General features: G+C 46.0%; 111 protein-coding genes, 1 tRNA gene and 1 pseudogene (1 of these 113 running past the window's edge). 50 read left to right on the top strand and 63 right to left on the bottom strand.

Annotated features, from left to right (window positions below; all coding sequences use genetic code 11):
* Both petD and H6F74_RS17315 read left to right on the top strand, forming a co-directional pair.
* A protein-coding gene (gene petD / locus H6F74_RS17320) for a cytochrome b6-f complex subunit IV (protein WP_190420580.1) crosses the window boundary here: on the top strand, positions 1-185 show its 3' portion. It extends 298 nt beyond the left edge of the window; the window shows 185 of its 483 coding nt (coding positions 299-483); its start codon lies off the left edge, out of view; it ends in the stop codon at positions 183-185.
* 277 nt (positions 186-462) lie between these two features.
* Positions 463-1,644, top strand: coding sequence for a glycosyltransferase (locus H6F74_RS17315; protein ID WP_190443420.1), 1,182 nt, complete (start codon positions 463-465; stop codon positions 1,642-1,644).
* Between the two features lie 147 nt (positions 1,645-1,791).
* On the opposite strand, the gene H6F74_RS30090 is transcribed toward H6F74_RS17315, so the two are convergent.
* Complete coding sequence (locus H6F74_RS30090) at positions 1,792-3,825, bottom strand: S-layer homology domain-containing protein (protein WP_190443266.1); 2,034 nt, start codon at positions 3,823-3,825, stop codon at positions 1,792-1,794.
* Positions 3,826-3,955: 130 nt separating this feature from the next.
* Here H6F74_RS30090 and H6F74_RS17305 point away from each other — a divergent pair, with 130 nt between their 5' ends.
* The 4 genes from H6F74_RS17305 (at position 3,956) to H6F74_RS17290 (ending at position 7,002) form a co-directional block, all read left to right on the top strand.
* A complete protein-coding gene (locus tag H6F74_RS17305; RefSeq protein ID WP_190443265.1) occupies positions 3,956-4,855 on the top strand; it encodes an alpha/beta fold hydrolase in 900 nt (299 codons plus the stop codon).
* Positions 4,856-5,010: 155 nt separating this feature from the next.
* Positions 5,011-5,271, top strand: coding sequence for a hypothetical protein (locus H6F74_RS17300; RefSeq protein ID WP_199301328.1), 261 nt, complete (start codon positions 5,011-5,013; stop codon positions 5,269-5,271).
* Positions 5,272-5,387: 116 nt separating this feature from the next.
* Entirely contained in the window at positions 5,388-6,173 is a 786-nt protein-coding gene (locus H6F74_RS17295; protein ID WP_190443263.1) for a DUF3891 family protein, read from the top strand.
* A gap of 295 nt (positions 6,174-6,468) precedes the next feature.
* Complete coding sequence (locus H6F74_RS17290) at positions 6,469-7,002, top strand: hypothetical protein (protein ID WP_190443261.1); 534 nt, start codon at positions 6,469-6,471, stop codon at positions 7,000-7,002.
* Positions 7,003-7,105: 103 nt separating this feature from the next.
* On the opposite strand, the gene H6F74_RS17285 is transcribed toward H6F74_RS17290, so the two are convergent.
* From H6F74_RS17285 to H6F74_RS17265, 5 genes are all read right to left on the bottom strand, one after another.
* Positions 7,106-8,299, bottom strand: coding sequence for a glycosyltransferase (locus tag H6F74_RS17285; RefSeq protein WP_190443259.1), 1,194 nt, complete (start codon positions 8,297-8,299; stop codon positions 7,106-7,108).
* 87 nt (positions 8,300-8,386) lie between these two features.
* Positions 8,387-8,809, bottom strand: coding sequence for a PIN domain-containing protein (locus tag H6F74_RS17280; RefSeq protein WP_190443251.1), 423 nt, complete (start codon positions 8,807-8,809; stop codon positions 8,387-8,389).
* Entirely contained in the window at positions 8,806-9,051 is a 246-nt protein-coding gene (locus tag H6F74_RS17275; RefSeq protein WP_190443249.1) for a hypothetical protein, read from the bottom strand. The genes H6F74_RS17280 and H6F74_RS17275 overlap by 4 nt, the downstream gene beginning before the upstream one ends.
* 217 nt (positions 9,052-9,268) lie before the next feature.
* A complete protein-coding gene (locus H6F74_RS17270; RefSeq protein ID WP_190443247.1) occupies positions 9,269-11,473 on the bottom strand; it encodes a pentapeptide repeat-containing protein in 2,205 nt (734 codons plus the stop codon).
* Positions 11,474-11,542: 69 nt separating this feature from the next.
* Positions 11,543-11,890 carry a hypothetical protein gene (locus H6F74_RS17265; protein ID WP_190443245.1) on the bottom strand — a complete coding sequence of 116 codons (348 nt, stop codon included), beginning with the start codon at positions 11,888-11,890 and terminating at the stop codon, positions 11,543-11,545.
* A 357-nt stretch (positions 11,891-12,247) separates the two neighbouring features.
* Here H6F74_RS17265 and H6F74_RS17260 point away from each other — a divergent pair, with 357 nt between their 5' ends.
* On the top strand, positions 12,248-12,715 hold the full coding sequence (locus H6F74_RS17260) for a hypothetical protein (protein WP_199301327.1): 468 nt from the start codon (positions 12,248-12,250) through the stop codon (positions 12,713-12,715).
* A gap of 72 nt (positions 12,716-12,787) precedes the next feature.
* On the opposite strand, the gene H6F74_RS17255 is transcribed toward H6F74_RS17260, so the two are convergent.
* From H6F74_RS17255 to H6F74_RS17245, 3 genes are all read right to left on the bottom strand, one after another.
* Entirely contained in the window at positions 12,788-13,168 is a 381-nt protein-coding gene (locus H6F74_RS17255; protein WP_313931494.1) for a DUF2614 family zinc ribbon-containing protein, read from the bottom strand.
* Between the two features lie 265 nt (positions 13,169-13,433).
* A complete protein-coding gene (locus H6F74_RS17250) occupies positions 13,434-14,456 on the bottom strand; it encodes a mechanosensitive ion channel domain-containing protein (protein WP_190443243.1) in 1,023 nt (340 codons plus the stop codon).
* Positions 14,457-14,497: 41 nt separating this feature from the next.
* Entirely contained in the window at positions 14,498-15,019 is a 522-nt protein-coding gene (locus tag H6F74_RS17245; protein WP_190443241.1) for a hypothetical protein, read from the bottom strand.
* A 246-nt stretch (positions 15,020-15,265) separates the two neighbouring features.
* Here H6F74_RS17245 and H6F74_RS17240 point away from each other — a divergent pair, with 246 nt between their 5' ends.
* The 7 genes from H6F74_RS17240 (at position 15,266) to H6F74_RS17210 (ending at position 24,034) form a co-directional block, all read left to right on the top strand.
* On the top strand, positions 15,266-15,583 hold the full coding sequence (locus H6F74_RS17240; protein ID WP_190443240.1) for a hypothetical protein: 318 nt from the start codon (positions 15,266-15,268) through the stop codon (positions 15,581-15,583).
* 555 nt (positions 15,584-16,138) lie between these two features.
* Positions 16,139-17,407 (top strand): hypothetical protein, encoded by a 1,269-nt coding sequence (locus H6F74_RS17235; protein ID WP_190443238.1) that lies wholly within the window; start codon positions 16,139-16,141, stop codon positions 17,405-17,407.
* A gap of 231 nt (positions 17,408-17,638) precedes the next feature.
* Positions 17,639-18,556, top strand: a complete 918-nt coding sequence (locus tag H6F74_RS17230) for a histone deacetylase (RefSeq protein ID WP_190443236.1) — start codon at positions 17,639-17,641, stop codon at positions 18,554-18,556.
* Between the two features lie 108 nt (positions 18,557-18,664).
* Positions 18,665-19,804 carry a glutamate--cysteine ligase gene (gene gshA / locus H6F74_RS17225; protein WP_190443234.1) on the top strand — a complete coding sequence of 380 codons (1,140 nt, stop codon included), beginning with the start codon at positions 18,665-18,667 and terminating at the stop codon, positions 19,802-19,804.
* A 314-nt stretch (positions 19,805-20,118) separates the two neighbouring features.
* Positions 20,119-20,583: a tRNA (cytidine(34)-2'-O)-methyltransferase gene (locus H6F74_RS17220; RefSeq protein ID WP_190443232.1), complete on the top strand. Its 465-nt coding sequence runs from the start codon at positions 20,119-20,121 to the stop codon at positions 20,581-20,583.
* A gap of 738 nt (positions 20,584-21,321) precedes the next feature.
* The gene (locus H6F74_RS31090; RefSeq protein ID WP_190443230.1) at positions 21,322-23,871 is read left to right on the top strand and encodes a peptidoglycan DD-metalloendopeptidase family protein; all 2,550 of its coding nucleotides are present in this window, start codon (positions 21,322-21,324) and stop codon (positions 23,869-23,871) included.
* A 91-nt stretch (positions 23,872-23,962) separates the two neighbouring features.
* Positions 23,963-24,034 (top strand) — tRNA-Met (locus H6F74_RS17210).
* Between the two features lie 29 nt (positions 24,035-24,063).
* Here the strand turns inward: H6F74_RS17210 and H6F74_RS17205 are convergent.
* Positions 24,064-26,118 carry an amylo-alpha-1,6-glucosidase gene (locus H6F74_RS17205; protein ID WP_190443229.1) on the bottom strand — a complete coding sequence of 685 codons (2,055 nt, stop codon included), beginning with the start codon at positions 26,116-26,118 and terminating at the stop codon, positions 24,064-24,066.
* Between the two features lie 139 nt (positions 26,119-26,257).
* Between H6F74_RS17205 and H6F74_RS17200 the strand changes: the two genes are divergently transcribed.
* Positions 26,258-26,863: a peroxiredoxin gene (locus H6F74_RS17200; protein ID WP_190443221.1), complete on the top strand. Its 606-nt coding sequence runs from the start codon at positions 26,258-26,260 to the stop codon at positions 26,861-26,863.
* 99 nt (positions 26,864-26,962) lie between these two features.
* Here the strand turns inward: H6F74_RS17200 and H6F74_RS17195 are convergent, their stop codons facing one another.
* The 3 genes from H6F74_RS17195 to H6F74_RS17185 all read right to left on the bottom strand — a co-directional run bounded on the left by H6F74_RS17195 (position 26,963) and on the right by H6F74_RS17185 (position 30,542).
* The gene (locus H6F74_RS17195) at positions 26,963-28,402 is read right to left on the bottom strand and encodes a tetratricopeptide repeat protein (protein WP_190443219.1); all 1,440 of its coding nucleotides are present in this window, start codon (positions 28,400-28,402) and stop codon (positions 26,963-26,965) included.
* A gap of 71 nt (positions 28,403-28,473) precedes the next feature.
* Entirely contained in the window at positions 28,474-29,049 is a 576-nt protein-coding gene (locus H6F74_RS17190) for a Uma2 family endonuclease (RefSeq protein ID WP_190443217.1), read from the bottom strand.
* The gene (locus H6F74_RS17185) at positions 29,046-30,542 is read right to left on the bottom strand and encodes a helix-turn-helix transcriptional regulator (RefSeq protein ID WP_190443215.1); all 1,497 of its coding nucleotides are present in this window, start codon (positions 30,540-30,542) and stop codon (positions 29,046-29,048) included. The genes H6F74_RS17190 and H6F74_RS17185 overlap by 4 nt, the downstream gene beginning before the upstream one ends.
* A gap of 156 nt (positions 30,543-30,698) precedes the next feature.
* Here H6F74_RS17185 and H6F74_RS17180 point away from each other — a divergent pair, with 156 nt between their 5' ends.
* Positions 30,699-30,884, top strand: coding sequence for a hypothetical protein (locus H6F74_RS17180; RefSeq protein WP_190443214.1), 186 nt, complete (start codon positions 30,699-30,701; stop codon positions 30,882-30,884).
* A 150-nt stretch (positions 30,885-31,034) separates the two neighbouring features.
* The gene (locus tag H6F74_RS17175) at positions 31,035-31,574 is read left to right on the top strand and encodes a redoxin domain-containing protein (RefSeq protein WP_190443212.1); all 540 of its coding nucleotides are present in this window, start codon (positions 31,035-31,037) and stop codon (positions 31,572-31,574) included.
* A 149-nt stretch (positions 31,575-31,723) separates the two neighbouring features.
* Here H6F74_RS17175 and H6F74_RS17170 read toward each other — a convergent pair whose 3' ends face one another.
* The 3 genes from H6F74_RS17170 to H6F74_RS17160 all read right to left on the bottom strand — a co-directional run bounded on the left by H6F74_RS17170 (position 31,724) and on the right by H6F74_RS17160 (position 34,854).
* A complete protein-coding gene (locus H6F74_RS17170; RefSeq protein WP_190443210.1) occupies positions 31,724-32,737 on the bottom strand; it encodes a J domain-containing protein in 1,014 nt (337 codons plus the stop codon).
* A gap of 85 nt (positions 32,738-32,822) precedes the next feature.
* A complete protein-coding gene (locus H6F74_RS17165; RefSeq protein WP_199301323.1) occupies positions 32,823-33,383 on the bottom strand; it encodes an AAA family ATPase in 561 nt (186 codons plus the stop codon).
* Between the two features lie 181 nt (positions 33,384-33,564).
* Positions 33,565-34,854 (bottom strand): glucose-1-phosphate adenylyltransferase, encoded by a 1,290-nt coding sequence (locus H6F74_RS17160; RefSeq protein ID WP_190443208.1) that lies wholly within the window; start codon positions 34,852-34,854, stop codon positions 33,565-33,567.
* 22 nt (positions 34,855-34,876) lie between these two features.
* On the opposite strand from H6F74_RS17160, the gene H6F74_RS17155 reads away from it, so the two are divergent.
* A complete protein-coding gene (locus tag H6F74_RS17155; protein WP_190443206.1) occupies positions 34,877-35,086 on the top strand; it encodes a hypothetical protein in 210 nt (69 codons plus the stop codon).
* 22 nt (positions 35,087-35,108) lie between these two features.
* Here H6F74_RS17155 and ppk1 read toward each other — a convergent pair whose 3' ends face one another.
* The 4 genes from ppk1 to H6F74_RS17135 form a co-directional block, all read right to left on the bottom strand.
* The gene (ppk1, locus tag H6F74_RS17150; RefSeq protein ID WP_190443204.1) at positions 35,109-37,256 is read right to left on the bottom strand and encodes a polyphosphate kinase 1; all 2,148 of its coding nucleotides are present in this window, start codon (positions 37,254-37,256) and stop codon (positions 35,109-35,111) included.
* 208 nt (positions 37,257-37,464) lie between these two features.
* On the bottom strand, positions 37,465-37,674 hold the full coding sequence (locus H6F74_RS17145) for a hypothetical protein (protein WP_190443202.1): 210 nt from the start codon (positions 37,672-37,674) through the stop codon (positions 37,465-37,467).
* Positions 37,675-37,813: 139 nt separating this feature from the next.
* Positions 37,814-38,419 (bottom strand): superoxide dismutase, encoded by a 606-nt coding sequence (locus tag H6F74_RS17140; protein ID WP_190443200.1) that lies wholly within the window; start codon positions 38,417-38,419, stop codon positions 37,814-37,816.
* A 228-nt stretch (positions 38,420-38,647) separates the two neighbouring features.
* Positions 38,648-39,142, bottom strand: a complete 495-nt coding sequence (locus tag H6F74_RS17135; protein ID WP_190443198.1) for a TIGR00725 family protein — start codon at positions 39,140-39,142, stop codon at positions 38,648-38,650.
* Positions 39,143-39,318: 176 nt separating this feature from the next.
* On the opposite strand from H6F74_RS17135, the gene H6F74_RS17130 reads away from it, so the two are divergent.
* Positions 39,319-41,145 carry a HEAT repeat domain-containing protein gene (locus H6F74_RS17130; protein ID WP_190443196.1) on the top strand — a complete coding sequence of 609 codons (1,827 nt, stop codon included), beginning with the start codon at positions 39,319-39,321 and terminating at the stop codon, positions 41,143-41,145.
* A gap of 75 nt (positions 41,146-41,220) precedes the next feature.
* Here H6F74_RS17130 and H6F74_RS17125 read toward each other — a convergent pair whose 3' ends face one another.
* Positions 41,221-42,102: a 4-hydroxybenzoate solanesyltransferase gene (locus H6F74_RS17125; RefSeq protein ID WP_277875810.1), complete on the bottom strand. Its 882-nt coding sequence runs from the start codon at positions 42,100-42,102 to the stop codon at positions 41,221-41,223.
* A 205-nt stretch (positions 42,103-42,307) separates the two neighbouring features.
* On the opposite strand from H6F74_RS17125, the gene H6F74_RS17120 reads away from it, so the two are divergent.
* The 3 genes from H6F74_RS17120 to H6F74_RS17110 all read left to right on the top strand — a co-directional run bounded on the left by H6F74_RS17120 (position 42,308) and on the right by H6F74_RS17110 (position 45,031).
* On the top strand, positions 42,308-43,963 hold the full coding sequence (locus tag H6F74_RS17120) for a Ppx/GppA phosphatase family protein (RefSeq protein WP_190443195.1): 1,656 nt from the start codon (positions 42,308-42,310) through the stop codon (positions 43,961-43,963).
* A 136-nt stretch (positions 43,964-44,099) separates the two neighbouring features.
* A complete protein-coding gene (locus H6F74_RS17115) occupies positions 44,100-44,489 on the top strand; it encodes an STAS-like domain-containing protein (RefSeq protein WP_190443193.1) in 390 nt (129 codons plus the stop codon).
* On the top strand, positions 44,486-45,031 hold the full coding sequence (locus tag H6F74_RS17110) for a PIN domain-containing protein (RefSeq protein WP_190443191.1): 546 nt from the start codon (positions 44,486-44,488) through the stop codon (positions 45,029-45,031). The genes H6F74_RS17115 and H6F74_RS17110 overlap by 4 nt, the downstream gene beginning before the upstream one ends.
* Before the next feature lie 75 nt (positions 45,032-45,106).
* On the opposite strand, the gene H6F74_RS17105 is transcribed toward H6F74_RS17110, so the two are convergent.
* The gene (locus H6F74_RS17105) at positions 45,107-45,400 is read right to left on the bottom strand and encodes a hypothetical protein (protein WP_190443189.1); all 294 of its coding nucleotides are present in this window, start codon (positions 45,398-45,400) and stop codon (positions 45,107-45,109) included.
* Between the two features lie 266 nt (positions 45,401-45,666).
* Between H6F74_RS17105 and H6F74_RS17100 the strand changes: the two genes are divergently transcribed.
* The 4 genes from H6F74_RS17100 (at position 45,667) to plsY (ending at position 49,012) form a co-directional block, all read left to right on the top strand.
* A complete protein-coding gene (locus tag H6F74_RS17100; protein WP_190420514.1) occupies positions 45,667-46,464 on the top strand; it encodes an MlaE family lipid ABC transporter permease subunit in 798 nt (265 codons plus the stop codon).
* A 56-nt stretch (positions 46,465-46,520) separates the two neighbouring features.
* Positions 46,521-46,916, top strand: coding sequence for a DUF3119 family protein (locus H6F74_RS17095; protein ID WP_190443187.1), 396 nt, complete (start codon positions 46,521-46,523; stop codon positions 46,914-46,916).
* 174 nt (positions 46,917-47,090) lie between these two features.
* The gene (locus H6F74_RS17090; protein WP_190443185.1) at positions 47,091-48,332 is read left to right on the top strand and encodes a DUF3086 domain-containing protein; all 1,242 of its coding nucleotides are present in this window, start codon (positions 47,091-47,093) and stop codon (positions 48,330-48,332) included.
* A 32-nt stretch (positions 48,333-48,364) separates the two neighbouring features.
* Positions 48,365-49,012, top strand: a complete 648-nt coding sequence (plsY, locus tag H6F74_RS17085) for a glycerol-3-phosphate 1-O-acyltransferase PlsY (protein ID WP_190420509.1) — start codon at positions 48,365-48,367, stop codon at positions 49,010-49,012.
* A gap of 34 nt (positions 49,013-49,046) precedes the next feature.
* On the opposite strand, the gene proC is transcribed toward plsY, so the two are convergent.
* The 7 genes from proC to der all read right to left on the bottom strand — a co-directional run bounded on the left by proC (position 49,047) and on the right by der (position 56,105).
* Positions 49,047-49,856, bottom strand: a complete 810-nt coding sequence (gene proC / locus H6F74_RS17080) for a pyrroline-5-carboxylate reductase (protein ID WP_190443409.1) — start codon at positions 49,854-49,856, stop codon at positions 49,047-49,049.
* Positions 49,857-49,925: 69 nt separating this feature from the next.
* Entirely contained in the window at positions 49,926-50,513 is a 588-nt protein-coding gene (locus H6F74_RS17075; RefSeq protein ID WP_190443183.1) for a cell division protein SepF, read from the bottom strand.
* A 193-nt stretch (positions 50,514-50,706) separates the two neighbouring features.
* Entirely contained in the window at positions 50,707-51,378 is a 672-nt protein-coding gene (locus H6F74_RS17070) for a YggS family pyridoxal phosphate-dependent enzyme (protein ID WP_190443181.1), read from the bottom strand.
* A gap of 210 nt (positions 51,379-51,588) precedes the next feature.
* Positions 51,589-51,858 carry a transcriptional coactivator PipX gene (gene pipX / locus H6F74_RS17065; RefSeq protein ID WP_190443179.1) on the bottom strand — a complete coding sequence of 90 codons (270 nt, stop codon included), beginning with the start codon at positions 51,856-51,858 and terminating at the stop codon, positions 51,589-51,591.
* Positions 51,859-52,102: 244 nt separating this feature from the next.
* Positions 52,103-53,542 (bottom strand): anthranilate synthase component I, encoded by a 1,440-nt coding sequence (locus tag H6F74_RS17060; protein ID WP_190443177.1) that lies wholly within the window; start codon positions 53,540-53,542, stop codon positions 52,103-52,105.
* Between the two features lie 63 nt (positions 53,543-53,605).
* Positions 53,606-54,571, bottom strand: a complete 966-nt coding sequence (locus H6F74_RS17055; protein WP_190443176.1) for a CbiQ family ECF transporter T component — start codon at positions 54,569-54,571, stop codon at positions 53,606-53,608.
* A gap of 172 nt (positions 54,572-54,743) precedes the next feature.
* A complete protein-coding gene (gene der / locus H6F74_RS17050) occupies positions 54,744-56,105 on the bottom strand; it encodes a ribosome biogenesis GTPase Der (RefSeq protein WP_190443174.1) in 1,362 nt (453 codons plus the stop codon).
* Between the two features lie 94 nt (positions 56,106-56,199).
* Here der and H6F74_RS17045 point away from each other — a divergent pair, with 94 nt between their 5' ends.
* Both H6F74_RS17045 and H6F74_RS17040 read left to right on the top strand, forming a co-directional pair.
* On the top strand, positions 56,200-57,261 hold the full coding sequence (locus H6F74_RS17045) for a WD40 repeat domain-containing protein (RefSeq protein ID WP_190443172.1): 1,062 nt from the start codon (positions 56,200-56,202) through the stop codon (positions 57,259-57,261).
* Between the two features lie 196 nt (positions 57,262-57,457).
* Positions 57,458-58,165 carry a TrkA family potassium uptake protein gene (locus H6F74_RS17040; protein ID WP_190420488.1) on the top strand — a complete coding sequence of 236 codons (708 nt, stop codon included), beginning with the start codon at positions 57,458-57,460 and terminating at the stop codon, positions 58,163-58,165.
* On the opposite strand, the gene H6F74_RS17035 is transcribed toward H6F74_RS17040, so the two are convergent.
* A complete protein-coding gene (locus tag H6F74_RS17035) occupies positions 58,131-59,720 on the bottom strand; it encodes a sodium:proton antiporter (RefSeq protein WP_199301346.1) in 1,590 nt (529 codons plus the stop codon). The genes H6F74_RS17040 and H6F74_RS17035 overlap by 35 nt on opposite strands.
* A gap of 207 nt (positions 59,721-59,927) precedes the next feature.
* Positions 59,928-61,331: a sugar porter family MFS transporter gene (locus tag H6F74_RS17030; protein ID WP_190443168.1), complete on the bottom strand. Its 1,404-nt coding sequence runs from the start codon at positions 61,329-61,331 to the stop codon at positions 59,928-59,930.
* A 685-nt stretch (positions 61,332-62,016) separates the two neighbouring features.
* On the opposite strand from H6F74_RS17030, the gene H6F74_RS17025 reads away from it, so the two are divergent.
* Entirely contained in the window at positions 62,017-62,889 is an 873-nt protein-coding gene (locus H6F74_RS17025; RefSeq protein WP_190443166.1) for an NAD(P)-dependent oxidoreductase, read from the top strand.
* A 207-nt stretch (positions 62,890-63,096) separates the two neighbouring features.
* Here H6F74_RS17025 and H6F74_RS17020 read toward each other — a convergent pair whose 3' ends face one another.
* Positions 63,097-63,609, bottom strand: a complete 513-nt coding sequence (locus tag H6F74_RS17020; protein ID WP_190443165.1) for a DUF1648 domain-containing protein — start codon at positions 63,607-63,609, stop codon at positions 63,097-63,099.
* Positions 63,610-63,773: 164 nt separating this feature from the next.
* Between H6F74_RS17020 and H6F74_RS17015 the strand changes: the two genes are divergently transcribed.
* Both H6F74_RS17015 and H6F74_RS17010 read left to right on the top strand, forming a co-directional pair.
* On the top strand, positions 63,774-64,178 hold the full coding sequence (locus H6F74_RS17015; RefSeq protein WP_199301320.1) for a hypothetical protein: 405 nt from the start codon (positions 63,774-63,776) through the stop codon (positions 64,176-64,178).
* Positions 64,179-64,253: 75 nt separating this feature from the next.
* Entirely contained in the window at positions 64,254-64,898 is a 645-nt protein-coding gene (locus H6F74_RS17010; RefSeq protein ID WP_190443163.1) for an NB-ARC domain-containing protein, read from the top strand.
* On the opposite strand, the pseudogene H6F74_RS17005 reads toward H6F74_RS17010, so the two are convergent.
* Positions 64,871-65,944 (bottom strand): annotated as a pseudogene (locus H6F74_RS17005) (ISKra4 family transposase). The gene H6F74_RS17010 and the pseudogene H6F74_RS17005 sit on opposite strands and share 28 nt — an antisense overlap.
* A 60-nt stretch (positions 65,945-66,004) precedes the next feature.
* On the opposite strand from H6F74_RS17005, the gene H6F74_RS17000 reads away from it, so the two are divergent.
* Positions 66,005-67,807: a tetratricopeptide repeat protein gene (locus H6F74_RS17000; protein WP_199301318.1), complete on the top strand. Its 1,803-nt coding sequence runs from the start codon at positions 66,005-66,007 to the stop codon at positions 67,805-67,807.
* A 114-nt stretch (positions 67,808-67,921) separates the two neighbouring features.
* Here H6F74_RS17000 and H6F74_RS16995 read toward each other — a convergent pair whose 3' ends face one another.
* From H6F74_RS16995 to gcvH, 3 genes are all read right to left on the bottom strand, one after another.
* Entirely contained in the window at positions 67,922-68,554 is a 633-nt protein-coding gene (locus H6F74_RS16995; RefSeq protein WP_190443161.1) for a type I restriction endonuclease, read from the bottom strand.
* A gap of 121 nt (positions 68,555-68,675) precedes the next feature.
* On the bottom strand, positions 68,676-71,603 hold the full coding sequence (gene gcvP / locus H6F74_RS16990; RefSeq protein ID WP_190443159.1) for an aminomethyl-transferring glycine dehydrogenase: 2,928 nt from the start codon (positions 71,601-71,603) through the stop codon (positions 68,676-68,678).
* A 143-nt stretch (positions 71,604-71,746) separates the two neighbouring features.
* Positions 71,747-72,136 carry a glycine cleavage system protein GcvH gene (gcvH, locus tag H6F74_RS16985; protein WP_190420476.1) on the bottom strand — a complete coding sequence of 130 codons (390 nt, stop codon included), beginning with the start codon at positions 72,134-72,136 and terminating at the stop codon, positions 71,747-71,749.
* An 81-nt stretch (positions 72,137-72,217) separates the two neighbouring features.
* Between gcvH and H6F74_RS16980 the strand changes: the two genes are divergently transcribed.
* Positions 72,218-73,048, top strand: coding sequence for an alpha/beta hydrolase (locus H6F74_RS16980; protein ID WP_190443157.1), 831 nt, complete (start codon positions 72,218-72,220; stop codon positions 73,046-73,048).
* 195 nt (positions 73,049-73,243) lie between these two features.
* Here the strand turns inward: H6F74_RS16980 and gcvT are convergent, their stop codons facing one another.
* Together gcvT and H6F74_RS16970 are read right to left on the bottom strand one after the other, a co-directional pair.
* Positions 73,244-74,383 (bottom strand): glycine cleavage system aminomethyltransferase GcvT, encoded by a 1,140-nt coding sequence (gcvT, locus tag H6F74_RS16975; RefSeq protein ID WP_190443155.1) that lies wholly within the window; start codon positions 74,381-74,383, stop codon positions 73,244-73,246.
* A gap of 146 nt (positions 74,384-74,529) precedes the next feature.
* Positions 74,530-75,507, bottom strand: a complete 978-nt coding sequence (locus H6F74_RS16970; RefSeq protein ID WP_190443153.1) for a CBASS cGAMP-activated phospholipase — start codon at positions 75,505-75,507, stop codon at positions 74,530-74,532.
* 432 nt (positions 75,508-75,939) lie between these two features.
* Here H6F74_RS16970 and H6F74_RS16965 point away from each other — a divergent pair, with 432 nt between their 5' ends.
* The 3 genes from H6F74_RS16965 (at position 75,940) to H6F74_RS16955 (ending at position 78,524) form a co-directional block, all read left to right on the top strand.
* Positions 75,940-76,419 (top strand): M67 family metallopeptidase, encoded by a 480-nt coding sequence (locus tag H6F74_RS16965; protein ID WP_190443152.1) that lies wholly within the window; start codon positions 75,940-75,942, stop codon positions 76,417-76,419.
* Between the two features lie 84 nt (positions 76,420-76,503).
* Entirely contained in the window at positions 76,504-77,676 is a 1,173-nt protein-coding gene (gene moeB / locus H6F74_RS16960) for a molybdopterin-synthase adenylyltransferase MoeB (protein WP_190443150.1), read from the top strand.
* Positions 77,677-77,897: 221 nt separating this feature from the next.
* Positions 77,898-78,524 (top strand): hypothetical protein, encoded by a 627-nt coding sequence (locus H6F74_RS16955; protein ID WP_190443148.1) that lies wholly within the window; start codon positions 77,898-77,900, stop codon positions 78,522-78,524.
* Between the two features lie 209 nt (positions 78,525-78,733).
* On the opposite strand, the gene H6F74_RS16950 is transcribed toward H6F74_RS16955, so the two are convergent.
* Entirely contained in the window at positions 78,734-79,342 is a 609-nt protein-coding gene (locus H6F74_RS16950) for a molybdenum cofactor guanylyltransferase (protein WP_190443147.1), read from the bottom strand.
* A 42-nt stretch (positions 79,343-79,384) separates the two neighbouring features.
* Between H6F74_RS16950 and H6F74_RS16945 the strand changes: the two genes are divergently transcribed.
* Positions 79,385-79,528 (top strand): hypothetical protein, encoded by a 144-nt coding sequence (locus H6F74_RS16945; RefSeq protein WP_190443145.1) that lies wholly within the window; start codon positions 79,385-79,387, stop codon positions 79,526-79,528.
* Here H6F74_RS16945 and H6F74_RS16940 read toward each other — a convergent pair.
* On the bottom strand, positions 79,514-80,344 hold the full coding sequence (locus tag H6F74_RS16940) for an N-acetylmuramoyl-L-alanine amidase (protein ID WP_190443143.1): 831 nt from the start codon (positions 80,342-80,344) through the stop codon (positions 79,514-79,516). The genes H6F74_RS16945 and H6F74_RS16940 overlap by 15 nt on opposite strands.
* 158 nt (positions 80,345-80,502) lie before the next feature.
* On the opposite strand from H6F74_RS16940, the gene H6F74_RS16935 reads away from it, so the two are divergent.
* Entirely contained in the window at positions 80,503-81,711 is a 1,209-nt protein-coding gene (locus H6F74_RS16935; protein WP_190443141.1) for a NupC/NupG family nucleoside CNT transporter, read from the top strand.
* A gap of 47 nt (positions 81,712-81,758) precedes the next feature.
* Here the strand turns inward: H6F74_RS16935 and H6F74_RS16930 are convergent, their stop codons facing one another.
* The gene (locus H6F74_RS16930; protein WP_190443404.1) at positions 81,759-82,184 is read right to left on the bottom strand and encodes a hypothetical protein; all 426 of its coding nucleotides are present in this window, start codon (positions 82,182-82,184) and stop codon (positions 81,759-81,761) included.
* A gap of 79 nt (positions 82,185-82,263) precedes the next feature.
* Positions 82,264-82,743 carry a hypothetical protein gene (locus H6F74_RS16925; RefSeq protein ID WP_190443139.1) on the bottom strand — a complete coding sequence of 160 codons (480 nt, stop codon included), beginning with the start codon at positions 82,741-82,743 and terminating at the stop codon, positions 82,264-82,266.
* A 178-nt stretch (positions 82,744-82,921) separates the two neighbouring features.
* On the opposite strand from H6F74_RS16925, the gene H6F74_RS16920 reads away from it, so the two are divergent.
* Positions 82,922-84,358 (top strand): hypothetical protein, encoded by a 1,437-nt coding sequence (locus tag H6F74_RS16920; protein WP_190443137.1) that lies wholly within the window; start codon positions 82,922-82,924, stop codon positions 84,356-84,358.
* Positions 84,359-84,406: 48 nt separating this feature from the next.
* Here H6F74_RS16920 and H6F74_RS16915 read toward each other — a convergent pair whose 3' ends face one another.
* A complete protein-coding gene (locus H6F74_RS16915) occupies positions 84,407-84,904 on the bottom strand; it encodes a 2TM domain-containing protein (RefSeq protein WP_190443135.1) in 498 nt (165 codons plus the stop codon).
* A 262-nt stretch (positions 84,905-85,166) separates the two neighbouring features.
* On the opposite strand from H6F74_RS16915, the gene H6F74_RS16910 reads away from it, so the two are divergent.
* Complete coding sequence (locus H6F74_RS16910) at positions 85,167-86,288, top strand: site-2 protease family protein (RefSeq protein WP_190443133.1); 1,122 nt, start codon at positions 85,167-85,169, stop codon at positions 86,286-86,288.
* Between the two features lie 186 nt (positions 86,289-86,474).
* Positions 86,475-87,854: a cytochrome P450 gene (locus H6F74_RS16905; RefSeq protein ID WP_190443131.1), complete on the top strand. Its 1,380-nt coding sequence runs from the start codon at positions 86,475-86,477 to the stop codon at positions 87,852-87,854.
* A gap of 408 nt (positions 87,855-88,262) precedes the next feature.
* Here the strand turns inward: H6F74_RS16905 and H6F74_RS16900 are convergent, their stop codons facing one another.
* The 3 genes from H6F74_RS16900 to H6F74_RS16890 all read right to left on the bottom strand — a co-directional run bounded on the left by H6F74_RS16900 (position 88,263) and on the right by H6F74_RS16890 (position 89,664).
* On the bottom strand, positions 88,263-88,847 hold the full coding sequence (locus H6F74_RS16900; protein ID WP_190443130.1) for a hypothetical protein: 585 nt from the start codon (positions 88,845-88,847) through the stop codon (positions 88,263-88,265).
* Positions 88,844-89,209, bottom strand: coding sequence for a hypothetical protein (locus H6F74_RS16895; protein ID WP_190443128.1), 366 nt, complete (start codon positions 89,207-89,209; stop codon positions 88,844-88,846). The genes H6F74_RS16900 and H6F74_RS16895 overlap by 4 nt, the downstream gene beginning before the upstream one ends.
* A gap of 257 nt (positions 89,210-89,466) precedes the next feature.
* Positions 89,467-89,664, bottom strand: a complete 198-nt coding sequence (locus H6F74_RS16890) for a hypothetical protein (RefSeq protein WP_190443126.1) — start codon at positions 89,662-89,664, stop codon at positions 89,467-89,469.
* A gap of 282 nt (positions 89,665-89,946) precedes the next feature.
* Between H6F74_RS16890 and H6F74_RS16885 the strand changes: the two genes are divergently transcribed.
* Positions 89,947-90,906 carry an SGNH/GDSL hydrolase family protein gene (locus H6F74_RS16885; RefSeq protein WP_190443124.1) on the top strand — a complete coding sequence of 320 codons (960 nt, stop codon included), beginning with the start codon at positions 89,947-89,949 and terminating at the stop codon, positions 90,904-90,906.
* A gap of 111 nt (positions 90,907-91,017) precedes the next feature.
* Here H6F74_RS16885 and H6F74_RS16880 read toward each other — a convergent pair whose 3' ends face one another.
* From H6F74_RS16880 to H6F74_RS16865, 4 genes are all read right to left on the bottom strand, one after another.
* Positions 91,018-91,638: a hypothetical protein gene (locus H6F74_RS16880; RefSeq protein WP_190443122.1), complete on the bottom strand. Its 621-nt coding sequence runs from the start codon at positions 91,636-91,638 to the stop codon at positions 91,018-91,020.
* A complete protein-coding gene (locus H6F74_RS16875; RefSeq protein ID WP_190443120.1) occupies positions 91,638-92,270 on the bottom strand; it encodes an AAA family ATPase in 633 nt (210 codons plus the stop codon). Before H6F74_RS16875 ends, H6F74_RS16880 begins: the two co-directional genes overlap by 1 nt.
* 132 nt (positions 92,271-92,402) lie before the next feature.
* Positions 92,403-93,485: a DUF3616 domain-containing protein gene (locus H6F74_RS16870; protein ID WP_190443118.1), complete on the bottom strand. Its 1,083-nt coding sequence runs from the start codon at positions 93,483-93,485 to the stop codon at positions 92,403-92,405.
* Between the two features lie 161 nt (positions 93,486-93,646).
* Positions 93,647-94,315 carry an SOS response-associated peptidase gene (locus H6F74_RS16865; RefSeq protein ID WP_190443111.1) on the bottom strand — a complete coding sequence of 223 codons (669 nt, stop codon included), beginning with the start codon at positions 94,313-94,315 and terminating at the stop codon, positions 93,647-93,649.
* 186 nt (positions 94,316-94,501) lie between these two features.
* Between H6F74_RS16865 and H6F74_RS16860 the strand changes: the two genes are divergently transcribed.
* Complete coding sequence (locus H6F74_RS16860; protein WP_190443402.1) at positions 94,502-94,984, top strand: PD-(D/E)XK nuclease superfamily protein; 483 nt, start codon at positions 94,502-94,504, stop codon at positions 94,982-94,984.
* Here the strand turns inward: H6F74_RS16860 and H6F74_RS16855 are convergent.
* Entirely contained in the window at positions 94,981-95,847 is an 867-nt protein-coding gene (locus H6F74_RS16855; RefSeq protein ID WP_190443109.1) for a DNA adenine methylase, read from the bottom strand. The two genes, H6F74_RS16860 and H6F74_RS16855, sit on opposite strands and share 4 nt — an antisense overlap.
* 331 nt (positions 95,848-96,178) lie before the next feature.
* On the opposite strand from H6F74_RS16855, the gene H6F74_RS16850 reads away from it, so the two are divergent.
* From H6F74_RS16850 to H6F74_RS16835, 4 genes are all read left to right on the top strand, one after another.
* A complete protein-coding gene (locus tag H6F74_RS16850; RefSeq protein WP_190443107.1) occupies positions 96,179-96,385 on the top strand; it encodes a DUF751 family protein in 207 nt (68 codons plus the stop codon).
* Between the two features lie 48 nt (positions 96,386-96,433).
* Entirely contained in the window at positions 96,434-96,835 is a 402-nt protein-coding gene (gene rbfA / locus H6F74_RS16845; protein WP_190443105.1) for a 30S ribosome-binding factor RbfA, read from the top strand.
* 5 nt (positions 96,836-96,840) lie between these two features.
* Positions 96,841-98,463 (top strand): glycoside hydrolase family 3 N-terminal domain-containing protein, encoded by a 1,623-nt coding sequence (locus tag H6F74_RS16840; protein WP_190443400.1) that lies wholly within the window; start codon positions 96,841-96,843, stop codon positions 98,461-98,463.
* Positions 98,464-98,753: 290 nt separating this feature from the next.
* Positions 98,754-98,993: a DUF4327 family protein gene (locus H6F74_RS16835; RefSeq protein ID WP_190420427.1), complete on the top strand. Its 240-nt coding sequence runs from the start codon at positions 98,754-98,756 to the stop codon at positions 98,991-98,993.
* 205 nt (positions 98,994-99,198) lie between these two features.
* Here H6F74_RS16835 and H6F74_RS16830 read toward each other — a convergent pair whose 3' ends face one another.
* The 3 genes from H6F74_RS16830 to H6F74_RS16820 form a co-directional block, all read right to left on the bottom strand.
* Positions 99,199-99,591, bottom strand: a complete 393-nt coding sequence (locus H6F74_RS16830) for a hypothetical protein (protein WP_190443103.1) — start codon at positions 99,589-99,591, stop codon at positions 99,199-99,201.
* Positions 99,591-99,728, bottom strand: a complete 138-nt coding sequence (locus tag H6F74_RS16825) for a hypothetical protein (RefSeq protein ID WP_190443102.1) — start codon at positions 99,726-99,728, stop codon at positions 99,591-99,593. The genes H6F74_RS16830 and H6F74_RS16825 overlap by 1 nt, the downstream gene beginning before the upstream one ends.
* 111 nt (positions 99,729-99,839) lie before the next feature.
* On the bottom strand, positions 99,840-100,181 hold the full coding sequence (locus H6F74_RS16820) for a hypothetical protein (RefSeq protein WP_190420423.1): 342 nt from the start codon (positions 100,179-100,181) through the stop codon (positions 99,840-99,842).
* A gap of 240 nt (positions 100,182-100,421) precedes the next feature.
* Here H6F74_RS16820 and H6F74_RS16815 point away from each other — a divergent pair, with 240 nt between their 5' ends.
* Complete coding sequence (locus H6F74_RS16815) at positions 100,422-101,327, top strand: cation diffusion facilitator family transporter (protein WP_190443398.1); 906 nt, start codon at positions 100,422-100,424, stop codon at positions 101,325-101,327.
* A 199-nt stretch (positions 101,328-101,526) separates the two neighbouring features.
* Here the strand turns inward: H6F74_RS16815 and guaA are convergent, their stop codons facing one another.
* Both guaA and cbiD read right to left on the bottom strand, forming a co-directional pair.
* Complete coding sequence (guaA, locus tag H6F74_RS16810; RefSeq protein WP_347269524.1) at positions 101,527-103,137, bottom strand: glutamine-hydrolyzing GMP synthase; 1,611 nt, start codon at positions 103,135-103,137, stop codon at positions 101,527-101,529.
* Between the two features lie 123 nt (positions 103,138-103,260).
* The gene (gene cbiD, locus H6F74_RS16805) at positions 103,261-104,454 is read right to left on the bottom strand and encodes a cobalt-precorrin-5B (C(1))-methyltransferase CbiD (RefSeq protein WP_190443100.1); all 1,194 of its coding nucleotides are present in this window, start codon (positions 104,452-104,454) and stop codon (positions 103,261-103,263) included.
* A gap of 130 nt (positions 104,455-104,584) precedes the next feature.
* Between cbiD and H6F74_RS16800 the strand changes: the two genes are divergently transcribed.
* A complete protein-coding gene (locus tag H6F74_RS16800; protein ID WP_190443097.1) occupies positions 104,585-104,917 on the top strand; it encodes an STAS domain-containing protein in 333 nt (110 codons plus the stop codon).
* Positions 104,918-105,049: 132 nt separating this feature from the next.
* Here H6F74_RS16800 and H6F74_RS16795 read toward each other — a convergent pair whose 3' ends face one another.
* A complete protein-coding gene (locus tag H6F74_RS16795) occupies positions 105,050-105,781 on the bottom strand; it encodes a pentapeptide repeat-containing protein (protein WP_199301312.1) in 732 nt (243 codons plus the stop codon).
* 381 nt (positions 105,782-106,162) lie between these two features.
* Positions 106,163-107,473 (bottom strand): pentapeptide repeat-containing protein, encoded by a 1,311-nt coding sequence (locus tag H6F74_RS16790; protein ID WP_190443093.1) that lies wholly within the window; start codon positions 107,471-107,473, stop codon positions 106,163-106,165.
* Positions 107,474-107,729: 256 nt separating this feature from the next.
* Between H6F74_RS16790 and H6F74_RS16785 the strand changes: the two genes are divergently transcribed.
* Positions 107,730-109,235: an MFS transporter gene (locus tag H6F74_RS16785; protein ID WP_190443091.1), complete on the top strand. Its 1,506-nt coding sequence runs from the start codon at positions 107,730-107,732 to the stop codon at positions 109,233-109,235.
* A 69-nt stretch (positions 109,236-109,304) separates the two neighbouring features.
* Here H6F74_RS16785 and H6F74_RS16780 read toward each other — a convergent pair whose 3' ends face one another.
* The 5 genes from H6F74_RS16780 to H6F74_RS16760 all read right to left on the bottom strand — a co-directional run bounded on the left by H6F74_RS16780 (position 109,305) and on the right by H6F74_RS16760 (position 115,028).
* Positions 109,305-109,532, bottom strand: a complete 228-nt coding sequence (locus H6F74_RS16780; RefSeq protein ID WP_190443089.1) for a hypothetical protein — start codon at positions 109,530-109,532, stop codon at positions 109,305-109,307.
* A 90-nt stretch (positions 109,533-109,622) separates the two neighbouring features.
* Positions 109,623-110,171: a hypothetical protein gene (locus H6F74_RS16775; protein WP_190443087.1), complete on the bottom strand. Its 549-nt coding sequence runs from the start codon at positions 110,169-110,171 to the stop codon at positions 109,623-109,625.
* Between the two features lie 503 nt (positions 110,172-110,674).
* On the bottom strand, positions 110,675-111,664 hold the full coding sequence (locus H6F74_RS16770; RefSeq protein WP_190443085.1) for an RNA polymerase sigma factor, RpoD/SigA family: 990 nt from the start codon (positions 111,662-111,664) through the stop codon (positions 110,675-110,677).
* A 530-nt stretch (positions 111,665-112,194) separates the two neighbouring features.
* On the bottom strand, positions 112,195-113,913 hold the full coding sequence (locus H6F74_RS16765) for a DUF87 domain-containing protein (RefSeq protein WP_190443395.1): 1,719 nt from the start codon (positions 113,911-113,913) through the stop codon (positions 112,195-112,197).
* A gap of 314 nt (positions 113,914-114,227) precedes the next feature.
* Positions 114,228-115,028, bottom strand: coding sequence for a glutathione S-transferase family protein (locus H6F74_RS16760; protein WP_190443084.1), 801 nt, complete (start codon positions 115,026-115,028; stop codon positions 114,228-114,230).
* Positions 115,029-115,343 lie beyond the last annotated feature (315 nt).

The following is a 115,343-nucleotide window of genomic DNA, read 5'->3' as shown; positions in this document are numbered from 1 at the left end:
GCATGACCGCTATTCCTTTGGCGTTGACTCTGATTCCCTTTATTGAGAACGTCAACAAGTTCCAAAATCCCTTCCGTCGTCCAGTCGCTACAACGGTTTTCCTCTTTGGAACCGTTGTTACCATCTGGCTTGGTATCGGTGCTACTTTCCCAATTGACAAATCTCTGACCCTTGGTCTTTTCTAAAACGGTCATTTTTGCGATTTAACGCCTGTGAGAGTTTCTTCAGCAGTTCTACGGTGCAGCTAGGAAACTTTTACAGGCGTTAATTACGAAATAGTGATGATAAATATTTCCTATTGGTAGTCTTAACAGAAAGCGCTACTTAAACTTAACTGGGAACCGCAATCAGCTTTGAAAGTCTTTTGAAGAAGATGGTTTTTAAGGACTTGAAACATTGACCAACCATTCCAGTGCCTCTACCCCAACAGAAATAGAACTCCTAACATCCTGGGATACTGAAGTGGGAGAAAATACAGATTTTGCTGAGAAACTTAAGCCAGCCGCCAACCATGCTTTCATTTTTCTGAGTGTTTTTGATTGCGAAGGTGGCATTCAATCTTATGTCAAGGACATTTTGAAGTCCTATCTCTCGTTGAGACAAGCTAGGGGGGAGGTATTTTTGCTGAGAGATGGTTCTGGATGCCCAAATTCGTTTGAAGGTAAGAACCTGAAATTTCATTATTTTAAAGGTAAAACTCGTCAGTTAGAGCGATTGCTACTGGCAAGCGCATTTTTAAAGTATTTATTACTAAAACGCCCTCAGCACGTTTTTTGCGGTCACATTAATTTGGCACCACTGGTTAGATTCTTCTGTCAGCCGCTAGGGATTCCCTACACGGTGCTTACTTACGGAAAAGAGTTTTGGGAACCTTTAGGCATAAGCGATCGCACGGCTTTGGCGCAGGCATCGGGGATATGGACAATCAGTCGTTATAGCCGCGATCGCGCCTGTGCTGTGAATAACCTCGACCCCCACAAAGTGCAGATGTTACCCTGTGCGGTTGATGGAAATTACTTTACCCCAGGGCCGAAACCGCAGAAATTGATCGAAAGGTATAATCTTGCTGGTGCCAAGGTATTGATGACTGTGGCGCGGCTGTGGTCAGGCGATATCTACAAAGGCGTGGATGTGACAATTCGGGCAATTCCAGCGATCGCTCAAGTATTCCCAGAGGTAAAATACCTGGTGATTGGTCGCGGCGACGATCAACCCAGACTCGCCCAGCTTGCCAAAGATTTAGGAGTTGCTGACCGAGTTGTATTTGCCGGGTTTGTCCCCACAGAAGACTTGGTAGACCATTACCGCGTTGCTGATGCTTATATCATGCCTTCCCAAGAAGGCTTCGGCATTGTCTACCTAGAGGCGATGGCGTGTGGTATCCCGGTTCTATCTGGTGACGACGATGGTTCCGCTGACCCTCTACAGGATGGACGCTTTGGCTGGCGCGTCCCTCACCGCAACCCGGAAGCCGTTGCAGCTGCTTGTATTGAAATTCTTCAGGGAGCAGATCGGCGCTGTGATGGTGAGTGGTTGCGAGAACAAAGCCTTGCTTTGTTTAGCAAGGAAGCTCTTGCGGTGCAGTTAAAACAGTTGATTGAAGGAACCGCAGAGGCGCAGAGAGCGCAGAGGAAAGTATTGTAGGGGGAGTTACCCCTGTGCGCGGGCAAGCCGCGCACAGGGGCGTAGCGTTTGAGGAACCTCAGCCAGCGGTAGATCCGCCTCCCCTCTCCGCTTGCGAGGAGGAGTAGGGGGTGGGGTTCTTTTGTTATCGGCTAGACAAACTTGATATTATTTGCCTTGACGACCTGGATTTCCAGGTGCTGCTCCTGCTCCTTCGTCGTTACTTGGTTGGTTCCGATTTGAGTTGCCTGGGTCGCAACCCTCTGGGCCATTACCTACGCCTTGGTTACAATTTTGACGCTGGTTAGTGCGATCGCGATCATCTACCTGACGGTTGTCACCAGGGGTTTGTTCTACCTCGCGGACTTGAGTCGGCTGAGGTTTCGCTTCTTCTCCTACCACGTAGGGTGAGGTGATGTTGGTAGCTTTGCCACTGCTGACTAAGGCTTGGTAGAGGAAAGCCGAGACATCTGCACGAGTTGCTACTTCATTGGGTTTGAGTAACTTGATGTCGGGATAGTTCACTACCAGACCGCGTTCAGTAGCTGCGGCAATCAAACTGCGATCGCTACTAGGAATAGTAGAGGCATCGCTGTAAACTTGCAGCAGGGTTTCGGTAGTGGTGGTGGCAGAAGAGTAATTCATTCCCTTTGCCAAGGCTACTAAGATGTCAAGACGAGAAAGATTTTGCGTGGGGTTGAACTGGTTGCCGGAAGCGCCCAAAAAGCCCATTTCATAAGCTTCTCGGATGGCAGTATATGCCCAATAGTTTGAGGAAACATCTCTGAAAGCGATCGCATTCCTGACTTTAGTCTTCTCAAACGCCTTCCGAATCATCGCCGCAAACTGGGCGCGAGTCACCGGCTGATCTGGACGGAAACGACCATCAGGGAAGCCTTCGATAATCTCCAAGGATGCCAACTCGGCAATAAAACCTTTTGCCCAATGTCCCTGCGGCACATCCACAAAACTCGTCTGAACAGTTTGAGCCGCCGCCGCCACCTGTTGATATTTGGAAAGCAGTTGGCTAACTTGGTAGATGGCGTTACCAGCGCCTACGTCCACCACTTGCACCAGCTTACCAGGTACAGATGTCAAAACCGCCGCTAAGGTTGAGCTGTAAGCGCTCATCGTCTGGCTGGCGACTGCATATTCACCACTGGTAAAGGAAGTCGGGTAAACGTTGGTTGCAGCAGAGGCGGATACTCCGCTTAGCTGGAAAGAGCTGAGGTTAAGCTTCTCAACGCTACTGAGGAAAGTGACGCGCTCCTGGCTATTAATTTGAGTGTAGTAGTTGTAAACAGTGGTGCCGCTGTCAATATTGCCATCGGCGTTAGCATCAATCCCGTATACTGTCCGCACTACGCGCACTTGGGAAGGGTTCGGCGGCAGAATTAAGTTAACGGCGGCGTTCTCCGAGAGAAGTTCAAACTCGCTGTAACCAATCAGGCTGTTTTGTAAATTGTATAAGCGAACTACGACGCGATCGCCTGGTTTTACCCCTTGGACAAACTTAGCCTTTTGCTTGATTTTATACTTGAAGTCACCCAGATATTTTTCTTGGGTATAGCTATTGCTTTGTTTCTCCTTCAGCGAAACGCGAGCAATCACATCAGATAAAGTACCTGCTGGTTGCAGAACCGTGAGGCTAAATCCTGCTGACTCGCTGACTGCAACTGTAGACTGCTGTGTGCTTGTAGTGCGCTGCTCAGTAGTCGTTCGTTCTTCAGTCGTGGTTTGAGTCCTCAGCCGAGCAGTCAGAGTCTTGGTAGCCGCTTCATCCCACTTTACCAAAGAACCAGATTCATTAGCCCGATAAATCCAGAGGTCTTTTGTTTGGGCGTTGGCTACCAGTACCACCCAGCCGGGAACAGTAGCTTCAGTGCAAGCAACACCGGCGGTAGTGATACCTAAACAACCATTTGACCAAGTTTGCTTTGCCACCTGAAGGACGCGAAGGGCAGAATTTTCCACACCCGTCCGCTGGACAATATCTTTTAAAACCGCATCAGCAACAGGTTGCGGCAACTCAACAGCTTCTTCTTCTGCTGGGCTTACAGCAGGCTGCTGCACTAATATTTGTTCTCCAGACTTGCCAGCTTGTGTAATCTCAGAAGGTAAGGCACTTGCAGTAGTGGCAATACTAAGACTCGTAGCAGCTAATACCATGCTGCCTAAAAAAGCAAAGGAACTTCGATTCATCGCGCTGTTCTCACACCTGTATAAACCGTTAGAGTGACTGTGAATGCGGTTAGAATGTTCCCTGATTTCTCTTTTTTTAAGTCATAAAACACTAGGATAGAAAAAGAGTTTATAAATTTTAATAATTCTTGTGACTACGCAACAGATAACAACAACAAGCACGTTTGAAAAACTCAACTGGGCTTGGCAAGGCTACAAAATTCCGTACACAGTGATGGGAACTGGTCGTCCCTTGGTACTGATTCATGGCTTTGGAGCCTCTATTGGACACTGGCGGAAAAATATACCAGTGTTAGCCGCCGGAGGCTATCGGGTGTTTGCGCTGGATTTGCTGGGGTTCGGCGGTTCTGATAAGCCAGCGTTAGATTATACCTTGGAGTTGTGGGAATCACTGATAGAGGATTTCTGGACAACGCACATTCAGGAGCCAACTGTATTTGTGGGTAACTCCATCGGCGGACTACTGGCACTGATGATGGTGGCAAATCATCCAGAGATTTCTGCTGGTGGGATTTTGATTAACTGTGCGGGTGGTCTAAATCATCGTTCAGATGAGCTAAATTTACCCTTGCGGTTGGTGATGGGAACTTTTACTAAGCTGGTTAGTTCCAAAATTGTTGGGCCATTTTTGTTCAACCGCATCCGCCAGAAAGACCGCCTCCGTCGCACTCTCCGCCAGGTTTACAAAGACCCGGAAGCGATTACAGATGAACTGGTGGATATGCTTTACGATCCGTCTTGTGACACTGGCGCACAGCAGGTTTTCGCTTCAATTCTGACTGCACCCCCTGGCCCTAGTCCATCAGAGTTGTTGCCAAAAGTACAACACCCGTTGTTGGTACTCTGGGGAGAAAATGACCCTTGGACACCGATTAAAGCTGCTGAAATCTACAGAAAACTAGGTGAAACTGGTCAACCTGTTCAGGTTGTGGGCATTCCCAAGGCTGGTCACTGTCCCCATGATGAACGACCAGACATTGTGAATGAGTTGATTTTGGATTGGTTGGCGAAGTATAGCAATCCTATTTAAGTTGTGGAGTATTCGCCCTGGTGTAGTGACACGGCAGTGCCGTGTCACTACAGGGGTTCACGAATCATTTAGGATTGCTATATCAGTCTTAGTCAATTCTTTTGAAAACAGCTAAGAAAGAGCAGGGTAATTCTGAGATTCTGAGCAATTTATTTATGCCCCGAACTATGGCTTCTGGGATATATGCGATCGCGCACATTGGTTATCTGAAGCTCTACGCTGGCGATGCCAGTAATCTTCAGGTGACATGGCCTTTGTTACTGGCTCAACTTAATAGTGGCACTTATCCTAATGCCGCGTTGCAAGAGGTATGGAACCAACAAGGAGATAAGCGCCGCTTCACATTTCACACAAAGCAAGACATTGCAGGCGATAGGGAAATTGTGGGTATTGAGCAACTTGTTGACGATGCTTAATATGAGTGCTGAGTAGAAGATAGACTCTGTAGTGCAGGCAAGATGCCTGCACTACGCATGCTCTCAAATCAAACTCGTGACGAGTATAGTTAAGAAGGTGCGGTAGGAACTATTGAATGCTATATCGCAAAGATCCAGAGGGGCTTCTCGCGATCGCGCAACCTGCTCATGCGTGGGTTTCCGGTCAGTTGGCGCGCGCTTGGGGAAATGAATATTTTGGCAATTTGGCACCCAGAGAAGATGTCTGTATGGGTGCAGAACAACACGATATCGGCTGGTATTCGTGGGAAAAGATGCCCACCTTCAACCCCAAGACGGGTTTGCCGCACAGCTTCACGGAGTTGCCACGAAAGATACACATAGATATTTGGTCTGGGGCGGCAAGATTAGCGATCGCGCTGGGGAGATATCCAGCGCTTTTGGCTTCGCTGCACGGTACGCGCCTCTACGAGCATTACGATGCTACCCATGATTCGCCAGAAGATGCCCAGCTTGTGCAGAAGTTCCTTGTGGGCGAACAGGCTTTCCAAAAGGAATTAATTGCCACTCTCCGCAACGATCCTGATTACGCACCCTACACTACACCAGAAGTGATCGCCCGGAATCGGCAGTTAGTTGCAATATGGGATGGTCTGTCACTTATCCTGTGCATGAGGCTCTTAAAAGAGCGATTAGTTGAGAAGGTTCCCACCGCTAACGGGGAAACGACGCTGAAACTAACGCCCCTGGATGGCGATCCGACGCGAGTGAGCGTGAGTCCTTGGCCTTTTGCAAAAGAGACGGTGACGCTGGTTTGCGAGGGACGTTATTTGTCGGAAACATTTGCAGATGAGGAGACGATGCGGAACGCGATCGCGATCGCTCCTTGGGCGACAATCAAAACCCACCTCAGCCCAGCATGAAAAGGGCTGGGGGCTGGGGACTGGGTACTAGGGGCTGGGGACTAGGTACTAGGTACTAGGAACAAGGAACTGGGTAAGACTCCTTCCAATCCCCAATCCCCAATTCCCAATCCCCAATCCCCAATCCCCAATTCCTGCTTTCATAGTGCATCCAAACGTTTATGTTAAGTATTGTTGTAAAAACTTAAGATAGACGACTATTTTAATAACTTTTAGTATAAGTGAAGCAGGAAGGAAGGCGATTTTTGTCAAGACAGGGTGGTGAATTTTTTCAGTTATAGAGGCAATACCTGCTATGCAGAAATATCAACAAGAGCGTCAACTGGCAGAAGATAAAGCATCTACTGATCCTTCTATAGGGTTTAGCGAATTGAATAGCCAGGATGAGAATCAGCTTTTGCGAGAGCAGGTTGACACTTTAAAACTAGAGCTTAGTTACCAGAGTCAACAACTGCAACAGATACAGCAAGAGTTGAGTAATACAAACCACGATTTATGTACCGCACTTATGGCAGAGCGGCTAACGCTCGATGAAGCTAAGGAATTAGCTAAAGAAATTGTGATAACCCAAAAGCCTATTAGGGAATCTTTAGCCCAGCTGCTAAGTGCTATCTATATCGCTCCAGTCGAATCATGGGAGCTGGGGTGCGTACCAAAGCCGACTCTTGCTGATAATAGTCGGTTTAGCTCTGAGGCTAATAAGTTTAACGAGCGGTTTGAGGTGCTTAAGACCCGGTTAACTACATTTCAGGATCAGCTTACTAGGTTTAAGGCTAGGCGTGAGCAGCTGAGTGTTCAAATTAAGACTATTACTGAGACTAAGGAATAATTTGATAGCTGCTACATAAGTCCTAAAAAATTTTCTCGTTCCCAGCGCTATACATGGCGCTGGGAACGAGAATAAAAAGCCTAATGCTCCACTTGCCTTTTAATTAGCCAACCTTAAAACCCATTTCCAGCAGTCCTTGACGTAGCCTGTTTGCTTCTTCTGGGTTGTGTTGCTGGTGCAGCGCGATCGCTTGGCGAAATGCCTCTACACTCTCGATTACATTACCAATTTTCAACAACGCTACTCCCAGATTTTGGTAGGCTTCTGCATATTCTGGATTGAGTTTGGTGGCGTGCTGGTAAGACGCGATCGCATCCCGCAATTTTCCCATCGCCTTTAAACTCATCCCTAAATTGTAGTAACCTAAAGCCAATTTAGAGTCAATTTTCAAAACGGTTTGGTAAGCTTTTTCAGCGTTGGCAAAATCACCAGCAGCCATCAACAAATTACCCAAATTGTTATAAGCACCGAGTTTCAACTTTGGCAAAATTTGCTGTTGAATTGCCGCTTGATAATGTTTTGCCGCCTGAGTAGGATTGTCAAGACGAGTGTAAGCATTGCCTAAATGGTAGTGTAACTCGTACAAAACAGAAGCATCAATATCAGTTGATTTTAAACCTTGTTCTAGAAGTTCAATTCCCTTACTTGTGTCTCCAGTTTGGACGTAAAGCGCCCCCAGTTTGCTGCAATCGTAAGGATCATTGGGATGTGTTGCCAAAAAGCCTTCCATTGCCGCTTGCGCTCTGGCATATTTATTTAAAGATGCGATCGCTTCCGGTTGATAGCCATAGTGCAAAATTGCCACATCTGGCAAAGCGACAATCTGCCAATTTGGTTCTCGTTGCAACAATTCGCTAACGCTATCATCAACCATCGCATGATAAGGACGAGAAAAGCGAAGGTCTGGGTGATTGCGAAATAGACGCGAAACCAGAGAATACGGGGATTGCGACGCGCCGACTTCTTGGCGGATAAGATTGATAACCAGGTAGCGATCGCTTTCAATTGTCTGCTTTATCTGCGGTACAATTTCCGGAGTCAGCACCTCATCCGCATCCAAAACCAGAACCCAATCACCCTGCACATACTTCAGCGCTTCATTCCGCGCCGCCGCGAAATCATTACACCATTCAAAATAGTAAACTTTTGCCCCGAAACTTTTGGCAATTTCCACTGTTTTGTCAGTAGAACCAGTGTCTAAGACGACAATTTCATTTACCAAATCTTTAACACTACTGAGGCATCTAGGTAATGATGCCTCTTCATTTTTCACAATTATGCAGAAACTCAGCTTCATTTTGTACTATCCACTTTATTTAAGCGTTTTTGCCGTAGTGCCAATTTCTATTTGGTGCCAAAATTGACCTTTACCATAACAGCAGAATTATCTCAACTGCTCCAGTAACAATGCACGATAACCTGCTTGAAGAAAATGCTTATCAGCCGTCACGGCATCTGTTAAACCCTGCTCGTGCATCACAACAAATGAAATGCAGTCAGTAAGACCCCATGTTTTATCGGGACGAGCTTCGTAAAGCTCTAAGGCACGGGTTAAAAGTTGCGTGTCCACAGTGACAACGCGGATATTTGCTGTGTAGTAGCACTGTTGAATAAACCGAACAGCTGCGTCGCGGTTAACTGCACTTAGAGCATTACCAACTTCTGTCAGCACTGCCTCAGTTACCCATACCTCAGTAGCGGCTCGTACACGCGGCAGCAAGGCTATAGCTTGAGCATGGTACTGATCGCGGCGGTTGAGCAAAGCTTGGATAAAAACTGTATCTAGCAATATTCGCTCACCACTCATAGAGTAGTTTCTGCCTGACGTTTCGGAGTATTGTACAAATAATGGTCATGCTCACTAGCCCAGTCTGAGGGTGCTTCAACTGTTCCAGAGAAAGCCTCTAGCACATCCCAGGCATCGCCAGGGGCAACGGTTATAGCCTCCGTCTCAATGGTGATAACGTAGCGTTTGTTAGGTTCCAAGTCTAGCTGTGCATCTGGGCGTAGAATATGACCGTCAAATACAGCCGTCAATTTTTGGCTCATCGCCACACTCTCCATAAATGGGCAAACAAAATTTATCTTAAGACGACTCTGTCGCGATCGCTATGTTGAACTAAGACAGGAATCGTGAGGATGACTTTAGTTATGAATGCAAGAAGTCTAATGAGTATAGGAGCATTGCGGCAGAAAATTTATCGCAGTCACCAAGAGATACAAGCCGCAGTGGTGTGCTTCGCATCGCTTTTGCTAACGCGCCTAATTACTCACACCTCGGATGCAGCCCACCTTGATCGCAGATAAAGCGAATTTGTTTAGTTTCTAAATTTTTAACTTTGGAAAAATCAACGCCCTTGACACGAGCCGATGACGCTGCTGGCGGTAATTCTTGAATAAATTGATCTGGCTGGCGCGGTTTTTCATCGGCAAAAGTTGCCCCTTCAAAATCTGCCCCTTCTAAATTAGCGCCGCGCAAATCTGCGGCGCTGAGGTTGGCGTTGCGAAACTTGGCATTTTGCAGTTGAGCCTCGTTAAAATTTGCTCTGGTCAATTTAGTTGAGCTGAGGTCGGCATTTTGGAGATTTGCATTACGCAATTGAGCCTCTGTCATATCTGCTCCTTGCCAGTTTGATTGAGTAAGTAGGGCAAAATCGAACTTAGTACCGACGGCTCTCACCTTTCCCAGACGCGCACCAGAGAGATTTGACTTGGTAAGGTTAGCATCCCCTAAATCTGCTCCTGTCAGGCTGGCATTTTCTAAGACGGCTTGACGCAAATCTGCTTCTATCAGCTTGGCGCTGCTGAGGTTGGCTCCCACCAGTTGAGCATTAGATAAATTTGCGCGGTTTAAGGTGGCGCGGATCAGGTTGGTGCGATTCAGGGGGACTTGGCTCAAAAAAGCGTCCGTTAAGTTAGCTTCTTTCAAGTCAGCACCGCTTAAGTCGGCAATCCAATCATCAAATGTGCCAAGTCGCCCGTCTTCACCAGCACCGAAGAAGCGGCTACCGCGTAAACTGGCACCTCTGAGGTTTGCCCCTTTGAACTGTATCCTCGATAAATCAGTTTTGTCCAGAACTAGGGTGAATGGGGCAGGTTCTGTGGTTACTTTATGGAGGTTGATGCGGCTGAGGTCAGTATTGTGGATTTGAGTAGTATAGATGCTGAGAATTTTCGCGATCGCTCTTTTGGTTGCTCCCAGTCGTCTTGCAATTAACTGTCGTTCTTCTAATGCACTACCACGCAGCAGCGCTTCGTCTTTTTGCAACGACAGATTCAACCGTTGCAAGTATGGTAAAGCTTTCGGCCCCACGCTCACCAAAGCTTGCTGACTCGTGTCAATCAACCTCGGAGCAACTTCCTGACCAAGTAAATCTACTAAGAAAGGAACAGCACGGGAATCCTCAAGCCTTGCCAGCGCTAAAATCGCACTGCGTCGTTCCTCTATTTGGTAGGGGTAACTTTGGCTCAACTGATTCACCAGCGCCAAAAACACCTTGTTATTCTGTTGTTTAGCGTCGCGCCAGTTTGCCTGATTTTGAATATATATCTGAGTGCCAACAAAGGTTCCCAGGATAGCAATCATGGTGGAGACGGCGGCAATCAGCAGCATCGTGCCGGGGTGTTGGCGCATCCAGTACCACAGATTTAGCTTGCGCCCTCTGGAACCTGAAGATAAAACGATGGTGGTGACTTTTTCGTGACGTTGGTCGTCCGCCTCACTCCAACTACTTTGCACCTCCAGGGTGACTGGCTTTTTGGATCGCAGAGGTATTCCCCGGTCAGCTTCTGGATAGGGTGTAAAAGTCGCGCTATCGATAACAAACGTTCCGGCGATTCTGTCGTGCAGGGTGCGGCGTTCTGGATCAAAAAGCGCGATCGCATTCTCCCCCAACCACATCAACGCCCCCAACCCCAGCAAAATGCCTAAATCGGGAAAAGCGCCGCTGTAGCGCCAGATTAGATAAGCCGTCGTAAAGGGTAATCCCCACCTACCTAAGCCTTCCCGCCACACAGCGCGGATTAATCCCGGCGAGCGGCCAGACTCCGTTACTACTTGTACGCCTAAAGACCGCTTGGGGGAAGTTTGACCCCTTTTTCCCAATAAGTACAGTTGCCGCCCTACCACGAGGACAGGAGCCGCCAATGCCGCGCACCACAACAAATTTGTGAGTGGAGGAACTTGCTGGTTTGTTTCTCGGCGGGGAACCGCTAAAGTTTGGGCGATCGCATCCTTGGTATTCGCCAGTACTGGGTTTAGGGGAACAGTTTCCGTAGCGGTGCAAGGCCACGTTCCGGTACACGACTTGGCTACAAGCCCGATGCTGTAAGGAACTAAGGCACTAGCAACAACCAGAGAAATTTCCACGATGCTAGCAGCGCCACGTCGTAGACCTAGTGGCAATTGGTGCAGCTGTATTCGCCACGCTGGGCTTTTCCGATTCGAGGCTTTTTTTACTTGGGTAGCCATGCAAGCATTCCACAACAGCGCTGACTAAAGACTAGAGACGGTGAAGCGTAGCGTCTCTAGTCTAAGGGTTTATTCTGCGGACTTGGGGGCAATGAAAAATTTGTACACCAAGTACAGTATCCCTGCCAATATTCCCAGACTGATCAAGGATGCAGTCAGGTACAAAACGCTTCTGAGGATGGCAAAACCAACTACAGCCGCTACTGCGATCGCCAATATTTTACCAACACCAGGCAGCCCGTTAAACCAGTTAGTGACTCTGTTCAACAGAGATTTGACTGTAGGATATTCCTTAGTCGTCATCTGGATAGGTTGTCCCGCCTCGGTTTCCACCGTTGGCGAGGATGGTACTTGCTCGATTTCGGCTTCTAGTTGTTGAATTTTACGCTCTAAGTCTTGATTTTCTTGAGGATTCATCTTTGGTTTTTATACTCGCTTACAAAACAGACACATTGGCACTTAGCTATGCCTTTATGTTTGCAATCTTAACCAAGGTTTGTTTCCAAAACACTAGGACTAAAAAAAATAACAGTTTCTTTTGATTGGGAATTGGGAATTGGGAATTGGGAATTGGGGATTGGGGATTGGGAATTGGGGATTGGGGAAGAGGAAAAAGTCTTACCTAGTCCCTAGTTCCTAGTTCCTAGTCCCCAGCCCCCAGTCCCTAGCCCCCAGTCCCCAGTCCCCAATCCCCAGCCCCAGAAAGTGACACTTGAGAAATAGGAACATATGCGTAACACATTTAGCTTCTAATGTAGGAAGCTGATAGTATAAATGCCCTTAAAAAGGCAAGGGGATGACATGATGAAGACACTTTCTCAGTTGATGGTTGTTCCCGCGACCTTGGCTTTGATTTTGGCGGGTGCTGGTGTGGCTCTTAGTGATGCCCCAGTGATAGAAATTACGCCGAAATTGCAGCGCGATCCGCTTCAGATGAGCGGAACATCTGGCGGGCAAAAAAACAGCAATTGCGGTTATATTTCCCAGACACCGAATCAAGTGGTTAGGGTAACGGCAGACAAAATCGACTATTTGCGCTTGGGTGTACAAAGCACCACTGGTGAGCCTACGTTGCTGGTTGATGGGCCAGGAGGACGCTTCTGTGTGTTGGCAGATAAAGCTTCTGGAGACAATCCAGAAATTTCGGGAGTTTGGCTGCGCGGTAATTACTCGGTCTATGTAGGCGATCGCACTGGCGGCAAGCATCCTTATACCTTATATATCACCCAACAAAACAAGTAAATAGCTAATCGCAAAAGTTAATGGCTAATGGCTAATTGTTCAAGAGCCATTAGCCATTAACTTTTGGCTTTTTCAGTCTTCTAGCTGTTTAGCTAATACCTCAACCGCTTCGACATCAATAGTTCCGGGAGGTGTCAAGCGGTTAAAATGTCCCTGTTCTATCTTGAGTGGTTCGTTGCAGTTGGGGCATCGACACTCAGTTCGATTCAAAGCGCGGAATTCATAGTTACAGACGGGACACTCGTCACCAACTAAGTTGCGCTGCAACCACCAGCGAAAACCGAGGAAGGCGATCGCAGGCGTGATGAGGATTAACCCAATCAGAATCATAACCGACTTAACTAACCAGCCCAGCCCAATCGACCCCAGCAACCAAATAATCAGCAGAAGGGTAAGCCAAGAGCCGACGCCAGAAAGCTTGAACTGAAAGGTATTGGTGCTGTTCTGGTTCACGGCAGTCTCCAATGAAAGCTTGCGTTGTATGGAATAGTTCCATCGTAGTTCAGATTCAATTGTCCCTGTTAACACCAGTCACTGCAATAAGCGATCGCCGCCTGATGTCAGTTTGGTAGGATGCGATCGCGTTGTTTAGTTACGCCTATAGCAGTTCTAAACCAGTTGTGAAAAATTTTTTCGTTTTTAGCACTCTCGTCAGAAGAGCAAGTCGCTCTCCTGATAGTCCCACACTTTACAAATGAAATAGGATTGCTATATCTAATTATTCTCCGTGCCTCATATAAACTTCTCTACTAGGAAATGGAATTGTTATTTCTTCTTGCTGATAGCGGCGATGTAATGTTTTAATAAATTTATGTTTGGCAATTCGCTGATCCAAAAATTCATTTACTCTGAGAAATACCGTAAAATTTATACTATAATCTCCAAAGTTTTGATAAAGTAAAAACGGCTCAAATCCAGTAATATCTGGTGCAATTTCTTGCATAACCTCCTTAGCCACCTCGATAGTTACTTTTTCAACGTGTTCCAAGTCGCTATCGTAACTGACACCTACCGTAACGTTCAAAGTAATTTCTTTTGCTGGCAAATGATAGTTAGTAAAAATGGCCGAAGCCAGCTTGCTGTTTGGCACAATAACTACATTGTTAGGCAGTTCTTTAATAACTGTATTTCGCCAAGTGATATCTACTATATAACCCTCTTGCCCGGTTTCAATTTTTACATAATCTCCAGTCCTCACTTGTCCAGAAATAATCAGATATAAACCCGAAAACAAATTTGACAGAGTATCCTGAAACGCCAAAGCTACAGCTAAACCACCGATTCCTAAAGTAGCCAGAATTGGGGTAATAGAAATATTTAGAGTTTGCAGTATCGTCAATATGCCAAAAACAAAAACGATAATTCTCGCTAAATTAGAAAGTAATGATGCTGAAATTCCTTGGATTCTTTGAGTTAATAAATGAACAAAGCCAGCCGCAAGTCTAGCTAAGACTATCGTCACTGAATAAAGAAATAGGACAGTCAGAAACTTTTGCAGGATATCGGAAATTTTGTCGGAAATAATGCCATTTAGCTGAAGGCTAATAACAGCACCATAAAATCCGGCAATGATAAACCAGATTTTAGTTATGCCGCGCAGGGAATAAAAAAATAGATCGTTTCCTGGCAATCGAGTTTTAGCGGCAAATTTTTTCAAATTGTCGAGGAAAAATTTCTCAAAAATTCCCCCAGAGATTAATCCGACTAAGATTAATCCTAGGGGGACAATCCATTGCATCATTTTGAGGAACCCCTAATTAATGAACAAACGCGCTCGCATCTCTACAAGGTTAAGATATTTGTCTTAAGTTGGTTAAGATTTTCTGGGCTTAGAGTTACTTTCACTTCTACCTGCTGTTGAGTATCGCGTAAGGTAAGAATTTGGTTTTCACCAGCAGCAGTAACTTGCATCTGGGGATTTTTTAATTCCATCTTTTGATAGATGATTTCTGGTATGCCCACCCTAATAACCAGTTCTTTTTGCGATTGCGGATAGATATAGATTTGCTGACGCTGGTTATCTAATTCGAGTTTTCCAGGCGTGGTACTGCGTTCTCTATCTTCATCGGCTTTGTGCCAATAGAGAGTAATACCGCGAATTTCAGGTGTTTTTAGCTGAAATACTTCATCAAAGCGTTGGGTTTCCCAATCCAGTTCGATGACATCACCGCTTTGGGGAATAATTCGCTGTCTCCAAGCAATTTTTTTATCCGCGAGACTTGCCCACCATTCACGGATGGTAGCAAAGTTATTAGCATTATCGGGGTTGTTGCTGCCTTGTTGCCAGACGATTCTTGGTTGCATAACCGCTTACTGATTTCTCTTCTCTTTATTACAGTTTAAACCGAAGGTTCCCGTCCCGAACTCACTTGCAAAGAATTTGTAACTCACGTTTTGTAAATAAAGGAAGATTAATTAAAACAGGATAATATTATGCAACTAGATATTCCTAAATAGACAGTTGAAGAATATCATCGCATGGCAAAAGAACATCTATATTCTGCTGCTAACATTTCTGATTATTCTGTTTTAGATGTAAAGAATCGCTAGTTGCGTGGGTTTCAACCAAGTGCTAATGGTTATGAAAACGAGATGTTACTGGGGGAAGATGCCAGTATTTCGCCGCTGATGTTTTCTTTTCGTAATATGGCGATCGCGTCGTACCATAAATATTTTAGTTCTAGCGATCGCATCCTCTGGCTAAGTTTGGGTAAGCGCGATCGCTTATTCCTTGATTCGCCCACTCTAAAATTGGGTAAATGCGTTGGTGGTAATGCTAAGCAGGATTTAGCGATCGCTTATAAGATGATTTCGGCGTTTTGGCGGTTCCCGTCGTCGAGTTGCAAGTACCCAACCAGAAGCGATTAAAACGAACCGCAGAGGCGCAGAGTACGCAGAGGAAAGAGAGAATATCCCGATGGAAGCACAATATGCAGCGTGATGGGAGGATGAAATAAGCGATAGGATGCTGAGGATTTTCTAGGTGCGATCGCTTATACAAACTTTATTGCGCCAAACCACCTCCAACCTCGCTAAGAAATCTTAGCGCGCCCATCCCCCAGATCAACTGAAAAATATTGCTCAATACACTTTCAATTCTGATAATATGCCACAAGCGGCTAAAGAAGAATTAGAAAAGGCGACAGCTAAAAAAAATGGCTTCAGCGTCTATTACCTTTTTTACGAGAATCTTTGTAGAGACGTTGTATACAACGTCTCTACACGAACAAAACCTACTCACGCAGGTTTCATCAGACGCTATATATTAATTCTAAGTCCGCGCAGGCGCACGAAAGTTTGTATAGCCGCGATTTTAATCGCCAGGTATTTTGGCATATGTATACTCTCCCGATGAACTTGTTATTTCTTCCCAAACTGGATCTATTTGTTTACCACCTTAGAAACGGGTTGGGAGACAATCCCATGCAAATAGAAGAAAATCAGCAAGCCTTCTGGAATAACTTTCCTCCACAGTTACAAGCAATACTCGCCTCTGCTGAGGAGGCAATTTTTACCGATCCTGATTACCTGGAATTACTAACTATTGCGGGGGAAACTGAAGCTTTTTATACTTTTAGCGATCGCGTGGATGGATATCCCATCAAAGGCTTTTATTATCCGGTGCGCTTCAGCGATAATTACGGGCTTTTGTTTAATTCTCAAATCGACGATCGAGATTATCTACAATCGTTTAAATGCTTCCCAACTCTTAGAAAGCTGGCGGCTGATAAACAAGGTAATATCGGCAAAACCTGGATGATTTCTGGGGTTTTACCTCGTAATTCTGACACGCCTCTAGAAATCCTTGCCCAGGAAGCTTACCAAGCAGCGATGTTTGGGAAATGGCAAAAACCAAAAAAGGGAAATTTTCTAGGTGCAACAGTTTTTGAAATCTGGCAACCTCCCCATAGTGGGGACATAGAAGAAAATCACCACGCTATCATTATATTCTATCCAGATGTAGCGGCTGAAAGTGAAGCTGCCAAATATTACGAAGACTGGATGAAGCTATTCTCCTATCGCAATAAAATAATTTGGGCTTATTGTGAGTCGCAAAAACTAAGACAGGGGCTGCAAAATAGCTTTGTCCATATTTTTCAAGCTGGGGAAATACTCAAACAGATACCCTTGAAAAAATTGCAAGTTATTTTAGGAGAAAATATAAAAATCTTGTCTCAGTATGCTTCAGACTTAAACCATCTAGAAATTCAGTTGCATACAATTGAGACAACCCAGAAGAACTACCAAGAGCATTTAGACTATATAATTCAGAAAGCCAGTAGATATGGTGAAACAGATTTGCTTTTTCTAGAAGATTTTAACAAAACGGTAAAGCAAAAATACCAACTTCAAATCCAACAAGATATTGACAGCTTCAGCCCAGCATTGAGAGTGTTAGAAGACGTAATTAACACAATTCGAGGCATAGTAGAGATAGAACAGGCAAAACGCGATCGCAACCTAGAAAACATCGTCGCCGCTACTGGTGTCGGCGTAGGAGTAGCCTCAGTCGCCGCCTCAGCTGCCTCAGCCCTAATCAAAGATATAACCCAACCTTACCCCAACCAAATAAACAACCAACAAAACATAGTTTTACCCTTAGCTAATCTAGTAATTGTTATGTTGTTCAGCATTGGATTAGGCTGCCTAATTAGCGGTTATACCTGGAAACTCTTGCGTTATCGCCGCTGATCCGATTTTGGATTGGGAATTGGGAATTGGGAATTGGGAATTGGGAATTGGGAATTGGATAAGAATCTTGCCCAGTCCCCAGTCCCCAGTCCCCAGTTCCCAGTCCCTAGCCCCTAGTCCCCAGTCCCCAGTTCCCAGTCCCTAGCCCCTAGTCCCCAGTCCCCAGTCCCCAGTCCCCAGCCCCCAGCCTCCAGTCCCCATCTTCCTTCGTGGTTCAAATTCTTAAACTTAATGGACTTGCCGATAGTCTACCACCCCGATTACGTCGCACCACTCCCAGAAGGGCATCGCTTCCCCATGCCCAAATTCAGCAAACTCTACCAAATGCTTTTAGCTGATGGCGTAGCCATACAAGAGCAAATATACATACCCGAACACCCACCCCAAGAGTGGATAGAATTAGTCCACACCCCGGAATATGTCCAAGCATACTGCCAAGGCACCTTAGATGCCAAAGCACAAAGGCGAATTGGCTTGCCGTGGAGTCCTGCACTGGCAAATCGTACCTGCATTGCCGTAGGCGGCGCAATTCTCACAGCCAAACTAGCACTAACTCACGGTTTAGCTTGCAACACTGCTGGCGGAACTCATCACGCCTTTCCCAGTTACGGATCGGGTTTCTGTATTTTTAACGATTTAGCCATATCCGCCCGCGTCTTGCAACATCTGGGACTTATCCGTAAAATCCTCATCCTAGATTTAGACGTGCATCAAGGCGACGGTACGGCATATATTTTCCAAAATGACAACAGTGTTTTCACCTTCTCAATGCACTGCGAAGTCAACTTTCCTGGCACCAAACAACAAAGCGATCTCGACGTTCCCCTGCCAGTCGGGATGGAAGACGACGCCTACCTGCAAACTTTGGCAAAATACTTACCAGATTTGCTGTCAGATGTCAAGCCAGATTTAGTATTATATGATGCAGGTGTTGACCCTCATGCAGGCGATCGCTTAGGCAAACTTGCCCTTACCGACACGGGGATTTTCCGCCGCGAGATGCAAGTTTTGAGTACCTGTGTTGCTGCTGGTTTCCCAGTCGCTTGCGTAATTGGCGGCGGTTATGCCGACGATCTTGATTCCCTAGTTTACCGCCACTCCCTGCTACACCGAGCCGCCAGCAATGTATATCGCCAGTATCAGCTGTGATGCCAAACTAGAAGCAGAGGATTTGTTTAGTCTTCTTCGATACACTTTTGAACGGTGAGTGCAACCGTATCCCTAACTAATTACTCAAACTATCGCTGAGGAAAAATCGTGGTTCTATCAAAAGGCTTCGAGATTGAAATGTATACTGGCACCCCCAATGGTGACATTGTGGGCTTATCCGACCGGATTGTGGCAGACCTAGATGGATTCGTGCGGGAGCCAGATAGCCGCAACGTGGAATATACCACAGAACCGCTTTATTGTTACGACGAATTATTATGTGCCTTGGTGCGTCCTCGGCGGCAACTACGAGATTATTTAAAACGCCAGGGAGATTACACACTGATTCCGGGGAGTACGCTGTCATTGGGAGGAAGCGAAGTTTTCCGGCGTTCTGACCCCAACAACCCTTACCACGACTACATTGAAAACACCTACGGCACCAAGGTAGTTACAGCCAGCGTTCATATCAACATCGGCATCAGCGATCCAGAATTACTGATGCAGGCAATTCGCCTCATCCGCACAGAAGCACCCCTGTACCTTGCCCTCAGCGCCTCCTCCCCGTTTCTCGATGGGTTAGCCACTGGTTATCACTCGACTCGTTGGGGACTCTTCCCAAAAACTCCCGCCCACGTCCCCTTATTTGAAAGCCACGCCCACTTTATCCAGTGGACAGAAGATCAACTGAAAGCTGGGACGATGCAAAATGTCCGCCACCTCTGGTCATCTGTGCGACCAAATGGTAACGAGCGCCCCCACGACCTCAACAGGCTCGAATTGAGGATCTGTGACTTAATTGCCGATCCGATTGCGTTGCTGGCTGTCACAGCCTTGTTAGAAGCCCGACTGTTGCAGATGATTGATAATCCCAGCCTTGACCCGTTGCAAATGAGCCAATTGTCCTCAGAAGACTTGATTGCCCTCACCGATGCCAACGAAGATGCTGCTGCCCGTCACAGTTTAGATGCCGAACTGCGGCATTGGCAAGACGGTAGACCGATTTTGGCACGAGATTGGATTAAAGAAATTTATCAAGAAGTTTGGGACATGGCTAAACAAATGGGCTTTAGTTGCTTCCTCTCACCCCTACAAAAAATTCTTCGTGAAGGAAATGCTGCTGAGCAGTGGTTAAATTTACAAGAGCAAGGTCTAGATACTCACAGCGTGATGGTCTCCGCCATTCAAGGCTTGGCTGACCAAGAACAAGAACTAGAAGATAAATTGTGCCAGGGTTTAGTCGTCTGAAGTATTTGAGGGATTGGGGACTGGGGGCTGGTGACTGGGGACTAGGCAATATTTTTATCCAATTCCCAATCCCTAATCCCTAATCCCCAATCCCCAATCCCCAATTTCTTGATCCTGGGCTACCCTTAGTTGCTTTTTCTTGGCTTTTTGCTGGATAATTTTTCGGCGGCGGAGATTTTTGTTGAAATCAGAATATTTAATCTATTTGAAATTTGGAGGTCATATAAAAAATATGTATATATCACTTTGTCATTAAGTACATTTTGAATTGCCAGCATACAGTTGGTGTTTGAGTCAAAGAGTTCTTTCATCTCATGCCGTTTGTTGTCCTCGTTCATCCGCAAATTCCGCCCAACACGGGCAATATAGCCCGTACCTGCGCCGCTACAGGAACCGAATTGCATTTAGTAGGGCCGTTGGGTTTTGAAATCAGCGATCGCTACCTAAAACGTGCCGGATTAGATTACTGGCCTTATGTAAATCTGCACTACCACCAGCGTTTAGAAGACTTTCGTGCTTTCCAAGAGAACCACGGTGGGCGATTGATTGGCTTTAGCGTTTCTGGAAGTTGTAGTTATATTAAGTTCCAGTTTCAGGCTGATGACTGGTTATTATTTGGCAGTGAAACTACTGGGCTGCCCCCAGAAGTTCTTGCCCTTTGTAGTGCCACCGTCTATATTCCTATGGCACAGCCCCACGTTCGCAGCTTAAATCTGTCTGTAAGTGCGGCAGTTGGTCTATTTGAAGCCCGTCGCCAATTAGGGATTCTAGAAGGATGAAAAATGTCTGTAATCTTTAGTCACTGGTCATTAGCTGATGACCAGTGACTAATCACTAATCACCAACGACTCTTTTCCTTCACGCAGATTTTATTTACAATTCTTCAGTTATGCAGGTTACAAAATGGCTATGGCTTTGATAAGAAATTTCTATTAATAATAGGAGCCACGAAGGACAGCTGATGATAGCTTTTATTCATGCAATAGCTGGGAGTCTACAATTGCCCAAAACACCGTGCCTCAACCTATAGAAAGATTTTTGGGGCTGCCGGGTCAGTGCAATCTACGCCATAAGTTAGAGCGAACTAGATAATTCCACGGTTGTTGTATTGGGCAAAATAAGCTTAAAGTTTCATCTGGTAATAAACCAACAGCAGGATGCCAACAGCTAAAGTGTTCTGCAAGTATTCCGGAGCAAAGCAAGTCTAGCAAGTATGTTCCAATATCATCGACGCCAGAGTAATGAACAGACCTATAGCTTGCCAGCTCTTGACAAAAGGCTCATGGTTGACGCAATGATTAAATCTTCAGCTGAAGAGGTCAAGCCTGAGCTGTTCATGACTGAATTATGTTCCCAGTCGTGTAAACTTGTCTAAATCTAAAAATCAGGGTAATCTTGCCTAAGTATCATTACTGGCAGTGATTTAGATCACTTTTCGATGTGATTTGTCCTATTGACTGGTAAAACAAAATCATTCAGGGACAGTTAAGCGCTCGTCATAAGTTAGGAGGTCGTGTTTGAAACGCCCATTCACGCACAAGATTAAATCGATTCCTTCCTCTTCCTGTGCATCTGACAAGGATGCGAACGCATTGCTGTCCGCAGGAACGCAACCCGACTCAGATGCAGGTTCTTTGAAGCAAACTTCTCAAGAGACCAACCGTCGCGCTCGCACATCTGCGGCGATGATTGGATTGGCAATATCAATGGGAGCCTCCAGCCTCTTGTTGCCGCAAAAAGGCGACGAAGCAATGGCAGCAGACCCGGTTGCCGTAGAGCCAAGTTCGACAAATGCTACCGTAGCCCCTGAAAGTGCTGCTGTTTCCACCTTTGGAGAAGCAGAAACAACTTCCTCAGTCGCACCAGAGCCTTCTTTAGTAGAGCGGGAAGCTCAAGCAGTTGCGCCAGCACCAAAGGTAGAACCGGAAGCTCAAGCAGTCGCACCAGCACCAAAGGTAGAGCGGGAAGCTCAAGCAATTGCGCCAGCACCAAAGGTAGAGCCGGAAGCTCAAGCAGAATCGAAAAATGCCCCGCGCGTGATTGAACACAAAGTGCAGCAGGGGCAGACGATTTGGCAGTTGTCAAAAAATTACCAGGTAGAACCTGCTGCGATCGCCACTTCCAACGAGATAAAATCCAGCTCTGTCCTCCCAGCTGGAGAAGTGGTAAAAATTCCGTCAGTGAACGGCATCGTTCACGAAATAAAGCCAGGCGATACTGTAGAAAAGCTATCTGAGTCTTATGGAGTTCCTTCTTCCCAGGTGCAGCAATCAGCTGGGGTAGTCAATGCAGGAACGCTTCGGGTCGGTGAATCAGTTACGATTCCCGGCAACGTAAATGAGCTACTTAAAGCAAGACAAGACGCGGCAATGAACCGCTTGAAAGAGCAGCAAAGCCGCTTAAAGAGCAGTTTGTCCGAGTGGAAGTCTCAGGAGTTAAATAGTGAATCTGCTGGGCAGCCAGAAGTCACTGAACAAGCTCAAACAATTAATCCTCAATCCGCTGAAGTAGAAGTAGCGGATACCCAGGTGCCAAATTCGGTGGTAGCGCCGCTACCTTCCTTGAGTGTCCGGAATCGGGTGATTAACCACCTCCCCGCGAGCCAAACACAAGAGGCGATAGAAACACCAACGTTACCACTGCCTGGGGTAAATGAAACCCAGAGTGCGCCAGTACCGAATTTAGCAATTAACCAACCGCTGCCAGTCCAACCGCTGCCAGTTCAGACTGCGACAGCAGCACCAACACCGATAGCTGTTGTTGAGGCAGATGGAACCCCAGCAAAGCTTTACCAGGTAAGGCCAGGAGATACGCTTGATGCGATCGCTCGCACTCACGGCATTTCCAGATCAGAACTGATCCGGGCAAATCAGTTAGACAACCCGAACGTGATTCGGGTCAATCAACCCCTGAAAATCCCGCAAGCCCAGAGTGTAACAGTGATTCCAGGTCTTACACCAGTACCTGGACAATCTGTAGAGACAAAAGACTTCGCCTCTGAGTCTCCTAGAGCCAGTCTTTCTGTTCCCACTTTGCCTACCTCGGTGCCAGTCGTACCAACACAGATACGAGCGCAACAGATACGAGCGCAAGCTGAGGCTTCCCAACCCGTCGTCAAACCAGTGCTAGTTGCTAGTAATCCCTTACCCAGCACCACACTGATTGCTGACAACGATGTAAGTCAGTCTTCTAGCGAACAAATCGAACAAGAAGACTCCGACTACAGCCCGCAGATTGAAAAACTCCGGGGGGAAATTGTCAAGCTACGCCAACAGTATCGCGCTCAGCAGAACGGTGGCGCGGGCAACTCAAACGCTCCCGTAGCTAACATCGCTGTGCCGACTGCTCCCGTCACCGTAAAGGTAGCTCCTCCAGCCGCTAATCCGGTGAAGCCTTCTCAATACAACGCTCCGATCAATCCGGAGTATAGTCCCAATCGGTACAACGAAGCCGTACAAGCAGAAATGCAAAGACGGCAACAGCAGCGATCGCAGGCTCCAATCCAAATTAAGGTGCCTGCACCCGCCAATCCACGGACTACTAGAAGACAGCAGCCAGTGGTAGCAGCGGCACCATCAGGAGCAGACACCTATAATCCGACACTTCAAACCCCCTTCGGTCAGCAGGTTTCTCCCGAATTACCGCCTCTACCAGGGCCAAATCCCTACCTGCCAGACAACCCACAATTCACTGGATACATCTGGCCTTCAAAGGGTGTCTTGACCTCCGGCTATGGTCGCCGTTGGGGACGGATGCACAAGGGGATTGACATCGCTGCTCCAGTTGGCACACCTATTTTTGCTGCCGCTCCTGGGGTCGTGGTTTATGCACGCTGGAACTCTGGTGGCTACGGCAACCTGGTTGACATTCAGCACGCTGATGGTAGCCTGACTCGCTATGCCCACAACAACCGCCTTCTGGTGCGAGAAGGGCAACAGGTTGATCAAGGTCAGCAAATTTCGGAAATGGGCAGCACCGGACACAGTACAGGCCCTCACCTCCACTTTGAGGTACATCCCTCTGGACGGGGAGCTGTCAACCCGATGGCATTTCTACCTAAAAAGTAAAAATTACTTTTTACTTTTAAAGGAAAAAGGCAAAAGAAAAAATCTTTTGCCTTTTTTTTTATGCTATACTTGCAAAGGTGTAGAAAAGCACGGCTCAGTAGCTCAGTGGCAGAGCTAGGGACTCATAAGCCCTCGGTCGTTGGTTCAAATCCAACCTGAGCCATTACTAAAGACGGAAGGATGAAAGCTGAATTATTCCCCTTTCCCGTGCCTGCCTAAGTCGTGATAGTGGCGAATGAGTTCGGCAACTGACCAAGCTTGGGCGATCGCACCCTGAGCTGCATAGGGCGGATCGCCATCAAAAATTTCGGAAATTGAACCCAAACAAGCTTGTTGCTGGAAGTGTTCCAGCATCGGTTGGCAATCAAAGGGAACGGGTTCGGAATCGTAGAAACGGCTCCAAGCTCGGATATAGGGGCCAATCAGCCAACTCCAGACTGTGCCTTGATGATAAGCGCGATCGCGATAGTGGGAATTGCCAGCATAAGTACCCACATATTCCGGATCGTCCCTTTCGAGGCTGCGAAGACCATAGGGTGTTAAAAGCCTACGGGAGGCTACTTTTAACACAGAACGTCCTTGAGCGGCAGGAAACCCGCAATGATAAAGGGAGAGAGCTAAAACCGCATTTGGGCGAATCTTGGGGTCAGGCACATCATCCGGCGCAATCCTATCGTAGAAGTATCCCCGCCCTGGATTCCAGAATTTTTGCAGCGATGCTTTCACCTGTTGCGCCTGTCGGGTATAGCGATCGCGCTGATTACTCAGCCACCTGCTATTAGCACCCGGTTCGCTTAACAGCTGTTGCGCCCAACGGCTAGCCCAGCACAAAGCAGAGTACCACAGAGCATTTATTTCTACAGGTTTGCCACAACGAGGCGTTACCGGCTGACCATCAATCACCGCATCCATCCACGTAAGCGCCACGCCCGGAAAATCCCAAGTCACTAGCCCATCCGCCGCATCAATGCGGATATTGTAATCGGTGCCAGCCATGAAACCTTTGTATATCTGCCGCACCACGGGATACTGTTGCGCTAAGAATTCCCAATCCTGCGTCGCTTCCAGGTAAAGTCCTAGGGTTTCAATCCACCAAAGCGCAGCATCAATGCTGTTGTAAAATGGCTGCGCCCCAGCATCCGGAAACGCATTCGGAATCAAACCATTGCGACAAGAGCGCCCAAAAGTTTCCAGCAGTCCCTTCGCCACAGCGTAGCGCCCAGTTGCTAAAGCTAATCCGGGTAGAGCAATCAGCGTATCGCGTCCCCAGTCATTAAACCAGTGGTAGCCAGCAATCACCGTAGGGCCAGCAATAGATGCACGGTAAACGATAAACTGGTCGCCGGCTCGTAAAAGTTGCTGAAAAATTGGAGATTGTCTGTTGTCGGTTGGGGTTGGTAGGTTGGAAGATTCTAATAACGTTTCAACTTGACAACTTGGCCACTGATACAATCGTTGTTCCTGTGTCTGCACCGCTTGCTGAAAGTCTAGCGGACTGAGGTCTGGTTGGTCGGGGTGGGGCAATCCGACTTTTGCTTCTAGGGCAATCGCGTCTCCCGGTTGCAGCGTCACCGTCAAGTATCCGGGGCTATAGAGGTCTTCCGTGTCGGCTAAACCGCGCTGCTTCTCCTCTGGATAGTAATAATGCCAGTACCAAACCCCTTCCTGTTTATAGTCTCCCGCACTCCAGCGCAGATGCCAGGGTGTCCCAGTCCAATCTGGACGCATGGCTTGCAAGCAGATTTGCTGTTGCGCCACCAATTGGGAAAAGCGTAATTCGGATGCGGCCGATTGCTGGTGGTGAAAATTGCGATCACCTATTACAGGTCGCAGCCTCAGCGTCGCCGCAGTGTCGCCTTCATAGCGATACTGAATCAAAATCCGGTTGCCAGATTCTTCCTCCTTTATCCTTCCATTGGGCATCACCAGCTGCCTGACTAGCTGCCAGTTGCTTTGACTCCAAACCCAGGTGGGAACTGGCTCAATCTCAAAAGAACGCAGCAACTGATACCCCAAAGGGTCAACTTTGCCATTCGTCCAGAAATTTGTTGAAAGTGCAAAAATCTGCCCTGCTACTTCCAAACTGGCATCCAGGTGAGATAGTAATAAAGTCCGCTGACTCGGCGGATCGAGGGCAGCAATCAACCAACCGTGATAAGTTCGAGTCCGGGCATCACAGACCGTACCGCTGGCAAAACTCCCTAACCCGTTGGTAAGCAGCCACTCTCTCGTATCCAAATTATCCATTCCTACTCAAACTCGTTATGAGTATGATATATTCGTAACAGATCGTAAATAAACAATCGTTGCGTCCAGGGTAGACCCAAACTAGATTACCCCTGAACCAGCTCATTTAGTAGCAAAATAATTCAAGGAGAATCGATTCATGACTCACCACGCAGAAGGGTGCCTTCGGGTTGGACAAGCTGCCCCTGACTTTACTGCAACCGCTGTGGCAGATCAAGAATTTAAGACGATTAAACTGTCTGACTATCGTGGCAAATATGTAGTCTTATTCTTCTATCCCTTAGACTTTACATTTGTTTGCCCCACGGAGATCATCGCTTTTAGCGATCGCTATGAAGAATTTCAGAACCTCAACACTGAAGTCCTCGGCATATCGGTTGACAGTGAATTCTCCCACCTAGCCTGGATACAAAGCGATCGCAAACAAGGCGGTGTGGGCGACCTGAACTATCCTCTAGTTTCTGACATCAAGAAAACCATCAGCGCTGCTTACAACGTCCTCGATCCTGAAGCTGGAGTAGCACTGCGCGGTTTATTCATCATTGACAAAGAAGGAATTATCCAACACACGACTATCAATAACCTCGCAGTTGGTCGCAACGTCGATGAAACCCTGCGTACCCTCAAGGCGTTCCAGTACGTGCAGTCACACCCCGATGAAGTGTGTCCCGCTGGTTGGCAAGAAGGCGACAAGACGATGGTTCCCGACCCCGTTAAGTCCAAGACTTACTTTGCCGCTGTTTAATTTCCAGATAGCGAGTCAATTTCAAGACTAATTGAGTCTTGAATTAATTAAGTAAAACCCCAGCACAGCTTAGATAAAGTGTGCTGGGGTTTTACTTAATTACTGTAACTGCTGTAACGTTGCTTTCACGATGTCTAGGTGTTGTTGATTGTACGCGATCGCTTTGTCATACTCTCCTAATGCACAGTAAGCATTGACTAGACTGAATAAAAGTTGAGCTTCCCCTCGGTGGTCTTGCATTTTCCGTGTGATGGTCAAACTTTTCTGATAGCAATCGATTGCTTTGTTATAGTTTCTTAGAGAATAGTAAACACTTCCCAAATTTCCTAGAGCCTTCGACTCTCCTGAAGCATCTTGGATTTTAGTAAAAATTTTTAGTGCTGCCTGCAAATATTTCAAAGCTTCTGAATAGTGTTTAAGTTGCATTAGGGTAGAACCTAGATTGCCCAGTAAATTTCCTTCCTGCTGGTAATTTTGGAGTTCCCTAGAAATCCCTAAACTTTGTTGGTAGCAATCAATTGCTTTGGCATACTTGCCCTGATAACCATAGATGAGTCCTAAATTTAACCAAGACCACACCTCGCCACGACAGTCTTGGAGTTCCCGCGCAATGGTTAAACTCTGCTGCATATACTCAAGCGCTTTGTCATAGTCTCCCAGGTTAGCATAGGTAAAACCTATATTTCCGATAATACCCCCCTCGATCATGCGATATTGAAATTTTTGCACAATTACTAAGCACTGCTCATAGTAATAAATACCTCTGCTATAGTCTCCTAAAGAACAGTAGATAGGTGCTAAATTTGCAATAGCCGTATGCTGTCCATGCGGATCTTTTATTGCTCGTGCAATGCTAAAACTTTGCTCTTGGTAATTAGTTGCTTTGTCATAATATTTTAAGCGAAAGTAAATCATTCCCAGGCTACCCAGAGCATTCATTTCTCCCAGGTAATCGTGAATCTTTTGTGCGATCGCTAAACTCTGCTGACAGCAATCAATCGCGCTGCAATTATCTCCCATGTCACTGTAGGTAAGTCCTAAATCGTTTAAAACTCGCCCTTCTCTCCAAGGAGCTGGAATTTCTTTTGCAACTGCTAAACTCTGCTGATAAAAATCAATAGACTTAACAAAGTTGCCTAGAATATCGTGTATGCTGCCAAGATCGCTCAAAATAGTAGAGGTTAATGTGGGGCTTAACTTGCCTAAAATCCTGTTGGATAAGTCAGCCTGTTCGTGATAGTAGCCCCAAATGTATAGTTGATTGCGTAATTCATCATTGTTAGGAGTATTAAGTTGAGTAAAAATGATTTTGCCAGCTTCTTCCCAAGCTTCTACTTCGCAGAGATGATGAAACGCTTCCAGGTAGCCGCGCACTTTCTCTAAATTAGTAGCATCCGGCGGTGGCTCGTCCTCAACTGTAAGGTAGTATTCTACTGCTGTGTAATTGGCAAGTTGGTCAATAGGAACTTCCTCTAAATTGATATTCAGCTTGGCATACAGCAATTGTCCCGGTGTAGTTGAGACGGCTGAATCAGTCATAATCTACATGAGACGGCTGAGATTTTGAGTTTTTGATGATCGGGTATAGATTGCTGTGTATTATCATCTACCTAAAGCTTTGCTCTCAAAACTTGCTCAGCAGTTAGATTCAACTCCGGAAAGGTTGCAGATATAATTCGTTGACTACCCCTAAATTCTTGTTTCTGGTAAACCTGGTTTTGCAACTGGTGGACTGTGACGCGCTTATCTCGCTTAGATTCTGGATTGACAATCCAGTATTCAGGAATGCCTAATTTTTGATACTCTTCTAATTTTTCTTTGTAGTCATCTGCTTTTGAACTAGGACTAACTATTTCCACAACTAACAAGCTAGGAACTCGCAACACTGCTGACTGATTCATTAGAGTTTCTGCCAATTCTAGCGGTACAACTAACACATCAGGCAGTCGTGCGCTATCTTCCTCAGTTTGTTGTCCAACTTCCCTAAATGCCTCCCATGTATAGCCAAGCCGTTCTATTTCACTATCAAACTGGCGTTCTAGAAACTTGGCAATTCTAATATGTAGCAATGTCGGCGGATTCATTAGTTTTAGTTGCCCACCCACCAATTCATAGTGATTATCTGTACCGTCATCATAGTTCAAGTATTGTTCAAAATTAAGCTTGGGTTGAGTGGTAGTTGTCATGCTGACTTCACCTCATTTTTTAGGCTTTGCAATAACTTTTTATTGTGTTCCAGGGCCACACTGCGAACTAAATTGTGTTGTCCCAAAACGCGCTTATTGTTGTGGTTAACTGATTCCTCAGCCAGAAAGCGGTTACATAATTCCTCTAATGCTCTCTCTTGGCGTTCTTGGCTACACTGCTGATTTTCTAAACGCTTCACCAAGTTGAGCAACTGCATTAACCATCCTTCTGCTTGCACTGGAGCGCGATACACCGAAGCCGCACAAATCAAAATATAAGCATCCTTAACTTGCTTCTGTAGTCGTTCAAATGCAGCTTCTAAGCGTCTTTCGTTCACTTGGTCTCGCACTTCTCTAGTAAGTTTGTGTAGCTCCCATTCATCTTTTTCTCCCAGAATCTTTCCTTGCTCTACTTCCGCTAAAGCTTTTTCTACTTCTTCTATTTTCTCGCGTGTCTTTTCTCGTTCATCATTCCAGTACGCTTGTACATTTCCATAAAAAGGCTCATTTACAACTTCTCCGATAATCACTCTCAACACTAGAGGATGACCTTTGTACGCTTTTCCCATTCGCATCAGCAGAGGTTTATCCGGTGAGTCTTGGCTCACATCTAAACCTGTAGTTTCAAACAATGCTAACTGCTCCGATTCCTCTAGTCCATATAAGATTTGGCGATGCCAAAAATTGGGGTAACGGGAAGCTATATTTTTTAACTTAACAGGTAAATCTTGTGAAGTGATGATTAATCTGCTTTGGCAAGATTCTGCTGACAATATGCTGTTAAAGAATTTTTCCCAGCAGTTATCGACAAAATCACCCCAGCGATTTTCTTTATCTCGTGTCAGTAATGTCTCCAAAGAATCAACTAGCACTAGCACCCGATTATCTCGTAGGTGTTTCACTAACCTGTCCAACAATCGCTCTGGCTTTTTATCCTCTGGTGGAACTTTCTCTCCCCACTCCTCTAGCCATCTAGCAGCGACACTAGCAAAAGCAAAGTCTGTGGACTTCACCTCATTGTCAAAATTTGCTCTCTTGAACCTATTCTTCCAGTCTCCTTGGAACCAGTCTTGCAGTTCAACTGCTAATTTTTCAGCTATAGCAGTTTTACCTATTCCCGTGAGTCCCAGGATGAGCAGGAGGCGACATGAACCACGCACCTTCTCGCTCAATGTGCTAACTAGCTCCTTTCGACCTACCCAGGCATTATCATAGGCAAAAAAACCTTCTGGGGGAGCAAACTGCTCAAAGACGACTGTATCGCCACCTTGACCAAGTGGCTGAGTAATTTCTCGTTTATCTAACCCCAAGGCGTCACAAATTTCTTCAAACTTGGAGATATAAATGGGCTTGCTGTTGATAAAGTTACTGACTGTGGATAGAGCTATTTCTAGATGCGCTGCTAAGTCTCCCTGGGTTAGAAAACCATTACGCTCAAGAGCCGATATGACTTTTTGCTTGCGGTCTGGGTGAATTTTGACAGTTCGTGGCATGGTTCATCCCAAAAAATTTACCTAGATTGTAGCAACCTACACACTGAGTCCAAGTCAGTTATGAACTCAGCTATCAATTCAGGTATCACTCAGATTCGACCTCAGTAAGCATTTTCAGAATATTGGGTTGTAGAGTTTTTAAGGACAAATAACTCAATGTCTCAATTACAACCCATAATGTACACCAGCCAACCAAGCTCAACGACTTTACCAATCGATCCAACTCCGTTATTACAGAGCAATAGCCCAACTGCGATTATTCTTAGCATCGCGATCGTGCTTTGGGTCTTGCGCCCAGTGATGTTGCAACAAAATTCAGGTACTTCTAATAAGAAGAAGTAGCAATCCGCCAGTTTGAAGGTTAATCGCATCTCCAATTCAAGGATGCGATTTTTGTTGGGGATGAAAGCGCGATCGCTTCTTCCTCAAACCTGCTCACAAAGAAGTAAAGCAATATTAAAATTACAACAATAAGAGCAAAATGGTATTAAAATGCTGACTTCTACCGACTTTAGCGGACTGCTGAATCAACGCTTTTTCCAGAATTTCTTTCCGATTCCAGCAACAAATAGTCTGAATCTGGGAGAAACTACGCCAAACTTTGAATTACCGGACATCACCAACGGCGGGAAAGTCAAGTTATCCGATTACAGGGGACAGCCTGTTATCGTGGCACTTACCCGCATCTTCACCGAAAAGCAATATTGCCCGTTCTGCTTCCCGCACATCAAAGCGCTGAATGAAAACTACGAGCAGTTCACCAGTCGGGGGGCAGAGGTGTTGATGATTACCAGTACCGATGAGCAACAGAGCAAAATTGTTGTTAAAGACTTGGGTCTAAAGATGCCGTTGCTGAGTGACCCCAGTTGTCGCACATTCCGGGCTTACTGTACGGGTCAGGCTTTGGGTGCGCCTTTGCCTGGACAGTTCGTTATTGACAAAAATGGAATTTTGCGCTACAGGCATTTGTTTTCCTTCCTCGACCATAATGCCTCTGTGGAGACGCTGTTAGATGCAGTCAGCCGATTGTAGATTCAGGTAAACCTCTCCCCAACCCCTCTCCACCTCTCCCTAACCCTCTCCTAAGAGGAGAGGGAAAAGGAAGATTTTTTTTACGGGAGAGGGACTTCCAGTTTGCTCCCCTTCCCTTCAAGGGAAGGGGCTGGGGGTTAGGTCTACGCCTACAGCTTCACCTGCGCTAAGTTGCTGCGGGGGTTGAAGGTGCGACTGGCGCGGATTTTTTCATAGTATTCGCGTTCAGTTGGGGTAATGTCTCTCGGCGTTACCAGCTGAATTTTCACTAACTGGTCGCCGCGATCGCCTTTAGGGTTGCGCCAACCTTTGCCGCGCAGTCGCAGAGATTGACCGGAACGGACTCCAGGGGGAACGTTGACGTTGACGGTGCCATCTGGTGTCGGAACCTCTATTTGCGCCCCCAGGACGGCTTCATCTGGCGTTACAGGCACTTCGCAGACTAGATTATCGCCCTCAAATTGGAAGAAAGAGTGCGGCAGAAGTTCTACTATTAAATACAAGTCGCCCCGCTGTTGGGTGTAGGCACTGACAGAGCCTTTGCCTTTGACGCGAATGCGGCTGCCGTTTTTAGCGCCGGGAGGAATTCGCACTTCAATAGTTTCATTTCCTAAAGACAGACGCTTCTGAACGCCGTGAAATGCTTCGGATAAACCCAGTTTGATGCTGGCTTCTCTATCGGCGCTTACTCCAGAAGGCTGTTCGGCAAAACCGCCAAAGTCTGTATATCCAGTTCCAGTGGATGTGCGATAGCTTGTCCGCCGTCCGGTGCTGCGTCCACCAGTTCTCGCACTAGCACCGCCTAAACCGCCGAGAAGATCGTTGACGAATTCATCAAAATTCGCGTACTGGCTAAAGTCAAAGCCTTCAAAGTCAACGTTAGTTCCAGCGCCGCCGCCGCCGCCGCTGAATGGCGATCCTTCTCCGACTTGTCTCCAGTATTGCCCAAATTGGTCGTACTTTTGGCGTTTTTCTGGGTCAGATAACACTTCGTAGGCTTCGCTGACTTCTTTGAAGCGTGCTTCAGCCTCTTTGTTACCTGGGTTCATGTCGGGGTGGTATTTTCGTGCCAGTCGGCGGTAGGCTTTTTTAAGTTCGTCTGAACTGGCGGTTTTGTTTACTCCCAGGATGGCGTAATAGTCTTTGAAGTCGGTTGCAGCCATCAGCCTATCTCCTCTGCTTTAATATTTAGTTTAAGTTTTTTTATTTAGATCCCTCAGAGCTAGGCTATCAAAGGAGTCAATGGGTTTAAGTTCGGTTCTTTCTCATGGATGCGATCGCAATTTCCGTACTTGTCACAGAGTACCGGCTCAGACGATCCAATCCATCATTCAGGGCTGGTGGTGCGTCTTTTAGTTGTTGGTACATACTCAGTATGACTTCTTCTGGAACTTGACGCTCGCGCCTTCTATTCCTCTCTAGACACTCCTCTAGTGGCGTATCCAACCATATCCCTGTGATGTGGGTAAAACCAATGTTACGGGAAATAGCGATCGCTTCCCGACGATGTTTCCTAGCCGCATTTGTAGCATCGTAAATCGCCTGATGTCTCTCCCGAAGGGCTTGGATTAATTGCCGCTGTAGTTCATGCCATATAAAATGCCACTCACCCTGTACGGCTTCATCTCCAAATAGTTGCTCTCGAATCCCATCTGTGGAAATCAGTCGCCGCTGTTCACATTCTGCAACCAGTTGTTTTGCTAAAGACGATTTGCCACTACCGGGAAGTCCAATTAGTAAAAAAAGTGCTGAATATTTAGGAGTTAAGAGTGAAGAATGAGGAGTTATGGGAGCATCAGAATTTAACAAATTAATTGCCCTCAGACTAGAATCGATGCTCCACAAACAAAGCCTGCCGGGAGCAGGGTATATATAAGTCTGCGAAGGTGGACTTTGTTTGTGCGGTTGCGATTAGGAACATCCCCTGATATTTTTGCTCTCATTCAGATGCACCCGAAGCTATTAATTCAAAACTCATAACTCCTAATACCTAAATCACCGTTCCATCGGCAATTACGGCATTTTTCAGCACTACAACAATACCGCTGCGGATGTAGAAACCTTCGTCTTCACGGTTGGATTCTTCCACGCGGTCTTTATTGACAATTTGGACATTGCAACCAATGTGAGCGTTTTTGTCAATAATGGCGCGGCGAATTGTTGTTCCTGCACCGATACCCAGGGGAACCTTCCCATCTTGAGAGTTAGAGTGTCGTTCAGCGAAGGGTTGATAGTAGTCTGCACCCATTACCAGAGTGTCTTCGATCAGACAACCGGATTCTATACGCGATCGCACTCCCAATACCGAATGCTGGATCCGGCATTCTTTCAGGATGCAGCCTTCCCCAATAATCGATTCTGTTATCTGGCAATCTAGCAGCTTACTGGGGGGCAAATAACGAGCGCGAGTATAAATCGGGGCGTTTTCATCATAAAAGCTGAAAGGAGGCTGTGGTTGCCGGGTCAGAGTCAAATTAGCGTCATAAAACGCCTCTATGGTTCCAATATCTTCCCAGTAATCATCAAACAAGTAAGCTTGAACGTTGAAATCGTTCGCCGAAGCTGGGATGATTTCCTTACCAAAATCGGTTCTATCGAGGTTAGTTTGCAGTAGCTGCATCAACACCTCTTTTTTAAAGACATAAATCCCCATTGAGGCAATAAAGGGATTTTTCTTTGCTTGTTCTGGATCTAAACCCAGGGTAGTCGTATCGACTTCCATACTCCGCAACGCATCGCCTTTCGGCTTTTCGCTGAAGTCAACCACCCGCCCGGTATCATCAATTTTCATCAAGCCAAAATCCGATGCGCGACGCTCATCCATCGGCACAACGGAGAGGGTAATATCGGCATTGGTATCACGGTGGCGTTGCACGAACTGGCGATAGTCCATCCGGTAGAGATGATCTCCCGACAAAATCAGGTATTCATCAACGTCCCACTCGTCCAACAGCCAGAGATATTGGCGGACAGCATCGGCGGTGCCTTGGAACCAGTTGGGGTTTTCCGGAGTTTGCTGGGCGGCTAGCACCTCAACAAATCCCTCTGTGAACCCAGAAAAGCTATAGGCGCGGGTGATATGCCGATTGAGTGAAGCTGAGTTGAATTGAGTTAGGACGTAAATTTTGAAAATTTCTGAATTTATGCAATTACTGACCGGGATATCGATCAAGCGATATTTTCCTGCCAGCGGTACAGCTGGTTTAGCCCGCATCTTAGTTAACGGGTAAAGACGGGTGCCTGCGCCGCCACCGAGAATAATAGCTAATACTTTTTTCACGCTTTAAGCCTCCCGACTGCCAATGAACTTCCAAGACCAGTGTCGGACTGTGTGGGGAAGTTTGCAAGGGGGGGATTGGGGATTGGGGATTGGGGATTGGGGATTGGGGATTGGGAGAGTTATGAGTTATGAATTAGTTACTCTTGGTTTGATAACTTGTTCCTATACCCAATACCTCGTCCTTAGTCCCCAGTCACTTAACTTTTCCCTATACCCATTCCCCATTCCCTAGCCCCCAGTCCCCAGTCCCCAATCTAAATTTGCAGTGCCATTTCCATTAAGATTTTCTGGGCGCTTTGCTCTTTTTCCTTGCCGTCGGGGTGACGTTGGACGTATTTGCCATCAGGTTGTAAATCCCAGGCTTGACGGTTGTCTGCCAGCATGATGCCGAGTATTTCTTGCAGGTCGTTGGAGATGTCTGGATCTTCTATGGGAGCGATCGCTTCCACTCGTCGATCTAGGTTCCGAGACATCCAGTCAGCGCTGCCAATATACACTTCTGGTTTACCGTGATTGTGAAAGTAATAAATCCGGGAATGTTCTAAAAAGCGCCCAACAACGCTAACCACCCGGATGTTTTCACTCACCCCTTCCAGTCCGGGACGCAGACAACAAATTCCCCGCACAATCAGATCGATTTGCACTCCAGCGATGCTTGCTTGATACAGGGTGGCAATAATTTGGGGGTCTGTGAGGGAGTTCATTTTGGCGACAATGCGACCGCTTTTACCATCCCTACAGTGTTCCATCTCGCGGCGGATCAAGGCGACAAAGCGATCGCGACAGTTCACTGGCGACACCAACAGCTTCCGATAAGAACGCTGTCGTGAGTAACCAGTCAAGTAATTAAACAAATCTGTCAAATCCGCCCCCAAGTCTTCGCGGCAGCTTAACAGCCCCAAATCTGTGTAAATTCGCGCCGTTTTCGCGTTATAGTTCCCCGTACCAATATGGACGTAGCGGTGAATCCGGTCTTCCTCGCGGCGCACTACCAGCACTACTTTCGTGTGAGTCTTCAAACCCACCAAACCATAGACTACATGGACTCCAGCTTGTTCTAACTTCCGCGCCCAGTTGATATTATTCTCTTCATCAAAACGGGCTTTCAGTTCCACCAGCACGGCTACTTGTTTTCCCTTTTCCGCTGCTGTAATCAGCGCCTGAAGAATCGGCGAGTCGCCAGTAGTGCGATACAGCGTCATTTTAATCGCCAACACGTTCGGATCGTGTGCCGCCTGGGTAATGAATCGCTGCACCGTCCCTCCAAACGAGTAATAAGGATGGTGAACCATCAAATCTGCATTACGAATTACAGAAAAAAAATCTTCTTTCTCATCCGAACCCTCTTCATTGAGGCGTCGCAGGCGTGGCGGTACAACTGGAGTCCACGCAGGATCTTTGAGTTCCGGGATTGGCAATGCCATAAACGACATCAAATCTGCCTGTCCCAGCACTCCTTCCACCTCGTAGACATCTTTTTCTGATAGTCCCATTTCCCGAATCAGCATTCCTCGCACTGCTTCAGGCATGGAAGCTAAAATTTCCATCCGCACCACATCACCCCCAACCCGGCGTTTCCGCAGTTCCTGTTCAATCGCCAGTAGCAGGTCATCGGCTTCGTCTTCTTCCACGTCGATATCTGCATTGCGGGTGATGCGGAATGGGTGATATTCCTGAATATTCATCCCCGGAAACAGAGATTCTAAATTATGGGCGATTACCTGTTCTAAGGGTATGCCAGTCCAAATGTGTCGCTGATTTTCGATGATAGATGACCGACTGCCAACTCCAGCTTCTTTTGGCAAGGGTACAAACCTGGGTAAGGTGTTCGGGACTTTGACTCTGGCAAACAATTCTTCCCCAGTGTCCGGGTCTTTCACCACTACGGCGAGATTGAGGCTAAGGTTGGAAATATAGGGGAAGGGATGGCTGGGGTCAACAGCTAGCGGAGTCAGAACTGGGAAGATTTGCTCCTCAAAATACTTTTGCAGGTAAATTCGCTGTTCCTGGTTCAAATCCACGTAGTCTAGAAGATGAATGCCCTCTGCCGCCATCAAGGGCCGCAATACTTGTTCAAAGTGTTGATGCTGTAGTGCTACTGGGGAGCGGGTCTTAATGCTAATCAGTTCTAACTGTTCAGTTGGTGTCCGACCATCGGGGGGCAGTTTGCTTACTTTCGCTTCTTCCTGTTGCTTCAGCGCCGCAACGCGCACCATGAAGTATTCATCCAGGTTAGAACAGAAAATGGCTATAAATTTTAGGCGTTCTAATAGGGGTGTCCGGGGGTCGATGGCTTCATTCAACACCCGATTGTTAAACTCTAACCAGCTGAGTTCCCGGCTGAAATAATATTGTGGATCGTTGAGATTAATTTCTTGTGTAGTTTTTTTTGATTTCGGCATAATCTTAAGGGACACAAAGGGATGACTATTCCATCAATGATGGCTTTATACTATCGTGCGATATAAGAGCCAGAAACTATCTGACGGTAGGTGAAAGCCGTGTGGAGATAAAAGGAGCGATCGCTACGCCTTTGTTTCGCCTTAGACTTCACCAGCGCTGGTCGCCAAGCCTATTCCCATCGGACGATAGCCATGCGATAAGCTTTTTTCAACCAAATACCTCATCTTCCCTTCCCCGCCACCACTCACCCAGATTCATTAAATCCTGATAAATATCTGCTAATTCTTTAGCATATTCCTCTGGGGAAATCGTCGGGCGACGTTCTTGGAGTTTCTTTAGGCGCAATTGCACTAATAGCCAAGGCTTGGAGATGCTATCTGTTGCTTCGAGGTATTGCGCTAGTTCTTTACTATCCATGATTTAGCTGGTGGTTATTTTACTTTCTTTAAAGATACAGGCAACCAAATACAGATAATCATAAAAAAACAGCCACTACTTAAAAGGTGACTGTTTTCAAGATGATTAAATTTGACGTAGCTTAAACATCAGCAGTTATTTAAGCAGCAGCCGATAAATTTTGGGCAACAAAGTCCCAGTTGATCAAGTGGTCAACAAAGTTCTGCATGAAGTTTGGACGGCTATTCTGGTAATCCAGATAGTAGGCGTGTTCCCAAACATCCATCGTCAGTAAGGGAGTTTGTCCGTAGGCAATTGGGTTTTCCGCATTCGGAGATTTGGCTACTTTCAGGGTGTCGCCATCCTTGATCAGCCAAGCCCAGCCGCTACCGAATTGGGTGCCTCCGGCGGTTTTGAACTCTTCTTTGAATTTATCGAGGCTACCGAAGCTGGCGTTAATCTTTTCCGCTAGTTCGCCACTAGGATTGCCGCCTCCATTCGGTTTGATGCCATTCCAATAGAAGGTATGATTCCACACCTGAGCAGCGTTGTTGAATATAGCAGCTTTGTCTGAAGCTTTGTAGGTTGCCTTGATGATTTCTTCAAGCGACTTGTCGGCTAGTTCCGTGTCCTTAACCAGGTTGTTGAGAGTGTTCACGTAAGCAGCGTGATGCTTGCCGTAATGGAACTCAAGTGTCCGCGCCGACATACCAGACGACTCTAAAGCGTCTTGATCGTAAGGTAAAGGGGGTAATTCAAATGCCATTGTGTTCAATCCTCTGCTAACTGCTTTCTAGCTTAAAACCAATGGAGAAGGTTTTTTCTTCTTAAAGCTATAAGTCTCGCCAGATCCAGGTTGCGATCGCTAGCGATATAAAACTTAACCACTGGATTGTACCTTAAAAGTCAAGAGACAGCCAAAATCAACGCTTTTTGCCAATTCAGAAGGTGCCATCCAGTAATTTCTCCCGATTGCATCTATCCAAAGGGATAATTAATAGTGGCTCAAAACTTCTTTAACAATTTCGATTGCCGCTGCTGGAGTATTGGCAATCAAAATAGAGTCTTCAGACAAGCTTTGGAAAAAGACTTTACTTTCTGAATGATTGGTTAACAAAATTACTTTTTTATGGTTTTTCAAAGCCAGGGCAATTTCCGAAGCCGTTCCCGCACCCATGCCACAGGCAATCACAACATTAGAGGAGAGGACATTAATATTATTTCTCGCATTTCCCATATCGGTGACAATCGCAATATCTACGGCATCAGAAACAGCGCTGGTATCGTTAGTAGGAAGAATTCCAATCGTTAAACCATTGGCAGCTTTTGCGCCCTTACTCGCTGCATCCATCACACCCGCATTTCTACCGCCAGTCAACAATATCCATCCCGCTTGGGCGATGAGTTCGCCTAGTTTGTAGGCATTTTGTAAGTCGGTTTCGGTGGCGTTGGCACCTGGCCCCATAACGCCAATGATGATTTTTCTCATACAGATTAGCTTTTCGCCATTAGCTTTAATATCGTCGGTAAGAGGCAGTGCCTAACCCGCAAAGTGAAAATTTAAGTTACTATTGCAACACTAGGCTATATCAAACAAACTTCATAGCAAAGTGATGTAGCAGCTCTTAAATTCTTTCGTCCCACATCTTTGGTGGGTAGGAGGCAATGCATGATTGGCGCTATTTCTTTCACCACTCTCACAATCTAGAAGAAGGCACTTACCGCATCTTTGAGCCGCAGTGGAAAGCAGAGATTCTGCACTGGTTTGGGCGAGAGGATATGGCAAGGGATCAAAAAGAAGAGTTTATCAAGGCTCTGGTAGATTTTGACGACGGATGCGGAGATTTTTATAATACCCGTGCCTATTTCCTAGCAGCAGAGGCGATCGCTCACTTCAAGGAGTGTAGCTTGGGGGATGCGATTGTCGGACAGTTGCTCAAATGGAGCTATGTCTATTTCAACCAAAAAAAACAAGACTGGAAAAAATTTCCCGCTCGGCTGGCTGAAACAGCAAGAAAAACACTGGAAACGACGGACAGAGAACGGGTAATTGCTGCCTTTGTCCAGCTATTGCATACGACTGAGAGTCGGCTTACTCTCCGACACGCGGCTGTTCGATTGGAGAGACTCGATCCGGGAAATAAAACTGCGATCGCTGCTTTAGTGCTGCTGATGCAGGTGACACAGAATGAATCGACGCTCTTGAAGGTCATTCTTAACTTGAGCGAAATCGATCCAGGCAATCCCATCTTAATCCCGGCTCTAGTTAAACTGACTCAAACTACTCCAGCCCAAGTACAGATACTTCGAGATGCGGCTGAGGGGATAGGGGAAGTTGGTGCAGGTAATGAAATGGCGATCGCTGCCTTGATCCATCTGACGCAGATCGCAGAAGATCGGTTTATTCCTAAAGAACAGAATCGCCATTATGATGAATTCATTCATACGTATGCAGCGAGGAATTTAGGGAAAATAGGCGCAGGCAATGAAACCGCGATCGCTGCTTTGCTCCAGCTGATGCAGAAAACGCAGTCTTGTCCAGACAGCATTTCCTCAAGTCAGTTTTACACCTATTGGGAAGTGGTTGAGGCTTTGGGAAAAATTGCCATTGGTAATCAAACTGCCATTGCTACTCTATCCCAGATACTTCAAACTACTCAGGATGTAGCGATCCGTTGTAGTGCCGCCGCCAATTTATTGAAGATCGATCCAGGTAATGCAGATGCGATCGCTACTCTATCCCAGATACTTGAAACTACTGAGAATGAAACTATCTGTTGGAGAGCAGCTGACAGTCTAGTACGAACTGGCAATCGCCATCAACTCGCGCTCGATGCTCTATTTGAATTAGTTCAAACCTCTCCAAAGGATTACCCTCCTCTGCGAGCAGTTGATAGCTTGGAAAGTATTGACCCCAGTCATCAACTCGCGATTAATGCCTTGGTTCATCTAATTCAAAATCAGCCTGATTCTTGGCTTTGGAAAGCTATTGATTACTTAGGACGAATTGGTGCAGGAAATGAAGATGCGATCGCTGCCTTAATTCATTTAATCCAGACCACTCAGAATGAATCTAAGATCTGGGCTGCGGCTGAAAGCTTAGGGCGAATTGACCCAGGTAATAAAATAGCGATCGCTACCTTAGTTAAACTCGTTCAAACTTCTGAGCAAGCTGATTGGCGTAGGCTAGCAGCTTGTAGTTTAGGGGAAATTCATGCAAGCGATGAAACGGCAGTTGCGACCCTCATCCAGTTCATTCAAACGGTTCAGGATGAGAATGAAGATGAAGAATCCCTCCGGCGTCTAGCTGACAGCTTCAAGAGAATTTCCCAAACCAGCCAATTAATGCAAGTCGTTACAGCCTTAAAGGATTATCTAAGCGAACAAGTTTTCAAAAACTGTTTTTATCGCTTTGAAGCTTGCGATCGCATCATTTGGCATTGTAGCCAAAATCTGACTTATCCAGATTTCTACAAAGCTTGGCACAATTAACCCAAACTTGCCCGATCGCACTCATCCAATTTATAACTCAGGGCGACCCTTGTGGTCGCCCCTACAAACTCAAAACTACAGAGATCCGGCAATCATCCCGGCGAGTACAATGAAGCCAATCCAAACATTTTGGCGGAAAGTTTCCCCGTAAACAGGTGTGGGGACATCTTTTTGGCTAATTCGGGCATATTGCCAAATCCAGGCTAAAGTAGCAACAGCCAAGGCTAACCAGAAACTCAGATGTAGTTGCATCTCGATCCCTAGCCATTCTAGTAAGATTGCGGTGCCAACAAAGAAAACGCCCACAGCTTCGGCGGCGTATTTACCAAAGAACAAAGCGCTGGAGTTAATGCCAATTTTGCGATCGTCTTCCTTGTCGCTCATGGCGTAAACTGTGTCAAATCCCAGTGTCCAAAGTACCGTCGCCCCCCATAAAATCCAGGTGGGTTCTTCTAGCTTGGCAGTTACAGCAGTCCAACTGATCAGAACGCCAAAACCCCAGGCGATAGAAAGTACCAGCTGTGGCACCGGGAAGACGCGCTTGGCTAAGGGGTAACATACGATAACCGGAACTGCGGCGACGCACAGCCAGAAAGTTAGCGGGTTGAGGTAAAAGGCGAGAACAGCAGCGCAACTCATCGCTATCAAGGCGACGACGATACCAGTTGTTACTGACAAAGCACGAGAAGCGAGGGGACGCGATCGCGTTCTTTCCACTTGCGGATCGATATCCCGATCCCACAAATCGTTAATAACGCATCCAGCAGCGCTTGTCGCAAGAGTACCCAATACCACCACGCCAACCAACGGTAACGGTGGTGTTCCCCCTGCTGCCAAAAATACAGCCCAAAGGGCGGGAATCATCAAAATTAATCGTCCTTCCGGCTTATCCCACCTCAAAAGCCGGATGATAGTTAGCCATATTGGTTCAGATTGGGGTTCTTGTTGGGTCAGCATGATCTATGAAATTTTTAATCCTTAAGTTTCAATCCCTAATAGGGATTTTAAAGCTGACTTTGCCAAACCCCGTATAAATTCTACAAAGAATCATCAATTTGCTAATAATTCCTATAGATATATGCGATTAATCGTGTCTTTATCCCCTATAGAATATGCTTATTCATCAAGTCTCGGCTGGGTTTAGAACCCTAGATACGTTGCGATGGTTAATTCATTTATCGCCACCAAAGATAATTCTGTGAATATTCCCTTTCCTACGATGAATCAAGATCGGATTCTTGCTGCTATTGACTTAGGTACAAATTCCCTACACATGGTGGTAGTGCGAATTCAACCTAGTCTGCCTGCTTTTAGTATTATTGCCAGAGAAAAAGATACGGTGCGACTGGGCGATCGCGATCAAAAGACAGGCGATCTGACACCGGAAGCGATGGATCGCGCGATCGCTGCTTTACGCCGCTTCCAGGGAGTTGCTAAAAGTTTGAACGCCGAACATACTATCGCCGTTGCAACTAGCGCTGTGCGCGAAGCCCCCAACGGTCGAGACTTTCTCAAACACGTAGAATCAGAGTTAGGCTTATTTGTCAACCTAATCTCTGGTCAAGAGGAAGCCCGACGAATTTACCTGGGCGTACTTTCAGGGATGGAATTCAACAACCAGCCCCACATTATTATTGACATTGGCGGCGGTTCCACTGAGTTAATTTTAGGGGATAGTCACGACGCGCGAAGTCTCAGCAGCACCAAAGTTGGTGCGGTGCGCCTTACAAGAGAACTTGTCACCACCGATCCGATCAGCAATGCCGAATTTTATTACCTGCAAGCCTACGTGCGGGGACAGCTAGAACGACCCGTGGAAGAGTTGCAGGCTTACTTGCAGCCGGGGGAATTACTGCGTTTAGTGGGAACAGCTGGCACCATAGAGACTTTAGCAACAATGCAGGCGCGAGAACAGATGGGAATGGTGCCAACGCCCCTAACTGGCTACCAGTTGAGTCTCAAATACCTGCGGGATTTAGTTAATCGTCTGCGGAAGATGAATAACGCCGAACGCGCCGCAATTCCGGGAATGAGCGATCGCCGCTCAGAAATCATTGTTGCAGGTGCAATAATTTTACAAGAAGCGATGACCCTGCTGCGCCAAGAAACGCTTACGGTTTGCGAACGAAGTCTTAGGGAAGGTGTCATCGTAGACTGGATGCTTACCCACGGTTTAATTGAAGACAAACTGCGCTACCAAAGTTCAGTGCGTCAACGCAGCGTCATCAAAATTGCCCAAAAATATCAAGTCAACTTAGAATACTCTCAGCGAGTAGCAGAATTTGCCCTCAGTTTGTTTGACCAAACCAAGGAACATCTCCACAGTTGGGGTCTAGAAGAAAGGGAACTGCTTTGGGCTGCCGCAATTTTACACAACTGCGGACACCATGTCAGTCATTCTTCTCACCACAAACACTCGTATTACTTAATTCGCAACGGCGACCTTTTAGGCTATACAGAAGCTGAAATTGAAGTCATCGCCAATATCGCCCGCTATCACCGCAAAAATCCTCCCAAGAAAAAGCACGAAAACTATCAAAATCTCCCCAGCAAAAAGCATCGCCAGATGGTGACTCAACTCAGTGCATTGCTGAGACTAGCAGTTGCTCTTGACCGCAGACAAATTGGTGCTATTGAGCGGTTGCAGTGCGAATATCGCCCAGAACAAGAACTACACTTGCACCTTTTTCCAGCTCATTTAGAAGATGACTGTGCTTTGGAACTCTGGAGTTTAGATTACAAAAAAGACGTGTTTGAAGGGGAGTTTAATGTTAAATTAGTAGCTACTTTAGAGCCTGCTGCTGTTGCGGCCGTCTAGGATTGTTGCGAAAAATTTAATGTAACAACTCTGAGACCAGTTTTATAAAATAAAACTGGTCTCAGAGTTGTTACGATGATAAAAAAGAGGTAAATTCCTCATTAATAATGTCAAGTAAAGTTACATCCTCCAAATTATGAACTTCTTAATATCCACCGCTCTGAATACGGAAAACGCCATCAGAATTAGCGTCTATGATGTTGTCGGCGACGAACTATTTATGACAATGGATGATGGGCAGAAAGTGTACGACTTGATTACAGCTGCTTTTAGGGAAAATAAGAATGCAATCGTTTCATTTAAGGGTGTGGAAGAAACGACTCCAGGTGCTTTGGATGCTGCAATTACTCAGTTATACGAACATTTTTCTGAGGAACAGATAGAATCATCTCTTAGCATAGTTGATATTCACCCAGATGATGCAGAAGACATTGGGTATGGAATCCAATGGAAAAAGGAGTATTTGGAAGATCCGCAGCGATACATCAATGCTGTGCGGGAAACCTTCGGTGATGATTATCTATGAGTAAGCAAATTTACCGCATTGAATCGTACACATTTAGCACAACTGATGCTTTGCTGTTTGATGCTAATGTCTGGCTGTACATTTACGGCCGACAAGGTGAGCTATCTCCTCAAATAAAAAACAAATATTTGTTAGCATTGAGGCGAATTCGGAGTGCAAAGATTCCTATTTTTATAGACGTGCTTGTGCTTTCAGAATTCATTAACGCCTCTGCTCGATTCTTTTACAACAGATTGCCAGCACCAACAAAGTCAGCAGAATTTAAGGCTTTTCGCAACAGTGCTGATTTTAAACCAATTGCTGAAAGAATTGCCAAATTATCTAGGCGTATCTTGGAAAAGTCACAGCGAATAGAGAGCAATTTTGAATCAGTAGATTTAGTTACAATACTGCGCGACTATCAGGCGGGGGAAGTAGATTTCAATGACCGAATTTTGGCTGAAATGTGTAGGGCAAGAAATCTAAAACTGGTAACGCACGATGCAGATTTTCAAGAGGAAAATGTAGCTATCCTCACCGCTAATCCCAAATTGTTAAGCTGACATGGTTAGCCTGCGCGATCGCTTGTCAACAGCCACCAGTATTCAGCAAGGCTTGTGCCTTAACTACTTAAATTATTAATTTCCGCGTAAATTTTGGTAACGATAGAAGGCGTAGGTGTCGAACATCGCACCAACAATGCTAAAAGTGAAGCCGATGGTCAAAATGCCCTCTAGAGGACAGCCATTGCCGAAGACGGCGAGAAATTGCAAAATCTGTGCCTGGGTGAACTGGGCAATCGCTTCGACTAAAGGAATGTAACTCAGCAGAGACAAAGTTGCCAACACCCCGCCAAAAAGGACTATGGGAGCGGCAAAGCTGAGAAGACTCGCCAGAATCAGGGAACGGAAGAAGTTAGGCAAAATGCTCATGAGGACGTTACTGCGAAGGAACTGACCGAGAAGCCTTAAGGGAACAGTGCTTGTTTACCTCTATATACAATAGGTGCGATCGCTAAATCTGCACCGATATGTCAGAAATCTTAAATAAACCTTAAAAATCTTGGTTAAAGTCCGTAAATGTATCTCATAATTTCTGGGGATTGAGGGCTTTTTGCCTTTTTACTTTTGCATAAGCGCTTTTTTAGGTGGTGCATCAGTTATGCTTTACGCAGTGGTTGAACCGAGCATTAGCATCATTGAGCGAGACTACGCAAACGAACAGCTTAGGGGTGTGGGGTCAGCGGTTGCTGGCGGCGATTTTCCTGGGTGGACAGGTGATAGTTCACCTACTGACTCGGAAAATCCATCGACGCAACACCCTCGACCAAATGGCAGCAGTTGGCCCTGAATCTCTGCTAATTGCGCTAATAACTGCCGCTTTTGTCGGCATGGTGTTTACAATTCAGGTGGCAAGAGAGTTTATTAATCTGGGTGCTGGAAGGGCTGTGGGAGGCGTATTGGCGCTTTCTTTGACCCGCGAACTGGCACCCGTACTGACTGCGGTGGTTTTGGCTGGGCGAGTTGGATCAGCCTTCGCTGCGGAAATTGGCACTATGCGCGTCACCGAACAAATCGACGCGCTATATATGCTAAAAACCGACCCGATAGATTACCTAGTGATTCCCCGCGCGATCGCATGCTGCTTAATGCTGCCAGTTTTAACAGTTCTTTCCATCATCACCGGGATGGCTGGGGGAATGCTGGTTGCCACAAATTTATACCATCTTTCCGAAACCGTATTTCTAGATTCTGCCCGGAATTTCCTTCAAGTCTGGGATTTGTGTAGTGCGGCGATTAAAGCATTTTGTTTCGGGGGGCTAATTGCCACAATCGGTTGCAGTTGGGGCTTAACCACCACCGGAGGAGCAAAAGGCGTTGGTCAATCTACCACAACAGCTGTTGTCACAGCTTTACTTGCCATCTTTATTTCTAACTTTTTCTTGACTTGGGTGATGTTTCAGGGAACTGGCAGTGCCGTACTGCGGGGGGCCTGAGGTTAAGAACCTTTAAAATAAAAAATAGAGTGACGATTTTTTACAAAACGGGGTTTATGCCTGTGACTACTGCTGCGTCTTCTTTACCGTCACAAACTATTGAACTGTCACCTAGTTACACACTACCTTTGGGATTGTTAGTAGTTGCGGTTCCATTATTGCTCTTTTCACCTTGGGTGGCAAGCGCGATCGCTATCTTTGGGTTGTTCCTGGTTTTTCAGGCGGCAACAATCCGCTTGCAATTCACCCCAACAGCATTAGATGTTTATCGCTCTGATAAAATGATTCGGCGCTTTCCTTACCAGGAATGGCAAAATTGGAAGATTTTTTGGACACCAGTGCCAATTCTGTTTTACTTCAAAGAAGTTAACAGCATCCACTTTTTGCCGATGTTGTTCGATCCCAAGATGCTAAGAACTTGCCTGGAAGAACGCTGTCCCATTAGTCATTAGTTATTAGAAATTAGTTATTAGTTATTGGTGCTGGTAACTAGAAACTAATGACTACTTACTAAAGACTAATGAATTTAGTCATTAGTCTTTGGCGCTGCCAGTTAGGGACTAATGACTAAAAACTAACCAGTAGAAAATAAAAACTAAGGATTACCGACTACGGACTACGGACTAATGAATTCAGACGAAATCCATACCCAAGAAGAGCAAGAGCCAACTGTTGAGACATTCGATAATTTAGACTCGGAAACAGAAACGGTTGTTGAAGCATCCGATGACAATTTAGAATTACAAACGGCAACTATTGTTGAAGCATCGGATGAGAATTTAGAGGAACAAACAGAGGAACAAACGGTAATTGTTGTTCAAGTATCCGGCGAGAATTTAGAGCCGGAAATGGCAACCGTTGCACCGACAACCTCCGATGTCGAGAACTCTATAGCAGAGTTAGAGCAACGAGTAGCCGATCTACAACGCCAAGAACAGTTTTTGATACAGGAAATTGCCGCTCAAAAAGCTGCTCACAATAAAATGCTGCAAGAGCAGGTGGTACAAACTCAAACGGTAATGAATCGCTTAATGCAAGAGTCTTTAGGCGAACTAGAGCAACGCAAACAAACCCTACAAATTGCCGTGGAACAACTGGAACGACGGCGCGATCGCATCCGGGAGGAAATGCGAAGAACTTTTGCTGGCACTTCCCAAGAACTAGCGATTAGAGTGCAAGGCTTTAAAGATTATCTCGTCGGTAGCTTACAGGATTTAGTGCTGGCGGCTGAAGAATTGCAATTACAGAAAGAATCGGAAACGCCAAAGCCAGTTGTTGAAGAGTCAAAAGCGGCAGCTGCACCGCCGACAAATCCTAAATTTACGGAACAGGGTTTTCAATCGACATCGAAACAAATTCGCAGTATTTTAGACCAGTATCGGACGCGGCCAGACTATTATGGCCCTCCGTGGCAATTGCGCCGGACTTTTGAACCAGTTCATGCGGAACGAGTTGCTAACTGGTTTTTCACTCAGGGGGGACGAGGCGCACTGCGGACGATGGGAAGCCGCTTGCAAAATATTCTGGTCGCCTCAGCGGTGACTTCTGTGCTAAATACGCTGTATGGCGATCGCGTCCGCGCTTTAATTCTTGCTAATTCTCCCGAACGCTTGGGAGAATGGCGGCGGGGTTTGCAGGACTGTCTGGGCATTTCCCGTGCTGATTTTGGCCCAGAGAGAGGGATTGTTCTATTTGAGGCGGCAGAAGCCCTAGTACAAAAGGCAGATCGACTGGTTAAGGAACGGCAGATGCCTTTGATTATCATTGATGAGACAGAAGACTTGATCAATCTGTCGCTGCTGCAATTTCCTCTGTGGTTAGCTTTTGCGGCCGATCCTCAACAGATGTCCCCTGATATGAGATATTAACAATCGAGCTACAGGTAAGAGGCACGCTTGCGATGATGCTACAGTACGCTGTCAGTGGAGGATTGTTAATAGCAGCCTATCTACTAGGCTCGCTTCCTACGGGTTATTTGGCGGGACGCTGGCTTAAAGGGATTGATATTCGAGAACAGGGATCGGGTTCGACTGGTGCTACCAATGTGCTGAGGACTTTGGGGAAAGGCCCAGCAGCGATGGTGTTACTGATTGATATGTTGAAGGGGATAGGCGCGATCGCTCTGGTTTACGCTTTGTATACCTTTGCTCCCACGCCTCTTTTACCTGCCACCTGGCAACCTTGGCTAGTCGCTGGTACCGCCTTAGGCGCACTCTTGGGTCACAGTAAATCTATCTGGCTTTCCTTCAGGGGTGGAAAATCAGTTGCCACTAGCATTGGCGTTTTATTAGCCATGTCGGTGCCAGTAGCATTAGGAACTGTGGCGGTATTTGGCGTATTTCTCGCCTTCTCCCGAATAGTTTCCCTCAGTTCCATTGCCGGAGCGATCGCAGTTACTCTGCTGATGATTCTCCTGAAACAGCCCTTACCCTACCTGCTATTTGCGATCGCTGGCGGGATCTACGTCATCTGGCTACACAGGGGCAACATTGAACGCCTACTCGCCGGAACCGAACCTCAATTAGGGCAAAAGTTACAACAAGAGTAGGAATTGCTAATTGCTAATTGCTAATTGCTAATTGCTATTTTCCCAATTCCTGCGATCGCCGGGAAGCTGCCACAACTGCTTCAATCAAAGCTGAACGGAAACCCGAACGCTCTAACTGTGCGATCCCAGCGATAGTAGTACCGCCGGGACTGGTAACGCGGTCTTTCAACTCGGCGGGATGTAGCCCGGATTCGTGCAAAAGTTGGGCTGTACCCAGTACAGTTTGGAGAGCTAACGAAGACGCGATCGCTCTTGGCAACCCAGCAGCGACACCTCCATCCGTAAGAGCTTCCACCATAATTGCCACATAGCCGGGGCCTGAACCAGAAAGCCCAGTCACCGCATCCATTAAAGATTCTGGCACCTCTACCACTTCCCCTACCGCCTGGAAGATAGTTTTTGCCTCTTCCAGGTGTTGATTAGTGGCATGTTTGCCGCGTGCTAAAGCAGTCATTCCCGCCCCCACCGTCGCCGGAGTATTCGGCATGGCGCGTATCGCCCCAGAAAGCGAGAAAGCCGCTTCTAACTGGCTCAAAGAAACACCCGCCATAATCGAAATCACCAACGGCGGTGATTCGGCACGCTCGTCATCCGCCAAGTCTGCCACCACCGCCTCAAACACCTGCGGTTTAACCGCCAACAACAGCACATTACTTGCTGCTGCTACCGCCCGATTGTCTGCCGTCACCTGTACGCCGTACTGCTGCGCCAAAAAATCGCGCCGATGTAGTTGCGGGTCACTCACCAAAATCTCCTCAGCCGGATAAATCTGCTGAGCTATCAGGCGAGATAACAGAGCTTCTCCCATTACCCCGCCGCCAATTATGCCAAACTTGATGGACAACCTTGCCCCCATCACTTAAATTAATTTTGAATTTTGAATTTTGAATTCATAACTCAAAACTCATAACATTTACTGCGCCATCCGCGTTTGTTCTCCTGACCAAGCTGGAGCCGGAGCTGCTGGACGAGAAATGCGGACTTGCGGTTGGGGAGATTCGTGAACTACGCCCGTCTGGGTACTTACCTGAACACAGCTTGGTGTAAACAGAAAAATACTTTCGCCAATTCGCTCTTGATGTCCATCAATGGCGTAGGTGCCGCCAGCAACAAAATCCACAGCCCGTTGCGCCTGATCCGGATCCATAATCGTCAGGTTTAACACCACTGACTTCCGCTCCCGCAAAGCTTGTATCGCCTGGGGCATTTCTTCAAAAGAACGCGGTTCCATCACTACCACTTCAGAAATGCCATTTACGGCTCCGGGCATCCCAATCACATTATTCATTGTTGACCCCAATTCTACTTCTCGTACAACAGCTCTTGTATCCCGTGTCCGACGACTCTGGCGGCGTTCTTCCTCTGGTGTTTGCTGAGGATGCTGTTCCTGATAGATGTTTTGGTATTCTTCGCCGTCTGGTTCTTCGTACTCATCGTACTCGTAACTGGCAGGCTCGTTGAGTCCCACGAAATCTCGCAATTTGGAAAAAATATTATTCACAGTTCACGCTCCATCACAACTTCAGGTTTACTCTGGGGATTATTTTACATAGCACCCTTGAGACAGAAGTCTTGGTTAAAGAAACGACAATAACAATCATATAGTCGTGTTGGCAATATAATAGCTGATGTCTTCTCCCTTACCCTACCCTTATCTTCAGAATTGTTGTCTTCTTCAGGCGTGGAAAGGCTTCTCAAGGATTCCGTTCGCCAAAAATAATTCTCCCCAAACGCACCATCGTCGCCCCAGCTTGCACAGCTAGAGGGTAATCATCTGACATCCCCATCGATAGCTGCTGCATTTGAATATTTGACCAGTTTTGTTGCCCGATTTTATCAGCTAATTCCCTGGTACTCTCAAATACTGAGCGAATATCTGGCGGCTTTAGTGCGAAAGGCGGAATTGTCATTAAACCTTGAATTTGCAGATTGTAGCACTGATTTAGGGCTGGTAAATCGGCAAGCAGTTCCGGAACGCTCCAGCCATACTTGTTGGGATCAGGCATAATTTTGACTTGCAGGCAGACTTGTGGCGATAAGGACAGCTCGTTAGCCAGTTGATTGAGTCGCTGGGCTAATTTTAAGCTATCCACGGAGTGAATCCACTGAAATAACTCTAGGGCTTTTCGGGCTTTATTGCTCTGGAGATGTCCTATTAGATGCCAGGTGATGTCTGGTAAGTCTTGGAGTTCGGTTTGTTTGAGTTCGGCTTCTGGTGTGCGACTTTCGCCAAAATCTCTTACTCCAGCAGCATAAGCTTCGCGCATGGCATCTACCGACACTTGTTTAGTGACGGCGATCAGGCGAACAGATTCTGGTAATTGTTGCCGAATCTTGACAATTCGTTGGGCTAAGTCTCCGGTCATTAGACCTATGTTGAAAAGGGACTAGGGGTTAAAAAAGGCTTTCATGTTCAAAATGAATCTTTCACTTTTTGCATGAAAGCCTTTTTTAAGTGCATGGGGATCGTACTTAAACATCGGCAGGTCAGCTTTAAGAGATAAAATTAAAAACATATAATTATAAATCAAAAAAGGTTATTTTTAATTTTAATTTTTAATTTTTAATTTTATCTCTTAGCAAAATGTTTGCTTGTGAATAACCTGAAGCTTATCGTACTCCTGTAATTGACTGCTGCGACGGAGCATCCGCATACGGTTTTCCACCATAAGACGAGCATCGTTGCGACCAATTGGTTCAAATTTAATTCCCGTGGGTGTGGTGTTGACCAAAAAAAATAGACGCTGTGCATACAGGGTGGTGAATAGTTCCAGGTTGTCTTCGAGTAAACAAACTCTGTAAAGTAGGCCAAATGTTGGGTGATTCAGATAGGTTTCGGTACTCATTAACATTCACATAAGGAATACCCATCCCTAGCTTGGGGATTGGGGAGAGTCAAAGAGTGGAGATGGCAGTCTGACTCGCACAAGCCCCCCTCTTTTTATACTCAGGGAGTTGACTCCGTTTAAAACTATGCAGATGATAGCTTGATTTGGAGCCACTGGGATGAAGTGGTAGTTGTGATATTTGTGTTATCTGTCGGTAGTTGTTTTTCCAGTGCCAACGGACAGACAGGATCTCCGTCTTGTCCTACCCACTGATATTAAAACTGTTCAGTGCTGCCAGCAGAGCTTGAGCTTTGTATAAAGATTCATGCCATTCTCGCTCAGGATCGCTATCCGCAACGATCCCTGCGCCAACTTGCCCGTAAACGACAGCTTTGTTGTCGCGCTGGGTATACAGGAGGGTGCGGATCAAAATATTTAAGTCCAGGTGTCCCCGCCAATCAAGATAACCACAGGAACCGTAGAACAAGCTGCGACGCACAGGTTCAAGTTCTTCAATGATTTCCATACACCGGACTTTGGGGCAACCTGTGATGGTGCCTCCGGGGAAGAGGGCGCGAATTAAGTCAACGGTATCGTAGTTTGGGGTAATCGTGCCGATAACATTGCTGACGAGGTGCATAACATGGCTGTAGCGCTCTATGGTGAAAAGTTCATTGACTTTTACAGAACCCCACTGACAAACGCGCCCCAGGTCGTTACGCTCTAGATCCACCAGCATGATGTGTTCAGCTCTTTCTTTGGCGTTGGCGAGCAAGTCACGAGCTAGTTGTTCGTCGAGGGTTGGGGTGGTGCCGCGCGATCGCGTCCCGGCAATTGGTCGCGTCTGCGCTTCTTGCTCCCAGAGTTGTACCAATCGTTCTGGAGAACAGCTAATTACCGCTCCCCAAGGCGTCTGCCAGTAGCTAGCGAAGGGGGAAGGATTAATTTGCTGCAACGCCTGATAAATATCCCAGGGGAGGGCATTGGTGGGCTGCTCAAATCGGAGGGAAAGATTTGCCTGAAAGATATCGCCAGCCTGGATATACTTTTTGGCTTGGCGCACAGCGTCTTCGTAATCAGTTTGGGATGAAAAGAAATGGGGATTGGGGATTGGGGATTGGGGATTGGGGATTGGGGATTGGGGATTGGGGATTGGGGATTGGGGATTGGGGAATCCTTCCTTGTCTTCAGGGCTTTTCTGTTCTAGCTGGCTTTGCAACAAGTCGAGTTCAGAGGGGTCGCTAGCTGCTAACCAAAGGGTTTGTTCCCAGTGGTCGAGAACGGCAAAAGACGCTGGTTCATACCAATAAGCGACTGGGAACGGCAACGGGTCGTTTTTGAGATTGGGTAATTGCTCAATCTCCCAAGCCAGGTCATAACCTAACCACCCCAGCCAGCCACCAGTAAAAGGAAGGGCTTCGGCTGAGGTGGGGCCTGTTTTTCCTGAGTGTTGCAGCTTCCGGCGTAGGAAGGGGAGAATTTTGCCTATAGGTGGTGTCCACATCTGAGGTTGTCCATCCACAATTCGGGGGACACCAGCACAGATGGAATATCGAGTTAAGGAGTTTTTAGTTTGGTTGGAGCTTTCAGTATAGGGACTTTCTAGAAGGGTAGCAATTTGAGAATCCAGAAATAATGCAGCGAATACTATTGATCCAGTTCGATGTTGTAGAGGAAGCGATCGCCAGTACCAAGGTTGCATCTTTAGTCATTAGTCATTATCTAGGAGTAGGAGGCGAGGAGTTATTAATTCAAAACTCATAACTTATGTTTCCCATCCCCAAATCAGCCGCGCTCCCCATAGTACAACCAAACTCACCAGCGCCACCAGATCGCCCTTCTTGAGGCGCAGCTGGTGCCACTGAACGCGATGCCGATCGGGACTGGTGAAGCCGCGCACGTTCATGGCACTGGCGATTTGATCGGCTCGTAGGAGGAGATTTTCCAGTAGTCGTTCGGCTACCAGCAACCAGACTTGCAGACTTCTGCGGAGACCTAACTTTTTCCAGTTTATCGCCCGCGTCCGCACGGAACGAATTAAATTTTGTATTTCTTCTAGAACTAGGGGAATGAAGCGTAGGGAAAGGGTTAAGGTGAGGGCAATTTCTGTTACGGGCAGTTTGAAGCGGCGCAGAGGTCGCATTAAGCTTTCCATACCAGCAGTAATTTCTTCTGGTGCGGTTGTGAGCAAAAAGAGGTTGGTGCTGTAAATCAGGATAAACAGTAAGGTGCTGACGCTTATTGCTAGATCCAGGGACTTGCGAGTAATTTTAATCGGCCCTTGGTGAAACAGGATGTAGCGGTAGTTTTTGGAGTTTTTTGCTTGGGACTGTAAGGGCGAAGCATTCTGGTTATTCTTTGTCGGCTGTTGTCCGGATTGCTCTGCTGAAGGCTTCGCCTGTACTGTAAAGGCTATTTCATCTGATGGAAGGCGACGCTGATAGTCAGATGCTAATGCGTCGGGGGCGATCGCGCTCAGGATGAAGACAAAAAAACTTACCATTAATAGCCAACCCATTTGCTGTCGCCAAACACGCAAGGGGATAGCCGCACTGAAAGTAATAATAATTAGTATGAGTACTAAGGCTATGCGCCAGTAGGGATTTGCTAGGACTGGCGCTATGAGAAAGCTCATCAACCAAGCTATTTTCACCCGTGGGTCAAGGTTATGCAGCCAGGTAATCGGTTGTTCGAGGTACAGTCCCAGTGGCAGACTTCGCAGTAAATCCATATTCCGATTTTAGATTTTAGATTTTAGATTTTAGCTTTTAGATTTTAGATTCTCTTCCCTGTCCAAAATCTTTGCATCCAAAATCAGGCGCTGTTTTGGGAAGAACGGGAGGTTGGAGGAAGAACCAGTAATGGTTCAACTCCCCGATCGTCCCCAAAAATCGCTTTAAAATTTATACACGGGTGGCTCGGTTTCGGTTCCCTGCTTCGACTTCGCGGACTTTTTTGCCTCGCCACATCAAGCGCAACGGTGTTCCCTTAAAGCCTAGCTGTTGGCGGAATTGACGTTCGATGTAGCGACGGTAGTTGTCGTTAAAGCGCTTGGGTTCGTTAACAAATAGCGCGATCGCAGGCGGTTGACTGCTTACCTGAGTGCCGTAGTAGATTTTACCTTGTTTCCCTTGCCTGGTGGTTGGGGGCGAGTGCCAGGAAATCGCTTCTTGTAGCACTTCGTTAATGACGGCGGTGGTTACTCGTCGCTTGTGTTCTTCGGCGGCTACGTTCACCAACTCTAGAATTTTCTCTACTCGTTGTCCAGTTTGAGCGCTGACAAAGATTGTTTCTGCCCACTCGATAAAACTCAATCGTTGTTTGAAGATTTCTTCAAACTCGTAGATCGTGTGAGAGTCTTTTTCAATAGCGTCCCACTTGTTAACAACAATTACACAAGCTCGCCCTTCTTCGTCAATGCGTCCTGCTAGTTTTTGGTCTTGTTCGGTGACACCATCAACTGCGTCAATTACTAACAGAACTACGTCTGCACGGCGGATAGCTTTGAAGGCGCGATTAATTCCAAAAAATTCTGCGCCGTACTCAACGTTTTTCTTTCTGCGAATCCCTGCGGTATCGATCAAGCGGTAGGTTTTCTCGTCTCGTTCCACAACGGTATCGATAGCATCGCGGGTGGTGCCTGAAATTGGGCTAACGATGGAGCGATTTTCGCCGACAAAGGCGTTCAATAAGCTCGATTTGCCGACATTTGGTCGTCCGACAATGGCAACTTTAATTTCGTCGGTTTCTTCGATTTCTTCTGCACTCGGCAAGTATTTAATTAGTTCGTCAAGTAACTCGCCTGTACCGTTGCCATGAATGCCTGAAACGGGGAAAGGTTCACCTAATCCTAGTTGCCAAAATTCTGAGGCTTGGGTTAAACCTTGTTCTGGTGATTCGCATTTATTGACGGCTAACACTACAGGTACGGTTTGTTGACGCAACCATCGGGCGATCGCTTCATCTGAGGTGGTTAATCCGGCTTGACCGTCAACCACAAATATCGCCGCTTTTGCCTCTGTAAGCGCCAGCATTGCCTGTTCCCGAATCATTGGGAGAAATTCGGTGTCATCATCAAACACTAATCCGCCAGTGTCCACGACTACATACTCCCGATCTTGCCAGAAGGCGCGGCGATAAGTGCGATCGCGTGTCACTCCAGGCTCGTCATGCACAATGGCATCTTGTACACCTGCCAAACGATTGACAATAGTAGATTTGCCCACGTTTGGGCGACCGATAATAGCGACAATTGGCAGGGACATAACGGGGTATAGTCATCCAACGGGATGATGAAAGTTCCAAATTTCTATTGTAACAATCCTGAATAAACCTGCTGTTATTCTTGGGTGCCTTGCAATGAATTCAAAGCCTAAGTCTGGGAAAGTGGTAAGGGCGATCGCATATGCAGCAGTAGTAGCTGTGACTGGGTGCAGTTTACCGCAATCTTCTGCAAAACTCGTCAGCTTGGAAAACTCCACCTTAAATCTTAGTGCGATCGCGGAGTCTGAACCAACCGCCAAGCCTGTTGCCATCCTTACCGGACATCCTAGCTATGTTCAGGCGATCGCTATCACCTCCGATGGGCAGATTCTTGCCAGTAGCGGCGATGACAACAGCATCAAAATTTGGAATTTGGCACAGGGGATACGCATCCGCACCCTCACCGGGCATTCTAAACCAGTTCATGCGATCGCCATTAGCCCATCTGATGTCAGCAAGATGCCTGCGTTACTAGCCTCTGGCAGTTATGATGGCAGCATCAAAATTTGGAATCTTGCCACTGGAGAACTCATCCGCACCCTGACTGGCGATTCTGATTCAGTTCTCTGTCTGGCCATCAGTCCAGATGGGCAAACATTAGCTAGTGGTGGTTTAGACAAAACTATCAAGCTTTGGAACCTCCGCACTGGGACACTTATTCGCACCCTGGCTGGGGATTTAGAGGCAGTTAATACTGTCAGCTTCAGCCCAGATGGGCAAACATTAGCCAGTGGGAGTGCCGATCAAACTATTAAGCTTTGGAATCCCAACAACGGCATCCGGATTCGCACTTTCACCGGGCATTCCGACTGGGTTAATTCTGTCACCTTCAGTCCGGATGGGCAAACATTAGCTAGTGGCAGCAATGACGGCACGATCAAGATTTGGAATCTTGCCACCGGAGAACTGCAAAGCACTCTCAAAGGAAAGGCAGTTATGGTTAATTCCGTCGCTTTCAGTCCCAAGGGGCGGACGTTAGCCAGTGGCAGTTTAGATAATACTATCAAGCTGTGGAATCCCCGCACTGGCGAACTCAAAAGCACTCTGGCAGGAGATGACAGCCAAGTAAATTCCTTTGCCTTCAGTCCCGACGGGCAAATAGCGAGTGGCAGTAATGACGGCAGCATTAAGATTTGGCAAGTGCCTGCTCAAGAATGAGAAGGAAGGTTTTTCGAGATTAACAATTTCAACTGCCTAAGGTGCTAACTTTTGACACGCTTGCTGCCTTGTCCTTTGCAGTTCAAATTCAAAAACGCGATCGCCCATTTGAATAATTTACTACTCTCGCCGCCAGCAACTACACTGTAGATTTTGAGGGTCAGACGTAAATACCTGCAACAGAGGTGAGTGAGCCATGTACGTATTGATTGGTGGAGCAGGGCTGGTCGGGCTGAACTTAGCCCAACAATTAGTAGAATTGGGACACACGGTTGCCGTCATCGATCCCGATCCCACCGCCTGCCGGTATGCTCGCGAACAAGTAGGAGCGATGGCTTTTGAAGGCAGTGCCGTCAGTACGCAAGTGCTAATAGAAGCAGGCATTCGCAAGGCAAATGCGCTTGTTGCCGCCCTCCGCAATGATGCTTTAAATCTGGCAATGGTGACACTTGCCAAGCACTATGGCGTCTCCCATATCGTGACTCGGATGCGCCAAAGTGATTTTGCCGAACCTTATCGGATTGCCGGAGCGCATCATGTCATCAGTACGGTTGACCTAGCCGTGACCACGATGGTAAATGCGATCGAATATCCCCAAGTAGAATCGATGATGCACTTTGAGCAGGGTCAGGTAGAAGTCTTCAAACTCAAAGTGCCGCCGGAGTCTGACATTGCGGGTCGTACCGTGTTACAAGTCGCTCAGGATTCCCGGTTTCCCAGTGGTTCCTTAATTATTGGCTATCAATCCCATTCCCAAACCGATCTCGTCATTCCGAATGGCAAGACAGTGCTAGAGGCGGGAGCCACCGTGCTAGTCGTCACTAAATCGGAAAAGTTACATCAGGTGATTGATTTCTTAGGTTTGTGTTCTAGTCATCTTCCAAACTTAGAAGTTGCTCGTTAATGATTTTGATGCGTTCTTGCACCACTTCTTCTGAGAGAATTCGCCTGCGGAGGGCATCATTGAGTACCTGCTTTTCTGCTAACAGTAATTGCCGACGAATCGAGTCTAACTTTATGCGATCGCTACTTTCATTAGCAGCATCTTCTGGACGCTGATTATATATCTCCCGCAACGTTCTTTCAGAAGCTGCCACTCGCACCTGATAAGCGGCTCGCATCTCTTCGTAGATTGATTTTGGTAAAACTCCCGATTTCAAGAGACTTTCTAACTCATCCTGCGCTGCTTTGGAAGTCATCAATTGAGCTTGCAATTCTTCGATCTGCTGCCGTGATTCGGAATGGCGATCCAGTTTTAAACGTCTTACAAATCCAGGTAAACTTACTCCCTGTCCCACCAACGACAGCAGCACAATCCCTAAGACAATGACAACCAGCTTATCTCGCCCTGGCAAATTAGCGGGTAAGCTTAACGCCAAGGCAGTTGAAAGCGAGCCTTTAATATTGCCTAAAAAGAGAACGTGCCGCCATTTCACCGGAATGGGTTTGTCAAAAAAACGCACCAAGTCCAAGAGTGGATAAACGGTGAGCGCCCTCCCGACTTGGTAGGCAATCAGTGCTAGGAGAACGGTTGGAAGCGTCTGCCAAAGGGTGATGAGATTAATCTCTAAGCCGATGAGTAAGAAAATAAAGGTATTGACACCAAACCCGGCAAATTCCCAGAAACTGAACAAGGTTACTTGAGTGGAAGCCGAGGTACTGCGAGAAACCCCCAGGTTGCCTACAATCAGTCCTGCCACCACAACCGCAACCACGCCGGATACGTGAAAAAATTCGCCTAATTGGAAGGCTCCCAGCGCTACGGCAATCGTGAGTAGAATCACGCTGAGAGGATCGTCTGCTTGGCTAAATAAACCAATACTCAGGTAGCCCAAGGCTAAGCCGACTAAGATTCCGCCGACAATCACGAACAAAAATGCTTGTACGACATCGAGGGGCGTTAATGACCCAGTTGAATTTGCAGTCAAGATCAGGCTAAATAAAACCAGCGCCACATCATCGTTGACTAAGCTTTCACCTTCTACTAGAGTGACCAGTCGGTGGGGAACAGATACTTCCTTGAAAACCGCAATCACTAAGGCGGTATCTGTAATTGATAAAATGACCCCAACCAGCAGGGCGGGAACCCAATCTAAGCCGAGTTCTAGTTTCAGCAAGACTGAGGTGATGGCAGCGCAGAGGGGAAATCCTACTCCTGCTAGCAAGGCAATGGGTTTAAAGGTGCTGCGTAGGCGACTGATGTCGGTATTAATTGCCGATTCAAAAAGTAGAATCGGCAAAAAAAGATTAAAAATTAGGGCGGAATCCAGACGGATGCGACCTGGCAAAAGCTCTGTAATCGCCAACCCTGCCAATACTAAACCTGTAATGTAGGGAATCCGTAATCGTCGAGATAGTAGGGCAACCCCGGTGGCAACCAATAACAAGACGATCAGAAAAATTACTAATTCAGCAACAGTTCCCTGGTTGTCGCTGCCTGCCACCGTCGGGACTGCCATGAGCGATCGCTCGCTTAGCCACTGCATAGCACGTACTCACAAGTGATTAACGATACATATAGGGTCAGGTTCTACAGAACTGCCCTTAGTATCTTAAAGGATGAGCTACGATGCTTTTGTTCTAAGTTATAGCGATCGCAATAGAATGCCAAATTGAGGGGAACAAAGCGATCGCCCCTTATGTTAGTGGAATTAATCAGCCGATTACTATACCATTTCCTCCAGTTCTTTGCCTTTAGTTTCTTTAATCAGCAGCAAAACGAAGAACAGGGAAATCGCAGCAGCTGTAGTATATAGACCGTAGGCAAAACCTAAACCCACATCCTTGAGAGGCGGAAAGCTGGTGGATACCGCAAAGTTGGCAATCCACTGGGCGGCGGCAGCTAATGATAGGGCAGCCCCGCGAATTCTATTGTTAAACATTTCTCCTAGCATTACCCAAACGACTGGCCCCCAAGAGAAGCCGAAGCAGAAGACGTAGAGGTTAGCCGCTACCAGAGCAATTATGCCAGAGTTTCCGGTTAGGGCGGGATTCCCGGCGGCATCTAGGGGCGCGCTGCCAAAGGTTGTCGCCAGCGTTCCTAACGTGAGAGTCATGCCCAGAGAACCCAGAATTAGCAGAGGCTTGCGTCCAAACTTGTCCACGAAAGCGATCGCTACTAGCGTTGTCACAATATTGGTGACACTGGTAATCACCGTAATCCACAACGAATCCTTCTCGGAAAAGCCCACCGCCTGCCACAGCACGCTGCTGTAGTAGAAAATCACGTTAATCCCAACCAACTGTTGCAGAACAGATAACCCAATACCAATCCAGACAATCGATAGTAAACCATGCCTGCCTACTAAATCTGACAGTTGAGGTTTGCGTTCTCGCGATACCGTCTGCCGGATCTCCTGTATTTTAGCCTGAACATCTCCACCCAAAACCTTTGCCAAAACGGAAGCTGCTTCTGCTTCCCGTCCTTGGGCGACCAAGTAGCGGGGTGACTCTGGAATCCGCAGTGCGCCTACTGCGTAGGCAATGGCAGCTGGGATCTCAGTCCAGAACATCCAACGCCAAGCCGGGACTCCGAACCAGAAAGGAGCTTCAGCGGAACCAGCAGCAACAGCGATGAAGTAGTCGCACAGCAAGGCGATGAATATCCCGGTAACGATCGCAAGTTGCTGGAGAGAACCGAGTCGTCCACGCAAGTGTGCGGGGGAAACTTCGGCAATGTAAGCGGGAGCAATAACACTGGCAGCACCGACAGCCACTCCACCCACTAATCGCCAAACCATGAAATCCCAAATATTAAAGGCAATACCGGAACCTACGGCGCTGATCAAAAACATAATAGCAGCGACGATCATTGTTTTTATCCGCCCATAGCGATCGGCGAGCTGTCCGGCAAAGAAGGCTCCCACTGCTGAACCTAGTAGTGCGGAGGAAACGGCGAATCCCGTTGCCACACTACCCACTTGAAAATCTTTTCCCAAAGCTGCTACCGCACCATTAATTACGGCAGTATCAAAACCAAACAAAAAACCGCCAATGGCAGCTACCAGCGCCAGCATCAGGACATAAGATGTGCTGGCTTTAGGCATTACAGGTTTATTGTGAATAGTCATTTGTGAATTTCCCAGTTCAACTTGAATGCAAGGCTAAATTGTTTTTGGTATGCTCAACCATGCGAAAATCAAAACAAAAAGCTTGCCAAGGGATAGAAAGCAACTTATAGGTTGCTTTCTATCCCTGCAATCTCTCATGTACGAGGGCAATTTTTACTTTTGTAAATTATGGTGACAATGAGCGAATTTGTGTGATAATTCAGCTTCCGTGTTTAATGGGGAGAACTGATATAAACCGGATTATGAAAAGGATGTAAATTTATTTGTCACCATAAGAACATTGTTTGACCTCATACCGTTACTAGCATCAATCTTTAGGATTAAAGCGGCGAACGTGTAAGAAACTGTAAGATTCGGTGAAGAAACTTAACACAACAAGCTGATTGAAGTAAATGTCTGAAAATCCAGAATCTTCAGGTTATAAATTCTATTTGAAATAAGAGATAAGAAGAGGGGCTTATATAGAAACAAATCCTCCCATCAAAAATACACCATCTATAGCAATCCTATTTGAGTTGTGAGGTGCCAGCCCTTCAGATACTCGACTTCTCTAAAGAAGTCGGCGATCTCGCCTTCAAAAAGCAGTTTTACAACTCAAGTAGGATTGCTACATCACAATTACCAATTAGTATCACAAAAGTTAGTATCTTTATAATGGCGGCATTATAAACACATCCATGTTGCAATGAAAAAACTATTAGTCACAGGTGCCAGTGGTTTTTTGGGATGGCATCTTTGCCAAGTTAAACAAGCATGGGAAATTTATGGAACCTATTTTTCTCATTCAATAGACATTCCCGGCGTAAACCTGTTGAAAGTTGACTTAAAAGATTTTCAGGAACTAAAGCGTATTTTTAGCCAAACTAAACCAGATGCAGTTATTCATACTGCTGCACAATCTAGCCCAAATTATTGTCAGAATAATCCTGAAGAAACCCACTTAATCAACGTAACAGCATCCGTCAATATTGCCGGACTTTGCGCGGATTATTCTATACCTTGTGTTTTTACTTCAACCGATCTGGTTTTCAATGGCTTAAACCCTCCCTATAAAGAAACAGATTCGGTATCTCCTGTCAACCTTTACGGCGAACAAAAAGTCATGGCAGAGTCAGGAATGTTAGAACGTTATCCAATGACCGCAGTTTGCCGTATGCCTTTAATGTTTGGGAATGCGACACCTACAGCCATCAGCTTTATTCAGCCATTTATCCAAACTTTGAAGGAGGGAAAAGAGCTACGTTTATTTATAGATGAATTTCGCACTCCAGTTAGTGGGGTAACTGCGGCTCAAGGGCTTTTATTAGCATTAGAAAAAGTTCGTGGCATCATTCATTTAGGTGGAAAAGAAAGAATATCGCGTTATGATTTCGGTCGGTTATTAGTGGAGGTGTTTAAGCTTCCTGAAGTAGGGCTTAAATCTGGCAAGCAAGAAGATGTGAAAATGGCTGCGCCACGACCACCGGATGTTTCTTTAGATAGTTCAAAAGCTTTTGAATTAGGATATTCGCCTTTATCTGTGCGGCAAGAGTTAGAGGCATTACGGAAGAAGGTTTGATAAATGGCCTGGCGAATAGAATTCGCGGCTACACATACAAAACCCGCCGTCGCGGGTTTCAATTTATTAATAATTGTCCTGGCGAATAGAATTCGCGGCTACACATACAAAACCCGCCGTCGCGGGTTTCAATTTATTAGTCCGCGACGGCGGACTTTGCCTGTATAGCTGCGATTTATCATCGGCTAGTAATTTATAAATACTTCACTAACGAGCCTGATACGCTTGCCAAAAATACAGCCCATTTGTGACAAAAAATACTAGCAACACTACAGGAAAGAACGCAGCATTAAATTTAGCCGAATGTCCCAAACTTACCTGGATAATCTGCCATTCTATAAATGCAAATATCCACATAAATTCTGCCTTATTCCAGTCTAATAAGTTAATAGCTAGCTGATATTGTTTTGCGACATTTTGCTCTGTAATCCCCCAAATATAATTAAAGGTATGAGGAAAATGACGCAGTACTGTAAACGCTACATAAACTAAAATAGATAAGCTGGGGAAAAGCCAGATTAATTTTTTGCTACCCGTAGCATCTGGTTTGCCTCCCATCTCAAAATGGATGGGAATATTGTTGGGTAGATTTGCCCAAGATTGCAGGGTGATTACAATGATGCAGAAAATCCCTGCAACTGCGGCTATTTCTAACATCCAACTAATAGGCGATCGCGCTATTGTCAAAATTGGTCGTTGATTTGATGGATTCCTCGTCATAAGGTTAATTGCTAGGCGATAACGGCATATATTTAAAACACAGTTTATCTCTAAAGTCAATCGCCATAATTAGAGAAAAGTTAGTAAAGCCATCAATCTTAACATTGGCAGATAGAGGGGTGATGGGCTACAACCAAATGGCAAGCATAGCTAACCTGTGACAGATGATATTTGAATTTACAGCAGCAAAGATTGCAGAAATTGCCTTTGGCGGAATGATAGAAGGTGGCGCTGGTAAGGTGACGGAAATCGTCATTGAAAAGGTAAATCTGCTACGCCAGAGAATTTGGAATCAATTTCGGGGCAATGCAGACGCAGAAAGAGCCATTAAAGCCGTTGAGCAAGGCTCAAAGTCAGAATTAGTGCAGATTGCTGAATATTTGCAGGCTTGCATGGATAAAGAGCCAGCATTTGCCGAAGAGATTCAGATGATGGCTAAAGAAATTCAAATCAGCAACACTCAGGACAATAGCAGGACTCAGATTAACCGGGATAATGCCAAGGGCTATCAAGTAGAAACAGTTAATTCTGAAAATGTGCAGTTTGGTGACACCATCAACAACCACTGACTGCTGGTAGACAACCAAGGAACTAACCCTCAACCAGTTCAAAACTCACCGAACCTCGATGAAATGCGCCCCGGCTTGAATTATTGGCAAGGGCGCACAGAGGAAAGGCAGAAAATCGGGGAATGGATGGCGGATGGAAATATCCTGCTGATTGGCATTACGGGTTTGGGTGGCTTTGGTAAATCTACCCTGGCTGCGAAAATCTATGACGACGATAGCGCTGAGTTTGATAAAAAGTTCTGGGTAGATGTCAGCCGCCGCGTGACTTTTACCGAGTTTGCGCGACGAGTCTTGCTGCGGTTGGGATTTTCCGAGTCCACTGTGGAGGCAATTCCAGAATTGTCGCTGGTGGATGCGTTGGTGAACCATCTGCGGGAGGGGCGGTATTTACTTGTCATCGACAACCTGGAAAGTCTGCTGCAACAAGATGGGCAATGGTTGGATGCTATCTACGAGGAGTTTTTTCACGGTTGGTTGGGATGTGGCGGTAAGAGTGCCATTCTGGTAACGACGCGGGAACGCCCGGATTTGCCAGAAATTAAGTTGCAATGGCTTCCTTTGCCGGGATTGTCACCGGCAGAGGGGGCTAATTTGTTGACGGCTTTGGGGATTCTGGGGACTGAGACAGAGTTGCTAGATTTTGCGAAAAAGGCAGAAGGGCAGGGAGCATCCCGGTTTTGCGCTTTTGAGCATCAAACGGATATTGATCCGTTAAGGTAGGCGCACCGAAGCTTAAGCATTTGATTGACATTTTTCATCAACCACTGCGCTCCTGAAATTTTCAACCTTCTATCAATTTGTTTTACTGCCGACTCTACAGCTCCGGAACCGATTGAGCAAACCTTTTGTGTTGACAATTGCTCATAGTTAACAATTCGTCGGCGATGCTTCTCCAAATAAGCACAAAAGTTCTGGGCTTGTTTTTGACGGCAAGACTTAAATAAATTGATGGTTTCCTGGACTCGTCCTTGCCACAAAAACTCCTTACCCTGCGCCAGACGCTTCAACGACCCACCGACCTTACATAGATTTTCAACTAAGTGATACCAATCTAAAATTTCCCGCCGCGCCCCGTCAGGATTCAACTGGACAATAATATTCCAAATGCCATCATGACCATCTCCCAAACAGGTTAGTACCTCTGATAAAGGCTGACTGTTCACATAGTTAATTAACGCTTGATTCTCAAGAAAAAATGCCCCGTAATAGCTGTCGTGCAGTCGCACAGCCTTATAGTCAAGCCAGTGACTGCCCTCTCCCTCTTCTTTTCTGAGACGGACTTTCCCCCCATCCACACTGGTTTCCTTTACCTCCGAAGTAGCTATTCTGGACGCCCATTCTTGCTTTTCCACTAATCGGTGTAAACAAGTGTGACCTATATGCACTCCCGTCTGGGCTTCTATTTCACTCTCAGCTTTCTCATAAGAGAGATTAGCCACCTGACGGAGGCAGCATTTTTCAAATAATGGAGCTAAATGGAGCTAAACGAGTAGATTTTTTCACTCCCAATTTTTCGGCTTGTTTTTCAGTAATTATTAATTTACCAATGCAACTTTTTACTGTGCGAGACCGTCCTGATTCTGTTCCGGTTGCCTGTTTGATAAAAAAAAACCAACCTCCGGCCCGACTAATTCTAGCCATTGCTCTCGAATATGCTTTTCGATTGTTTCCAGACTTGATAATTCTGAGTGCGGAGTGTTTTTGTACATAATCTCGGCAATCTCAGCAGCACAAGCTTTTAAACGCTCCTTTTGTTCAGGGGTCATAACCGCTCCTCCTACGAATGCAGTTCACGCTTCTGTTGACGCTCTACCTATTATCCTCTCTTGATAGTAGTTTTACAAAACCGGGATGCTCCCGAAGGGCATCCCTTGCTGCTGACGCTGGTTGCAGGTTTTTTGCGGGCAGAAGAGGAGTCAGATCCGCAGATTAGTTACTTGCAGAGGTATGGTTTGGCTGATGTAACTCAGCTAGTGACTGACGAGAAGCTGAAAGGGTTGCACCGGGGCAAAATCGATATTTGGATGCGCCTAGTGTTAGATGCCAGCTGTAACCGCCTCAGTGACAAGATACAAAGATTGCTACTAAATTTGAGTGTTTATCGGATTGCTTTCAATGCGGCGATGGCAGATGCCCAGTTGTTGGGAGAGAATGTATCGGAGCAGGATTTAAGACAGTTGGCTAGACGTTCTCTGTTACAGGAAGAAAGGGACAACAACGGAGGACGATGGTTTCAGTTTCACCCGTTCATTTTGGCGTATGTCAAGCAAAAGGGAGGCGATCTAACCGAGGCGCACCAAAAGGCGATCGCATACTACAGGGAAAATGCTAAATCACAACCCTGGCAGACAATAAGTGATATAGCAGAATACCTGGAAGTTTTCTATCACTCCTATCAGCGGGGAGAGTATGACGACACCTTCAACACAATTCGCCTATGTGACGATTTTCTAACTTTACGAGGTTACAACACTGTCCGAGTTGAACTGTACGGGCAGTTAGTTGAAGCATGGCAGCAAAATAACTCCGACAGTTGGGAATTCGCAGCTTCTCTAACTACCTTAAGCAATGCTTACAATTCCCTAGGACAATACCAATTAGCCATCGATTACTATCAGCAGTCCCTGGCAATATTCCGGGAGATAGGCGATCGCAATGGGGAAGCGGCTTCTCTCAATAATTTGGGCAATGCTTACAATTCCCTAGGACAATACCAATTAGCCATCGATTACTATCAGCAGTCCCTGGCAATAAAACGGGAGATAGGCGATCGTAATGGGGAAGCGGCTTCTCTCATAGGTTTGGGCAATGCTTACCGTTCTCTGGGACAATACCCACTCGCCATTGATTACCATCAGCAGTCTCTGGCAATAAAACGGGAGATAGGTGATCGCAATGGGGAAGCGGCTTCTCTCATAGGTTTGGGCAATGCTTACCGTTCTCTGGGACAATACCCACTCGCCATTGATTACCATCAGCAGTCCCTGGCAATAAAACGGGAGATAGGCGATCGCAATGGGGAAGCGGCTTCTCTGGGTAATTTGGGCAATGCTTACAATTCTCTGGGACAATACCCACTCGCCATTGATTACCTTCAGCAGTCCCTGGCAATATTTGGGGAAATTAGCGATCGCAATGGGGAAGCGGATTCTCTCGGTAATTTGGGCAGTGCTTACTATTCCCTGGGACAATACCCACTCGCCATTGATTACCTTCAGCAGTCCCTGGCAATATTCCGGGAGATAGGTGATCGCAAAGGGGAAGCGAATTCTTTATTTAATTTAGGAAACGCCTTAGCAAAGCAGGATTTAAAGTGGGACGCTATTCGCTCTTATAAAAATGCCCGTTACTTATATCAGGAAATAGGACTCAGTGCAAAAGTTGAAAATTGTGATGCTGCCATTCAAAATGTAGGAAAGGTGATTGCAACCACACCAATTAGAGCGCCAGAAATAGGGGCTAAGCGCGAATCAATTCCTGTAGTTCCAGAAGTTACTATGAGGCAGAGGCTGAGAAAGCGAAATAAATCTATATTTAGACAGAATTGGATACAGGCAATAATTGGCTTTGTGCGACGCTGGGTGCAATGGCTGTGGCAAATAGTATGTCAGAATCAGCGACGTAGGTGAGAGATTTCTTTGCGCTTAAAAAAAGATGCGATCGCCTCTTCCTTCCTTGTCCTAACGGCTATCGCCTTCGCTACACTAGCGCGTCTTTGTAGTTCAAATTATTAAATGCGATCGCTACCTTACCACCAATTCACCCAATCGCTTTAAGATACTCAGAACACTATACAACTCATTCCCCCGTCGATAAAGCGTAAATTCATCCGATAAGGCGTACTGGGGTATGTCTTGCTTGGTGAGTTTTATAAATCTGAAATGACTGCCGTTACTGATAAATCCAAATGTTGGTTTATCAGAATGAGGATTAGCTAACATATAAGCGAGTATTTGAGGTATTGCTATATCCAAAGAAAATAGCTGTCTTTTAGACTCGATCACCACCACCCATAGTTCACTTTGTAAAACTAAAATATCAATTTTTCCCTGCACTATAACTCCGTCTTCATCTTCATCTGAAATCGTTACAGATTTTTCCGTTTCAATTTCATAAGGTGGACGATAAAAGCCAGCTAGTTTTAGCAATGGAGAAAGGACTACCATTTTTACTAAATCTTCTAGCATCGGGCGATGTTCGATTAAATGTAAATATTCCTCTTTAACTCCGTCTAAAAAGTGCTGCTCCTCAGAGGTAATTTGAGGTAAATTATCTACCCATTCAGTAAAAAAATTATTATTTTTAGAAGATAACAAACCAAATTTGGTTTCTAAACCTCGAAGTGTAATATCTTTAGCTTGAATTGTTTGAACCATACGGCTATTAGTTATCAGCGTTATTTTATGAATTAATTGTAGCGATTAATAACTAATAACGAAAATAGGGGTTTCTCGCTGCTTAGCAGAGAAACCCCTACTGGATGTCAGCCTAAATGGACTAGCCTTGTGAATAAGCTTCCATTGGGAGACAAGAACAAACTAAATTGCGATCGCCAAAAGCATTATCGATACGTCCGACAGCAGGCCAAAACTTGTGTTCGCGTGTCCAAGGCGCGGGGTAAGCGGCTTGTTCGCGAGAGTAAGGATGGTTCCATTCGGAACTAATCAGACTTTCTGCGGTATGGGGTGCATTCTTCAAGACATTATCTTGAGCATCTACTTTACCCGATTCAATTTCCTCTATCTCTTGACGAATAGATATCATTGCATCGCAAAAACGGTCTAACTCTTCTTTCGATTCGCTTTCCGTTGGTTCCACCATCATCGTACCTGCGACAGGCCAAGAAACGGTAGGCGCGTGGAAACCGTAGTCCATCAGACGCTTAGCGATGTCATCTACTTCGATTCCAGCGGATTTTTTGAGCGATCGCAAGTCTAAAATACACTCATGCGCCACTAAACCCGCTTTCCCCTTGTATAAAACTGGGTAGTAACTTTCTAAACGACGGGCGATGTAGTTAGCATTGAGAATTGCCACCTTGGTTGCATCCGTCAAACCCGCGCCACCCATCATGGCGATGTACATCCAAGAAATCGTTAAGATGCTGGCGCTACCCCAAGGCGCAGCAGAAACAGCACCCATCGATTTTGGATTGTTCGCATCCATCTTGACAACAGAATGTCCAGGTAGGAATGGTACTAGATGGGGTGCGACACCAATTGGCCCCATACCAGGGCCACCGCCGCCGTGAGGGATGCAAAAAGTTTTATGCAAATTTAGGTGGCAAACATCCGCCCCGAAGTCTCCCGGACGGCACAGCCCGACTTGAGCGTTCATATTCGCCCCGTCCATATAGACTTGTCCGCCGTTAGCATGGATAACATCGCAGATTTCCCGAATCGGTTCCTCGAATACGCCGTGAGTGGAGGGATATGTCACCATCAAGGCGGCGAGTTCGGACTTGTGTTTCTGGGCTTTAGCTTTAAGATCGTCTAAGTCCACATTGCCTTGAGTGTCGCAGTTAACTGGCACTACCTTCATCCCACACATCACCGCACTTGCAGGATTTGTTCCGTGCGCCGATTGGGGAATCAGACAGATATTGCGGTGTGTTTCGCCGCGACTTTCGTGATACTGACGAATTACTAAAAGTCCTGCATATTCCCCTTGAGAACCAGCATTCGGTTGCAGAGAAATTCCGGCAAAACCTGTGATTTGGGCTAACCATTCCTCAAGCTGTTGGAATAGAACTTGATAACCCCGCGTTTGCGAAGGGGGGGCGAAAGGATGAATTTTGCCAAATTCAGACCAAGTTACAGGTAGCATCTCAGATGTTGCATTCAGCTTCATCGTGCATGATCCCAAGGGAATCATAGATGTAGTTAAAGACAGATCCTTTGCTTGCAAACGGTGCATATAACGCAAAAGTTCTGTTTCCGAGTGATAGCGGTTAAAGACCGGATGAGTGAGATAGTTGCTGGTACGGGAGAAGGGGGAGTTAGATTTTGGTGCTAACTCTTCAACCGTGAAGGGTAGGGAATCGGAAAGGGCGAAAATCTCTAATAAGTCGATGACATCTGCCAGTGTAGTTGTTTCGTCTAGAGTAATCCCGATAGTTGTATCTATCCGCAGGTTAATTTGACGGGCTTGGCAACGTTGGAGAATTTCTTCTAAGTTGCGATCGCGTAAGCGATGCGTAGCATTATCGCCTAATTCTACTCGCAATGTATCAAAATAATTCTCATTACCAATGCTGTAACCTAGTCGCTTCAGTCCTTCTGCCAGAAGTACAGTCAGATTATGAATATTTTCGGCAATATTTCTCAATCCTGCTGGCCCATGATAGACCGCATACATACCCGCCATCACCGCCAGTAAAACTTGGGCGGTACAAATATTACTCGTAGCTTTATCGCGGCGGATATGCTGTTCGCGGGTTTGCAAGGCCAGACGCAGTGCAGGGTTTCCTTGGGAATCTTTAGAAACGCCGACAATTCGCCCCGGAACTTGTCGCTTATACTCTTCTTTGGTGGCAAAGTAAGCGGCATGAGGCCCCCCATAGCCCAAGGGAATACCGAAGCGCTGAGTGCTTCCTACCGCGATATCAGCCCCAAATTCTCCAGGGGGTGTAAGCAGAGTTAAACTCAACGGGTCGGCTGCGACTGTAACTAAGGCACCGACTGCATGAGCTTTTTCGACAAAACTCCGATAGTCGTAAATTCTGCCATCGCTGGCGGGATATTGCAAAAGTACGCCGAAAACAGGTTGCTGAAAGTCAAAGGTTTGAAAGTCGCCGACAATGACATCAATACCCAACGGTATCGCCCGTGTTTGCACGACTTCGATAGTTTGGGGATGACAGTCTTTTGAGACGAAGAACGCATTTGCCTTATTTTTGCAGATGCCATAGCTCATCGTCATCGCTTCGGCGGCGGCGGTTGCTTCATCGAGTAAGGAAGCATTGGCAATTTCCAAACCTGTGAGGTCTATAATCATTGTCTGGAAATTCAGCAGTGCTTCCAGACGACCTTGGGCAATTTCTGCTTGATAGGGAGTGTATGCTGTGTACCAGCCGGGATTCTCTAGGATGTTGCGCTGTATGACAGGCGGGGTGATACAGTCGTGATAGCCCATGCCGATGAATGAGCGGAACACCTGATTTTTCGAGGCGATTTCTTTGAGGAGCGCGATCGCTGCGTACTCGCTTTTTGGTTCTGGTAACTGTAGACTTCCCTTAAGGCGAATCGTCTGCGGAACCGTCTTCTCAACCAGCGCATCAAGGTCTTTCAGCCCCAACACCTCCAGCATTTGCCCGACTTCATCGGGGTTTGGGCCAATATGCCTGTCTGCAAAAGAAATCGATTGCCTTATTCCTCCCATCACTTGCTGACGGCTAGACTGCGTTTGAGCGGTATAATATGCCATTTGCTCTCCAGAATTGTCTGCTTATTACTTTGTAACAGTAATTTCAGAGCCAGGAGTTGGGAAAAGTTTGAAGTTTGAATGAAGAGAATGTTTTCAAAACTCAAAACTAGAGACGCGATATATCGCGTCTCTACCTAAAACTCTTATTCCCCTTCCACCTGGACTCGATACTCATCCGCCGTTAGCGCTTCATCCAGTTCATCGGGGTCATTGATGCGAACTTTCAACAACCAACCCTCTCCATAAGGGTCTTCTCCCAGATGCTCTGGAGCTTCTACAATGACATCATTGCGCTCAATAACCGTACCGCTGATTGGCGCATACATATCTTCAACCGCTTTCACTGATTCAATTGTGCCAAAGCTGGCTCCCTTTTGCAGGGCATCGCCCACGTCTGGCAACTCCAAAAACACTATATCGCCCATTTGATCGACAGCAAAGGCACTAATGCCAATTGTGGCAATTTCGCCCTCTAGCCGCACATACTCGTGGGAGTCTAAATACTTCAAGTCATCAGGGTATTCCAGAGCCATCTCACTTCCTCATCAGTACGCTGAAAGTAGCTTAAGTTAGCCATTAAGTTTACAGCTTTCAGACTTAGAATCAGCACAATAATGGATAAACAAAAGCTCTATCGTCTACTATTTGGCGAATTTTCCTTGAAAAGACTGGCCTTTTCGGCAATCTTTATCTATGCTTTTCTTTGCTTCTATGCCTACTTTTTTTCGGACAGGATGATTTTTTTGCCGCAACCCTCTAGCTATCAGGACAGTAGGGAGATTATCAAGCTAACGACTGCGGATGGTGTGAAAATCTCAGCGGTGCATCTGCCTAATCCTAGCGCTACCTACACAATCCTATACAGCCACGGCAATGCGGAAGACCTGGGAGACAGTCTACCGGGTTTAAGAGAACTGCGGGATATGGGCTTTGCTGTCTTTAGCTACGATTATCGCGGTTATGGCACCAGTCAGGGAACTCCCACTGAGAGTAATGTTTATCGGGATATTGATGCCGCCTATAATTATCTAACTCAGCAGTTGGGTGTCCCGCCAAATCGGATTATTGTCTATGGGCGTTCTGTGGGTAGTGGCCCGGCTGTTGATTTGGCTTCTCGCAAGGCTGTTGCTGGTTTAATTTTGGAAACTCCGTTTCTTAGCACGTTTCGGGTGGTGACGCAGATTCCGATTGTGCCTTTTGATAAGTTTAATAATATTAGCAAGATTAAAAAGGTGCTTTCTCCAGTGCTGATAATGCACGGGAGGCGGGACGAAGTTGTACCGTTTTGGCACGGGGAGCAACTTTTTGCCGCAGCAAATGAACCCAAGCGCTCTTTTTGGGTGGATGGCGCACGTCACGATGATCTAGCGTCGGTTGCTGGCGAGTCGTATGCGAAAACTTTGCAGGAGTTTGCCCAATCTATTTCTCTGGGTAAGAGTTTCTGACTGGGGATGTCCCAGAAGTGTCAAAAGTTACTTTGATCCCCCTAAATCCCCCTTAAAAAGGGGGACTTTGAGAAGATTCTCCCGCCTTAAAAAGCGGGGCTGGGGGATCTGACCGTTTAAGCATTTCGATGATGACTTTTCAGACATCCTCTTAACGAGTAACTATTCGACTCAACACTAGAAGCAGAGGCACTTTTACTTGCTGGAGAGACGAGTAGAGGAACGATAAAAAGGTTTCTTGACAACAACCGCTGGATATGATTTACCCCGGACTTCCACCTCTAGCTGCTGCCCAATCTGCGCTAAATTCGTGGGAACATAAGCCAGGGCAATTGGTTGCCCTAAAGTTGGTGCCAGTGTACCGCTGGTGACAACACCCACAGCTTCACCGTTATGCAGCACCGGGTAGCCATGACGGGCAATGTAACGCCCTTGCATTTGTAACCCTACCAGACGGCGTTCTACTCCATTAGCTTTTTGTTTTTCCAGCGCCTCTCGCCCGATAAAGTCGCCTTTGCTATCGAGGTGAACTACCCAACCCAAACCAGCTTCTAAGGGCGTGGTGCTTTCATCAATATCTTGCCCATAAAGTGCCATTGCTGCTTCTAGGCGTAGGGTATCTCTAGCGCCGAGTCCGCAGGGAACCACACCAGCGGCTACAAGATTTCGCCACAATTCTACCCCTACTTCTGGGTCTACCATCACTTCAAACCCATCCTCGCCTGTATAGCCAGTGCGGGCAATAAAGGCTGGCTGTTCGAGTATGGTTGTGTCGAGATGCCCAAATGCCTTAATCGGTGTCAAATCATCTTTGACAAATTGCTGTAAAAATGCGATCGCTTTCGGCCCCTGAACAGCAATCAAAACTTTCGCTTGTGACAGATCCTCGAAATCAACTGCGTAAGATTCCAACTGTGCAAACACCCAAGCTTTGTCTCTGGATCTGGTGGCGGCGTTGACTATCATTACTCCTCGCTGTTCGCCGTTGTCTTCGCCTTGATAGTAGAAAATTATGTCGTCCAAAATCCCACCTTGAGGATTTAGCAGCACGGTATATTGAGATTCACCGGGTTTCAGGCGGCTAAGATCCGAGGGAACTAGCGGCTGGAGGTGGGAAATTAGCTGTTTCCCTTTGAAGGTAAATTTGCCCATGTGGGAGATGTCGAACATCCCCGCTGAGGTGCGAACTGCCTGGTGTTCTTGGGCAATCCCGATGTATTGTACTGCCATCTCCCACCCGGCAAAGGCGGTGAGTCGGGCTTTTTGTTCTAGGGCGAGTTGATATAGGGGAGTTCGGGCGATCGCTGTCTCTGGATGCAGTTCTTCGGTAGCCACAGCTGGTTATTCCGTCGCAGGTGATTATCTTTATCCTACGAGATGCCTGCATCTTCATCAGTATAGAAAAAGGATTAATGTAACGGCTTTCAGCAGATTTGCTCTTGATGAAAGCCCCGGCGATTACGAACATCGCCGGATATTTATTAGCTAGCTGCTGATAACAACTGATTGCTAAGCATCTGCAAGTTCTCTTCATTATCATTAATGATGCTTTCAGCTTGCAGTTTTAAGGCGCGAATATTTTCCTTACTTGCATCATCCATGTGATCGCCGCGTTCGGTCAGTCTTGTCTGAAAGCGATAGTAACGACGTTGATCTCTTACCGGAGGAAGTAACTGTTTGAGTTGGTAATGTACGGTGTCGCTGACCCCATCAAAAGTTACATGGATGATCGGCTGCGCCCATTGGAGAAGTCCCCAGTCTTTCACCTTCTCATAGGGCAGAATTGTGGTTAGTTCTCCAGTACCAATTGAGACAATTAGAAAATCATTTGCATCTGGATAGTTAATTTTTGCTTGAACATATGCACACATGGCGGGATTGTTAGCAAAAACGCCACCGTCAATTAAGGCATAGTAATCTGTCAAGTCATTTGTTTCCAGTTTCAAGGGTTCAAAATATGTTGGGGCAGCGGAAGTTGCCCGTGCCACTTTTTTCATAGGAAAATTGTGGCAGTCTGGGGTTTTTCTAGCTTTGGTGCGTTTGAAGAAGTAGGGGCGGCGCAATTCAATGTCATAACTGGGAATCAATATTTCTGTCAGCGCTTCCCCAATCATGGTTTCCCCAAAGTATTCTTGTAAAACTCTTTCTATCCCATCTGAGGGATATTTTTCGTCTTGTAAATTTTTGAGTTTAGTAAAATTAGACTGAGGAAAAATGCGGTTTCCTTCTTTTTCGTACAGTCTGACTAAATTTGCGGCAGGATGTTCAGGCTTGCCTCCCCCATTGGGTTTAGTAAGACCTAAAGCCAAAATTCCTCCGGTTGAAGTACCCGCAATCAGATGGAAAAGCTCTGCAATCGGCTTTGATGTTATCTGTTCAATCTCGGCTAAAATCATAGCTGGAATGATGCCGCGAATACCGCCTCCATCAATTGACAATATTTTGATTAATCTAGACATGATGCACTCCTAATTCTCTTAGTATTAAATCATTAATTTACAGGAAATGGTATGAGTTACAGATAATGCGATCGCAATTTAATTTTTGTTATATAAATTCAAGGTGTGGGTGCAATACATCTGTAGGGATATGGCATTGCCATGTCCCCGAACATCAAAACACTGAGAAAGGCTATAGTTTATTCAGCAAAAGATAAAATTAAGTAAAAATGTCCGACTAAAGTCAAGGGCGAACAAACAAAGCCTGCCAAGGCAGGCTAATAATATAAAGCCGTTGCGTTAGCAGGCTTTGTTCCATCAAGGCTTCTAGCCTGTAGACTTATATTTGCTCTCATAAGGATGCTCCCTATTCATTTACGCATGGTAGTATGAAATATTTCAATATAACCTGTTAAGCCTTGCTGGTCGCTATCTATTGAGGATGATTGGGTTTTGGCAGTTTTAAAAATTTCCCCTCACCATTTGCAAGCCATTCGCACTCATGCTGAAAGCAGTTATCCTAACGAGTGCTGCGGCTTGTTGCTGGGATTGGCTGGGGATGAGAAAATCGTTGCGGAAGTGATACCAACCCAGAACAGTTGGGATGCAGAAGCAGCCCAAGCGTTCGCGGCGATCGCGGGTTCGGATAAACTAGGTAGTAGCAAAAGAGATAGATACGCGATCGCACCACTAGATATGCTAAAAGCTCAGAGGGAAGGACGCGATCGCTCTTTTGATATCATCGGCATATACCATTCCCACCCCGACCATCCCGCAGTTCCCTCAGAATTTGATCGAGCCTGCGCTTGGTCAGTATACTCTTATATTATTGTCTCTGTGCAACAAGGCAAAGCTGGCGACCTGTGCAACTGGAGTCTGGACGATGCACACCAGTTTCAGCCAGAAGAAATGATTACGGTAGAAATAACCTAGATTAAAAACTATTAAGACACAAAGATACAAAGACTATTGTATTTTTGATAGGCTGTTAACTCTGTCTGCCCTCACTGAAAGGTCATGCTTAATCCCAATCTGGATGAAATCCAGTTAACGAAAGAAGAATACGAACGCTATTCCCGCCACCTCATCCTGCCCAAAGTGGGACTAGAAGGACAAAAACGCCTGAAAGCAGCAAGCGTCCTGTGTGTTGGTACTGGGGGACTGGGTTCACCACTATTGCTGTATCTTGCCGCTGCTGGTATCGGACGCATCGGCATTGTCGATTTTGATGTCGTTGATAGTTCCAACTTACAACGGCAAGTAATTCACGGCACCTCATGGGTAGGTAAACCAAAAATTCAATCGGCAAAAAACCGGATTTTAGAAATAAATCCTGATTGCCAAGTTGACTTGTACGAAACCCGCCTGACTTCAGAGAACGCCCTGGACATCCTCGAACCCTACGATGTTGTAGTGGATGGCACTGATAACTTTCCCACACGTTATCTAGTTAACGATGCCTGCGTACTGTTAAATAAACCCAACGTTTACGCCTCTATCCTCTTCTTTGAAGGTCAGGCTACCGTATTTAACTACGAAGGCGGCCCCAATTACCGCGACCTCTACCCCGAACCACCACCACCCGGATTGGTTCCCTCTTGTGCTGAAGGCGGCGTTTTGGGTGTTTTGTGTGGCGTTATTGGCACCATTCAGGCAACTGAAGCCATTAAAATTATCTTGGGTCAGGGTAATACTCTGAGTGGGCGACTGCTGTTGTATGATGCCCTGCAAATGAAGTTTCGGGAACTGAAACTGCGTCCGAACCCAGAAAGACCAGTTATTGAAAAATTGATAGATTACGAACATTTCTGCGGGATTCCACAAGCAAAAGCAGAGGAGGCTAAGCAGCAGATGGAAATGTCAGAAATGACCGTTAAGGAATTGAAGGAATTGATAGACCGCGGTACAGATGATTTTGTGCTGCTTGATGTCCGCAACCCCAATGAATACGAAATTGCCCAAATTCCCGGTTCAGTTTTAGTGCCGTTACCGGATATTGAAAGCGGCGCTGGTGTTGCCAAAGTTAAGGAATTACTCAATGGTCATCGCTTAATTGCACACTGCAAAATGGGTGGACGTTCCGCGAAGGCGTTGGGGATTCTGAAAGAAGCTGGTATTGAAGGCACCAACGTTAAAGGTGGGATTACTGCTTGGAGTCGAGAAATTGACTCTTCAGTGCCGGAATACTAAAACATTGTGTGGGGTGCGAAGCGCGACAGCGTAACGTACCCTACGCTGCTACATTCCTGGATTAAATTCGGTGGCATACTTTGGCTTAATTGTCAACAGGTATTTTTTGGGCTTTGTGGCATTGTCTTAAGCTGCTGGAAAGCATCAGTGGCAGTGTAAAGTGCAAAGTATGTCCAAAGTACAAGTAGGATAGCTTTTGAGCGACTTGTATAGAAATCAAAATGCAAAACAAAAGTAGCGATAAGTTTACTGCGATCGCGCTAACAGCAGGATTTTTTGCAATTATCATCCCCAGCAATCCTGCCGCCGCCACCCATCTGAGTCCATATCAATACTGTGCCGCCGACTTGAGGAATGTTGGTATTTCCGTAGAACAAGCTGCGGCAGCTTGTTCAGACGCACTCGATCCTCAACAATTATCCGCTTGCGTGTATTATATAAACCAAGAAACTCAGCTTGCCGCGCAAGACGTTTTGCCTGCCTGTACCCGCGTTCGCCGCCCGATAGAGTTAGGCAGGTGTGTAATTAATATTAACAACGACACCAGAAATGCGGCGGCGCTTGATGTTCTTGATAATTGTCGCCGCAGCCTGCTGCCAGTCCGCTTTGCTGAATGCGTCGTTGGCTTAACTCGCCAACTGGAAATCACCGCCAGCACCGCAATGAATCGCTGCAATTCGGCGGAAGATTATCCCAGCAGCTTGTCCCCCACCTTTGCGCCACCGCCTGCCCCAAATCCAACGCCGCAGTTTACACCTCCGGTAGCACCTCCGCCGGGGTTGACACCTCTGCCTAATTTGGACGCAGATCCAGTTATCCCGGCTAGACCAAGACCAGTTAATCCTTAAATACTCAGAGGATGTCTCAGAAGTGTCAAAAGTTAGCTTGATCCCCCCAGCCCCCCAATTCATCGGGGGGAGAATCAAGTCTTAGTCCCCCTTTTCAAGGGGGATGCAAGGGGGATCTCCACCATCTAAGCGTCTCGATTATGACTTTTCAGACATCCTCTCAGTAGCCATTTTCGCATTCCCCAGCCCAGCCAGGGAATGCGGGTAAATTAATTTTCCAGTGCTTTCAAATCAGCGGGAGTGTTGCAATTAAACAACACTTCTGGTTGAGTTACGGGTAGTTCCTGTACAGAATGTTCCGCCAACCAATGCTGAAACGATCTGCCGCCTCGATTGATATATTCAGATAGTAGCGGCAAACAGCAACGGCGGTAAAAACCACACAAGGGTTCCCAGCCTTTCGGGTGTCGGGGAAGAAGCGCGATCGCATCTTCTGGCAGCTGTGGCAACTGCTGTAACCAACTCTGCAAAACTTCCACTTTCAAATTGGGCAAATCGCAGGCAAGTAACAGCACCCAATCTGTTTGCACCAATTCTAAAGCTTGTCTAAACCCAATTAAAGGCCCGTGAGGCTTCCCTGCTTCCAAGTCATAAACTTCTCGAATTAATTGACAGTTACTTGGCAAGATATCTTGATATCTTTCAATCCAAGGTGTCACCACATAAACTACAGAAGCACACTCTTGGGCGACTTCACAAACCTGCCGAATCAACGGCACATTATTAACAGAAATTAAGGCTTTATCCCTTCCCATCCGCGAACTTTGTCCGCCAGCCAACACAATTGCTGTCACCGATTCAGCCTGGGAAATGTTCATTATCTTGCACCAATTGCGATCGCCCGCCTTGGATTTGAATTTATGGCTGATAGCGTTTCTCAGTTGGGTGGAATATATCGCGGTTCTGACGTTCTCCCCACCAAGGTTAGGGACATGGCAATGCCATGTCCCTACATAAATTCCGGGCTGACTGTCGGGCTAATTGAGAATTTACTTTGCGCTTAAAATAACCGTCCGAGAGGGATTATCCCATTTAATAGACACATTCAACTGCTGTAAATCAACCGCTTTGATATATTCAAGATTGCGGTGAGTAACTTTGGGAAAATTGGCAACTTTACTCGGATCGATCTTCAACGAATTCAGAAAAACAACGGGAATAGAGGCATTACCGTTAACCAGAATACCCTGATTATTATAAAGCTGGTCGTTGATTTTGACACTGATAACTGGGTATGACCGAGGAGGCGGGGGAGTCATGCCTTGTCGCTGCGCTTCTCGCGTACTCCAAGCTTGCAGTCCGTCAGCTAGTCCACGGGCGAACTCTTTACGTCTACTTTGCAGTAAAGCGCGATCGCCTGCACTGGTAAGAAACCCCAACTCCAACAACATTGAAGGAACATCCACTTGACGGCAGAAACCCAAACTCCCAACTCCCGTGCTAGTATCTGGTTTAGTTCCACGAGAAGGCAATCCCGGAACTACTCTGAGCAAAGATTGCAGTACCAACTGGGCATCGGCTTGTCGTTGAGCGTTGCCAGCGACGTAGAAGATGCTGGCACCCCGCACGTTAAGGTTATTAACAGCATCGGCGTGAATTTCTAGGGCCACATCGCCACGACGCGATCGCACGTTAATCCAGGTAATACTTTCCTTTAAACTCAGCGTGTCGGGAACCGAGGTGACATCTAAACCACGCGATCGCATTTCGGCTACAGCAGCATCGCGGGTGAGTCTCATTTCCCTGTCTTCCGTAGTGCCTCCCGCGATCGCGCCCGGATCTCCAGCACCATGTCCAGCGGAAAGAAAAATCCTTACCATTATAATTATCTCCCCAAAATTCTATTATTTCTGGACGTTATAGTTATTTATTGTGCTTCATCCCCATAAAGCTTGAATCCGGAGGAGCAAGTGATACTTTCTTGTTCGCGTATCCAGGCTATGATACGCCGTATTCTAACTTAGCGTTTTAAGAATCGATGGAGCGGGTAATTTCAGCAGTTGGGTTGGCTGTTTTTATTGGGTTGTCCTACGCCTTCTCGATAAATCGCCGTGCGGTGCGCTGGCGTCCGATATTCTGGGGGATGGGATTAGAATTTATTGTGGCGCTTCTAATTCTTAAAACACCAGGCGGTTTAGCAGTATTTAAGGCACTAGGCGATGTGGTGAGTCGCTTTCTAGCATTTTCTGATGTCGGTGCGAAATTCGTCTTTGGGGAAAAATACGAAGATCACTTTTTTGCCTTCAAAGTGCTGCCGACAATTATCTTTTTCTCGGCCTTCATCAGCGTACTCTACCACTACAGGATTTTGCAGCGCGTGGTGAATGGATTGGCGTGGGTGATGATGAAGACAATGGGAACATCGGGGGCTGAGTCTTTATCTTGTGCTGGCAACATCTTTTTAGGGCCAACTGAGTCACCCCTGCTAATTAAACCTTATGTAGCGACAATGACCCAATCAGAACTGCACGCGGTGATGACTGGGGGCTTTGCCACAATTGCGGGTGGAGTTTTAGGCGCATATCTATCCTTTGGAATTCCCGCCGAACACCTGATAGCTGCTTTTTTCATGACTGCGCCCACTTCACTCGTTGCCTCAAAATTGCTTTACCCAGAAACAGAAGAACCGAAGACAGCTGGCAAAGTGCAAATAAAAGTGGAAAGCACCTATGAGAATGTCATCGATGCAGCGGCTGTGGGAGCGGTGGAGGGGACGAAACTAGCAATTAACGTTGCGGCGATGATTATTGCCTTTTTGGGATTGCTGGCGTTTGTGAATGCCGTTTTGGGATGGTTGGGGGGACTGGTGGGGGTGGCAACCCTGTCGCTGGAGTCGATTTTATCTTATGTAATGGCTCCCGTGGCGTGGTTGATCGGGGTGCCTTGGGCTGATTGTCGGGAAGTTGGGGTGTTGTTGGGCAAAAAGACTATTTTGAATGATTTTATCGCTTACCTGGATTTGAAGACGCTGATTGAAACTCAGGGGATTTCCCAAAGGGCAGTAATTATTGCGACCTATGCGCTGTGCAACTTTGCCAATATTGGCTCGATTGGTATTACGATTGGCGGGATTGGCGCGATCGCACCGAATCGTCAGAAAGATTTGGCGCGAATGGGTGTAAGGTCGATGATTGGGGGTTTGTTGGCGGGTTTGATGACAGCTGCGATCGCGGGTATGTTGTTGTAGATTTGAACCGCAGAGGCGCTGAGGACGCAGAGAAGAACTTAGAAGAGTTAGTCTATCTGTTCCGCCATGCCTTGCTCTATTCGTTCTAGCAATGTATCAACATCTGCGCCGACTTGCTCAAAGCAAATGGGTGGTGGGGGATCTGGTTCAAACTGAATTATCTTTATTTGTCCCTCGCCAATTCCAATAATCAGAACTTCCACTTCCGGTTTATGAGCATCCACAACTCCCAATATTTCCTGAAGTTTATTTTCAACTTGGTTATTTAGTGCTTCTATAGCTTGTTTGGGACAATAAACGAAATGCGGCTTTGGTTTGATATCCAGCCCTAAAGTACCTTTAGTGTCTCCATTTTCCAACCACAATCCCCAAGCAAGTGCTGCTAATTCTTGCTGATTTGCTTTAACAAATTGATTTAGCTGGTTTCGCCAGTTCTTTTCCCCAGAATCAGGGGAGGTACTACCAAATTGAATCATTTTACGTTCAGTTGTTGTGCATTTAATGTGTTGATAGCGATCGCCCTTGCCAAGAATCGAGCGATCGCTAGTAAAGTTATTTTTCCGGAGATTTTAGCGCCTCGTCTAGCACCGCACGCGCTTCCTCTGCTTTAGATCGAGCTTCCAGGTAGCGCTGATTAACTTGGGCAAAGTTTTTGAGAACCTTAAAACCGTCCTTGAGGCTGGAGATTTCCTCCTCACTTACCGGCTGCTCTGTAAATAGGATATCTACCTGAGCGCGAATTTTCAGAGCTTCGGAGCGTGACTCCTGCACCTTCAGCTTCAGAGTGGCCAGGTTGCTGAGAACTTGTACAGCTTGGGTTACAGCGTCCTCATCGCTCTTTTCATCTGCTTGGAGTTCTTTCACTTCAATCAGCTGTTGCGGACTAAATCCCTCTTCGAGATCGGTGGGTAGCTCCTCCGCATCCATGAGTTCCATAAGCTGCTCCATCGCTTTCTCACGGGCTTTTTTTGAATCTTTGCCTGGAACAGTCAGGATGACTTCTGGGCTTTGAGCGAGAGTGTACTGAACCATAGTTTTGCCGGAGAACTTGTCGAAAGACCTTATGGGCTGGTTATTTGAACCAAGCCGACAGGATTATTTTAGGGTAAAAGAAAGCGATCGCCCAACAGAATATATCCTAAAAGGCGCTAGCTTATGGACAGAGCAATAACACTCCTACTACTTGCGCGATCGCCTGAAACTCAAACTTATGGATGCAAATACTTCCACCGCCCTTGAGCAAGCTTTAACAGCGATGTCTCACCAAGAGCTGTTGAACTTGATTATAAACCTTTCCAGCATTGAAGCTGACTTTCGCCGCATTCTGTTAGCAAATGTCAGTATTTCACCCCAAATTCTCCAGCAACAGCCTGTATCCCCTCAAGTAGTCAAGCAATTTAAACGAGACATCAGCAAATTTTTTGACGAACTTGAAGAACGTGGTCGCTACGATGATTATTACGATAATGAATATGACGAAAGTGAAGAGTATTCTGAATTAGAGATTTTGTTAGAAAATGCCAGAACTTTGAATCTTGTCGATCAAATGGATGTTTTTTGGCATATTGCAATTTGCGGCAATGAAGTTTTTGAGGAAGGAGAGTTTTTCATTGGTACGCCACAAATTGAAGAAGCAATTTGCTTATACGGCGAAGCTGTCACTAAATTAGATTTACCTCATCAGCAAAAGCACAATTACTTTGACGTGCTAATTGATGCTCTTAGTTGGGCTATTTGCGGCTACGGTGAAGTTACTGAAGCGATTGAAGAGGCGCTGGACAAAATTTGTACTGTCCCAGAAGATTTTCGCTATCTTATTCAAAAGTTTGAAAATAGCGATTACGAGAGAAGCTCCGATTTGATTGCCCAATATTATCTTGAATTAGGAGATGATGAAAATTATCTCCGAGTTCGACAAGCTAATCTGGAAAAAGAGACAGACTATTTACAGTTAGCAGAATTTTGGCAGCAAAAGGGAGATAGGGAAAAACACCTGGAGACGTTAGAGCAATGGGTATCTGATTTAGTTAACAGAAAAGCTCCTCCTCAGAGTCAGTTAAATTATCTTTTTGCTCCCCGTTATTCATCTTTAGAAGACAGCCCGATTTTAAAGAGATTAGCGGAACATTATCGCCAGCAACAGGATGATGAAAACTACTGTCGCATTTTGATGACTTTGGCTCAATTCGGTAAAACCACGTTAGATTTATATAAACAAATTGAAACGCTTGGTGCCAAGTTAGGTAACTGGCAAGAACTGAAACTTAAGCTGATAGAATTTGCTCAAGTAAGTAGCACTAATGTGGCAGAAATTTATCTTTACGAGCAAGATTGGGATGCGGCTGTTCAACTTGCACAGCAAAGAGCAAATTCTTATTATGAGGAGTCGTTGCGAATTTTAGTTGCAGAAGGGGTGAAGCAACACCGCACGGAAGCATCTATTCAAATTTATCAGCAACTCGTGCAGAGCCATATTGACAGTAAAAACCGCGAACATTACAGCATTGCGGCTCGTCATGCTAGTGCAATCAAATCAATTTATTTGTCTGTTTTGAATGATTCAGCGGCTTGGCAACGCTATATTACTGATATCCGGCAGCGTTATCCTCGTCATCGGGCGTTGCAAGAAGAATTTCGGGGGTTGTGAGGAATTTTTTCTCGTTCCTAGGGTCAGCCTGGGAACGAGAATTTAATATTAAGTTCCCCAAGTCTTAAACAAGTTATTCCAAATGGTGTTAATTGATTGTTTAATTTGGTTTTGGCGATACCATCTTTGAAAGGCTTTTTCGTAATCTTCGCCTTCAGATTGATAGGTATTCCAGGCATTGAGTCCTAGCCCTAGTCCCCAGAATAATAAAATATACAAAGACCAAGTAAGCTCACCTCCATTAACTAGATTCAGCCCCATAAAAAATGAGTTTACGATCGCAAAATTGCCAGCGTGTTTCTGTAATCTTCCATGTCGATAAATATTAAAATCTTGCCGCTTTTGGATTTCTCCTTGCTTCTGTAGCCACTGCTGTTCTGCTACTTGGAGACATTCTGGGGAGATTTCTAACTCGGCGGCGATTTCTAATAGCTGTTCGCGAGTAAATTCTGTGTCATCAGCTTGACGCGCGATCGCTATCTGCAAAATCTGCTGTATATCTTCTTGATTGTAAGAACGAATCATTTGGGTTTGGGTGACGGGCATAATCAGCACCTGCGGTCGATGTTGGGAAAGCTTTTCTGCCCTTAAAATTCCAGAGCAGTGCTGATTCTATTATGCCGAGGCAAGCTGGGGAACGGCACAGAACAATATTCCCAAAACCGAACCTGAATGGACGGATACTACGATAGCAAAAAGATTAAGACACTCGTTACATTCCGTTACGATAAGGATATGCGAGAGGTTCAGTTAAGCCTCTCAAAGAAAAGACGCGATCGCTTGCGTCTGTAAAATTAGAGGTGGCGTAATGAACGGCACAATTCGCGTCGGCAATCTTTTTGGAATTCCCTTCAACGTGCATCCGTCCTGGTTTTTCGTCCTGGGTTGGGTGACTTTGAGTTATGGTAGCGGGCTAGCGGCTCAATTTCCTTCCCTTAGCTTGGGATTACCCTGGTTACTGGGATTGATCGCAGCGCTGCTGTTGTTTGCTTCGGTATTGGCGCACGAACTAGGACATAGTTTTGTCGCCATCCGCCAGGGAATCGAAGTTAAATCCATCAATCTGTTTCTGTTTGGTGGTCTGGCAAGTCTAGGAAAAGAGCCAAAGACTCCAGCAGGAGCATTCTGGCTGGCGATCGCAGGGCCTTTAGTTAGTTTGGCGCTTTTTGGTCTAATTAGCGTTATTAGCTTTAGCTCAGGCATTTCCGGGCCATTTGCCGCAATTTTAGGGGTGCTGGGTTACGTCAATTTGGCGCTGGCATTGTTTAACCTGATTCCAGGCTTACCCCTAGATGGTGGTAATGTTCTCAAAGCGATAGTTTGGAAGATTACTGGCAATCCTTACAAAGGTACGGTGTTTGCTGGTCGCGCTGGTCAAATCCTGGGATGGATTGCGATCGGATCAGGACTGTTACCTCTACTAATGGGTAGCTTCAGCGGTGTCTGGAATATTTTAATCGGTTGGTTCTTGCTGCAAAATGCTGGTCGTGCAACCCAAGGTGCCAGAGTGCAGGAGCAGTTAGCAAATTTGACCGCCCAAGATGCAGTAATGCCGGATAGCCCGATTGTATCTGAGGCGCTTTCTGTGAGAGAGTTTGTTAACGACTACATTATTGGCAAACCCCAAGCGCAACGGTTCTTAGTGACTAACGATCAGGGAAAATTGGTGGGCGCGATCGCAGTTGACGATCTCAAAACCATCCCGACATCTCAATGGCCCGAAATATCTGTTAGTCAGCTAACGCAACCTATCGAATTCTCCACAACTGTCAAACCCGATCAATCGCTGCTGGAAGTGGTGACGCTGCTAGAAGAACAAAAGCTCACTCAGCTTCCCGTCATTCGTGACAACGGCGTGCTAGTAGGACTTCTGGAAAAAGCTTCTGTTCTCCAGTTGCTCCAAAAAAGAGCGCAAGCAAACCCTGCTTAATCGATTTTAGATTTTCGATTATCAAATCTAAAATAAAACCTCCCTCGGACAATGAGATGCTTGTCGGGGGAGTTTTTTTGTGTGCCATCTCTTTCAGACCCAGCTTGGGAATGCGTTGCTTCTTTCCCACAGTTCTGCCTCTATCGGCACAATAGAATTAAACTGCTCTGAACACAAGGCGCTTCAATGGAACTCACTAACAGTTTGCCTAAAGGGCCAAACACTCCGCGATCGCTGCGGTTAATGAAGTTTATTTTTCAGCCCATCAAGTACCTGGATGATTATGCCAAAGCCTATGGTGACACCTTCACCATTAGGGGAAGCAAGGATACTCCGATTGTTTACTTCAGCCAACCACAAGCACTGCAAACGATTTTTACTGCTGATGACCGCCAGTTAGACGCTGGGAGGGGGAACAGCGGCTTAGAGTTTTTAATGGGAGAAAATTCTCTGCTACTGCTAGATGGCGATCGCCATCAGCGCCAACGACAGATGTTAACCCCTCCCTTTCACGGGGAACGGATGCGGGCTTACGGTCAGATTATCTCTGAAATCGCTCAGCAGGTGATGAATCAATGGACGGTTGGCAAACCATTCAACGTCCGTGCGTCGATGCAAGAAATCGCCCTGCGCGTCATCTTACGAGTGGTGTTTGGACTGGATGAGGGGTCGCGTTTGGAAAAACTACGCAGCTTAGTCGGTTCAACCCTGGACTTGATGACTTCCCCCTTCAACTCCAGCGCCTTCTTTTTTGAGTTTCTTAAACAAGATTTAGGCGGTTGGAGTCCTTGGGGTCGGATGCAGCGCCAAATAAAACAAATTGACGAACTGATTTATGCTCAGATTGCGGAACGTCGAGCAGAATCTAACCCGAATCGCGAAGATATCCTCAGCTTAATGATGTCTGCTCGTGATGAAGCGGGTCAAGCGATGACGGATGTGGAGTTACGCGATGAGTTAATGACTCTGCTAGTCGCCGGACATGAAACCACGGCTTCTGCGCTGACGTGGGCTTTGTACTGGGTTGACCAATTACCGCAGGTGCGTGACAAACTGCTCCAAGAGTTGGATGTTGATACCACAGCAGATCCGAGTAAAATTGCCAAACTGCCCTATCTAACTGCGGTTTGCTCTGAGACGCTTCGCATTTACCCAATTGCTGCGAATACTTTTATTCGGATTGTGCGATCGCGCTTCGAGATAACAGGCTACAAATTAGAGCCGGGTACAGTAGTAGTCCCCAGTATCTATTTAGCCCACCATCGGGAGGAAACTTTCCCACAGTCGAAGCAGTTCAAGCCAGAGCGTTTTTTGGAACGACAATTTTCTCCATATGAGTATTTGCCCTTTGGTGGCGGGAATCGTCGCTGTATCGGCATGGCATTTGCCATGTATGAAATGAAATTGGTTCTCGCAACAATTCTGTCGCGTTTTCAAGTGTCGCTGGTTGATAAGCGTCCGGTTATTCCGGTGCGTCGGGGCTTAACTTTAGCAGCACCAGCAGGCATGAAGATGGTTGCTACTTCTCGGCTGAAGAAGCCTGCAAATACTCCAGTTTCAGTTTAATTAGGTTTTTGACGGCTTAAACTCCAACTCCCTCAGGATTAGCTGGGGGAGTTTTTTGTGGACGCGATCGCTCTTTAATAGCTACAGAAGTTTTAACTTAGAAACTACATCCTTACAGCGATTAAGGTAGCAATACTGATATCTTGCACCAACCCGATAACCCGCCCGGAACTCAAGTTCCGGGCTAATAGCGAAAGTCCTCTGAAGAGGACTAAGAAAGACTTTCAGTCCATTTTAATGGACTTCAGCTATTAGCCAGTGATTTGAATCGCTGGCGGGCTAACAGCGTAGGCGCAAAATCTGAGAATATCCACTCAGAGGTAAGAACTGAATAGTAATTTCAGGTATTTGGCAAATTTACCCCAGAGGATATTTAACTGAGCGGGGACAATACTACATTTTTTTGCTCTAATATTTACCCATTTCCCCTGAAACACTCTTACTATAATTCTCGCTAAGCGTATCCTGGGGTGTTAACACCTCAAGCCCAAACGATATACTTTCGATTTCCCAGTCAACCCATCTTAAAGGATTTTTAAAAATCCCCTCTATTTCAAACAATGTTACAGGTGGTGGAGCAAAAATGGAAAATAGGTCATCTGGAACAGTTTCCTGCCGAGTTTCTTTGGGCTGAAATCGATTAGAGCCTGACAGCTCTTCAACATATCTAGTTTCATGACGTACCCACCTTTTAACCCCTTCAAATATCAAATTGCATTCTGGCAAAAAAATGACATCATCAGTTGTATTAAGAGTATGACCAGGGAGTATACCAATTTTATGAGTTAAAATAACTATTTTTGAACACATAATTATAGGCAAATGCTCTTCTTTTTTAACTGAGCCTATCGCCCTCTTGTAAAATAGAACTATATCGTCAAAATCTAAATCGCTATCGTTTTTTGGAGGAAAAAGTTTTTTATCAAATTCAACCTTTTCAAATTCACACTCCGTAAAATGTAAATAGTCAAAATAGTTTCTGATAATGGTCATTTGACTTTCTCTAAAATAGTTGTTCTAACTGAAGTTGATGGAATTGGAATACCATCGGTTCTGCAAAATATTTGCGTAGCAAACCTCCGATCGAGTTCACCTTTATCTTGCCAAATCTGTAATCCTAATTTTTCAAGAGCATCTGAACCTAATTTGTCTTTGGTTGCTGTATCTGGTACTTTCCCAAAGGCATTTCCTTTAGTGGCGTTTATATAAATTCGTCCCCCAGGTTTCAATACCAGTGCAGCCTGTTCAAGAAATGTTGCTTGCGGATTACTGGCAATAATTTCGCTCACACTGTCAGGTGGGAAGATGTTAGGTAAGTCATTAATTGAGGCTCTTATGCCTTCTTCAGCAATCAAATCAATATTGATGGCATTACTAACCTGCGAAGATTTTCCCCCAAATATATCTACTATTATGTCCTCTCCTTGAGCTAACTTCTTGGCGACCAGTTCTGCACCTTCAGCTACATTTAGAGCTTTGCTTTGCTCGCTGATAGTCTCACTCCTGCATCCAGACTTTTTGCTTTTACACTCAATCTTAGCTTGGAGCGCTCCAAGCTAACATCAAGTGGAGTGGGTGCTTAGGACACCCCATCAGTGTCAATAAACGTAATTTAATAGCTGTCTTCGCCTGCAACCAGGTCGCTATCAGTAGGCACGCAAAAGTCTTGATTAAGGGAGGCATCACGGATTGCTTGCCACTGACAAAGGAGTTCATCACCCCTTAGATCGTTGACTATGTATTGTTTAACAGCCTGTTCCAATTCTTGCGGGGTTTTGGGAACGGGGACAGTACAGATAAGTTCAGGCATAAGGAAACCTCTGCTGAAAGGACGGATATCAGGATTAAGACCCTATAAGTCATATTTTAATGACATTTAAGGAAAAAGTAGCGAAAGTTACATTTTTAAAACATAACTTAGGTTATTGACCGGGAGAAGTACCTAGCCTGTAGCGATCGCTTCCAGCATCTTGCAGATGGCAAGTCCCCTGTCGTCATAGCGAGTTGCGGATGACTCTCGAACAGCCAGCCATTTTCCAGAAATGCTACAAGTAAAAAGCAACTGTTGTAGCTCAAATCGGAATCTCTGGGGATGTTGATAAAAAAAATTTTGGTGGCTACGGCTGGAGCAGCGATCGCTTTCTTCACAGTTTTGGGCTTTCCCAAGGAAGTTTCAGCGCAGAATTTTGATGAGATTTATGTCTTTGGCGACAGCATCTCGGATGTTGGCAATGCGTATAAAGTTACAAGAGGGGAAAGTCCCTCAAACCCTCCCTACTTTCGCGGGCGCTATTCTAATGGTTTAGTTTGGGCGGACTATCTCGCAGCTAAGCTGAAATTAAAATCCACTACAGAGACTAACTTCGCCTTCGGAGGTGCAAAAACAGGTAATTCTAGGCAACTTCCCCCAGGATTGCTGACGCAAATTGAAACTTTTAAAGCAACCCATTCTTCCGCAGATCCGAAAGCTCTATATATTGTCTGGGCTGGTGCTAATGATTACCTGGGTGGCGCTACTGACTCTACCGCGCCAGTTAATAATTTAAGCGCAGCAGTGAAATCTCTCGCTGACGCTGGCGCTAAAAATATCGTAGTAGTTAACTTGCCAGATTTAGGAAAACTTCCAGGTACGCGCATCAGCGAACGTTCCAACTCGCTCAACAATTTGACTCAGAAGCATAACTCTGCATTAGGTGCATCTCTCAACAATCTGCGCCAGCAACTAAGTGATATTAAAATCACCTATCTTGATGCGAATTCTCTCTTTAATCAAGTTGTCAACAATCCAGAAAAATTTGGTTTCACCAATGTAACTAACGCCTGTCTAAGCCAAGCTAGGATATGCGATAATCCCAACGAATATTTATTTTGGGATAACATCCATCCGACAACCGCCGCGCATAAATTACTCGTAGAATTAGCTTTTGCATCGTCCAAACCCGCGCCCCAACCTGTTTCTATCTCTACCCCTATTCCTGTTGTACTGGGCGCGATCGCATTTGGTGTAGGTACAGGTTTTATTGTCAAGCGCCAAAAAGCCGTCAAAAACTGATTTTAAGTTCGGTAGGCTATCTTAGCAAAAATAGTAGGGTGGGTACCGACCAAATCTTTCGATAGTAGGCAATCCCCGCCCTACAAAATTATTCTTTGAATGTATACCTATTTACAGTAACCAAGTCTTTGCGGCAAAATCACCAGGCTCATCTGCTTCTTTGAAAACTGGCCGTTGGTGCCGCACGAATGATTGGGTTAGTTGTCCTTTGCTAGGTGGCTTATCTTGCTTGTCTTGCTTATCTTGCTTATCTTGCTTGTCTTGCTTGTCTTGCTTATCTTGCCTGCCTTTTTTCAGAGCATTAACTTCATCACTCAGTTGAGAATTAGCTTCTGCAAGTTGCATAGCTGCATTTTTAGCTTGCTCAAGTTCTGACTTTACTTTGTTTACTTGTTTAAGCTCTTTCTGAAGCTTTTGTACTAATTCTTTTTGCTCATCAAGATTTGCTTCCAAATCAGACATTTTTTCCATTAGAGAGCTTTCGTTTTGACGCGATCGCTCTAGAGTTGCTTTCAAGTCCGTCACCATTGCTTCTAAATCAGCTTTGGTTGGATTTGTCCGCTTAGCAGTAGTTTGTTCAGAGGTATCTGTTGACGATTCCTCCTCCTCAGCTTGCAACTCTGATTCTGAAACTTTATGGGCCGTGACTTCTATAACAGTTTCACCTTCTTCTTTGTCTGGTAAATTTTGTGCTTCTTCGCGTAGCAAATCTGAGAGACGTTTTTTAGTCATTATTTCCTCCAATCACGTTGTAATTCATTAGCCACACGGCGGTAGTCTGCCTGAGCCTCCCGTCCATTCGTCCCGCGCCATTTAGTAATAGGCACCCCCTCTAGCGCCGCTCGTTCGTGGGCTTTGTAGGCGCGAATAAACGCATTACAGGTGGGTATTCCTAGCTCCATAAGAGTGTTTTGAGCCTCCAGTGCTTCCCCTACACTCCGCCCATCCACCTTAGTTAGCAGCACCCGATGGGCGACTCCCACGGGCATAACGGCTTCCCGAACTGTTTCAATAAGTACAGCCAGATCCATTGCTGATGGGGGTGTAGGCAAAACCAGATAATCTGCGATCGCTACTACCGCCGCTAATGCTTCGGAGTGCAACGCCGGAGGCGTATCCACTACTACTAAATCGTAGCCTTCTATCTCGCATAAATTACTCAAAAGTTTTGGGTCAGTCTCTTGGGCTAGGTCAAAGCCCATCCCTTTCTCACTACGCCCAACCCACCAACTCGCCGAACCCTGAGAGTCTGTATCGACCAGAAGAACCCGTTTGTTTTCCGAGAAGGTAGCCGCCAGATTGACTGCTGTCGTGGTCTTACCTACTCCTCCCTTCCCGTTGAGAATAGCGATTATTCTTGGCACTGTTCGCCTTTGATGCTGACCTTAGAAAAATATACCGCTTTATCGGCTATGAAATTTTTTTTTTGCCTTATTTCTTTGGCTGCCAACATATATCATGCCATTGATGTATATCTTCAGAAAGAATCGACACCATCACTTCAGTCTGAAAACATCGGCAAAAATACTATGCGACTCCAGTATTCTGTTCTCGTCAGGTGAATCATAAACCACCATAAGAGAATTTTGCTGTCCTAAACAAGGAAAGAGTGCCAACCCCTCAGCATGATCTGAACCAAACCTGAAAGGCAAATCTAAAACTACTTCCAAGTCTCCCTCTTCCTGCCCAGATATACTGTTTTCAGGATGATCTAAGCCATTTTTTAACCGAAAAACTCGCAAAGCACCTTCTAGATCCATAGTAGGGCCCGCGAGTATTAATAAGTCTTCACCATCTAGACACAGTTCTCGTACACCTAAGCCATTCAGATTCAGAAAATGTTTTTTGTATTGCTCCCCTTCTTTACCGATTTTTTTCAGTGTTAAAATCCCTGGCTCTGTTTCTTCAACTTCTATCTCTAAAATCAGCGCCCAGCCTCTGAGTACAGGGCCGCGTAAGCCGATGAAAATTTTATCTCCCCGAACAGCTAATCCTTCAATATCAAATCCATTTTCTTTAGAGGGAATAGAACTTGTTATAAAATGCCCTATGTGGCGGTCTTCTTTTAGGGCTTCCATCAACACATTGGTATTATCGTCTATCTTTTGCAGACAACCTGCTGTCATTTTTTTGTCTGGATTATCTGGATGAGAGCATACTTTAAATAACTCCTTCCCCACCACAGGGATACGAGCTAGTACATAACGATTTAGTTCTCTTTCTACTGTGGCTAGTTTATCTAAATCTTTTTCTAAATCTTTACCCTTTACTTTTTTCCGCTTTGTACTATGCGAACCGATTATCCATAGATAATTGTTGGCATAATCCATCCCTTCTATATCAATTTCGCCTTCTTGATTAAATAAATCAATAAAATTCTTAACAAAAAATTGCTGATGATCGCCGAAAATATATGGCTCAATAGGTGATAACCGCTCAAGAGTTCTGGTTTCATCAGAACCTACCCACAAGCTACCATCAGGTGTGAAAGCAGCCGCTGATAAATCTTGTCCGAGAGGTTCATCTGCTTTGCCATTGAAGCGAATTAGCACGCGACTTAGTAGAAAACTTTCTGGCATAATTGCTTACTTCCTAAAATGGTTGGGGAGCGTTACAATTCTGTATTAGCATATCCCAATGCAAGTTTCATACCCTCTATCGGAATAAATAATTATCTATATAAATAAAAAATAGGGTGGGGAATATCCGCCAACCCTACTATAGTTATATTGCTAGTTGCTCACAAACTATTAATCAACTCCGCCGAGTCATTCACTGGCTTATTCACCTTCGTGCTAACTGGATAAGCTGTCATTTCTTCGGCTGAGTAGGGATGCAACAAAGGCTGCAATAACTCTGGCTTTTTTACCTCTGTATCTAGCCATAAATCGTAGTCTTTTGGATCAATAATTACAGGCATCCGGTTATGGACGGGGCGCATCAAATCATTAGGTTCTGTTGTCAAAATTGTACAAGAATCAATCACCTCACCATCGCCACTTTTCCAATGCTCCCAAAGCCCAGCAAAGGCAAAGGGACGCTCATCGTTCATGCGAAAATAAAAAGGTTGCTTGTTCTTTTCTTGCTGCTGCCACTCATAAAAGCCATCAGCTAAAATTAGACAACGGCGCTGTTTAAAAGCCGCTCGAAAAGAAGGCTTTTCGGTTACTGTTTCCGCCCGTGCATTAATCATCCGCGCCCCCATTTTTGGATCTTTCGCCCAACTGGGAATCAGCCCCCAATGTAACATTTGAAACTCCCTTTGGGGCTGTTCTGCATTCTGTAAAATTGTCTGAATTTGCTGGGTAGGTGCAATGTTATAACGGGGCGTTAAAGGAGGAACATTGCTTACCTGGAATACTTGGGCAATTGTTTCTGTTGATTTACTTTGACTGAATCTTCCACACATGATTTTATCCCACGCGACTAATTACAAAGTGGCAAGCCAATTTTATTTACTTAATAGTATCTATGTACTATTTTAAGCCAAAATTATAAACTTTTATCTTCTTGTACTTGAATATGCCGAACTGGAAAAAAGTTTACTGTAGAGTTAATATTTCTTTAGGATGTACCGTCTCGGTTGGGAAAGATGATGACTCAGGGCGGCAGAGCAAATCGGTCTGGTAAAGTTTTAGAAAGAACTGTAGAAGCAACCCTGCGAGAACATGGATATTTCCAAGTCGCTAATAATTTACCGAATAAGCAGCGACGCGACTACATTTTAAACGGTTGTCTGCTACCTAAACGCTATGCAAGACAGGTTTATATTGGCAACGGCATTTATGGAACTGACATCTATGTAGACTTTTATATTATTGGTTTAGCTGCCTTTCCTTCGGGGTTAATTATTGAGTGCAAGTGGCAACAAAGCGGGGGTTCTGTTGATGAGAAACTACCTTATGTCAACTTAAATATTCAAACTTGCTATCCAGTTCCATCTGTTGTAGTAATAGACGGTGGCGGTATGAAGCCGGGAGCAGTTAGTTGGTTTCACAAACAAGTTCACTCAAATGCAAATTTATTGGCTGTGCATACATTAGTAAGTTTTATGGTCTGGGCTAACAACAATCTTTAATAGGAAGTCACTAAAATTTCGGAAATCTTACCTCGTTTTTGGGGATTGGAATTAATTGCTCTTGATGCTGATATAGTGTGAATAGTAGGAAGATTATTGGCTTGAAAAATTTTATCGTCACTGTAGAGTTCTCGAATGAAGGTACAGTCAGAATTAGACAGCATAACTTTGACACCCTGCGCTGCAAGTTGTGCAAATACATTCCTAAGTTTTATCTGATTGTCTTCATTAAAGGAATAGCGACTATAGGCTGTGAAGTAACTGGTATCGCTTAGAGGATGATAGGGCGGATCGAAATATACAAAGTCATCAGAATTTGCGTACTTCAGGATATCTTCAAAAGGTCTGACATCAATAACAGCAGACTGAAGTGCAATTGATACTGAACGCAGTAAATCTGGCTGGCAAATCGCAGGATTGACATATCTGCCTATGGGTACATTAAATTTACCTTTGGAGTTTTCTCGATAAAGTCCATTAAAGCAGGTTTTGTTTAAATAAATTAAACGAGCTGCCCTTTCTAAGTCTGTGTTATAAGACAGCGATCGCATCTCATAATAATACGCTTTATTATGCTTTATTTGATGGTGTGACAACAACTCGATTAAATGCTCAACGTTATCTCTGACGCACAGATAGGTTTCAATTAAGTTGTTATTTATATCGGTTAATACAGCTTTTTTATGAAAAGCTTGATTAATATAAAAAAATACAGCGCCTCCCCCTAAAAATGGCTCGTAGTAATTTTTGAAGTTTGTAGGAAAATAATATTTATACTGTTCTAGTAATTTGCTTTTTCCTCCCGCCCATTTTAAAAAAGGTTTGGTAATATTTTTATTTTCTGTGTTGGGTTGTACTAGCATTTAGCAATAAGTTTAGATCAACTATATAAAGGTATTACAATTTTACAAGATAAGGGTTTAATATCAATAGTGAGTTAGATAAATAATTGCTGAAAATTAAAACATTAGTTGTAACAGTTAAAAGCCATAAAATTAACCATAATAACGCGCTCTAAGCAAGTTAATAGGTGTATAATCGGTTAGTGTTTGGGCGAGAAGACCAATAAGTGCGATCGCGCTTATTCCCTGACGATAGCAGGATAAAGCGATCGCGCTCTTGCGGACTTGTCGAACTTGCGCTTTAAATGTTAACAGTAAAAATGCAGTACCTTATAGCTGCGGTCTCCAACATATGTTTGATGGCTTTTGGGATAACATCTCTCGCTACCCTCGCTACTTGGTGACAATCATCCTAGGGGTGTTCTTTTACGCCTTTGCGTGGTTGCAGCCACTGATGAAAAACCCGATAAGCGCGATCGCCACGATCAGCTTATTTGTAGCAGGCTTAACTTTTGTTGCCCTCACCCTACGGGCGATGCTGGGGTTGGCCCCAGTTTAGTACGATAAAAAATCATTGCTCAGACTGTCTTAAAGGCAGCGGACTACTATGGCTACGAGTCGTCGCGTTTCTCGCGTTTCAGCACTAATTAAACGCGAAATCAGCCAATTGCTGCTCCAAGAAATCAAAGATGATCGCGTAGGCGCTGGAATGGTCAGCGTTACAGATGTCGATGTTTCCGGCGACCTGCAACACGCTAAAATCTTTGTCAGCATCTATGGCACCGATGAAGCAAAAGCAGAGACAATGGATGGTTTAAAGGCAGCAACCGGATTTGTGCGCCGGGAATTAGGTCAACGACTGGGGCTGCGTCGGACACCAGAAATAATGTTTCTGGAAGATGAATCTTTGGAACGGGGCGATCGCCTTCTAAGTTTGATAAATCAGCTTAGTAATGAGCGTAAGCCAGAAAGTGTGGAAATGGAAGACATCGTTGAGGCCGAAGATTGAAATCTGTGTCGGAGTCGCTACCTGAGTGGGAATCGCTAACTGTGCCACAACAGGTAGCGCAAATGTTTGTAGTCAGAGCATCGGGATACCTGTTCGATCACCAAATACAGTACCCAGAATGGGAACCACCCAGAGCAAAGCTGCAACACTGGATACAGGATTTGGGCGTTGGCGGTGTAATTTTGTTGGGAGGCAGTGCGGGAGAATTGGCACTGCGATCGCAACAACTGCAAAGTTTTGCCAAAATCCCTCTGCTGATTGCCGCTGATATTGAAGAAGGCGTTGGGCAGCGGTTTTCTGGGGCAATTTGGTTTCCCCCGCCGATGGCAATTGGGGCAATTTTCCGGAAAGATGTCGCCAGAGCCTTGCATTACGCCCAGGAAATGGGCGCTATCACCGCCTCGGAAGCACTAGCTATTGGGATCAACTGGGTGCTATCCCCCGTCGTGGATGTCAACAACAATCCCCTTAATCCAGTCATTAACGTGCGGGCTTTTGGGGAAACCCCAGAGGAAGTAAGCCAGCTGGCATCTGCTTTTATTCGGGGCGCACAACGTTTTCCGGTGTTGACCACTGCCAAGCATTTTCCAGGACATGGCGACACGGCGGTTGATTCTCATCTAGATTTGCCCGTCTTGCCACACTCACCAGCACGACTAGGGGAAATTGAACTGCCACCGTTTGCCTCAGCGATCGCATCCGGTGTTGACGCTGTAATGAGCGCTCATTTGCTCATCCCCGCTTGGGATACCGAACGCCCCGCCACTTTGTCTTATCCTATTTTGACTTCTCTGCTACGGCAAGAGTTAGGATTTGACGGTTTAATTGTCACCGATGCCCTGGTAATGGGAGCGATCGCTAACCGTTATGGAGCTTCGGAAGCCCCCGTCTTAGCTGTAGAAGCCGGGGCGGATATTTTACTAATGCCAGTAGATCCTGCTGGTGCCATCCAAGCAGTTTGTGACGCTGTGACAGAGGGGCGCATTTCCGAGGAGCGAATTCGCGCCTCTGTCGAACGTATCTGGAAAGCTAAACGCAAGGTGCAGGGAAGTAGGGCAGACTTGGGAGATGCCCCAATCTCCAATCCCCAATCCCCAATCCCCAATCCTCTACAACTCGCCTCACCCCACGCACTAAACACATCTGCAAACATTTCGCGAGATTCCCTGCTAGTTCATGGCCAGGTTCCTCTGCCTAGAAACACAGGCAACTTACGCAATTTAATAGTGGTGGATGACGTACTCAATTGTAAGTTTTTGAGTAAACTTGCCCCGGCTGTGGCATTGCCAAAAAGTTTAGGCTATCAATTGCAACTGGTTGACCCCCATACCCCGACTGCGGCATTGTCAGACGCGATCGCTCCCATCTCGACAACACAAACATTGCTTCAACTTTTCATCCGTGGCAATCCTTTTCGAGGCAGTGCTGGCTTAACACCCGTTGCTGAAGATTTGTTTAAAAGATTATTAAAAAACGCCGAGCTACAAGCCTTAGTAATTTATGGTAGCCCGTATATCTTAGAGCAGTTTCTTCCGCATCTGCCGCCAGAAATACCTTGCGTGTTTTCTTATGGACAAATGTCAGAAGCTCAGGCGATCGCTCTGGAAGTTTTGTTCCCTCCCCAATAAATTGACTGTTAGAGGTATGCCAGTTTTTTAAACTTTTTTTAACATTTTGGCTATCCTACCTTTATTTATTCATAAATCAAGAGCGCTAGGCTAGGCGTAGCTATGTCCTTTCTGGCGTAATTTCATCCCTATATAGACGGAATTTATTGTCAAAAGTCCCTGACTTTTGCAATCTTTATTAAAAAGAATATTTAGTTTGTAACTCAATATACTGAACTTTTTATATGTTCGCGCTACGAACTATTCGTTAAGATTAATTTTAGATCCGTTAGTTTATAGGTTGAGGACTTATGAGCGTTGACACAATGCTAACTGGTGCGTCTGTATATTCCATCGATGTTATTCAAGATGAAGCACGTCAATTAGTGGAGAAGGGAGTTGTGACTCGTCAGCAACCGATCTACGTCCTTTGTCAGTACATTCCCGCTCGTGAGTGGGTTTGTGTTGAGTGTGAACTAGAAAGGTGCAATATCTTACTCCGCGATCGCATCGGCGATCTGATGGGTCAAGAAGAATGGGATAACGACTGATAAATCTACATTGAAGACAATTTTAAGACAAGGAGAGCGGTTCACCAGGAAACTTGGTGCAACCAAAAGCAATCCGTCCTCCACGCTTAAGACATCACAGTGGAAGACAGCTATCTCTGGATTACCTGCCAATTTTTACTTTTAATGCCCGATCTAGAGAACTTATCTCTTATGCGGGTTTGACAAAATCAATTCTAAAGCCGATCTAAATCTCTGAGCCAGGGTTGCGTAGCTTCTCTAACTCAGTCCGCATAGCAGCAATTTGTGCAGTCAACTCCTGTAGCTCTATCTGCACATCCTGTTGGGCAACCGATGTCGTCGAGGTTGTGACAGTAGAACTGGGTGTCCCATAGGTAGGCGTACTCTCAGTCCGATCAGTTGGTGTTATTAGCGAATCAACAAAACTTCGAGCTACCTGCTCAGTTGTCTCTCCTTTTTGTGCCAGCTGCTCTAAGAGCAAATTTGAGTCTGTTTTTAACAGTTCAAGATTTTGTTCTCGCTTTTGCGGGTCTTGTACGCTCTCCACCAGGGAAGCCGTCGCACCCAAGGTGACGCGAAATCCTTTGTGTACTAAGTCAAAGAGATTATCAGAGTTCATTAGGTAAATTGAGCCAAATTGAATGATTTGATAAGAATCGAGCGATCGCTATAGTTGACTTCCTTTTGGGATGCCAAAATGCGAACTGTGGGGCGAAGCTCACCTTGGTGCCAGCTAAGCACGGATGCCGATGACATCTAAACTTGCCGACCATTTTAAGCATACAAAGGGACATTGTGCTGAGATACAAGGTTAAAAGCATCCTTCTTAAGAAGGATGCTTTTAACCTTGTTTTTTAGCTTCCTGGTTTAGCTTACTTGCTCTAGGTACTGATTGATATCCTCAATCAAGCGAGTAAGTTCAGCTTCCGTAGTCAAGCGGATGCGTTCATCACGCAGGGTAAGCAGAACTTTAGCTGCAAAAGGGCTGGGCCAGATATTAGGGTTGCAGAAAATCTCTAGAAAGACATCTCCGGTGTAGCGATACTCCATTGGTTTCTGGGGATTAGTTTTACCGCCGCCACCAGCTACCAACTTAAGACTCTGCATTAATTGTGCGATCGCGCCTTGTAAATCTTGCGCCGCTTGGGGCGTAAAGCTGAAGGTGACAGAGCCTTCAACCAGGTTAAGCCTGAGTTGTGAACCGGACATGAGTAATTAACAGTGAGAAGTTAGGAAGCGAGGATTGAATTAACTCGTAACTATAACTTCTTACCACACAATAGAATCTGTAGGTGGAGTTTCGCGATCGCTCAACCCAATTTTCTTTTCTGGGTGAGGTTCTTCAACCCAATCTCCAAAATTTTTTCTAACCCGAAATAGATGCTATCGGCAAGCAATAAGTTCTAGACTGGGTGCCATAAAATCCAAATGGCGAGTGAAAGAAATTCTGTGGTTACAGATAACCGCTCGGCAGTGCGTAAAGTTTTAATTATCACCCTGCTACTCAACCTGTTCGTGATGGGATTGAAGGCTGTAGTGGGAACGTGGACAGGTTCTCTCTCGCTGCTGGCTGATGCCTTACATAGCGTAACCGATAGTGCCAATAACGTTTTAGGATTAGTCGCCAGTCAGTTTTCTTCTCCCCAACCAGATCGGGATCATCCTTACGGACACCAGAAATTTGAAGCAGTGGGAGCATTGGGAATTGCTGCTTTTTTAGGTATCGCTTGCTTTGAAATTTTGCGAGGTGCAATAGAACGAATTATCAAGGGCGGCGGCGACCCAGTAAAGATATCACCATCAGAGCTGTGGTTGCTGCTGATTGTGTTAGGAGTTAATATTTTTGTCACATTCTACGAGTGCCATGTCGGTCAGCGGGTAGGTAGCCCAATTTTGATTGCTGATGCCCAGCATACGATGAGCGATGTTTGGGTGACGATTACCGTTATGGCTGGGTTAATTGGTGTCTGGCAAGGTATTCAGTGGCTAGATATAGTTTTGGCTTTTCCAGTTGCTTTGCTGGTGTTTTGGAGTGGCTGGAATGTTTTAAAAGATAATTTGCCTTGGCTGGTGGATGAAATGGCGATTGCGCCTGAAGCAATTCATGGGATTGTAATGCAAGTACCTGGAGTAATTAACTGCCACGAAATTGCCTCCAGAGGTATCGTCGGACGACAAGCCTTTATTGAAATGCACTTAATTGTAGATGCCATTGATGTCGAAACTGCCCATCGAATCACAGAAGAAGTCGAGAAACGCTTGCAAGAACGATTCAACCCCGTCCGAATTCTTATTCACGTTGAACCACCCGCTTACCAATCTGACCAAATTACCTACAAAACGGAATCAAAATAGGCATAGTTTTCCACAGGAAGAGGGGCTTTTCCACAGATTTTTGCAGGTTTTCCACAAAAGTTAAGGAAAAGACAATAACTTAAAAATAAATTTTTAACGCCAAGGATCACAAAGGGAGGCGCATTACGCAAAGGAGATTACTCTGCGTACCTTTGCGATCCCCTCTGCGAACCTTTCCCTTAACAATCCTTCCTTTTCTTCATTCCCACTCGATAGTTCCAGGTGGCTTAGAAGTGATATCGTAAACCACGCGATTGACACCCCGAACTTCATTCACAATACGAGTAGAAACGGTTTCCAAGAAATCATAAGGCACCCTTGCCCAATCCGCCGTCATGCCATCTTCACTGGAAACGAAGCGTAAGACAATCGGATAAGCGTAAGTACGCTGATCGCCCATCACGCCTACGCTGCGAATAGGTAACAACACAGCAAAAGCTTGCCAGAACTGGTTGTACATTCCCTGGCGATTAATTTCCTGACGGACAATTAGATCGGCATCGCGTAGAATTTCCAATCGCTCTGCTGTAACTTCGCCTAAAATGCGAATTGCCAGTCCAGGGCCGGGGAAGGGTTGCCGCTGTACAATTTCTTCTGGTAAACCAATTGAGCGCCCGACTTTTCTCACTTCATCTTTGAAGAGTTTTCGCAGCGGTTCGACTAACTTAAACCGTAAGTCTTTAGGCAAACCGCCGACGTTGTGATGGCTCTTAATTTTCACGGCTACCCGTTCGCCAGATTTGGGGTCAACGTTGGTATCAGCTGATTCAATAACATCTGGGTAGAGAGTGCCTTGGGCAAGATAATCAAAGGGGCCAAGACGTTTAGACTCTTCTTCAAAGACGCTGATAAATTCGTGACCGATGCGGCGGCGTTTTTCTTCGGGATCTGTGACATCAGCGATCGCATTCAGGAAACGTTCTCTTGCTTGGACGTGTTCCACAGGAATATGAAATTGCTCTTGGAACAGCTTGACTAAGCGTTCTGGCTCCTCTTTCCGCATGAAGCCTTGGTCAATAAACATACAAGTCAACTGATCGCCAATTGCCTTGTACAGCAAAAAGGCCAACGTGGAAGAATCGACACCGCCGCTTAAAGCTAACAGCACTCGCTTATCGCCAACTTTGGCGCGGATTTCTCGAATTGACTGCTCAACAAAAGCTGCTGTTGTCCAAGTCGGTTCGCAGTCGCAGATGTGATAGACAAAGTTGCGGATTAAGGCAATACCGCCAATCGAGTGAACGACTTCTGGATGGAACTGGACACCGTAGAGCTTTTTCTCGTGGTGAGCGATCGCAGCGCAAGGAGTATTCGCTGTGTGTGCCAGCACCTCAAACCCTTCTGGCATCTTGGTTACAGAGTCCCCATGACTCATCCACATGGTGGTGCCATCTTCCACATTGGTGAGCAGATCCGTGGGATCGTCAATCAATAAGGATGCCTTGCCATACTCTCCCCGGTCAGCACTGGTGACTTCCCCACCCAGCTGCTGCACCATCAGCTGCATTCCATAACACACTCCCAGTATGGGAACGCCCAGATTCCATATTTCGGGATCGCAATGGGGCGCTTTCTTGTCATAGACGGAACTAGGGCCACCGGAGAAGATTATTCCCTTGGGATTGAGTTGCTTTAGCTGTTCGGCTGTGGTTCGATAAGAAAGCACTTCCGAGTACACTTGTGTCTCCCGAATCCGACGCGCAATCAGTTCGGAATACTGAGAGCCGAAGTCAAGAATCACAATAATTTGGCGGTTCAGTTGCCCCAAATTCTCTTCTATTTGAGGCAGTGGTTGTGTCTGTAGAGTCACCGGAGTATCCTGAATGGTGATAGTGTGGATATTCAATAGTTAGTTACTAATGACTAATAACTACTAATTTTCTAGAAAACTTCTTTATTGCTATTTATTAAGTTAATTGCTATTCCTATAAAATTAACACACTTGATACAGTAACGCGGCACCATTTTGGCTTTTGACGATAATCTGGCGATCGCGATCGAACAGCAGGGAACCGACAGTAACTTGAGTATCGATCATCGTGCGGATGTAAGCTTGCGATCGCGTGTCAATAGCCTCGGAAAGTGAGCTATAAACTTGATTGGCGATCGCGCCTCCACTAGCATCGTCCAATTGCCGCAGGTAAAAGAGCGCATCTTCAGCTGTAGCACTTTGGAAAATTGCCTGCAACGCCGCAGTCGGTAAACCCAGCTTTGCACAATGAGCAGTCAAAATTTCCATCCTTCCATCAGCAAGGTGGTGGTGCGTGTGAAAAATTCCCCCCGCAAGTTTTATCAGTTTGCCGTGGTAGCCAAATAATAATATTGACTTAACCTGCTGCAATCCAGCTTCTACCAACATTGGGCCAAGCCAGTTAGCAGTTTTTACCATTCTGTCTGGGTGAATACCCAATTGTCGCGCCAAGTCTAAGCCATTTTCCCCTACGCAGAACACCAAACAGCCGAAGTGGGCTTTGTGTTGCAGTTCCTCGCGGAAAGCTTCTAGCTGTCCAGTAGCACTCAACGGCTGAGAAATGCCTGTAGTTCCCAGTAGCGAGAGTCCATCCACAACGCCAAAAGCTGCATTTGAGGTGCGTTGGGCAAGCGATCGCCCGAAGGGCAAAATAATCGTCACCTGGATTTTTTCCTCTGGTGAGAGCAGACGCTGCAAATTCTCTTGTAACAGCCGCTGGGCATAAGCATAAATTGCTGGTTTGTCACCAGCATTCACGATTCGCCCAATTCCTTCACCGCCTTTGATCCGGATGGAGGAGTGAGGAGTTTGGAGTGAGGAGTGAACTGATTCTTCTTTTCCTTTTGCTACCCCGTTTAAAAAAGGCGATTGCCTTTTGTCTTCTTCAAGCCATTCCACCAACACCCAGATTGGTGTGTTGCGGGTGAGGTCAAGGTTATCGCCGGGATCACTGGTGGTAATTGCCAGCGCCATCCCCTCACCGATCTTAGCAACCTGCTCAATGAGTATTTCTACTGTGTCGGCGGGTTCAATTAAATCCACCGACACAGCGTTTATTTCTAGTTGTTCTTGGCGTAACCAGCGCAGGGCGGCAATTGCAGCGGCACAAGCAAAGACTGGCAAGGTATATCCAAAGCGGGGCGGGGTTGAGGTCATTGTGAGAGTGCGATCGCGATCGCTGCGCGGGGGTGACTTTTAACAGCTCTGTCATCAGCCTTTCATTGGATTCTATCAATATAAAGATTTTGTAATTATTTCCTGCTCAACGAGACACTCTGGAGGTTTCATGAAATTTTTCTTTACGAACTTGTTTTCCAAAGCTCCTGCTCAAATTTCTAAATCAGAATTTCGACCAAGCACTGTGGTAATCAGACCCAGTGGGTGCTTAGATAGCAAGACCAGCCCTGCTTTTATTAAGTCTCTAGAGCAAGCTTTGGAATTGGCGACAGATACTGTGGTGGTAGATATGATTGCGGTAAATGCCATCAAAAGGGAGGGAGTCAAAAGCCTACTGCATGGAATGAAGAAAGCTGCGGCGCTGGGCAAAACCCTAACTTTTGAATTTCTGGATGTGGCGACGCAAAGAGTTCTCGAAGCTGCCTGGAACTATGAAATATAATTCGCAAAAATTAAAAGCTCGACTTATGCAACCTCCTAAGTCGAGCCTTTTGGTTTTAATATTCTGGTCTTGGCCCTACGCTAGGACAATTATTTTTTCTTGCAGGTCAGCGATCGCTTCTTCAATTCCCACTCAAGCAACTTCCAGATTGTCTACTGTGACTGTAGGGTTATCAAGAACAGCGATCGCCAAATTCAACTGGTTCACTCCCTTTAGGTTCAATTCTGATGTAAAAATCCGATCAACTGTACAACCCTCAAAGTTTGCCTTCTCCAAGTTTGTCCGAATCATCTGAGCCTCGCTCAAGTTTGCCCATCTCAGGTCTGCCTTGCTGAGGTCTGACCCGCTAACAACTGCCCGTCTCAGGTTTGCCCATCTCAGGTCTGCCCCACGTAGGTTTACCTCAGAAAGTTGTGCATCACTGAGATTGGCTCCACTCAGGTTTGCCTTTCTCAGGTTGGCAGAGGTGAATTTTACCTCGCTGAAGTTGGCTTGGCACAGAACTGCATTACAGAGGTTAGCCCCACTTAGGTTAGCTCCACTCAGGTCTGCCCATCTCAAGTCTGCGCCGCTGAGGTTTGCGCCGCTCAAATCTGCGCCACTCAAGTTGGCAGAGGTGAGATTTGCGCCTCTAAGATTAGTCCAGGCGAGGTCTGCGCCGCTGAGATTGGCTTGGCTAAGGTTAGCTCGTCTGAGGTTGGCATTTCTCAGGTTTGGTTGCAGCTGAGGATGCTCTTTTCTTGTCTGATTCCAGGTTTGTACTCCAGAATTTAGCAAATCCAACTGCTGATTGGCTGCACCTTTAAACCGGGTTGCGATCGCAATAATTGTGGGATTATTTTTTCTATCTATTTTGCTTTTCACTATATAACTTCCCATTTTTTCCTTAGTAATCTCAATTATTTGAACAAAGCTTCCGGATAATTTCACCTTATAGCGATCGCAATTTTTCATCCTTTCAAAGCAATTTAGCTTTTCTACTCTTGGAGTCAATTGATTAACTTAACTAAAAGCGCGATTCGCTTCTAGACCTTACTTTCTATATCTTAAGGAATATATTTGATGTTTAAAAACATTTAGATTAACGTTCACTTAATCTTCAAATTACTGGCATTTATCTAAGGAAGTAGTAAAGATTAAAAAGCGGTGTTGGACAATTGGGTAGCTATCAAGCGAAATCCCTCTTAATGTACAACACCAAAAAAGTCTGTATTCTAAGCTACAGAACTCTAAATAAAAGCTATCCTAATACCCGCTCCGCAACTCCTGTGCCTTAGCTTGGGCTGGGGCAATGATTTTTTCTTTCAGGTCAGCGATCGCTTGGCTTAGACTCGGATACTGGTAAGTTGGGAGCATCCAAGGATATTCGTGCAAATCCTCCGATATAGCTAAGTGGGTGGTATCAACTTGCACTAACGGTTGCACTGGGACTTCAGAGATACCTAGGAGGATTTTCAGTAATTCCTGGGGGATGTGAGGAGCGTCTGTGAAATCGGCAATGATAAACTTCACCATTCCCGCCACAGTGGAGATTGATTCTTTAAGTTCGGGCGTTGTTGATTTTTCTAACTCAACCGACATGGGCAAATAGTCATGTTGACGAAGAGCATCCCGAATTTCCTCCAGTAATACAAGGCGATCGCTACTTTGAAAGCAGCCCAGGATCAGCACAATGTTGGAGTGAATAGAATTAAAAACCTCGCGGACTTTCTGGTGATTTAGCAGAAAGTAAATAAACTGAGCCACTTCCAGATTATCCACCGCGATCGCGCCTTCCCCTGGAGGAGCTACGCTGAGGTTTAACTGGTTGGCTGCTTCCAGATTCAACCCCCAAGAAGAAATACCATAAATTAAACAACCTGCAAGATTCGCCTGCTCAAAGTTAGTCTTGAGCAACCTTGCTCCCATCAAGTTTGCCTCACCCAGATCGGCTCCGGAGAAATCCGCACCTTGTAAATCCGCACCAATGAGAATCGCGCCCCGCAAATCCGCCCCGATCAGGTTCGCGCCGATCAGGTTTGCTCCCCGCATATCCACCTCACTCAGATTTGCCCCGATTGCGATCGCCCCGGATAAATCTGCTTTGCCGAGATATACCCAGTGAAGATCGGCTCCATCCAGGTTCACCCTACTCAGGTTCGCTTCTAACAGGTAAGCCTCGCTGAGGTTTACTTCACTCAGATCCGCCTCAGACAAATCTGCTTTACTCAAGTATGCCCCACTCAAGTTAGCGCCCCGGAGGTCGGCTTGAGACAGAGATGCCCCCATTAGGTTCACTCCACTCAAATCTACGCCACTCAGAGATGCCTTCATCAGGTTTACCCCGCCCAAATCTTCCTGGCGGAGATCGGCTCCTCTGAGGTCTGGCGGTATTCCTGGACTCAAAGAGCGCCACTTATTCCAAGCTTCTACTCCTTGCTTTAGCAGAGCCAGTTGTTGCTCGTTTGCCATGCAGCTCCACGCCCCTTTATTTTGGCAGATGCCATTACTGGCCTTTGGTACGATGTCTTGGCGCTTACTTCCTGGTAGTGATGCACCCAAGCCATAGAGATTCACTGAGATTTTTTGGGAAAGCTATATAAGACAGCCAGACTACTCAAACTACCACTTTCTAAATAAGTATGCTCTTAGGTTTATTTTTGTTTGAATAGATTAAGAAGTATTTCTTTGTGGAGTAGATTCCCCCGCACAGAATTTCTAGTCTATCAAAAGCCTTAATTTTAAACCAACTTAGGAATAGTTGTGTTTATCAGTGAGGATTTTGGTGTTCGCCTTATACCAGCTAGTTTGAAACCAGTCTAGGAGCGATCGCTTGCAAGCCCCAATTGAAAACGTATCTCCTCCAAATTTAGAGGTTCTAGAAACCACCCCAGGTTCTGTGGTGGTATCCCCTCAATCGCCAGCGAAAATTTCCAAAGATGCCATTCGGTCTAGTCTGAAGGCATCTGCCTGGGATGCCGTATTTGCTGCCATTTTTGGCAACATTACTGGCGGTGTCTTACTGAGTAATTTTTTGCTCCAACTGGGTGCTGGCCCAATTGAGATTGGTATGCTGTCCTCAGTTCCTATGTTGGTGAATTTGCTGCAACCGGTGGGAGCATATCTGTCGGAGCAAAGCACCAGCCGCTACTGGTATAACGTCTGGATTTACGGCCCATCACGGCTGCTGTGGCTGATTTTAGTATTGGCGATTGGGTGGAAAAGCTGGCATCACACCGATTTGCACACATTAGTCGGCTTGACATTGGGGATAGTCTTGGCAACCAATGTTGTTGGAGCCTTGGGAAGTGCGAACTGGATGAGTTGGATGGCGGCGTTGGTTCCCGAAAGGTTGCGGGGGCGCTATTTCGGCATTCGCAATAGTGTCACAAGCTTGACTACGCTGCTAGGCATACCCCTGCTGGGTCTAGCAGTGTCTGCTTGGCCTAGTGGGACGATTCAGGGTTACGCCGTGGTCTTAGTTCTGGGGGTAGTCATGGGGCTAATTAGTCTCGTCTGTCAATTTTTCATGGCGGATGTGAACCCCCGGATGCAATTCGCAGCAGCAGGGGAGAGTGGGGAAGTAGGAGAAGTTCCCCCCCTCACCCCATCACCTCAGCACCCCCTCTCCTTATCTCGCTTTGAGCCTAATTTCTTGAGGTTTTTGCTGTACTTTGGCTTTTGGGCATTTGCAGTCAATATCTGCACTCCCTTCTTTGGTCTTTACCTGCTGGACAATCTGGATATAAGTGTCACCTGGGTAACTTTCTATAGCAGCTTAACGTCTGCCGCTACCTTGGTGATGATGGTGGTGTGGGGCAAGCTGGCAGACAGGATGGGGAATCGTCCGTTGCTGGTATTTGTGGGAATACTGGTAGCGGTGACACCTTTATTCTGGCTCGGACTTGGGGCTGACCCGATTTCTGTTTGGATTTGGTTCCCGCTTTTACACGTGCTGATGGGTGGGACATGGGCAGCCATTGACTTGTGCAGCAACAATCTGCAAATGTCAGTGGCATCAGGGCGCAATCAGTCTACTTACTTTGCGATCGCTGCTGCTGTTTCTGGGGTTTGTGGTGCCTTGGGAACGACTACTGGCGGCTTTCTGGCTTCTCAAGTCAATTTTGGGGGTTTGCAAGCAGTGTTTGCCCTCTCTGCTGCCTTGCGGCTAATTGCTTTATTAGCTTTGTTCTTTGTGAAAGAAAAGCGTTCTACCCCACTATTGCAAGTGATGAGATCGCTTGTTCCCTTAAAACCTCAACTGCTCCCAGTTCCATTAGTTGTACCAGGAGTAGAACAATCCCAGTTAAACCCTGAGCCAGTTGAAGTTCCCGAATAAATTTGTTAGTGGCTAATAGCTATTAGCCATTAGCTATTAAACTTATATTTTCTGCGGTTAGGAAAATACTTATTGACCAGATTTATCAGATTGTTCAACTAATTTTTTCAAACGAAGATATGCCTCTTCTGGTGTAAGAGGTTCAGATTCTATCTCGTTAGGGATGTAAAATTGTCTGCTATCTGGAAAGTGACGTACAACAAAACTAGGGATAAGGCCTAACTTCATAGCCTTTTTACCTAGCGCTTCGGCTGTGTCTGAAAGGCTTGATTCGTCATGGAACGCATACTCGCTCATACCCTTTTGTCTCCACCATATCTGTAAAGCTTACACTCTTGTGGGAGCAACCGTCTTGAGAAATAGTGCTGCAAGCCCGCTCCACAAAAGTTACTGTTGAAAATTGGCTTTACAAACGTCCAACATCCGCTGGTCGTTATTGCTAACGTTGGTAATTCGCTCATATCCGTGGAGTTGTAAGCTACCGTCAGTTTGCAAGCCGCTACTTGAAGCCACAGGCGATGGCTGTTGAAGGGCAATTGAGTAGGGATTTGTTGTTTGGTCGTAAGGATCTACCACGGTCAAATTCATTTTCTGTGCTGCAACCGTGCCGGAAAAACAACTAAATTCTGAAGAAGGCATATACAATGCACCAACTACTTTTCCCTGACGCGCTTCAAACACCATATACTCTTGACCAATTTGTTCCGGCTCTTGGGAACTACCATAGAGGTAGATTCCATCAGGAACTCGCTTGGTTGGTGAAATAGTTGCTTGTGCAATTAGTGAGGGCGAACTAAGTTCGGCTGCTGGCAAAAGTGGGGCTAGTGTCTCCAAAGCCGCGGCGCTGGTTGCCATGCCTACTGTTAGAAGTAATCCCAAAGCAGGCACTTCAAAATGACGCTGTTGAAAAAATCGATCGAAGAATTTGTTTAGCACCGTAGTATCCCCTTAGCAATTAAGAGTAGACACACTCAAGACCCTAATTAAAAAATAGCTAATAATTGAGGTTGAATGCTTCACTCAAATGGGTGAAAGACTTCTCACCCGATAGGAGTTTTTGTTAAGTCAAGCGACGTATTGAGGACAATTTTTTCTACAGGAGATTGCCCCTGAAGTCTAGAAGACTGATTTGTACTCCCTTGATTCAGCCGTTCCATTAGCTTTCCTCAATGCGTCAGCGTGGGCTTGTCTCTTAACTGATCGTTGACTTCATCGGCACCAGCCTGAATTACGCAAAGACTTTAGGAAACTTTACAAAAGTAGGAGTGCGGGCAATCCCCACCTACTGAATCCTGAAGGGCAGAGGGGAGGAGATGTTTAACCAGATAGGGACAAAAAAGCCAAATAAGTAATAAACCCGCTCCTAAAACTTAGTAGGGGCGGGTTTATTGGATATAACTGCCAGAACCGGGAATCATTGGTTAATCCCGCTCCCACAGTTAGCTAGCGGCGATGTATTCGCGGACATTAGCTTGACGACGGCGCAGATGTGCGAGGGCTTGGTGTTCGAGTTGGCGTACCCGTTCACGGCTGAGGTTCAGTCTCTCGCCTACTTTCGCTAGAGACAGCTCGTTGCCATCGTTTAAGCCAAAGCGGAGGGTTAAGACTTCTCGTTGCTGCGGTGTCAGTTCTGCTAAGAGATCATCCAGGTCTTGCCGCAGAGATTCCTGGGTCATGTAATGGTCAGGAGTGGGGCCGTCATCTTCTAGAAGGTCTTGCAGTTCGGTATCTTGGTTATCACCGACGCGCACATCTAGAGAAATTGGTTGACGGGCGATATTCAGGTACTCGCGGATCAAAGCGGGTTCTAATTCCAACGCTTCGGCAATTTCACCGGGGGTAGCGCTGCGACCCAGCTTTTGAGCCAGTTCCCGTTGTACTCGCTTAATTTTGTTCAGCTTCTCGGTAATATGGATGGGTAAGCGAATAGCTCTGGCTTGTTGAGCGATCGCACGAGTAATCGCTTGGCGAATCCACCAGTAAGCGTAGGTGGAGAATTTGTAACCGCGCATCGGGTCAAATTTCTCTACGCCCCGCTCTAAGCCTAACGTGCCTTCCTGAATTAAATCCAGAAATTCCATGTTACGCTTCTGGTATTTCTTGGCGATCGCTACCACTAGACGCAAGTTGGCTTCGATCATCTTGCGCTTGGCTCTCGTTCCCAGCTTTATTACTCTTTCTAATTCAGCTTCACTCAGCTGCACATGATCTGCCCACTCTTGATGAGTTGGTTCGCGCTGCAATGTTTCTGCCAAAGCGTCTTTAGCTTCAAGCAACGCCATCATTTGCTGCACCTGCTTACCATAGACAATTTCTTGCTCGTGGGTCAGCAGGGGTACGCGCCCAATCTCATGCAGATATGTGCGAACCATATCAGCTGTAAACATGGGTTGTTTAGTCGTCTTTTTTTGGGTGTTGGCAATTGGCATGAGTGAGTGGTGACTCCGTAAACAAGCAACAAATCTGTAGCAGGGGTTAAACTAAATAGGAGATTGCCAGCTGTTAAGATGAGAATAGCTAGGTCAATCTGCCAGACACATCCTGCGAAAGTTGTAAAGATAGCCTACCCATTTGAATAGGCTACCGTAACACACAAGGGACAATTCGTCAAATACTTCCGCTGGGGATACCTCTCAAGCTGGTATCGACCACTTATTAGCCACTCCTGATATGTAGTCAAGGCTAAAGTCAAAGTCGGTATGAGTTTGTCTTACATTTCTATAATATCACTAATGTTAGACGACGCTTGAGGGTGAAAGGTTCATCCGATAGGGTTAAAGTTGCCGCCACCACCAATTTTTTTACGCTGGAGTGAAGCGGGGCCTATAAGGATCTATCTCATATATATAATGATGACCGGAAAACCCTGAAACTGATACAGGTGTTCTTGTGGGATAACCGAACTGATTTTGGGAAGAAGTCCGTAGTCACCACGTTAGGAATCTTCCCTAAGAACTGGCTAAAATCCAATATCAGCTTTAGCTGCTTCGGCGGCGGCGAACACGTCCTCATCAGACATTTCTTCCCAGCAAGTATCACCGATTTCTCTGTAGAAGGTTTCATCATAAGGACGAGTCCGCACTACTACTGGCATGGGGACAGCGTGACCTAAAATTAAAGCTTGTTGCTTGGAATCCAGTTTGGCGAGAACGGAACGCAGACTCGCACCGCCAGAGACACCTGTGAAAATAGCATCGATGTCTTTTTCATCATTCAGCAAAGCGGTGATGCGGGTGCCAATCTGAGACATCACCTCATTATCAATCCCAGACGGACGCTGGTCTACCACTAAGAGGGTGACAAAGTATTTTCGCATTTCGCGGGCGATGGTGCCAAAGATGGTACTTTGGACGATCGCTGGGTCAAGGAAGCGGTGTGCTTCTTCAATAGTAATTACTAACTGCTGCGGGCGATCGCTTGTATTTTTTGTCTGCAAAAATGTCTCAGCTTTGCGGACATAAGCTGCGTGAATGCGACGAGTAATCATATTCGTCACTAACATATAAGAAAGCATATCTGACTGGGAACCAAATTCAATCACTACGTGCTTACCAGCATCGAGAGATTGCAAAATTTGATTTACATAGTTGTGAGGACAAGCAGTTCGGAGATATTTTAAGTTTTCCAGACGCATCAGTTTGCGCTGCAAGGACATAATCGAACCTTTATGGCCCTTCCTTTCCTCGCAGAACATCTGGATTTCCTCGTTGGTCATATTCAACAGTTGGACAATCCAAGAGTTGCCAAACTCGGCGTTTAGAATGTTGGCGTTGTCTAAAGCAGCTTCGGAAAGACCTAACTCGTTCCGCACCAGAAAGATATCTTGAACTTCTATTTGGTCGTAGCTGAGGTAAAGTTCTTGCGCGTCGCGGACTCCTCGCCGCTTGGTAGATTGGGGGTCGAGGGTGTACATTTCTACCTGACCGGGAAATAGCTGGCGCAAACCTTTTACAGTGCTGAATTGTTTGCCTTCGCGGACTGCTTCCCAGCCATATTCCGAGTGCATATCAAAAATTAAGTTTACCGCTGCTTGCCTGCGGATGATGCCAGATAATAGTAGGCGGGTGAGAAAAGATTTGCCTGTGCCAGATTTACCAAAAACACCGTTGCTGCGTTCTACAAATCGGTCTAAATCTATACAAACTGGTACTTCCATATCCAGTGGTTGACCGATGGCGAAGTTGCGGCGGTGGGGGTCGTCTTCCCAACCAAAGACGGCGCGAAAATCGCGTTCAGTGGCATCATAAACTTGGCTAAAGTGGCTAGGAACTGTTTTAACTGGCAGCAACTCCATGTCGCCGCTAGTTTGCGCTTGAAATGATGCGATCGCGCTTACTTTCTTGGGATTTGTGTCAGCTACCACGTAAGTTCCGCCAGATTCGCTTGCATCTCTGGTCAGCATCAACATCGGTGTTAAATTGATGGTGCCATAGGTGCCACTTCCTGCCAAGACTGCTTGCAAAAAGGTATCATCGGCACTGGGAGGATCGGCGACAATTCGCTGACTAGAAGTTCCCAAAGAAACGTCGGTAAGCATACAGAAGAAGTCTGAACGAACGCCTCTGACAACTAAGAATTTGCCTACCCGCATATCCTCAACAGAAACATCGGGATGCAGTTTTACTTCTAGTCCCTGACTGAGGGAACCTTGAACTACCGATCCTAATGGCTTGTCCATCATAGTTCGATCTGACATAAATGCTGTTGCTTAGGCTTCCAAAGTTTATCGTACTTTTAGGTAACTATAGCAGTCCTAAATCATTTGTGAAGGCGAGATCCCCGACTTCGTAAGAGAAGTCGGGGATCTGAAGGGTTGGCACCTCACAACTAAAATAGGATTGCTATAGCTATTAGTTAAAAATAATTGTAGTTAGGTTTCGTTGCTACGCTAACTACGCTAATTAGGTGGGAAAAAAGTGATCAAAACAATTAGTAGGGTGAGCATTGCTCACCCTGTTTCTTAGATAATAGCGATCGCTATCCTAGGATCTTCTAATCAATTTCAATCGCTGTCGGTGTCGATCCGGTTGCACCTGCGGTAGTATTGGCGCTCAAGGGTTTGCGATAATCTGCATATAAGCGATCGCGCCAGTTGAAAAATGTTTCGTAGGCGACATTTTCCGCAAATCCAGGGATTCCATTACCTTTGAGGGTTTCGGGAAGGTCGAGATAAGGCCCTTCGGGGAATTTGATTAGCATACTCAGTCCCGCAACAGCAAAATCTGCAAGTGTTGGGTAGTCGCCGACCAGGTAAGGACTTTCCGTTAGGATCAGGTTGATGGCTTCCAGGTTTTGTCTGAGGTCAGTTGTTGCTGATTGTACGGCCTCTGGGCCGTAGCCGACACCTAAGCCGAGGATATTCAGCACTTCACTCGGTACTGCACCGACGAGAGTTTTGACAACATCAGGCGTGTTGCTGGGTAAAATCGAGGTGCGGAAATTCTGATTTTGGGTGATTGCCCCAAACAATACTTTACGGCTTTTCAGACCAATTGATTCATCTGCCCAGTCTTCTAAAGCCAAGCATAAGCCTTTTTGTTTGGGGTCAACTGGAATTAGGGGTCGGTCTGGATATTGTCGGTCGAGGTACATAGCGATCGCTGTAGAATCAGCTATTACCGTATTTCCATCTTTCAGCACTGGTACTTGTCTTTGACCAGACATCCGGAACAGTTCCACTTGTCCCACTCCGGGTGTTACTTCTATTTTGCGGTAGGGTAGCCCTTTGTAATCCAATATCAGCCTTACTTTTTCGGAGTAGTGGGATAGTTCAAATTGGTATAATTCCAGCATTTTGTCTTTCCTGCAAGTTTTTCAGAACCGAGAGACGCGATCGCGTCTTTGGTCAATTTAACGCTTTTAGCCTACCGCAGTTGTCATTTTTTCGCTTTAAATCAGAACGCCAAGCCGCCATTCTTTTAATTCTTTATTTTACGTTGCTTGCTTATATTATGGCTCTACCGAACTTGTTATGTAAAAATGTTAAAAATGGCTAATCAAAATAGCAGAAACAGAATAGGTATAAGAAGTGACATTTGTTGCGGGGCTTGAATTCTGGGATTGATTGTGATTAAGTAGATGCAGTAAAAAAGCAGCCCCAGACTGGGT

The sequence above is a fragment of the Trichocoleus sp. FACHB-90 genome (genome assembly GCF_014695505.1).
Classification (GTDB): Bacteria; Cyanobacteriota; Cyanobacteriia; order Cyanobacteriales; family FACHB-T130; genus Funiculus; species Funiculus sociatus.
This window is presented reverse-complemented; position numbering and strand designations above follow the sequence as displayed.

Excerpts from the sequence above, each read along its gene's own strand:
- H6F74_RS30090 (WP_190443266.1), bottom strand. The coding sequence starts at position 3,825 with ATGAATCGAAGTTCCTTTGCTTTTTTAGGCAGCATGGTATTAGCTGCT.
- H6F74_RS17300 (WP_199301328.1), top strand. The coding sequence starts at position 5,011 with ATGCCCCGAACTATGGCTTCTGGGATATATGCGATCGCGCACATTGGT.
- H6F74_RS17295 (WP_190443263.1), top strand. The coding sequence starts at position 5,388 with ATGCTATATCGCAAAGATCCAGAGGGGCTTCTCGCGATCGCGCAACCT.
- H6F74_RS17290 (WP_190443261.1), top strand. The coding sequence starts at position 6,469 with ATGCAGAAATATCAACAAGAGCGTCAACTGGCAGAAGATAAAGCATCT.
- H6F74_RS17285 (WP_190443259.1), bottom strand. The coding sequence starts at position 8,299 with ATGAAGCTGAGTTTCTGCATAATTGTGAAAAATGAAGAGGCATCATTA.
- H6F74_RS17280 (WP_190443251.1), bottom strand. The coding sequence starts at position 8,809 with ATGAGTGGTGAGCGAATATTGCTAGATACAGTTTTTATCCAAGCTTTG.
- H6F74_RS17275 (WP_190443249.1), bottom strand. The coding sequence starts at position 9,051 with ATGAGCCAAAAATTGACGGCTGTATTTGACGGTCATATTCTACGCCCA.
- H6F74_RS17270 (WP_190443247.1), bottom strand. The coding sequence starts at position 11,473 with ATGGCTACCCAAGTAAAAAAAGCCTCGAATCGGAAAAGCCCAGCGTGG.
- H6F74_RS17265 (WP_190443245.1), bottom strand. The coding sequence starts at position 11,890 with ATGAATCCTCAAGAAAATCAAGACTTAGAGCGTAAAATTCAACAACTA.
- H6F74_RS17260 (WP_199301327.1), top strand. The coding sequence starts at position 12,248 with ATGCCCTTAAAAAGGCAAGGGGATGACATGATGAAGACACTTTCTCAG.
- H6F74_RS17250 (WP_190443243.1), bottom strand. The coding sequence starts at position 14,456 with ATGATGCAATGGATTGTCCCCCTAGGATTAATCTTAGTCGGATTAATC.
- H6F74_RS17245 (WP_190443241.1), bottom strand. The coding sequence starts at position 15,019 with ATGCAACCAAGAATCGTCTGGCAACAAGGCAGCAACAACCCCGATAAT.
- H6F74_RS17235 (WP_190443238.1), top strand. The coding sequence starts at position 16,139 with ATGCAAATAGAAGAAAATCAGCAAGCCTTCTGGAATAACTTTCCTCCA.
- H6F74_RS17230 (WP_190443236.1), top strand. The coding sequence starts at position 17,639 with ATGGACTTGCCGATAGTCTACCACCCCGATTACGTCGCACCACTCCCA.
- H6F74_RS17220 (WP_190443232.1), top strand. The coding sequence starts at position 20,119 with ATGCCGTTTGTTGTCCTCGTTCATCCGCAAATTCCGCCCAACACGGGC.
- H6F74_RS17205 (WP_190443229.1), bottom strand. The coding sequence starts at position 26,118 with ATGGATAATTTGGATACGAGAGAGTGGCTGCTTACCAACGGGTTAGGG.
- H6F74_RS17200 (WP_190443221.1), top strand. The coding sequence starts at position 26,258 with ATGACTCACCACGCAGAAGGGTGCCTTCGGGTTGGACAAGCTGCCCCT.
- H6F74_RS17195 (WP_190443219.1), bottom strand. The coding sequence starts at position 28,402 with ATGACTGATTCAGCCGTCTCAACTACACCGGGACAATTGCTGTATGCC.
- H6F74_RS17190 (WP_190443217.1), bottom strand. The coding sequence starts at position 29,049 with ATGACAACTACCACTCAACCCAAGCTTAATTTTGAACAATACTTGAAC.
- H6F74_RS17185 (WP_190443215.1), bottom strand. The coding sequence starts at position 30,542 with ATGCCACGAACTGTCAAAATTCACCCAGACCGCAAGCAAAAAGTCATA.
- H6F74_RS17180 (WP_190443214.1), top strand. The coding sequence starts at position 30,699 with ATGTCTCAATTACAACCCATAATGTACACCAGCCAACCAAGCTCAACG.
- H6F74_RS17175 (WP_190443212.1), top strand. The coding sequence starts at position 31,035 with ATGCTGACTTCTACCGACTTTAGCGGACTGCTGAATCAACGCTTTTTC.
- H6F74_RS17170 (WP_190443210.1), bottom strand. The coding sequence starts at position 32,737 with ATGGCTGCAACCGACTTCAAAGACTATTACGCCATCCTGGGAGTAAAC.
- H6F74_RS17155 (WP_190443206.1), top strand. The coding sequence starts at position 34,877 with ATGAACTTCCAAGACCAGTGTCGGACTGTGTGGGGAAGTTTGCAAGGG.
- ppk1 (WP_190443204.1), bottom strand. The coding sequence starts at position 37,256 with ATGCCGAAATCAAAAAAAACTACACAAGAAATTAATCTCAACGATCCA.
- H6F74_RS17145 (WP_190443202.1), bottom strand. The coding sequence starts at position 37,674 with ATGGATAGTAAAGAACTAGCGCAATACCTCGAAGCAACAGATAGCATC.
- H6F74_RS17140 (WP_190443200.1), bottom strand. The coding sequence starts at position 38,419 with ATGGCATTTGAATTACCCCCTTTACCTTACGATCAAGACGCTTTAGAG.
- H6F74_RS17135 (WP_190443198.1), bottom strand. The coding sequence starts at position 39,142 with ATGAGAAAAATCATCATTGGCGTTATGGGGCCAGGTGCCAACGCCACC.
- H6F74_RS17130 (WP_190443196.1), top strand. The coding sequence starts at position 39,319 with ATGCATGATTGGCGCTATTTCTTTCACCACTCTCACAATCTAGAAGAA.
- H6F74_RS17125 (WP_277875810.1), bottom strand. The coding sequence starts at position 42,102 with ATGCTGACCCAACAAGAACCCCAATCTGAACCAATATGGCTAACTATC.
- H6F74_RS17120 (WP_190443195.1), top strand. The coding sequence starts at position 42,308 with ATGGTTAATTCATTTATCGCCACCAAAGATAATTCTGTGAATATTCCC.
- H6F74_RS17115 (WP_190443193.1), top strand. The coding sequence starts at position 44,100 with ATGAACTTCTTAATATCCACCGCTCTGAATACGGAAAACGCCATCAGA.
- H6F74_RS17110 (WP_190443191.1), top strand. The coding sequence starts at position 44,486 with ATGAGTAAGCAAATTTACCGCATTGAATCGTACACATTTAGCACAACT.
- H6F74_RS17105 (WP_190443189.1), bottom strand. The coding sequence starts at position 45,400 with ATGAGCATTTTGCCTAACTTCTTCCGTTCCCTGATTCTGGCGAGTCTT.
- H6F74_RS17095 (WP_190443187.1), top strand. The coding sequence starts at position 46,521 with ATGCCTGTGACTACTGCTGCGTCTTCTTTACCGTCACAAACTATTGAA.
- H6F74_RS17090 (WP_190443185.1), top strand. The coding sequence starts at position 47,091 with ATGAATTCAGACGAAATCCATACCCAAGAAGAGCAAGAGCCAACTGTT.
- plsY (WP_190420509.1), top strand. The coding sequence starts at position 48,365 with ATGATGCTACAGTACGCTGTCAGTGGAGGATTGTTAATAGCAGCCTAT.
- H6F74_RS17070 (WP_190443181.1), bottom strand. The coding sequence starts at position 51,378 with ATGACCGGAGACTTAGCCCAACGAATTGTCAAGATTCGGCAACAATTA.
- pipX (WP_190443179.1), bottom strand. The coding sequence starts at position 51,858 with ATGAGTACCGAAACCTATCTGAATCACCCAACATTTGGCCTACTTTAC.
- H6F74_RS17060 (WP_190443177.1), bottom strand. The coding sequence starts at position 53,542 with ATGCAACCTTGGTACTGGCGATCGCTTCCTCTACAACATCGAACTGGA.
- H6F74_RS17055 (WP_190443176.1), bottom strand. The coding sequence starts at position 54,571 with ATGGATTTACTGCGAAGTCTGCCACTGGGACTGTACCTCGAACAACCG.
- der (WP_190443174.1), bottom strand. The coding sequence starts at position 56,105 with ATGTCCCTGCCAATTGTCGCTATTATCGGTCGCCCAAACGTGGGCAAA.
- H6F74_RS17045 (WP_190443172.1), top strand. The coding sequence starts at position 56,200 with ATGAATTCAAAGCCTAAGTCTGGGAAAGTGGTAAGGGCGATCGCATAT.
- H6F74_RS17040 (WP_190420488.1), top strand. The coding sequence starts at position 57,458 with ATGTACGTATTGATTGGTGGAGCAGGGCTGGTCGGGCTGAACTTAGCC.
- H6F74_RS17035 (WP_199301346.1), bottom strand. The coding sequence starts at position 59,720 with ATGGCAGTCCCGACGGTGGCAGGCAGCGACAACCAGGGAACTGTTGCT.
- H6F74_RS17030 (WP_190443168.1), bottom strand. The coding sequence starts at position 61,331 with ATGACTATTCACAATAAACCTGTAATGCCTAAAGCCAGCACATCTTAT.
- H6F74_RS17025 (WP_190443166.1), top strand. The coding sequence starts at position 62,017 with ATGAAAAAACTATTAGTCACAGGTGCCAGTGGTTTTTTGGGATGGCAT.
- H6F74_RS17020 (WP_190443165.1), bottom strand. The coding sequence starts at position 63,609 with ATGACGAGGAATCCATCAAATCAACGACCAATTTTGACAATAGCGCGA.
- H6F74_RS17015 (WP_199301320.1), top strand. The coding sequence starts at position 63,774 with ATGATATTTGAATTTACAGCAGCAAAGATTGCAGAAATTGCCTTTGGC.
- H6F74_RS16995 (WP_190443161.1), bottom strand. The coding sequence starts at position 68,554 with ATGGTTCAAACAATTCAAGCTAAAGATATTACACTTCGAGGTTTAGAA.
- gcvP (WP_190443159.1), bottom strand. The coding sequence starts at position 71,603 with ATGGCATATTATACCGCTCAAACGCAGTCTAGCCGTCAGCAAGTGATG.
- gcvH (WP_190420476.1), bottom strand. The coding sequence starts at position 72,136 with ATGGCTCTGGAATACCCTGATGACTTGAAGTATTTAGACTCCCACGAG.
- H6F74_RS16980 (WP_190443157.1), top strand. The coding sequence starts at position 72,218 with ATGGATAAACAAAAGCTCTATCGTCTACTATTTGGCGAATTTTCCTTG.
- H6F74_RS16970 (WP_190443153.1), bottom strand. The coding sequence starts at position 75,507 with ATGTCTAGATTAATCAAAATATTGTCAATTGATGGAGGCGGTATTCGC.
- moeB (WP_190443150.1), top strand. The coding sequence starts at position 76,504 with ATGCTTAATCCCAATCTGGATGAAATCCAGTTAACGAAAGAAGAATAC.
- H6F74_RS16955 (WP_190443148.1), top strand. The coding sequence starts at position 77,898 with ATGCAAAACAAAAGTAGCGATAAGTTTACTGCGATCGCGCTAACAGCA.
- H6F74_RS16950 (WP_190443147.1), bottom strand. The coding sequence starts at position 79,342 with ATGAACATTTCCCAGGCTGAATCGGTGACAGCAATTGTGTTGGCTGGC.
- H6F74_RS16945 (WP_190443145.1), top strand. The coding sequence starts at position 79,385 with ATGGCTGATAGCGTTTCTCAGTTGGGTGGAATATATCGCGGTTCTGAC.
- H6F74_RS16940 (WP_190443143.1), bottom strand. The coding sequence starts at position 80,344 with ATGGTAAGGATTTTTCTTTCCGCTGGACATGGTGCTGGAGATCCGGGC.
- H6F74_RS16935 (WP_190443141.1), top strand. The coding sequence starts at position 80,503 with ATGGAGCGGGTAATTTCAGCAGTTGGGTTGGCTGTTTTTATTGGGTTG.
- H6F74_RS16925 (WP_190443139.1), bottom strand. The coding sequence starts at position 82,743 with ATGGTTCAGTACACTCTCGCTCAAAGCCCAGAAGTCATCCTGACTGTT.
- H6F74_RS16920 (WP_190443137.1), top strand. The coding sequence starts at position 82,922 with ATGGATGCAAATACTTCCACCGCCCTTGAGCAAGCTTTAACAGCGATG.
- H6F74_RS16915 (WP_190443135.1), bottom strand. The coding sequence starts at position 84,904 with ATGCCCGTCACCCAAACCCAAATGATTCGTTCTTACAATCAAGAAGAT.
- H6F74_RS16910 (WP_190443133.1), top strand. The coding sequence starts at position 85,167 with ATGAACGGCACAATTCGCGTCGGCAATCTTTTTGGAATTCCCTTCAAC.
- H6F74_RS16905 (WP_190443131.1), top strand. The coding sequence starts at position 86,475 with ATGGAACTCACTAACAGTTTGCCTAAAGGGCCAAACACTCCGCGATCG.
- H6F74_RS16900 (WP_190443130.1), bottom strand. The coding sequence starts at position 88,847 with ATGACCATTATCAGAAACTATTTTGACTATTTACATTTTACGGAGTGT.
- H6F74_RS16890 (WP_190443126.1), bottom strand. The coding sequence starts at position 89,664 with ATGCCTGAACTTATCTGTACTGTCCCCGTTCCCAAAACCCCGCAAGAA.
- H6F74_RS16885 (WP_190443124.1), top strand. The coding sequence starts at position 89,947 with ATGTTGATAAAAAAAATTTTGGTGGCTACGGCTGGAGCAGCGATCGCT.
- H6F74_RS16880 (WP_190443122.1), bottom strand. The coding sequence starts at position 91,638 with ATGACTAAAAAACGTCTCTCAGATTTGCTACGCGAAGAAGCACAAAAT.
- H6F74_RS16870 (WP_190443118.1), bottom strand. The coding sequence starts at position 93,485 with ATGCCAGAAAGTTTTCTACTAAGTCGCGTGCTAATTCGCTTCAATGGC.
- H6F74_RS16865 (WP_190443111.1), bottom strand. The coding sequence starts at position 94,315 with ATGTGTGGAAGATTCAGTCAAAGTAAATCAACAGAAACAATTGCCCAA.
- H6F74_RS16860 (WP_190443402.1), top strand. The coding sequence starts at position 94,502 with ATGACTCAGGGCGGCAGAGCAAATCGGTCTGGTAAAGTTTTAGAAAGA.
- H6F74_RS16855 (WP_190443109.1), bottom strand. The coding sequence starts at position 95,847 with ATGCTAGTACAACCCAACACAGAAAATAAAAATATTACCAAACCTTTT.
- H6F74_RS16850 (WP_190443107.1), top strand. The coding sequence starts at position 96,179 with ATGTTTGATGGCTTTTGGGATAACATCTCTCGCTACCCTCGCTACTTG.
- rbfA (WP_190443105.1), top strand. The coding sequence starts at position 96,434 with ATGGCTACGAGTCGTCGCGTTTCTCGCGTTTCAGCACTAATTAAACGC.
- H6F74_RS16835 (WP_190420427.1), top strand. The coding sequence starts at position 98,754 with ATGAGCGTTGACACAATGCTAACTGGTGCGTCTGTATATTCCATCGAT.
- H6F74_RS16830 (WP_190443103.1), bottom strand. The coding sequence starts at position 99,591 with ATGAACTCTGATAATCTCTTTGACTTAGTACACAAAGGATTTCGCGTC.
- H6F74_RS16825 (WP_190443102.1), bottom strand. The coding sequence starts at position 99,728 with ATGTCATCGGCATCCGTGCTTAGCTGGCACCAAGGTGAGCTTCGCCCC.
- H6F74_RS16820 (WP_190420423.1), bottom strand. The coding sequence starts at position 100,181 with ATGTCCGGTTCACAACTCAGGCTTAACCTGGTTGAAGGCTCTGTCACC.
- cbiD (WP_190443100.1), bottom strand. The coding sequence starts at position 104,454 with ATGACCTCAACCCCGCCCCGCTTTGGATATACCTTGCCAGTCTTTGCT.
- H6F74_RS16800 (WP_190443097.1), top strand. The coding sequence starts at position 104,585 with ATGAAATTTTTCTTTACGAACTTGTTTTCCAAAGCTCCTGCTCAAATT.
- H6F74_RS16780 (WP_190443089.1), bottom strand. The coding sequence starts at position 109,532 with ATGAGCGAGTATGCGTTCCATGACGAATCAAGCCTTTCAGACACAGCC.
- H6F74_RS16770 (WP_190443085.1), bottom strand. The coding sequence starts at position 111,664 with ATGCCAATTGCCAACACCCAAAAAAAGACGACTAAACAACCCATGTTT.
- H6F74_RS16765 (WP_190443395.1), bottom strand. The coding sequence starts at position 113,913 with ATGGACAAGCCATTAGGATCGGTAGTTCAAGGTTCCCTCAGTCAGGGA.
- H6F74_RS16760 (WP_190443084.1), bottom strand. The coding sequence starts at position 115,028 with ATGCTGGAATTATACCAATTTGAACTATCCCACTACTCCGAAAAAGTA.